Here is a 115,343-nt window from a genome sequence, read left to right as displayed (position 1 = left end):
CGGTTGTATTTTTTTACCTTCTAAAATTCGCAAAAGAATTAAGACGACTAAAGGTTGTGCTGAAATTTCTAAAGCTGCAAAACCACTATCCACATATTGTAATGACCACACGACTAGGCCATTTCCTATAGTTAAGAACAAAAAACCAGCGATACTAGTATTTCGTAGTTGCCGTTTTGTAATTTTTAATGGAATCTTCAATGCTTTTGCGATGATAAAAATCAAAACACTGGCTGTAATAAAACGGATGGAAGCTGCGAAAAATGGAGCTAATTGACTTACTAAAATTTTGTTTAGTAAATAGGTAGAACCCCAAATCACATAAATTGAAAAAAAGGATAGTATTATATAAAGACGTTCTTTGGTCAATTTCATACCTAACGATTTAGGACTCAATATTAATCTAAAAAAACTTGCAAGCTACATAATGAGCTTACAAGTTTTTAGTATTTAAAAGCAATTTAAAATTAAGAATTCATAATATCCTCAATTTCTTCTATTTCAATAGGAATATTGCGCATTAAGTTAAACGGTTCTCCTGTTTCTTGAACAACCACATCATCTTCTAAACGAATACCAAAACCTTCATCCGGAATGTAAATTCCCGGTTCAACAGTAAATACCATATTTGCTTGTATTGGTTCTGTTAAAATCCCATAATCATGTGTGTCTAATCCCATGTGATGCGAGGTGCCATGCATAAAATATTTTTTATAAGCAGGCCAATCTTTATCTTCGTTTTGAACATCGGCTTTATCTAATAAGCCTAACCCCAATAATTCAGAGGTCATTAATTTACCAACTTCAATATGGTAATCTGCCCAAATAGTTCCTGGTACTAATAGCTTTGTGGCTTCATTCTTCACGCGATTAACAGCATTATAAACCGCTTTTTGTCTGTCGTTAAACCTTCCTGAAACCGGAATAGTTCGCGTCATATCGCTAGCATAATTTGCATACTCTGCACCAGCATCAATTAAGATTAAATCTCCAGCTTTACATTGTTGGTTGTTTTCAATATAATGCAAAACATTGGCATTATTTCCAGAGCCAACAATAGGTGTGTACGCAAATCCTTTAGAACGGTTATTAAGGAACTCATGGATAAATTCGGCTTCAATATTATACTCCCAAACACCAGGTTTTGTGAATTTTAAAACACGTCTAAATCCCTTTTCGGTAATATTACAAGCTTGTTGAATTAAATCGATTTCAAGCGGATCTTTAACAGAGCGTAAGCGTTGTAAAATAGGATTGCTTTTTTCAACTTTATGAGCCGGAAATTGCTCTTTAATTTTTTTGTTAAAACGTGCTTCACGGGTTTCTGTAGCGACGTTAGCTCTATAGTGTTCGTTGGTATTGATATAAATTGTGTCTGCTTGCGACATGATTTCTTTCATAATTTTGTCGAAATCTTGTAACCAATACACGGTTTTTACTCCCGAAGTTTCAAACGCTTTTTCCTTTGTTAATTTTTCACCTTCCCAAACAGCGATATGAGCGTTGGTTTCGGTTAAAAATAAAATCTCTCTGTGTTTAGCATTTGGGCAATCTGGAAATAGGACTAAAATACTTTCTTCTTGATCAACTCCACTTAAATAGAATAAATTCCTGTCTTGTTGAAAAGGCATGGTGCTGTCGGCGCCAATAGGGTAAATGTCATTAGCATTAAAAACAGCTAAACTGTTGCTCACCATTTTGGCTTTGAAGTTTTTTCTATTTTTTATGAAAAGATTAGAATTTATGAGATCGTATTTCATGGTATATAAATTTTTAATTGAATCACAAAGCTACAGTTTTATTTAGCCAATATTAAAAATACCTAATTGGGATCAGTAGGTTTAACATTTTGATAAGAATCAAAATGATTTTTATTAAGTTTTGTATTTTGAAATAGGTTTTCAGTATTTAAGAACCGATAAATTCTTGTATTTTGTGTCAATATTATAAAAACTACGACAACGTATTCGTTCAATGGTTTTCAGTGTTTTAAGCGTGTGAGTTTGATTTGGACCGCTATTAGTATTTCTATAAGTGACAATAATCATATAATTCAAATTTAGAACACTATAATTTTGAATGCTTAAATAAAAAAATAGAACATTAGTTATGGAAGTCTTTTCAGAGATACTAACAAAGGATTATTTTATATTGTTTCTAGTGATTGGACTAGGTATTGCTCTTGGAAACATTAAGGTTAAAGGCATTAGTTTTGATACGTCTGCAGTCATTTTTGTCGCTATATTCTTTGGTTATTTATATAATTATAATGGTATTAATTTTAGTATTCCACCCATTATTCAAAGCGTAGGGTTGGTGTTGTTTATTTATACTATAGGTATGCAGGCAGGACCTTCTTTTTTTAGTTCTTTTAAAGAACAAGGCACAAAACTAATCGCACTTGCGGCTATAACAGTAATTACTGGTGGGATAACGGCTATTTCTATTTCTTATATATATGAGGTTGACATGAATATGATGAGTGGTTTACTAACGGGAGCCTTAACATCTACACCTGGTTTAGCAGCATCCATAGAAGCGTCTCAGTCGCCTTTAGCCTCCATTGGTTATGGGATAGCTTATCCATTTGGAGTTTTGGGAGTTATTCTATTTGTGAAATTAGGACCTTCTCTATTTAGGGTCAATATGAGTAAGGAAGAAAAGAATTTTGAAGATATATCTAGTTTTAACACCCCAGTTGTGATTAATAAAAATATTATCATTTCTAATGAAAACGTAAATGGGAAAACGATAAAAGAGTTGAAAATACGTTTCATGACAAAAGCTAATATTTCTAGAATTATGAAGCCTAATCAACTACCTATGTCTCCAACAAGTGCTACGATTTTAGAAACTGGTGATATTATAAAAGCAGTCGGAACTGTAAATGCATTAGATAGAATAGAACTCTTATTAGGTAAAATAACTGATGTCGAAATACCAAGAAGTGGATCATATGAAATTAAATGGTATGTAGTAAGTAATGATGCAGTAGTCAATAAATCAATACGAGAATTGAATCTTTTTGATAATTATTCTGCGACTATCACTCGAATAAGAAGATCTGGGATAGACCTTGTGCCTCATCCAACAACCTTAATTAAATATGGGGATAAGATTTTAGTATCTTCTTCTAAAGGGAATGTTTCTGCGGTAACACAATTATTTGGAGATAGTCTAAAACGAATCGGTGAAACTAGTTTTTTACCCGTTGCATTAGGAATAGTATTAGGTGTGTTAATAGGTTCTATAGCAATTCCATTAGGGAGTATTCACCTCAAATTAGGGCTCACAGGAGGTGTGTTGTTATCCGCTATATTTTTAAGTTGGAAAGGAAAATTCGGAGGTGTTATTTGGAATTTACCAGGTCCTGCAAATCAAATATTGCGTCAATTTGGACTGCTGTTGTTTCTTACTCCTGTAGGGCTAAGTGCAGGACAAAGTTTAGTGTCAGCCATCCAAGAACATGGTGCTGTTCTCTTGCTATTTGGGGCGCTTATTACAATAATACCTATGATTATTACGGTCCTTGTAGGGCGCTTTATATTAAAAATTAATTTTTTATCTGTTTTAGGCGCTTTAACTGGAGGTATGACATCTACACCAGGTTTGAGTGTTGCAGATTCAATGACTGAATCTGATGCTCCGCAAATTGCTTATGCTGCCGTTTATCCGTTTTCTTTAGTGTTAATTATAATAGTTGCTGAAATCATGGCGCTGCTATAATTTACCTTGAATTTCTATATAAATTGTGGTGAACTATACCAAGTTGATAGATGATATTTATTAAGCTACTTAAATTCATTCTAAATAAATTAATTATCAATCATCGCAGTTGCCCAAAAGTTAATTGCGCTGTATCTTTGTTAGACTAAAATAAATTAGAACTACAATGAGCGGAATTCTAAATTCGTCAATAGGAAGAAAGTTTGCCATGGCACTTTCGGCATTCTTCCTCATGATTTTTGTACTACAACATTTTGTTATTAACCTATTTTCTGTATTAAGTCCAGATACCTTTAATGAGATATCGCACTTTATGGGCACCTTTTGGGTGATTCAATACGTGATTCAACCTATTTTAATAATTGGTGTTATTTTTCACTTCGTAATGGGTTTTGTATTAGAAATTAAAAACAACAAAGCAAATGGTGTTAAGTACGCTAAAAATAATGGTGCTGCCAATTCTACTTGGATGAGTAGAAACATGATTTGGAGCGGAGGTTTTATCCTCGTATTCTTAGTTATTCATTTTATTGATTTTTGGATTCCTGAAATAAACACCAAGTATATTGTTGGTGATATGTCTGGTATGCACAATGGTGAATTCAGATACTTCCACGAATTACAAGAAAAATTTGTTCCTATTTGGCGTGTTGCACTTTACTGTGTTGGTTTTGTGTTTTTAGCACTTCACTTATTACACGGTTTTGATTCTGCATTTCAATCAGTTGGAGCAAATAATAAATACACAAAAGGGTTAAAAGGATTCGGAAAAGCATACGCAATTATTATTCCTTTAGGGTTTATTTTTATTGCATTATTTCATCACTTTAATCACTAAAAAACATATCTAATATGGCTTTAGATTCAAAAGTACCAAAGGGTCCAATTAAAGATAAATGGACAGATTATAAAAATAAAATTGATTTAGTAAATCCTGCTAACAAACGTCACATCGATGTTATTGTTGTTGGTACTGGTCTTGCTGGTGGTTCTGCTGCTGCAACTTTAGCGGAGTTAGGTTATAATGTAAAAGCATTTGCTTACCAAGATTCACCGCGTAGAGCACACTCTATTGCAGCACAAGGTGGTATTAACGCCGCAAAAAATTACCAAGGTGATGGTGATTCTACATATAGATTATTTTACGATACCGTAAAAGGTGGTGATTATCGCTCGCGTGAAGCTAATGTTTATCGTTTGGCTGAGGTGTCTGCTAATATTATTGACCAATGTGTGGCACAAGGTGTTCCTTTTGCACGTGATTATGGTGGATTATTAGATAACCGTTCTTTTGGTGGAGTATTGGTGTCTAGAACATTTTATGCTAAAGGTCAAACAGGACAACAATTATTATTAGGAGCCTATTCTGCAATGAATAGACAAATTGCTCGTGGTAAGATTGAAATGTTTAACCGTCACGAAATGCTAGACGTTGTTATCGTAGACGGAAAAGCAAGAGGTATTATTGCTCGTAATTTAATTACAGGTGAAATAGAAAGACATTCAGCACATGCTGTTGTTGTTGGTTCTGGTGGCTATGGAAATGTATATTTCTTATCGACAAACGCTATGGGATCTAATGCGACTGCCGCTTGGAAAATTCATAAAAAAGGAGCGTATTTCGCAAATCCTTGTTATACACAAATTCACCCAACATGTATTCCACGTTCGGGTGATTACCAATCGAAACTGACATTGATGTCAGAATCATTACGTAATGATGGTCGTATTTGGGTACCTAAAAACATGGAAGATGTGATGGCAATTAGAGAAGGTCGTAAAAAACCAACTGATTTGTCAGAAGATGAGCGCGATTATTACTTAGAAAGACGTTATCCTGCGTTTGGTAACTTAGTACCACGTGATGTGGCATCTAGAGCGGCTAAAGAACGTTGTGATGCTGGTTATGGTGTTAATGCCACTGGTGAAGCGGTTTATTTAGATTTTGCATCTGCTTTTGAACGCTACGGGAAAGAGCAAGCTAAAATTCATAATATAAAGAATCCAACTGCTGAAAAAATATACGAATTAGGTCAAGCCATCGTTGAAGCGAAATACGGAAACTTATTTCAAATGTATGAGAAGATTGTAGATCAAAATCCATACAAAACACCAATGATGATTTATCCAGCGGTCCACTACACCATGGGTGGAGTTTGGGTAGATTACAACTTAATGACGACTATTCCTGGATGTTACTGTATAGGAGAAGCTAATTTCTCTGATCATGGTGCAAACAGACTTGGAGCTTCGGCTTTAATGCAAGGTTTAGCGGATGGTTATTTTGTATTACCATATACCATTGGTGATTATTTAGCGGATGATATTCGTACTGGAAAGATTCCAACGGATACGAAAGAATTTGATGACGCAGAAAAAGAAGTAACAGAAAGAATTAACTTCTTCGTTAATAATAAAGGAACAAAATCTGTAGATTATTTCCATAAGAAATTAGGGAAAATAATGTGGGATAAGGTTGGAATGTCTAGAAACGCTCAAGGTTTAACTGAAGCGATGTCAGAAATTAAAGCCATAAGAGAAGAATTTTGGAAAGACATTTACATCCCAGGAACAGCAGATGAGATGAATCCGGAACTTGAAAAAGCAGGTCGTGTTGCCGATTTCTTAGAATTAGGTGAATTGTTTGCTAAAGATGCATTAATGCGTTCAGAGTCTTGTGGTGGTCACTTTAGAGAAGAGTCTGCTGAATTAGATGGTCCTCAAAAAGGAGAAGCAAAACGTAATGATGAAGACTTTGCATTCGTTGCGGCATGGGAATATAAAGGTGAACCAGCAGATGCGGTATTACATAAAGAAGAATTAGAATTTAAAGATATTGAACTAAAACAACGTTCATACAAATAAGAAAGACGATATGAATTTAACACTTAAAATTTGGAGACAAAAAGACTCAAAAGCTAAGGGTCAAATGGTCGATTACAAAGTAACTGAGATTTCAGAACATATGTCTTTCTTAGAAATGATGGATGTTTTGAATGAACAATTAGTTAACTCTGGAGAAGAGCCTGTAGCGTTTGATCATGATTGTCGTGAAGGGATTTGCGGAATGTGTTCTATGTACATCAACGGTGAAGCCCATGGTCCAGATAGAGGCATTACAACCTGTCAGTTACACATGCGTATGTTTAACGATGGTGATACGATTACGATAGAGCCATTTAGAGCAGCAGCATTTCCTGTAATAAAAGATTTAGTAGTGGATAGAATGGCTTTTGAGCGTATTCAGCAAGCAGGTGGTTACATTTCTGTAAACACATCTGGTAATACTCAAGATGCCAATAATATTCCTATTTCAAAACATGCTGCTGATGAAGCTATGGATGCTGCAACGTGTATTGGTTGTGGTGCTTGTGTAGCGAGTTGTAAAAACTCTTCAGCGATGTTATTTGTTGGTGCCAAAGTTTCTCAATATGCCTTATTACCACAAGGGCAAGTTGAAGCTGCAGATCGTGTTCAGAATATGGTAGCACAAATGGATTTAGAAGGTTTTGGTAACTGTACCAACACTGGAGCTTGTGAAGTAGAATGCCCTAAAGGTATTTCTTTAGAAAATATTGCACGTATGAATCGTGAGTATTTATCTGCTAGTTTAAAAGGATAAGATACGGTCTTCATTAGAAGAAGACGTTAAATGATATATAAATCCCAAGCATAATTATGCCTTGGGATTTTTACTTTTCTTATATTTCGATTTTAAATACAATCATGCAAAACCCTAATACATTTTATAAAGCACAGTTAGATCTTAATCAAGCTGAATCTAAGCGTATATTCAAACAACTAAGTTTATATAGCGTGCTCAGGCTTTCCATTTTTGTGCTTACAGGAATTGGTATCTATTTTACGTATCAAAATTGGCAAATTGCTTTAGGAATTGGTGTTGTTGGTTTGGCAAGTTTTCTGTTTTTGCTTTCAAGATATACCGATCTAAAGTCGAAAAGAAACCTACACAAACGACTGATTGCCATTAACGAAGACGAATTGAATATTGCGAAAGGTGATTTTCATGAGCGATTAGATGGTGAAGAATTTCAAAACCCGAAGCATTTTTTTAGTTTAGATATCGATTTATTTGGAAAGGGCTCTTTTTTTCAGTTTATCAATAGAACAGCGATTAAAGAAGGTACTCAAAAGCTAACCGAAAATTTATTGTCAAACGATATTACGAATATTGAAGAGCGACAACAAGCCATACAAGAATTGGCGGCATTACCTGAATGGAGACAAAACTATGCAGCTGTTGCACAAGGTGTAGAAATAGAGCATTCTGCAACTTCTATTATTTCATGGTTAAAGGATTATAAACCGTTCTTAGGAAAAGCACAGTATTGGACGTCCATTGGTTTTAGTGTGGCGTCATTACTTATTATTGGGTTGGGGATTACTGAAATTATTCCGGTGTCCATAATTGGTTATTGGTTGTTGTTAGGATTGGGACTTACAAGTATGTATTTGAAGAAAATTAATATCCTTGCTCAAAATACAGAGAAAGCGAAAGATACATTTAGACAATATGCCTTGTTACTTAAGGCTATTGAAACCACAGAGTTCACATCAGAATTATTGAAAACGAAACAAAAATCAATTCAATCTGACGGTTTAAAAGCTTCAGAAATATTTTCAAAATTTTCAAAGACACTGGATGCTTTAGATAATAGAAATAATTTTATCTCAGCGATTTTTGGGAATGGCTATTTCTTGATAGATATTAGAAATAGTTATAATGTAGAACAATGGATTACACAATATGCTGATAAGGTGGACGATTGGTTTGAGGTGGTTACTTTTTTTGATGCCTTTAATAGTTTTGGAAATTATGCGTTTAACCATCAAGACTTCACATACCCAATTCTCACCGAAGAACCCGTTACGATTTTAGCCGAAGGCTTAGGGCATCCCTTATTAAATCCTGAAAAACGAGTGGATAGTGATTTAAAACTTGAAGAAGAACAATTCTTCATCGTTACAGGAGCCAACATGGCAGGGAAAAGTACCTTTTTAAGAACGGTAGCGTTACATATTGTGATGGCTAATGTTGGTTTGCCTATTTGTGCCAAACATAGCAAATACAAGCCGATTAAGTTAATTACAAGTATGCGGACCACAGATTCATTAACCGATGATAGTTCGTACTTCTTTAGTGAGCTCACACGATTAAAATTTGTAGTTGATACGATTGAAAACGATAAAAACTATTTTGTCATATTAGATGAAATTCTAAAAGGAACCAACAGTACAGATAAAGCCATTGGCTCACGTAAGTTTGTTGAAAAGCTAGTCAAGCAACATGCTACAGGCATCATCGCCACACACGATTTAAGTCTCACTGAAATTGAAACCGAATTAGAAGCTGTAAAAAACTACTACTTCGATGCCGAAATCATTAACGATGAACTCTTCTTTGATTATAAATTGAAACAAGGTGTTTGCCAGAATATGAACGCAAGTTTCTTATTGAAGAAGATGGAAATTATATAATATAAAAAAGCCTTTCCAGGATTATTGGAAAGGCTTTTTGGCATATTATAAGCGTTGTTTTCTATTTCAATTTTAAAGAATCTACAGCATGATAGAAAAAATCTCTTTCATCATTCATAGATACAAACAAGCCATTCGGGAATTTTTCACCTAAAGGTGTTGTTACTATATCACAACCATCCGTTTCTATAGTTCCTAAATTCAGAGTTTTTACATAGCTGTTGTCACTACGCTTGTAAAAGTTAAAACTATGGTCTTGTTGGTTAGAGACAATAATAAACCCTTTGCCATTAGGATACGTTGCAATGGCAATGCCTTCAATGTCATCTTTAAAGTCTGCCCCACCAAACATGGCTATTTCTTCATTTCCCATTTTAGGATCGGCATGGAATTTTCTGATACCAACACCTTCATCAGAACAGTAAACAAAACCCAATTCATCATCAACCGCAATGGCTTCAATTTCTTTTGTACCACTAAACTTTCCTACTTTTCTTAAAAGATTAGCATGCACACCCAATGAATCTGATTCTAAACCATATTGGTATAAATACCCTTCCGTAGGGCCATTTTTTCTACTTACAAATACAGAAATAGCATCAGTTTTTGGATTTTTATATATGGAAACTCCCATTGGTCGTTTCATTTCTGCATCAGTTTCATCAGTAAATACTTTAAATCCACCATTATCTAAAGGCGTCATATCTGGAATAGCATACACGCGTATTTGATGTTTTTCTCTTTCTGAAAACACCATGATATCGGTTGCTGTAGAATCGTTGATTTTAAATCCATATTCTACATCAACATTATTTGGGTAAGCAATACCTGTTAGACTTTTGTCTTTTATGATTTTTCCGTCTAAATCAAAAGCATAGACACCACCATCAATTTCATCTTTATCGGTTCCAAAAACAATACTTTGTTCTGGGTTGTCTTTATTAATCCATATGGCAGGATCATCACTATCGTGCGGTAATTTTTCGGTGATTAAAGTGGGTGCAATTTCTGGTAAACCATTACCACAAGATGCGAGCGTTATGGAAATTAATCCTATTAGTATTACTTTCTTCATTGTCCTATTTTTTAAATAAATCATATTTTAAACCAATCGTTAAACGTTTCTCGTAATATTCCATCTGCATGGTTCTTTCTTTTACACCTTGGTAGTAACGTAATGGTTGGTTGGTAATGTTGTTTAAGTTAACATACATGCTTAAGTTGTTGCTTAACGCAATATTAGCATTGAAGTCTAAGAAAAACTGCTCATCGTAATAACGGTCTTCAAAAGCATTGCCACCAATTTCATCAATATAAGAATCAGAATAATTAGTAGATAAACGTAGACTGAATTTTTTTGCGGCATACCCTAAAGAGGCATTGTACATATTTGGCGATGTTTGTGGTAAATCTAAATCTACACGCTCTTCACCATCTTCATTTCTAATACCATCTGTACTAGACGTAAGATAGGTGTAGTTTAAGTACACACTAAAGTTTTTAGCGAAACCTGGCAGAAAGTCTAAACGACGTTGAAATGAAAATTCAGCTCCTAAAACCGAAGCATCATCACCGTTTAAAGGTTGGTAAACTTCGTATCCGTTTTCATCTTCGTATTGAAATGTGTAAACGAAATCTTTAATGTCCTTGTAAAACAACCCTCCAGAGATAATACCAACAGATTTAAAATAATGTTCTGCCATAATATCGAAATTCATAGAGGTTGTAGGCTTTAGTTCAGAATTACCAATATAAATTTCTTCATCTTCATTGCTAATTTCACGATAAGGTACAAGATCGACGTAGTTAGGACGTGCTAAAGTATTCGTCCAGGCAAATCTTAAAATAGTGTTAGCTGTAACATCGTATTTTAAATGAACACCAGGTAAGACATTGGTGTAAGAATTTTTATCTTTAATCGTATTAATACCTGAAACATCACCTTCAGTGTCAAATTCTAACTCATAACCTTCACTTTCAATAGCCGTATGTTCTAAACGTAAACCAGCTAATATGCTGAATTTATCTGATAAATTTTGAGTTAACATCGCGTAACCAGCGTATACATTTTCATCAACATCAAAATTTCCGGTAATGTATTCCTCAGGTAAATCTTCTCCTTCAAATATAGCGGTATCATAAAGATTTAAACCACCTATGAATTCTGGGGTGGCAAAATTTCCGATTTGATATTGGCTTCCCGCTAAGAAATCAGGATTAGAATAATTGCGTGTTGGTACATTTCCTAGCAGATCTAAATCACCTGTAAGATTACTAAACTCAGCATAGTCATTATCCGTATACTTATTCTTTACTCTTGTCTTTGCTCCAATTTTTAAGAACCCTTCGTTTCCGTCAATTATAGATAGAGGAATTTGAGCATTCACAAAAACGTTAATATCCTTTTCTTCGGTGTATTGATTTTCTTCTGTTAATTCTCCAAACTCAAAGTCTTCGTAATTACCTTCTCCAGCAACTGGTGTATATAAAGGTTTATCTTCATTATTGTTGAAAAGGACCGAATATTCAGTTTCATAAACTAAATAGCGTTCATTTAAACGTTCTTCGGATGCTTTAGAAAAGGACGCCATCCAGTCTAGTTGCACATCTCCAAAGAGGTGATCTCCACCAAGGCTGTAGTTTTGCATTCTTTGGTCCTCTAAACGTGTATTTTGATTTCGGTTGTTGTCTAAACCAGCTTTAGTTTCACGTATGGCTTCTGCTGGAAACATAGTGAGGTTGCCATCAACAACTTCAAAATCGCCTAGTTCTATATCTTCTCCATCTAAAATGCCGTGCTCTAAAACAAATCTATTTTCTCTATCATCTCTCCAATTGTAAATAGATTTAACGAATAAGGTGTTATTGTCATCTAATTTGTAATCGAAATTAGCTGAAAAACTACGTCTAATACGTTGTACTTTGTATTCTCTAATTTCAAAAGTATTGGCATAAGGATTAACATCTACGCCCACTAAATTGTCTTCGTCACCAGCATTGTATTCAAATTCATCAGTCCATTCTGCTTCCACATTATGACTTCCAAAATCATTATCATTAATAGAGGCAGCAACGACCCAACCAAACTTATTATTTGCAGAACGGTCTCCTACTAAGAAGGAGCCATTTAAGATTCTCTTATCAGAAATAAAATTGATACCAGAACCAGCCGAAGCGGATAAGCGAAAGCCTTGCGGAGACGTTTTAGTGATTAAATTAATAGAACCACCAAGCGCATCGGCATCCATATCTGGAGTCACTGCTTTATTAACTTCAATGGTTTGAATCATATCTGAAGGAATTAAATCCATTTGGATATTACGATTATCACTTTCAGCAGAAGGAATTCTACTTCCATTTAAAGTTACCGAGTTTAATTGTGGTGATAAACCACGTACAATAACATCTCTTGCTTCACCTTGATCCATTTGCATGGTAATACCAGGAATTCGTTTTACAGCTTCACCAATGTTAGCATCTGGGAATTTACCAACTTGATCCGTTGATACAATATTGGTAATATTTTGTTTGTTTTTTTGTGTATTAAGTGCTCTAGATTGTCCGCCAAGTCCAAATCCAGTTATAATTACTTCGTCTAGATTAGTGTCTTCAGAATTTAAAGCAAAATTAAGCGTTACAGTCTCGTTGGCTTTGACTACAACGTCTTTAGTGGTGTCTGCATATCCTAGGTATTCTACAGTGATAGTGTAGCTTCCTTCTGGAATATTTACTAAGGTATACTTCCCATTAAAATCGGTTACGGTACCTTTTTTAATGGATTGAATGACTACTGTTGAACCCGGAATGGTTAATCCGTTTTCATCGGTTATAATCCCTTGGATATTTCCGGTTTGAGCATGACCTAATATGGGCAGTGCTAAGAGGAGTAATAGATTAAATAATGTTTTCATTTTTAGGTTGATTTTGTTTTCCTCAAAACTAGACCTAAGCACTTTTTTTTAGCTAAAATTTGTGTTATCAAAAAGTAACAAAACGTCCTAAAATAGCTATATAAGAAGGCAACATTTACAGTAAGGTAACATTCAAAAAAGATTAAGATTATATGGTTTACACGCTAAGTAAAAATGTTAAAAGATCGTCTTTAGAATCTATTGGTAATTTTTTTCTCAGTCTATATCTTGCAATTCTTACACTGTCTGGTGTAATATGAAGAATACTTGCTACTTCTTTTGAGGATAGGTTAAGTGTTAAAAGCATACTCAATCTCATTTCTGAAGCCGAAAGTGATTCTAATGCAATTTTGTTAATGTTTTCAAAGAAATTAGGATGTATTTGGCTAAAGTAGCCCATGAGTTCTGTCCATTCATTTTGATTGGCTAAATCAGCTTCGATATCTGCTGTAATGACTTTTAATTTAGAGCGTATTAAAGTGATACTTCTATCTTGTAATTTAGAAAGGGTTTTAGAAACATCAGAGAGCATTTTGTTTTTGTGAGCGATGTTTAAACTGTAATTAGTAAGTGAAGCGACTTTAATTTCAATTTCGCGTTGTAATGCTGCTTCTTGAGCTGTTTTTTTATCTAAATCAACTTGAAGCAATTGTTGTTTATATTCTAAAAGATGCTGCTCGTGTTGTTTTCGTTTTTTCCAGTATATAAAACCACCAATTAATACAAGTATTACCGAGCCTGCACAAATTAAAATAATGTATTGTCTTACTTCTGTAACCTGTTTTTGTTTATTGAGTAATTGTAATTCTGCCTCTCTTTCTTTTACGGCATGAAGAACCTCCATCGTACTTACAACTTCAATGTTCTTTCTTTTTAATTCTTGTTCATTAACGACACTCTGATTGTTAAGATATTTGTAGGCTTGTTCGAAATCTCCCAATTCAGAATAGGTTCGGGCTAAATCTTTATAGGCACTTTCAATTTGCGAGGTGTTATTCGTCTGTTTAGCGCGCTCTAGAGCTTGATTTGTGTATGCAATAGCCTTTTCAAATTGGCCTGTTTTACTATTTACATCTCCTAAATTATTAAGGATATTGATCTGAATATTGGTATTACAGTGTCTCGCATAGCTTTGTGCTTTTTTAAAATAATGATAGGCTAAATCAAATGCTTCTAAATCTTCATGAATACTTCCAATGTTTTCGTAAGTCACCGCGAGTCCTTTACTATCTTTTAAGGATTCAAAAATCACTAAACTTAAATTCTGATGTTTGAGCGCCTCGTTGTATAGGCCTTGTTTTTCTGCAATACTACCTAGTATAGCACGCGTATTAGCAATGCCTTTTTTATAAAGAAGTTTTTCAGAAATTTCTAAGCTTTTTGAGGCATGTAATTGGGCATCGCTATATTTTTTTAGATCGAGATGAATTTGTGCTAAAGCATTTTCTACATACACGGCAGTTGTGTCTTTGGTATGATAGATATTTTGGTAGGCGTGGTAATTATTAATGGCTTCGCTGTAAAGTTCTAAACGTGAAAAAAAATCTCCAAGTTTTATATAGGTCTGTGCTATTATAGAAGAATCTGAGTTGTTGTGCGCGTCCTGTAATTTCTGTTTTAGTTCTTTGAGGTTGCCATCAATAGTTTGCGTATGGGATATTAACCCAGTCACACAGATAATGAAAATAAACAATTTTTTTAGCAAAGCGGTATCTTATAAATAACTTGTAAAGTAACGCGATGTATATTAATTGAATAGTTTTGTTTTGTAATGGTAATGTTATGAAATAAAAAAAGCGCCTAAATAATTAGACGCTTTTTGTTACTTTAAGAAAAAGAGATTCTTAAGCCTCAAAAGGCTCTATAGAAACATAAGACTTATTGTCTTTTTTCTTAGTAAATTTTACTAGACCGTCAACTTTAGCATGTAAAGTATGATCTTTTCCTTGATAAACGTTTTCACCTGGATGGTGCGTGTTACCACGTTGTCTTATGATAATGTTTCCAGCAATAGCAGCTTGTCCACCAAATATCTTAACGCCTAAACGTTTCGATTCTGATTCTCTACCATTCTTCGAACTACCAACTCCTTTTTTATGAGCCATGATCTAAGGTTTTATATTGTTAATATTAATGCAACTGAAAATTACTTTTCAATTCCACCGTCTAATCTGTCTTGTAATTCTTTCAATTCGTCCCACTTACCATCTGCAGCTAATTTAGCTTGTTTTGGCCAAGTATCTGTAACGATATGAGATAATCTTGAGCTAGCTTCAGAAAGAATAGTACTTAATTCTTCTGGCTTTGCATTCGCTACTTTTTCAAAAGTTTCGAATCCTGCGTTTACCAATGCTTCAGCAGCTTTTGGTCCAGCACCTTCAATTTTTTTCAAATCGTCAGCTTTACCAGTTGCTTTTTTAGCTTTTGGTGCAGCAGCTTTCGCTTCTACTTTTTTCTCTGTTTTCTTCGGTGCAGCTTTCTTTGCTCCAGAAGCCGTAATACCTTCGATTACGATTTCAGTTAAAGATTGTCTGTGTCCGTTTTTTACACGGTAACCTTTACGTCTCTTCTTTTTGAAGACGATTACTTTCTCACCTTTAAGGTGTCTTAAGACTTTTGCACCTACTAGTGCTCCGTCTATAGCTGGGGCGCCTAAAGTAATATTGCTACCATCACCAATCAAAAGAACGTTATCGAAATCTACTGTCGATCCTTCTTCTGATGCTAAACGGTTAACAAAAACTCTTTGGTCTTTTTCAACTTTAAATTGATGCCCTGCTATCTCTACAATTGCGTACATAGCGTAACGTTTTTATTAAAATGTTTGTTAATATAAATACTTTCTTCTCAGAAAGCGGATGCAAATATACTTCTAAATTATTAATAGGCAAGTGTTTTAAGGGTTTTAGACCCATTTTTACCTTAAAAAAATATAGATTATGGTCAATTTGTTAAAATTGACACCTGAATATCGGCCAATTTTTACATTTAATTATGTTAAAAGGGGAAATCATTGTTTATTTTTGTTGGACTATTCTGTAACAATTTGCATTTAGTGAAGACAAACACGTAAACAATTTAAATTTAAAACACATTTAATAATGAAAAAAGGCTTATTTACTCTAGCTCTTTTGTTGTCAGTTGGATTGATGTCAACAGCACAACAAGTAGAATTCGAAGAGTTTGATTTAGACAATGGATTACATGTAATTCTGCATCAAGATAATACAGCACCAGTGGTTTCTACATCGGTGATGTACAATGTAGGAGGAAAAGATGGAGATAGAGAGCGCACAGGATTTGCACACTTTTTCGAGCATTTATTATTTGAAGGTTCAGAAAATATTGATCGTGGAGAATTCATGAAGATTATACCTGCAAACGGAGGTACATTTAATGCCAATACATCTCAAGATAGAACTTATTATTTTGAAGTGTTCCCATCTAATAAATTAGAATTAGCCTTATGGTTAGAGTCTGAACGTATGTTGCACCCAGTAATTGATCAAGTTGGTGTAGATACGCAGAATGAGGTTGTGAAAGAAGAGAAACGTCAACGTTCTGGTTCACCTTACGGAGGATTATTTGAAGCTTTAGGGTCCAACCTTTTTAAGGTTCACCCTTATAAGGATCCTAATATTGGGTACATGGAGCATTTAGATGCGGCTACTTTAGAGGAATTTAATGCTTTTTTTGATACATATTATGGTCCAAATAATGCCGTTTTAGTAATTGCGGGAGATATTGATATGGCTAAAACGAAAAAGTTGGTTACTGCTTATTTCAGTGAAGTGAAACCTAGACCAGAAGTAGTAAGAAATTTCCTGAAAGAAGAACCAATTACGGAAACTATAAAAGCGCAAGCTTTTGATGAAAACATTCAAATTCCTGCAATTTTAGCAACCTATAGAACTCCAGGTTTTGCAAGTAGAGATGCTTATGTTTTAGATATGATTTCAACGTATTTAAGTGGTGGTAAAAGTTCGGTTTTATACAAGAAAATAGTTGATGAGCAGAAACAAGCATTGCAATTACAAGCTGTAAATATTCCACAAATGGATTATAACATATTTACAATTTTCGCAATCCCTTCAGGAGAAACGTCTTTAGATACTATTTTGGAAGAAATTGACGAAGAGATTGTTATTATGCAAAATGAATTAATTGCAGAACGCGATTATCAAAAATTAATTAACCAATTTGAGAATCAATTTGTAAATGCTAACGCTAGTATTGTTGGTATCGCAGAATCTTTAGCAACAAATTACTTGTTAAAAGGAGATGTGAATTTAATCAATAAAGAAATTGATATATACAGATCAATAACAAGAGAAGAAATTCAAGCTGTAGCTAAAAAATATTTAAGTAAAAATCAGCGTGTTGAAATAGAATATTTACCTAAAAAAGATGATCAATAAGATGAAAACGACTTATATAATGAAAACAAAATTAACTGCATTTGCGCTTCTGTTTTTAGTAACAATAGGAGTTAATGCTCAGATAGATAGATCTAAACAACCAAAGGCTGGTCCTGAACCAGAAATTAGCTTAAAAACTCCAAAAGAATTTTCTTTAAAAAATGGATTAAAAGTTTTAGTTGTTGAAAATCATAAGTTGCCAAGAGTGTCTTATTCATTACGTATAGACAATAACCCGATTGCTACTGGAGATAAAGCTGGTCTTGAGAGCATACTTGGTAGTATGTTAGGTAACGGAACAACTACTATTTCTAAAGACGACTTTAATGAAGAGATCGACTTTTTAGGCGCACGTTTAAGCTTTGGTTTTAGTGGTGGGTACGCAAGTTCTTTATCTAAATATTCGGACCGTATATTAGAGTTAATGGCCGATGCTGCTATTAATCCTTTATTAACAGAAGAAGAGTTTGAAAAAGAAAAAACGAAACTTATTGAAAACTTAAAGCAAGGTGAAAAAAGTATTGATGACATTAGCAGTCGTGTAGGTAATGCTCTTGCCTATGGAACTAAACACCCCTATGGTGAGTTTACAACTGAAGAGACTATCAATAATGTTGCTTTTGGAGATGCTTTAGCTTTTTACGAGAAATATTTTAATCCTAATCATGCCTATTTAGTAGTTATTGGCGATGTTGAATTTAAATCAATTAAAAAGCAAATAGAAAAACATTTTTCTAAATGGGATAAATCTGTAGATATCACTACAGGGTTACCTAAGGTAAACCCTAATGCACAATATACGCAGATTAATTTTGTGGATTTACCTAGTGCATCACAATCTAGTATTACCATTATGAATAATGTAGATTTAAAGATGAATGATGAAGATTATCATGCGGCTTTAATCACAAACAATATTTTAGGTGGTGGTGGAGAAGGTTATTTATTTAAAAACCTTCGTGAAGAACATGGTTATACCTATGGTGCGTATTCTAGCCTAAGAGCTAATAGATATGGAGCTGGTCGTTTTACGGCAACTGCAAAAGTAAGAGCTATGGTTACTGATAGTGCTGTGGTAGAAGCTTTAAAAGAAATTAATAGAATTAAAACAGAACCTGTAGATGCTGAGTTATTAGCAAATGCAAAAGCAAAGTATGTTGGTAATTTTATTATGGGATTAGAGAGTCCTCAAACCGTAGCGAACTATGCGTTAAATATAAAATTGAATGATTTACCTAAGGATTTTTATGCAACATATTTACAGAAAATAAATGATGTTTCTGCTGAAGACATTATGAGAGTGGCTAATAAGTATTTTAAATCAGAAAATGCTAGAGTCCTTATAGTGGGTAAAGGGAGTGATGTGATAGAAAATCTTGAAAAAACAGGAATTCCTATTAAGTATTACGATGCTTATGCAAATCCAGTTGAAAAGCCAGTTTTCTCTAAGCCATTACCAGCAGGATTAACTGCTGAGACTGTTCTTAATAATTATGTTACTGCTATTGGAGGTGAAGCGAATTTAAACAAGATTAATACGATTCTAATTAATTCTAATGTGACTATACCTGGTGCACCTTATAAACCAACTGCAGTGCGTAAGCAAATGGCGCCTAATAAGTTTTCTATGGAATTGAACATTGAAGGCATGGGTACTGTAATGAAGCAAAGCTTTAATGGTGAAACAGGATACCAAGAAGGTCAAGGTCAGAAAAGACCTATGGATGAAAAAGCGTTAGCCTCTAGTAAAGCTGAAAAAGGTTTATTTCCAGAATTGCATATGGATGCTTCTAGATTAGAATTAGAAAGTGTAATGACTATTGAAGGTAGTGACGTTTACAAAGTAAAGGTGACTAAGGGAGATGTTGTATCTTATAGATATTATGATACTAAAACGAGCTATTTATTGAGAACTGAAGAAACTACTGAAATGGGAGGTCAAACCATAACAACGGTTACGGATTATGCTAACTATAAAGAAGTAGATGGTGTAATGTTACCAAATACTATGAAATTAGCAACAGGTCCTCAAGTATTATCTTTTGAAAATACAGAAATGAAAATTAATGAAGGTGTTACAGAGGCTGATTTTAATTAATCAGAATTAAATACATATAAAGAAACCGAAGTGAGAGCTTCGGTTTTTTTATGTCTCAAAATGAGGTCTTAATTGTCATTTCAGAAGTGAATATTCAGTTGCACATCTTTAATGAATGTTGTGAATATGAGTAATTCTAATGAGTAATATAATTTCCATTTAAAGATTTGTAAAGGGAATCACAAAATTCGTTAATTGTCTCGCTAGAAACGTCAATATTTATTAGATTTATCCAAAATTATTAATTTTCAGAACTCATGAACGCAATAAAGACAATAAGTTTAATAGCTGTTATGGCTTTAATGGTTACCTCTTGTAAAAACGAATCACAACCAGAAGTTAAAACCGTAGAGGTAGAAGTTACAAAGAAAGACGTCGCAAGTGCATTAGATCCAAATGCAACGTATACTAAGGTTGAGTTTGGTATTGAAGGTATGACATGTGCTATGGGCTGTGCTAAAACAATCGAGAAGAAAATGGCTAAAATGGAAGGTGTAAAATCAGCAAAAGTTGATTTTGATAAGCGTTTAGCTATGGTAGAATATGATGAGGCTAAAGTCACTCCGGAGTCATTAGAACAAACCGTTACTAAAGTAGCAGACATTTACAAAGTAAAGAACATGCACAAAGTAGAAGAATTTGGCACTGAAGAAAAAGTAGAATAACTTTAGTGAAAAAATTATTATGAAACGCTATCCGAAAGGATGGCGTTTTTTATTTGACTTGAAGAAGAATTAAAGCTATTGCAACGCATCCTGCAGGTAAAAGCCATAATAGGAATATTGAGGTATTATGTCGTTTAGATTTAGCGTTGAGGATGTTTCTTTTTTTTCCGTTATATCGCATCCAGTTTTTAAAAATTATAATTAGACCTATTAGGCTTAATAGAACTCCAAATTTAGTGTTAGACATTATACCTATCTTCATTTGGCTTGCAAATGCCTTTAAAAATGCGCCTAGTACCAGTACAAATGAAAGCTCTAAAAAGCAAACATATAAGAGTGCTATATTGATACTTTTTTTTCCATAAGCTTTCTTATAATAATTGAATACGAAAATATAGTTAGTGTCAGGTAGAGATGCCATGTAAATAGTATTTAAAAAACAAAACCTGCTAATTATAAAATCAGCAGGTTTATATAAAAAGTTATGAATTTTTAGTTTTCACCTAAAATTTTGAAATTATCTATTTCAAATGTTCCGTCAATATCTCCACTTGATGGGTAACCACCAATATATTTAAAAGCGATATAACCAGCAGAACCAGAATAAGAACCTATGTTAATTAATCCAGAATCGAACCAATCTTGGTAAAATTCATCGTCACCAGCTATTATTGCAGGAAGTGTTGTCCATGTAGCAGAAGCGACATTAGCAGTTGTACCATCCCAATCCGTAGAGATTAATACTTCTAATTCACTATTATCAGAAAAACTATTAGATGATTGGAAATTTACAAACTCTATACCCTGTGCATCTAAATCAATAGCTGGGCTAATTAACCAAGCGATGTTTTCATCAGTACTAGAACCATAAGCACCCATTGAAGCAATAATGTTTCCTGGTCCTGGATTTCCACTATCTGTAGTAGTTAAAGCTCTCCAATTGTATGTCCCTACTTGCGCATAAGACGTCCAACCGTTACTAGAAATTGCAGACCCTGTAGACATGCTTTCAAAATCTTCTTCAAAAAGTGTAGCAAAATCGTCTAAGTTTAATAAAGAACATCTTGTACCTTCCATATCCACATCATCAACAGAGTTTAATGCTAAAACATAGCTAGAAGCATCAAATGTTTTGCTAACCACGGCTTTTATTGATCCGTTTCCTGTTGGTAGGTCGTATGCCTTAAAATCAGCGAAAGAACTTGTCTCTAAGATAAAAGTGTCATAACCAAAACCAGAACAAGATTGTAAAGTTCTAGCAGTATCATAAACTTCAATAGGATCAAAATACTGTAAACCATTTAAGTCATCTGCAAATTCAACATCATCAATTTGAACAAACATACCAACGTGTTGATCAGTGATTTCAGCAAACGTTAAGTTTAAAGGCACAATGTCTTCAGTTGTTTCTGAACGTAAGATGTTTTCCGCTATTTGGTTAAAGTTTAACGTTGTTACCGTTCCACCATATTGGTCATATTCTGGATCACCACCAATAGTGTAAACTCCACTACCTGTACGCTCTTCACCAATATAAAGACTAGTTAGTTTGATGTAAACCTCTCTACCTTTATTAAATTGATTGTAATTAGAAACTTGGTCTAAAATTACTTTCATAGCGCTAGTTGGGTTTTCGGCACTATTTTGAATGTATAATTCTTTGTAAAAATTTCCTGTTTTATCACTTGAAGAAATATAACCTTTGATGTATATTTCATTTTCAACTAAATAAGGAATAGCATCTTCATTATCCCCATCATCATTAGGATCTGAGTCATATAATGCTTTCGCATAATCAAATGAAACCTCTGTTGCAGTATCTAATAACTCTTGAAGTGCATAATTTTCTTCATCTCCTAAGCTACTAGGTATAGTGTAATCATCATCTTCCACACAAGATGTAATAGCAAATGATGCCATTAGGATCAAAATTAATTTTAAAGATTTAATCGTTTTATTCATAACATTTTTATTTATAATTATAGAACTCATGAATGTTTCACATTTCATAATCGTAATATTATTTATTAATTTTTCTTTTTTTAGAATCTGACGTTTAAGTTAACAAAATAATTTGCACCACGACCATACCAATATTTAGAACCAAATTGAGGTGTACCATCAGCGTTGTCATCTCTTAACTCGGTATAGTTAGCATTTCTTCCTTGCTCAAAACCACCTGTTTTGTAGATCTCGTCTAATAGGTTTCCTACACTTGCAAATAAACTAATGTAATACTGATCCACTTTCCAAGATTTACCACCTACTAAATTAACAACCATGTAGTCATTAATTTTCTCTTGCTTCAATAATTCTGTCGCTATTTCTTCGTCATAGTCGTTAATAGGTAATCCGTCTGAAGCTAAGTAGAAGTTTTCAGTTCTAGTTAAGGCATTGACATCTATGTAAGCATTAGAAAAGAAGTTCGCGGTAGCACCAAACCACCAGAAATCAGGATCTCTATATTCAAAACCTATCGAAGCCGCTCTCTGAGGACCTCCTGCTAATTTGTAGTCTTTTAAGTTGGCTTTACCGTAATCAATAGAACCAGAACCGTCTGCTGTTTCAAAACTTGCAGAAGTTAAATATAAATTAGGGTTATTATCGTATGTGTACTGACCGATAGAAGCTGCACCTTTTAATTTAATCGTTGGTGTTACTTGTGCTTCAATTCCTAATTCAACACCTAAGTGTTTCTTGTCAATACCCTGTAATACTTCTTGAACAAAAGCAGAGGTATCATTATCTGCAATTTCGTTTCCACCACTAATACCATCAGCATAATAGAAACCAACTTCATTAGCATCTGCGATTTGTGTATAGAAACCAGTTACTTTAGCGTTTACTATTGGAGATCTAAAAATGTAACTTGCGTCAAAAGAAGTTACTGTCTCTTCACTAATATCTCTTACAACACTATGGTTTTCTCTTGAGTTAGAATACGTATTACGTAAATTAGGAGCTCTTGTTAAGTAACCTCCATTAACGTCGATTAGGTGTTTTCCAGATATTTTGTAAGTCACACCGGCTTTACCTCCTACACCCGTAAAAGAAAGTTCTTCTCCTTTACCATATGACGTTGGAGCTTCAGGTCCAAATGTTTGAGCTTCATCAAATCTGCTGTTTTCCCATAAACCTTCTCTTTGATAGGTTGTATTTGTTATGCTACCAGAAACATAGAAATCAAATTTATTATATGTAAACTGACCTTGTGCATAAGCAGAAAGCACATCGGCATATAAATTGTAGTTATATCTGTATTTGTCTCCTTCTCCAACTAATCGATCACCATTTCGGTTATCGTATTGGTAACCGTCAAAAGAATCTACGTTTAATAAACCAACATCAGAGCCTAATAAATCAATTACTTCACCAAAGTTTTCTGATTTTAAGTTTTTGTAGTTAACGGCTCCATTAATAATAACATGCTCATTAATTTCAGATGTAAAAATAGAATTAACAGTTAACTGTTTATCATCAGATCTATCTTCGTACAATGCGTAAGCTGAACTTGTATCACTTATGTTATTAGTAACGTTAGCATCTATTATACGATTCCAGTCTAATTGGCCATCTTCTATAAATTCTTGCTCAGCTAAATAGGCTTTATCAAGATCACCTCTCTGTACATGGTAACTTGGTAATAGTTGGTAGTATGCCGCACTTGGGTTTCCACCACCACTATAATCCAATCTACTGTTTCCTAATTTACCAAATTGGTAACCTACGTTTGTGTTTAATCTCGTTTTAGAAGAAATATCCCAATAGTGATTTAACATAAATATTGGCTCTTCAACTTCTTTAATACGAGAGTTACGTTGTTCACCATCTAAACTTCCCCAATACTCATTGTATTTAATGCCTTTAAGGTCATAAATTTCTTGTGTATTTGGAGACGACTTTCCTCTTCTATTAGGGGTATAAACTGAAGTAAAGTTAATACTGTGCTTGTCGTTTATTTTCTTTTCTACAGAAGCAAAAAATGAATTAGAATCATATAAGGTTCCATCTACAAAACCTTCTTCACCCCAACGTCTTCCTAACATAAGAGCATAAGACCAGCCTCCTTCTAATAAACCAGAAGCGTAACTCGCCATAGCACGATTTGTATAACTTCTATTAGATGTAGAATATGTTATTCTTCCACCTTTTCTATATGAAGAGGCTCTTGTTATAATATTAGAAGTTCCTAAAACACCACCAAAATTGTAGTCTGAAGGCGTTAAGCCAGTTGTTAAAACTTGGTTACGCATCATGTCATTTAAACCTCCCCAATTACTCCATTGTGGTCTACCATTGTAGAGTTTGTTCATTTCAATACCATTCATCAAAACAGAACCGTTTTCAGAGTCTAAACCTCTTACCTTAAAGAAAGATGAGCTAAATTCAAAAGCTGCAGTTCTCTGAAAGATGTCTAATGAAGATGATAACAAACCAGAGATATTGTCTGCTCCACTCGTGTCATCATTTAGTTCGTCATCAGAAAGTGTAATAGTAAACATGTCTTGAACGTCGGATACATCGATATCTAAAATCATATCTGTAATATCAACTGTTTTCCCTTCATTTACAATGATTGGATAACGTTTAGTTACATATCCTTCTTTAGAAATTCTTAAAACATGTTCTCCTAATGGTACATTATTAGAGAATATAAATTCTCCAAAGCCATCAGTTAAAGTTGTTTGCTGGGTTTCTTCAATGGTAATAGTGACATCTGGAATGGGTTCCGAAGATGCAGCATCTTTTACACTACCTTTAATAATAGTGCTTTGAGCCACCATAGTAAAAGAGGAAAGAATTCCAAGTAATAAAATAATTAAACTTTTTTTCATACCTAATTTTAATGTTAATTGTCTTTGTGCATTAAATAAAAGTTATTTAAGGCTCGCAAATTTACATTATTTATAATAAATATCTACTTTTGGCTTAAGTTTTGTAAAGTAATTAATGTTAATATAACATCGACTCAATGAAAAAAATTAAACATCCTCTATTAGTATTATTTGTTTTGGTATTAATGAGTGTTAATGCTCAGGAAAAGAAAAAGTATAAAATTCATACAGTAGCATTTTATAATCTAGAGAATTTATTTGACACCATCAATGATACTACCAAGTATGATGAGGCAAGTCCTATTATGGAATTGAATGAATCTCTTAGAGCAGAAGCTTATAAGAGAAAGCTTCATAATATGGCAAAGGTCGTAGCAGATATTGGTCATGCCGACACAAAGAACACCCCTGCAATTATTGGAGTATCTGAAGTTGAAAACCGACAAGTGCTAGTAGATTTAGTTAACGAGCCAGAATTGTTACAAAAGGATTATGGTATTATCCATTTTGATTCACCAGATAAAAGAGGAATTGATGTTGCGTTACTCTATCAAAAAGCCCTCTTCAAACCTATTGATTCAAGCTCGCATGAGTTACTTATTTATGACGATTCAACAAGAGAACGTGTTTATACTAGAGACCAATTATTAGTTAGTGGTAAATTAGATGGAGATTTAATACATGTGATTGTTAATCACTGGCCATCACGAAGTGGAGGTGAAGCAAGAAGTAGGTTTAAACGTGTTGCAGCCGGAAAATTAAACAAGCGTATTATAGATTCTTTACAATCTATAGATCCTTACGCTAAAGTTCTTACAATGGGAGATTTTAACGATAACCCAACTAATGATAGTATGAAAAAGGCCTTAAAAACTGAGGCTGATAAGGAAGATGTAAAATTAAAAGGCATTTATAACCCTTATGAAAACCAATACAAAAAAATGGGGCTTGGTACAACAGGTTATAGAGATGCTTGGAGTTTATTTGATATGATTGCGTTTACACAACCTTTTTTAGAAAAAGATTATTCTTCATTTAGATTTTATAAGGCAGGCATCTTTAATAAGTCGTATTTAACAAATAAAGAAGGACGTTATAAAGGGTATCCTTTAAGAATGATTGATGCAGGACTTTCGGGAGGGTATAGTGATCACTTTCCGGTATATATCTATTTAATTAAAGAAGAATAGCGTCACAATTAAGGCATTCAATTGAATAATAAAAAAAGCGTGTAGAACTAATTCTACACGCTTTTTTTATATCAAAATTTGAAGTTTAAAACCAAAGGCTCCATGGGATTTTAGCTAAAACTAATACTAAAGCCAACGTATAAAATATAGCTAGCATCTTAAATTTTGGTTTAGATGTTAATTTCTTCTTGTGTTTTGAATAGCCTATAGTGACTAAAGTTATGGCTATAATCATCGTTAGAGGGTGCTCAACAATTAAGTTTCGTAAAGCCTTGTTGCCCATTACTTCTCCCATGCCACCAACTTGTTCAATTACAGAAAAATAGTCTTTCATGAAAAACAATACTATACCAATTAACAATTGGATATGCATTGTAATTAACGCGAACAATGAAATTCTAAAATCTTTGGCGTCAAATTCTTTGTCTCCAAAAAATTTAATAAGTGCGTTAAATGTTGCAAGGACTAAAACTAATAAAACGAGATAAGCCCATTTTGAATGTATAAATTGAACAATTTCCATATGTAATAAGTTGATTTATTTCTGCAAAAATAGGGATTTACGAGTGAATGTGATTACTCTGAAATCGTAATTTTATGTTTCAGGGTGTTTCCAAGTTCATCCGTAATCGTAATCATATGTTCTCCAGGACTGGGTAAAACTGCCATGTCATGAATATCTTTAGTGAGTCCAATGTAGTGTTCATCAATATACCAATACAATTCTAATTCAGGTTTCGAATGGGCTACTTTTAAAATTAATTCATTGGTTTTACCATCAAATCCTTTGGGTAGATAGATAATGCTTTGCTGATGAGGGTAAATAAATTCCATAGAAATTCCAGATGATTCTATACAATCTGCTCTAAAAGGAGGCAATACTTTATAATACGGATTTTTAGTTTTAAAATAATAGGCTTGTGAAGGAGGAAGTATAAACCAAGATGTCGTTGTAATGTTTGAAACAGCTTCGCAAGACGAGTTTACCTGATAACGTTTTGAAGTATCCAAATGTACCAATTTGTGAAACGGACAAGGTCCCGTTTTCTGACCACTGGCTTGTATGTATTTCATTTCTGTATCATCACAAACCGAAGACGCTCTATAACCACTTTTTTTACAGATACTCACCTCAAGCATTTCATCATAGGGTTTAGCAAACCAATCGCTTTTTGGCAGTAAGTCGAAAACTTCAAATAAAATTGGTGCTGCAGTTTGCACACCTACCAAACCTGGTCTGCCTTCGCCATCAGCATTACCAACCCAAACGCCAACCACATAATCTTTTGTAGTACCAATGGCCCAAGCATCTCTAAATCCAAAACTGGTCCCGGTTTTCCATGCAATGTCTTGTGAAGAATCATAGTATTCCCAACTGTCATCGCTCTCTGGTCGGTTCACCTGTTTCATGCTTTCAAAGGTGAGATAGATAGAAGCGGCATCAAAAACTTCTTTTTCGGAGGTAAGTGTTCCGAAGTCAATTGTTTGATTAGAATTATATATCGGTTCACAAAATTCATTTGTAAAATATTGACTAGAATTAGCGTTAAAATGATTTAAAGTCGATGCCATGGCAGCATAACTTTTACATAAATCCCAGAGGTTACTTTCTGCACCTCCAAGCACCAAGGACAATCCGTAATGATTTGCATTGTATTTTAAGTCTTTAAGTTTAAGTGCTTTGAGGTAATGATAAAAACGGTCGAGCCCAAATTCTTGAAGCATGCGAACCATAGGGACATTTAACGAGCGTGATAAGGCTTCATTGGCGTGTACTGCTCCGTCGTAGGTTTGGTTGTAATTCTCAGGTTGGTAGCTACCGAATTGTGTGGGCACATCTGCTACTAAAGTGTTTGGTAATAAATCGCCAGCATCAAGCATCGCAGCATATAAAAAAGGTTTTAATATGCTACCTGTACTTCTGGGTTTATCAATAATATCTACGCTGTTTTGATGTGTTTTGTCTGTCGGTGAATTTCCTATATAAGTGAGAACTTCTCTTGTTTTTACATCTAAAACTAAAACGGAAAGATTATGTATTTCATTTTGCTTCAATAAATCATAATGTTGTTTTACAATCGCGTTAGCTTGTTCTTGTAAATCGATTTTTATGCTCGTTTTTATCCGTTCTCCTTTATGTGTTTTAGCTATTTTTTGTAATAAATGTGGAGCTATTTGAGGTAGTGGATATGGTTTTTGGGGAAGGCCTTCAGCGATAGATAACTCATAAGTTATTTTATCTATAGTTTCATTATCATAAAGTTTTTTCAACAAGCGATTGCGCTTATCTAACAGTAGTTTTTGATTTTTACCTGGATAAATTAAACCTGGTGCATTGGGTAAAACCGCTAAAGTGGCAGTTTCGGCCCAAGATAAATTTGACGCATTTCGGTTAAAGTAACGCCAAGACGCGGCATCAATACCAACTACATTACCTCCAAATGGAGCATAGCTAGCGTAAAGGTTTAAAATGTCATCTTTAGACAATCTAAATTCTAAACGTGTCGCTAGAATCAATTCTTTAAATTTTTCAATATAGGTCCGCGATTGTCCTTGTCGAGATAGTCGAATGACTTGTTGTGTAATTGTACTGCCGCCTCGTTTTACAGTACCAGAACTCAAATTATCTTTTAAGGCTTTAAATATGGAAATTGGATTAAATCCAGGATGGTTGTAAAAGTATTCATCTTCAAATTGAAGAATACAAACCTTAAATTTTTCTGGGATACTATCACTTACCGGAAATCGCCATTGCCCATCTTCTGCAATTAGAGCTCCTAATAATTCGTCGGACTCACTTGTAATTACAGTTGCTGTAGGGTCTTTAAATAATTCTTTTGGCAAACAGATATAATAAGCCACAACAAGTACTGCGACTATTGTCCATTTTATTTTATTACGTTTTATATGGTTAATTAAGTTCAACGATTTAATATTAAAAAAAGACCTACAAGATGGTTTAAATCTTGCAGATCTTTAGGTGTCTTAAGAATCTTTTGGGATTTTAAATTCAATAATCTTTTCAGTAATATTGTCTTCAAAATCTGTCAATATAACTTTAAGAAATACACGATTTGTAGCAACACTAACAGGATGGTTCTTTACCTTTTTTATGGTCTTAAAATAATTTAACCAATCTTCTCCGCATTGGTCAATAACTTCCGCTTTTAAATCTTCAATTGAGGTATCAATAAAGTGCTTCCAATCGTTTTCTGTATAGGCTAAAGTTTCAAATGTATTAGCGGTTATTTGCTTTAGTGGTTTCCATTCCAAATCAAAATGTTTCCAATCTTGAGCATCACATTGCGCATCTGCACTCATAAATGAAATGCTGTTTTCGTAACGTTGAAAAATGCTCACATGTTTATAATCATTATCAACTAAAACAATTTGTTTTCTTTCAGGTGATGCACCTATGTCCACATTGATTGTTGTGGAATCTTGCTGTTTTAAATTGTGTGTTCTTTTGTAGTCGCTTGTGGCTAGTTTTTTTATTTCAATATTCAATTTATCTAAGTCCAATCGAATAGTTTTAGCAATTTTTGTTGACGATAAATAGCCATTAAACACATAACCAATATGGTTTCGGGTTTTAACTTTTACCCATTCGCCGCTGACTTTTTTACCACCATCGAGGACTACAAGTTTATTATTAGTTTTTTCTAATACACCTATGGCTTGTCCGTACGCCAATTTGCTTAACATTTTTCCGTTGACGTCGGGTTGGTCTCTAAGAGATAATCCACTTTCTGCGGCAACATATGCCGTTTGTTGAGCTGTTACTGCTGTTACACTTAATAACATTACAATCGCTAAAATCTGTTTTAAATTGTTCATAATTTTTTGTTTTTGGGTTAAACATTAATAGCGGTTTTTTGATACCATTTACACCTTGTATTTATTCGGTAAAAATATTCTTTTTTGCACTGCACTTTGTTATAAAAATCAACCATAGCTATGGCTATGCTTGATTTTGATGCCTCGTTTATTACAAAAAATTTACATTTTATACTTCAAATGAATTCAAAACCTAAATAGTATTTTAGGATTCTTGTCTGTCGACCGACAAGTTTTAGTTTATGCTGAACTAGTTTCAGTAGTTTCTGTTTTTATACTGTTGTCATTTCGAGTGAATTTTAAGCTTTTTTGAGCTTGAAATTTGTATCGAGAAACATTTTAATTTGTATGGTTCTCGATACAATTCTGACGAAAAAGTCAGAATCACTCGAACTGACGAGATTTGTGTTGACTTATTCTGCAAGGTCTTCTTTTGACCTTGTAGGTATTATTATTATTATTATTAATTGGGTTGATTAAGACCTACAATGCAGGTCCTAGTATTATTTCTCAACCGTTACCCATTCCCCTTTATTTCTCACCAAATAGTCATTATCATACATGGCTTCAGCTTGTGAGCCTGGTAAATAATAGGTGCCTAAGTAGGATGCGTTTAATAAAACGGTAAAGGTTTTAGTGCCATATTTTCCCTTGGCATTCATATCAAAATAGAAATTCACGCGGTCATCTCTAATATCTGTATATCTGGCTTGACTGACCATTGTATCTCCAAAATCTGTAAATCTAGTATTTACAATATCCCAACCTGAAGGGAAAATCTGCGTTAACGCTACATCGTGTACATAATCATTGGTTAAGTTTGAAATGCTTACCGTCGCTACAAAATCTTGCCCTTGTTGTAGTGTTTTAACATCAATTCTGTTGCCTTGTAAATCTTTATAAATTGTTGAAATACTAAAGCCACGTTGTTCCGCTAATTCTTCGCCTAATTTCAATTTACCAGAGTTTAAAATGCGTACATAAACCAAATTATCTTTAGCGTTGTTAATCGTAATTTGATTGCTGCCATCAGCAATCGGAATACTGCGTTGCGCAATGGCATTTTTAGTATCTATAGTTTCTGATTTACCATTTATACTGTAGGAAAGTTTTAAATCTTTTCCGCCATTTTTAATCACCATTTTCCCCATGGCTAATAAACTGTAGGCTGTGGTTTGCGTACTCATCCAGTTATCACTCGATAAATCTTTAGCAATAGATTTTGCTAAGTCTTTAGCTCTTGGATTGCCAGTGATAATCATGGTTTCTAAAGCCATGGCTCTGTTTCTGTCTACTGAACCATAGGTGTAATAGTTAGATCTTGGTGGCTGAAAATTAATATTTGCCGTTTTTGAAATGGCATCACTCGCTTCTTTCTGTCCCGCTAAAGCATAGGCTGCTGCTAATCGCCATTTGGCTTCGTTTGAGATTTCTTCAAACTCACGCAATCTATTCATGCTTGCTAAATCTGGACTTCCAGCTAAAGCCAAGGTATATAATCGATACGCTTGTGCTAAATCGGAATGATAGATTTTATAACTCGGTCTCCAGTTTCGAGCCGCTTGCTGTTGGTAGGCAATCCAATTGCTTTTAAACGTTAATGGTAAAACAAAGCCTTTCTTCTCCGCTTCAATCATAAAGTGGCCAGCATAACTTGTGCTCCAATCATTGGCAGTGCTTTCTCCCATCCAATAACTCATACCTCCATTGGCTTTTTGGAAATTCCCTAAACGTTTGATGCCACTTTCAATATTACTTTGGATCTCTTTTTTCTTTTGAGCTGTTAAGTCAAATATATCAGCTAAAAATAATTGCGGAAATACTCCAGAGGTGGTTTGTTCTAAACACCCATGAGGATAACGAACTAAATATTGTAATCTCCCTGTGAAATCCATTGGTGGTAAGGTTGAAAATTCTACCGTTGCCGAATTTGTTCCTGCAACTCCAAAGGTGGTCACGTCGATGTTTTTAGTGGCATTGGCTTCTAATTCATAATCCATAATACGCGATGTAAAAGGATTAGGATTTTCCACATCGATTTCAACTTTGTAGGTTGATTTTTCGCCGTGTCCTGTCGCAATAACTTCAACGGTATTGATGCCTTTTGCTTTGGTGACATCCAGTTCAAAATAGACCATTTTTTCATCTGGCTTATCGAATGAAAGAGATTGTGTCGCGTTTCCTTTTACAGTAATACCATCGCTTAATTTTAAGGATAAATTCACGTTTTTAACCTTGTCTTCCATAGCAAAAACTGTTACAGGTAATGTCACTTTTTCACCAGGACTCAATTTTCGTGGTAACGTGGCTAAAACCATTAAAGGTTGTTTCACCTGAACAGACTTATCGACGCTTCCATAAGCTTCTGTGGCGTTGTTTCCTGCCACAACCATAGCTCTTACTGCACCAATATAATTTGGCATTTTAAGTTGATGTGTTTTCGTTTGACCTTTATCTAAAAGGAAAGGGCCCAAATACGTCACTACAGGCTTAAAACGGTTGGCTTTTTTGTTTTTTCCTGCAGCTGCACTACCATCACCACCAATCGCGAATACTTGGTCAATACTTCCTGAATACGCTCCAATAACATCATCAAAAATGTCCCAAGTTTTTACACCTAAAGCTTCACGTGCATAGAAACTATCCCAAGCATTTGGTGTTTTAAAACGTGTTAAATCTAACAAGCCTTCTTCTACAACCGCTATGGTATAGGTCATAGATTTGTTATGCTTTTCAGATACTTTTATCTCGTAAGATTGCTCAGGCCTAATAACATCTGGCATTTTAATTTGAGGTTCTAATTTGGTTGCTGGATCTTCTACCATCATCGGAATGACTCCATACAAACGAATTGGTAAATCGTTAGACGTTATCGCATGCGGTTGCAATAATGAAATGTTGATAAAGACGTTTGGTGCCATTTCTGAAGTTACAGGAATGTCGATAGTCGTTTCACCTGGTTTCGTTTTTACCCATTGCTGTTGCAATACTTCCGAACCATTTTCTATACTTACCAAAGCTCTGCCTTCTGAACCTGATGGGAAGGTTAATTTGGCAGTTTCTCCAACATTATAATTTTCTTTGTCAGTTGAAAACACTAACATTTTAGCCGCTTCTTTATCACTTGAAGGATTTGAAGACCACCAGTTTTTATAGAAATAAGCCGTTCTTCCTGTAGCATGTCCGCTTACAGGATCTACAACTCTAATTAAGTAACGTCCGCGTTCGTCTTCTGGAATCTTCAATTTGAAATTCGCTTTTCCGTTAGCATCTGTATTCACAGAAAACGTCTGAACAGGTCTGTGGTAATTGCTGGACACGTAGCTCGATAGGTTATCATAAGAGGAATTCCACCACCAACGCCATTCGACTTTATAGACTTTAACTTCTAGCTTTTCTCTTTTAATAGGTTTGCCTTGCGCAGTTACGGTTGCTATATCAAAGGTGTGATTTTCATCTGTAAAATAGGAGCCGTAGTTATTGCCTTTTGGTGATTGTAACCCGACAAAACTCTCGTAAGGCGCGTAAGGCATGGTAAAGGCATCTAGTGAAAAATCACCGCCATTTTCAAAAGCTCTTACGAGGAATTGAGCCGTTAACATACCTGGGGCATTTTTACCAATATTCAATTTTGAATTGATAGTTGCATTTCCGTCTGCGTTTAAATTACCTTCAAACACATTGGTTTCTTCAGAATTAAATGTGCGTGTAGGATCGTTAAAAACGTAATCTTTATAGCCTTTAAAACTGGTGTACGTTGATGTGAATTTTGCTTTTATTTCAGCTTTTAAATTCTTCGCTGGTGCACCATGTAACCACGTCACGTTTAAGTCACCTTGAAGCGGTTTGTCATTGGTTAAAATATCATTTTCAAAATCTATTTTTATTTTTAATCGGTTTGGTTTTACGGTTTCAATTTTTAAGCCTTTTGAAAATGTAGCTCCTCCAACAGAAACCTTTGCGTTATAATTTCCGGTTTTGTAATCGGTTGAGGTTGGTACAGTGAAATCATAGAAATTATTAAGGTTGTCTATCGATATTTTTCTGTATACCAATTTTCCAACAGGATCTGTGATTTCTAATTTTACAGGATGACGCTTTGGTAGTTTATTCGCAACGTCATTCAACATAAAGGTTAAAAACAAACTGTCTCCAGGTCTCCAAACGCCACGTTCTGCATAGATGTAGCCTTTAAGTCCACGTTGTAATCGGTTACCAGACACATCGAATTTACTCAATGATAAAGACATACCATCGTGTAATTTGATATAGCTCACGTTGCTGCCTTTGGTCGCAATAGCAAAAGCGGCTCTGTGTTTAGCATCGATTTTTAGCATGCCTTCTTTATTGGTAATGCCATCGGCTAATTCTTGTTGTTGGTAATTGTATAAGGTGATTTTTGTAGCGCTTTCTGGACTTGTCGTTAAAATATTAGTCACCGCAAATACATACGTGTTATCGGCACCTTGCTTCGCAATTATACCAAGATCTGAACTGATTAAATTCTGAGACACCACGCGATTGCCGTAATTAAAATAAGATTCGGTACAAGGATTGTCTCTATCTCTCCAACGGTAATTGGTGTTTCTGTAGCTATAGGTTAAATTGTCCCAATAGCGTTCTTCGCGTAAGTCTTCTTCTTCCTCAGTACTTTCCTCAGAAGCGTAGTCGCCTTCCTCGTAATAATCGTCGTAGTAATCATCGTCATCAATGTTTGTTGTTTCTGCATTTGAGGAACAATCATAAAGCGAATACTCCTTTTTAAAACTTAACTCTACTCTGTAAATCGCACCAGGATCTGCTTTCAGATATTTAGATAAATCGATGCTGTAGGCTTTCCATTTTCCTGTGTTTTGATGCTCTTCTTGTATTAAGGTGATGGTTTCTTTAACGATGCGTCGTCCTACTTTTTTAATAGCATATTGATCACCACTATTGAGGTCGTAATCTTGTAAAAATTGAAGGACATTATCTTCAAATATTTTAATGATTCTCACATCGACTTTACTCAAGTTAACGGCTTCAAAATTGAATTTTAATTCATTTGAATTTGGAAGAATACTGCCGTTGCTAATAAGTCGGACTTCAGGTTTTAATTCTTCAAAGGTTACCGGTTCTGAAAACGGCTTTTTCAGTTTGAAACCATCGGTATTTTTGATGCCTTGAAAGACATCAACTTGAATATCTCCAACCAATTTAGAATCTGGGTACACACGCAACACATTACCATCAACAATATATTTAGGATTTTTAACACCTTGAAGCGACACCAATCCAGCGAAATTTTGCTGCTTCACTAAAGGGTCTGAAAAGTTAAGTGATAAGAATTGTTCCGGACTTTGAACAACCTCAGTATTCACAATGGTAAAGTTGTTTTTTCCTGGAATAATGATGAAATTTTCACCTTTATTTTCTGCGTTTATCGCAGATCCATCCCATGCGATATCAATTTTACTATCTTCAACTAAACGGTTGATACTATCTATTTTAAACTCGAAGAATTTTGAAGTTTCAGCAGCGTCATTCCACACTAATTGTAATGATTTTGAATTCTGAGAAGCAGACACTAATTTTTTAGCTTCGGCAAGTGAAATTACATCAGCCGATCGTAATTGCGCAAATATATACTGCCATTCTTTACTATAGGATTGTAGGTTTTGGGTGGTGATATTAAAACTTGGCGTAATAGTTTTGAATTGAAACGTATATTCTTCAAATGTTTTCGGAACGTTCTTATAAATGTCATTTAGCTTAACATTTACAGTGTACTCTGTGGCAGGTTCTAGATGCTCATCTGGTGTGAAAAGTAAGGTATGATTGTTCATGGCTTTTAATTGGCCTTGAACGTGAGGTGTTATTTTAACAAGTTCTGTTGGTAGGATTTTATCGATTTCCCATCCGTTAACCGTATCTGAAAGACTGATTTTTATAGGATCGGCAACGGACACTAAACCTGAAGTTGTATAGCTGATGTAATCTCGGTACTTAAAAATATTATCAGTTTCTACAGGTGTTTTTTTACATGACACAACAAAAACGAGAATTAAGAGTAGGAGGAGGTGCTTTTTGATGTTCATGATGATGGATTTTATTTTAAATTGTGATTAAAACAAGAGTAAGTACATTCTTGTTAAATAAGTACGGCAATTTTAAAACGTTTAGACTTTAGGTTATTGTTAAATTGTTCTTAAAGTTAAGAATTGTTAGCAAATGAGTTAATGAAATTGAGATTGTTTTACTAAAGAAATGTGATTTTGTTGCACCTGCGAAGCCGTTATAATCCTTTCAATACATTGTGGATACCTCATTAAGTTCGGAATGACAAGTTACTATTCTATATAACTTTCTATATCTTTTTTTAATTGCTCTGCTTCATCATTGACTTGATTTAAAGTTTCGAAGTAAGCGATATTAACACCTAAAAAGGCATTTAATGATTGTATATATTCGCTGTCATTTTTTAGTCCTTCAAAATCATTGGGAACCATCTTGTCAATAGAATTACTAATAATAACTGTTGTGAAATACTTTCTGTAATAATCCATCATATAGCTATAAAAATCCATGTGTACTTCTTCAAAACTGCCTTGAGTATCGTTAATAGAAGAGGTGTGAAATTTACCAATCGCTGAACGAATCTTAGGATTTTCAACAAGGTCAGTGCCAATAGACACTAAGGATTGATAACCACTGGTTTTAAAATCTATCTCATCGTAAGCGTGAGCGGCCCTAAAATGATATGCCAAAGAATCATGATAAGGTTTATCGGTTTTAAGCACATCAATTATGGTATTAATCGAATTTATAGTTCTATTTAAGTTGTTCGTTCTTTTATTGAGAACTCGGTCTAAATCTTGAAGTGTATAGTCTAAGTCTGAAATAATTTCAGTTAAAACTTGATGTTCTTTTTCTTTCGCTTTTTTACCTTCATTCCAATTATTAATCTGAAGTGCAATGAGAATACCAATAACCACAAGTATAATTTCGCCAATGGCATATTTGAAGTATTTGGATGTTTTGTTTTCCATAATGAGGTTTTGACGGATTTTTCGGAAGAATTTTATCATGGGTTAGCGGTTGGTGGTCATAAAGTGCAACGGTTTAAATATTAGTTATTTAATTGTCTTTTTTTTAATTCAGTAAAAATGGTCTTTAGTTGATTTAAGGATTCAATGGATCGCTCATAGGCTTCTTTATTAAAATTTAAAGATGTTTTTCTTGCTAAAATATAATTCTGAAAATGGATTTCTTTTGCATAACTTTTTGCAGTTAACTGCATTTCAAAAAAGCTTACATTTCTAATTAAAAAATCGTTATAATAATTACTAAACCCATCAAAATCCAAATCTTCAACGACTTTTATATTATTAAAAGTTTCGTAAGGTTCAGAAATAGCGTTACGTACGTTTAAATCATCAAATAGTTTTAGGTCTCCAGAAAACTTCAAATTTTCGTAGGTTACCGTTGATGGGTTAAAGTAGTCTGTATCCATGAGCCTAAAGGCTTTTGGTGGCAATTTGGGATTATTGTAATCTTTGGTGTATAATATGTAACCTAAAGTGTCAACTTCTTTAAGCATTTCAATTGTAAACTCCTTAAGCTCTTTTAATCGATTTAGGTTGCGGTTGGCTTCATCTTCTAACTGAATGATATATAAATCGCGTAATTCCAAGTTGTTTTTGTCTTTTGCATTTTCGTTAATTGCTAAAGCAATTAGAATACCTATTATGACCAGCACTATTTCGCCAATGGCATAGAGTACATATTTACTGAACTTGTTTTCAGAGAGTAATTGCTGTCTAATGTGTCTAAAGAATTTTATCATTGGTTAATGGTTTGTGCTTTCATTATTTTTTTAATTCTAGATTAATAATTTCAATAATGGAATCTGCGGTTTTATTGATTTTAATAAGCCCTTTAATACTAGTTCTATTCACAGCTTGTTTCCAAGTAACGTAGGATTCAAATGCTATTATCATATCTGGAATTCTATCATCAAAATCTAATTTTTTAAATAATTCTGGCTGATTAGGAAAGTTCTCAATATTAAGTAGAACTCCACCTTTGTCAGCAAAATTCTTCAACAAATCATTAACATCTTCATTGTTGTCCCTAGCAAGTATTTCAATCTGGTTTTTGCTACCATTATATTCAGTTATTACTTCTATTATCTTTGGGTTTAATATTTGCAAATCACCCGTATTAATTAAGGTTTCTATGGTTTTTGTTTTAAACTCTAAATCTAATGTTAAAACGTCATTTGTGCCTAAATTTTTAAGAATTTCTGCAAGGCTTAAATTCGGTTTATGATAGCTTTTTCTATAGTTGTCGTATAATGTTACAGATGAATCAACTCTTGAGATATATCTATTGGCATACGCTTTATCAGCTTTTAAATCTGATAAAAGTCGATTGTAGTAATTTTTCGCTAATATGTTTTCTTTCCGTGACTGATTCCAGTTGTTAATTTGTAATGCAATTAAAATCCCAATAACCACAAGCACAATTTCGCCAATGGCATATTTAAAGTATTTGGATGTTTTGTTATGTTCCATGAGGTCTTTTCTAATATATCTGAAAAATTTAATCATATTTTTAGTTTCTATTTTTTCCGCAAGCGGCTATCTTCACCAAAGGTCTGCTAGACCTTTGATTTTGCTTTTGCAAAATTGTGTTTCGATAATCTAAAGAATTTTATCATATTCATTTCCCGAGAAAGCGGGAATCTTATTGATTAATTGTTGGCTATAATGAAGTAGAAACATTGTAGTGCTTTCATTATTTTTTCAATTCCTTATTAATAAGAATTTCAATTTCCTCCATATCAGCTAGAATTTTCTTAAATCTTATAAGACTTCCTTTTTCCGAATTTACTTTGTTATTTTGACTGGACTCCAATGCTACAAGAAGTTCTATTTGACGATTTTTTTCAAATACCCATTCTAATAGTTTAGGTTGGTTTTTAATATTTTTGAACACAAAATCTACACTGCCATATATTTGACTAGCATTAAATTCTGCTTTTGATGCTCTATCATTATTGTATTTAGAAACATTTTCTGTTTCTTCTTTATATTTTTCTAAACTGATTAGTTTTTCTCTAATAATAGGTGGTATTAGTTTAATATCTCCAGTGTTTTCTATAGTTGAAATTGTGTTAGATTTGAATTGAACATTTTTAAATAACCAATTTAAATTACTAATATTATTAATTATTTGAATTGTAGGAAGGTTTGGTTGATTAAAGGTTTCTTTATAGGCTTTATATTTCACCATATTAGAATCAATTGATAATGAAGCCTCTTTTATGTATTTTTTGTCTTTTTCAAAATCTTGTAATAATTGTTTATAATAAACTTGCCTTAAATTTTCAGTTTTCCGTTCATCATTGAGATTGTTCAATTGTAATGCAATTAAAATCCCAATAACCACAAGCACAATTTCTCCGATGGCATATTTAAAGTATTTGGATGTTTTGCTTTGTTCCATGAGGTCTTTTCTAATATATCTGAAAAATTTAATCATATTTTTAGTTTCTATTTTTTCCGCAAGCGACTATCTTCACCAAAGGTTTACTAGACCTTTGATTTTGCTTTTGCAAAATTGTGTTTCGATAATCTAAAGAATTTTATCATATTCATTTCCCGAGAAAGCGGGAATCTTATTGGTTAATTGTTGGTTATAATGAAGTAGAAACATTGTTGTGGTTTCATTATTTTTTCAATTCCTTATTAATAAGAATTTCAATTTCTTCCATATCAGATAAAACTTTCTTAAATCTTATAAGACTTCGTTTTTCCGATTCAACCTTCATATATTGACTCCTTTCTAATTCAATAAGAATCTCTATTAAGTTTTTTTCTTCATATACATATTCCAATAGTTTAGGCTGATTTTGTATGTTTTTAAATGCAAATTCTTCACTTCCGAATCTGTTAGCTGCCGTTGCGCCCGCTTTACCAGCTTCACCATTATTGTATTCAGAAGCTTTTTCTACCTCTTCTTTATATTTATCTAAACTGATTAAAGGTTCTCTAATGCTTGGTGGTATTAATTTGATGTCACCTGTATTCTGTAATGTATTTATCGTATTAGATTTGAATTGAACACTTCTAAGTTGCCAATCTAAATTTCCAGTTTCAGTAATTATTTTTACTAATGGTAAGTTTGGTTGATTATAGATTTCTTTAAAGGCTCTAATTTTTACCATATTAGAATCTATTCTTGAAGAATGCTCTTTTATATATGCTTTGTCGTTATCAAAATCTTGTAATAATTGTTTATAATATACTTGCCTTAAATTTTCAGTTTTTCGTTCATCATTGAGATTGTTTAATTGTAAGGCAATTAAAATCCCAATAACCACAAGGATAATTTCGCCGATAGCATATTTAAGGTACTTTCCTATTTTGTTTTTTTCCATAAGGTCGTATCGTATTTTTCTAAAAAACTTAATCATGTTTTTAACTTTTATGTTTTCCGCAAGCGGTTATCTCAACTAATGGTCTACGAGATTTTACTTTTGTTATGTCTTCTTTTCTAAATAATCATTTATGAGTTTAATTGTCGCTTTACCTTTTTCGTAGAGGGTAGTTCTAACTTTGTTGCTGTACAAAATGTTTTCTTTTAGTATTGTTAAATCTTTAAGTAATTCTTTCTTTTGCACTTCATTTAAATTATCATTAAAATGAATGATATCTTCATAAGTTACCTCATTAGTATTTGAATTCCATCTCGGTGACATTGAAGCCTCTCTTAAAAATGCATTGTCTGTATAATCATTTATCCTGTAATATGCACTTGTCTGTAAGGCAATGTAGATGTTTTCTTGTTTTATAACTTCTTCTACTTGCTTATAATAGTTTTGTATACTTTCTCTTAATTCCTCTGAAGCGATTAGCGCTAGCTTACCAGAAAATTTCATTTCATTAAATACTACGTCGTTGCCTTCAAACCAGTTGGTCCCTTGAACCTTACTTAGAGCCGTTAAGTAAGCTTGTTGATTTGATGTAATTGAATTAGTCCTTTGTATACGCATTATCTCGGTAAATGCATCTAGTTTTAGGGTGTCTGTATTGAAATGCATCTCAAGTTCTACTTGATCTTTGTTTAAATCCTTTAGAATTCTTTGCAGATAGTTTTGTTCGTATTGGGTATTCTTTCTGTTTTCATTCCAGTTATTGATTTGAAGTGCGATTAAAATTCCTACTACTACGAGAATAATCTCGCCAAAGGCGTATTTAAAGTACTTGCTTGTTTTACCTGTTTCCATAAGGTTGTATCTTATTTTTCTAAAAAATTTTATCATAACACTTTAGTAAAGTATATTATCTAGGGTCATATCTAAACGTTCTTCCAGCATTGTAAACTTACTGTCCGAGAAGAAAATTTTATACATTTCTCTTCTAAAGGCAGCGAGTTCCATTTGGCTATAATTATGATTATGAATAACAGCATCAATTTTTTTAAAGCGTTTTTTGTCTGAGTGCTTATGGAATTTTTTATACATTTTTAGAAAGGTGATTTTAGAGGTGCTATTTTGAATCATTTCCAATTCTTCTTCAGTTTCAGTTTTATCTGCATTGGCACAAAGCAGCATAATATAAATTTGTAATTCGGTTTTGGTCCAATCTGGTTTTTTATGTTTCATGATGCACGACTTAATTAATAGCTTTATTTGTTTTCTAATTCTTGTTTAATTTCTTTTAGAATGTTTTCTATTTGCAATTTTATGCCGCCAAATAATCGAGGCCCATTGGTGGCTTTAGCTAGCAAATAATAATCCACTAGATAATTTTCGAATTCAATAGAATTAAAGATGTCCTTGTTGTCTGTCTTTGAAGAGATAGATTCAAACTGTAAATCAATCATATTTAAATCTGTAACAATAGTTCTAGCGCTACCGTTTTTAAAGAAAAGACTTGTTAAATTTCGTTGTGTAAAATCAGCATCATTTACTTGCGTGCTTAAATGATTTATTGTGCTTTCAAAAGAAGCTAAATCTTCTCTTAAGTTTTTATTTAAAATGATATTGAGTTTCCCAGAACTAATGATGTCACTTAAAACTCCTGTTGTTGGTGTGTACTGAATATCACTGCCAAAAATAGGGCCAAGTAACTGAGAAATGGTTTCTGGCTTAATGGTATCGCGTACATTTTTGTTGAATAAAGTCAACATTTTTTCTAACGTTTTTATGCGCTGCTCATTGACTTGAATAGCCGTATTTATTTTATTCAGGTTGGTTTCAAATTCTGATTGAAGCGATGTTAGATATTCTTGTTCTACTTTTCTTTGCTCATTGAAATTGTTGTTATTATTAATCCCTAGTGCAATGAGAATCCCTATAACCACAAGGATAATTTCACCGATGGCATAGAGAAGATACTTCGAAAACTTATTTTCGGACACTAAATTTTGACGGATTTTTCTAAAAATCGTAATCATAAACTGAATGTTAGATTTATAAAAAGTCCGTAAACGGCTATCTTCACCAAATGTCCACAGGACATTTGATTTTGAAAAATCAAAATTGTGTTGCGATAATGCCTAAATCGGCGAAATAGTGTTATCATTTACTTTCTTTAGCTTGAAAGTAAATTAGGTTGATGGTAGTTCTTGAGGTTGGTTAACTATTTGTGTTTAAATATATTAAATTGTTACAGATAATGACATTAGATCTTAATTTAATCTCAATTATAGGAGCTATTTATTTAATTTTTTAAAGTTTTAAGGTTAAGTCCGTTTTGATAATGGTGCAATGATTGAAGCTGATATTTTATTAGTAACTTCGCATAAAATTTTAATAATTCATAAAAAATTAGCAAATATGGAAGCAGTAGCTACCGATTTCGGAATAAAAGAAGCCTTAGATCAATTAGGCGTTAACGATATAAATGATGGCTCTTCTACAGGGTCTAATAGTTTTTCTAGTGGAGACATTATTGAATCCTATTCACCAGTAGATGGGAAATTAATAGGAAAAGTAAAAACAACAACCAGAGCAGATTACGACAAAGTTATGGATGCTGCTACTAGCGCATTTAAAACGTGGAGAGATGTACCAGCTCCACAACGTGGAGAAATTGTACGTCAGTTTGGTAATAAATTAAGAGACTTAAAAGAACCGTTAGGTAAATTGGTCTCTTACGAAATGGGAAAATCTTTGCAAGAAGGTTACGGTGAGGTTCAAGAAATGATTGATATCTGTGATTTTGCTGTGGGTTTATCTCGTCAATTAAATGGGCAAACGATTCCTTCTGAAAGACCAGGACATGTGATGAGAGAACAATGGCATCCTATTGGAGTTGTTGGCATAATTTCGGCTTTTAACTTTCCAGTTGCGGTTTGGGCATGGAACACTGCTTTAGCTTGGATTTGTGGTGATGTTTGTGTTTGGAAAGCGTCTGAAAAATCATTGTTGTGTTCAATAGCGTGTCAGAATATTATTGCAGGTATTTTAAAAGAAAATAACTTACCAGAAGGTATTTCTTGTATCATTAATGGAGACTACAAAGTCGGTGAAATGATGACTACAGATTTTAGAATTCCTTTAGTATCTGCTACAGGTTCTACAAGAATGGGACGTATAGTTGGTAAAACAGTGGCAGAACGTTTTGGGAAGTCCTTATTAGAATTAGGTGGAAACAATGCTATTATTATTACACCAACGGCCGACTTAAAAGTGGTGGTTCCTGGTGCTGTATTTGGTGCTGTTGGTACCTGTGGGCAACGTTGTACATCGACACGTCGATTAATAATTCACGAATCAGTTTATGATAAAGTACGTGATGCCATTGTTGGTGCTTACGGCCAAATTAAAATTGGTAATCCGTTAGATGAAAACAATCACGTTGGACCATTAATTGATAAAGAGTCAGTTGAAACCTATTTAGCGGCTATTGAAAAAGCAAAAGCTGAAGGTGGAAACGTTTTAGTTGAAGGTGGTGTTTTAGAAGGTGAAGGTTATGAAAGCGGTTGCTATGTAAAACCAGCAATTATTGAAGCTGAAAATCATTTTGAAATCGTTCAACACGAAACATTTGCTCCAATTCTATACTTAATGAAATATTCTGGTGAGGTTGAAAATGCCATCGAGAAACAAAACGGTGTGGCTCAAGGTTTATCATCAGCCATTATGACTAACGAAATGAAAGAAGCAGAGAAGTTTTTATCTTATGCTGGTTCTGATTGTGGTATTGCTAACGTCAACATCGGAACATCTGGTGCTGAAATTGGTGGTGCTTTTGGTGGTGAAAAAGAAACAGGTGGTGGACGTGAGTCTGGTTCTGATGCCTGGAAAGTATACATGAGAAGACAAACCAATACGGTTAATTATTCTGATGAGTTACCTTTAGCACAAGGAATTAAGTTTGATTTGTAACAAGTAATTTTTGAAGAATCTACACGTTTTTAAGTTCGTCGTTGTATTACTGTTTTTAAGCAATGGTAATGCGCAAGACAGCATAGATTTTATAGCAATTGACTCTATTGGCAGCGCAATTACGAATAGGCTAAAGATTGGTGATATTGAACATTTAAAAGCGTTAAAACCTCTTGAAGGTACATGGACGTATTCTAGATTACTCGATTATAAAAAAGCCCTAGATAACAAGCCAAATAAGATTATTATTGGCAGTTTTATAGAGCCATCAGTTAATCCAGACTATTGGGCTTTTAATTTATTTGCTTTGAGAAGAGTAGATGAAACGCGTTTTGAATATTTTTTTGCTGCCATTATAAGTATAGATATTACAGGCGCTAACTATGTAGTTGATGCTACCTATTTATTTAGTGAGGACGACGCTTTAAAAAGTTGGTGGAAGCATATTTTTGGGTTTTATGAGAGTAACCATAGAGATAATATTCCAAAAGAATTTGTCTATCCAGTTTGTCCGCCACCTCCTTTTAATGAATAAAAATAAAAGCTATATCGAAAGATGTGGCTTTTTTTGTCTCAAAAGAGGTCGTTAATATTTGTTTTGCGTTTTGTTATTTTCTGAAAATTAAGATTTTAACATCCTTTTTAAGGGTGTTCAATTATTTTTTAATAAATTTTAAACTTTAGTTTAATATTAATTATGACGAAAAAAATAGCATTACTATTATTTCTAGGTCTATCCATGTCATGCACTAAGAATGATGATAAACCCAGTGAAAATCATGCCTATTTAGATCAATTGTTGGGGCGATATGAGCTCAGAGCAGCCTATCTTGAAAACCCTATTGATTTGAATGGTGATGGTATAGCGGGTACTGATCTTTTTCAAGAAATTGAATATTGCAATATGTCCAAACATTTGGAGTCTTATGATTGCACTATTATTAAAAGAAACATTCAGGAAATAGCTTTTGATATTCCTTATTCCAATAATTTTAATAATTATCAAGAGTATTCTAATTGCTTAAGGGATAAAGATGTGGGAAGGCAAATAAACATCGATTCACAAAATGAGAGCGTCACACTTGTGCCAAATGAATTTGAGGAAAATTTTATGCTAACGTACCAAGCCAAGCTCATAGATTTTACATGGGAGAACAGAATAGTGTATTTAACTTTAGAAAAAGAGTTTTATACGCCAAACGGAGAATGGGCAACTGTTATTTTACACATGGAATATGAATGGGTAAGTAGCGCAACATAAAAACAAATTTCAATTTTGTTTTTAATAAAGGTATTATTATTAATACAAGGGATTAAGTTTGATCTTTAAGCTAAGGTTAAGTTTTATAAATATTATGAAGCCATATCGAAAGATATGGCTTTGTTTTTTTAACATTGTAGTACGCAACCTTTTCTTACAAATGGCATCTATTATGTAACCGATCTATTTCAACATATGAAACTATTATTTAAATTCTTCTTAATACCGTGTTTTTTAATGACGGTCTTAAGTTGTGAAGTTCAACTAGAAGCCAATACTAGGATTTTAGTTGAGGGAACTATTAGAGACCAAGACAATGTCCCTATTTCTGAGGCTAAAATTAGTGTGCTTACCAAACGCGGTAATTATAGTAGTAGTGAAAATCAATACATTTTAGGCGAAGGTTATAGTAATGCCGATGGTCATTTTTCTGTTATTTCATTATATGATGGGGATGAAGATTTTGCTATTGAAATAGATGGAGGTGATGCGTATAGTACCTATGTCTATAAAACGAATACTTTAGAATTTACACCTTTAGATTTAACGTTTAATCTAGAAACAGTAAACTTAAAAAAAACAGCAACCTTTAACTACGATATAGTTAGAACAAGTGGTACATCTAATACGCTTAGCTATAGTTTTAAATATTTAGATGGATTTTGTTTAGAATATTATGATGGTTCAACACTCAATGAATATCAAAGCTCGTGTTATCAAGAGCATGTATTAGGCCAATTTCTCAATGACAACAATCCTGATACTGAATGGTTATTTAGTCTTCCATTAGGTGAAGTTGTAACGTTCACTTATTCTATAAATGACGAACCAGAACAAACAGAGTTTATAACCATTAATCAAGACAACTATGACTTTACGTTCAATTACTAACGCTGTTTGTTTTACCTGTATCTGCTTATATAGTTCTATTGGTTTTGCTCAAGAGTTGGCTATTGAAAATGAGTTTGAAACGACTATAGGAAGTGACTTTTTTGATTCAGAACAGCGTCAACGATTTTTTGCGATGACAATAGGAGGTCATAAGCCTTTTACTAGCGGTGATAATTTTATGGGTAAAGGTTTAGAGGGGAAATCTGGAATCGATTTTAAATTTCAGATGTATGTGTATAAACATTTTTTTATAGGACTAGCAACAGGAGCAAGCTATTTTGATGTCAAAAATCAAGAGCTTGTAGGGAGCTATAGAAAATCGAGAATTGCTGAAAACTATGCCTACTTTGGCTATGAGTTTTTACCGACTGATAAATTAAGGTTAGGTCTTAATATGTCTATTGATGGGGATTTAGATTATAAAAATACAGGGTTTAGCACGGCTGATATTGCTGAACAACATGATTCAGCCAAGTTAAATCGTTATGGAGTATACCTTCATTATGAGTTGGCGAGTCATTTTATGATTTATGTCGATTATGCTTATAATGTCAGTAAAACAAACATTGACGTGCCATTTCAGTTAGATGATTTTTTTGGTAAAGGAAAGTATCATTCCATAGGAGTTGGTCTCGTTTTTACAATCGGTAATCGCGATTTAATATCAAGATTTATAAATTGATTTTTTAGATTTATTGCTGATTCAAAAATATTTAATTTGAAAAATCGTTTATAATATAGACGTTTTTTCTTATTTTAAGAACTGTGAGTTAAACCATTAGCGACATATGAAGTCTTATTATATATGACACAGCAACAACTTCAGCATTTGTATTGGCGCGCAGGCTTTGGAATACACCCAAAGTCTAATGTGACCCTATCTAAACATAGGGCATCGGTAGTTGAAGCACTTTTTGAGTCTTCTAAAGCTTTTACTTCACTAAATATAGATCTGTCATATTTAGATGGTATTAAACCAATTGATCTTAAAAACTTCCCAGAATTAGCGAGAGAAATTAATCAAAAAGGAGTAAAGAAAATTTTGGAGTTCAATGTCGCTTGGGTGAAACGATTAGTTAATCCTAGTGAGTTACTTAGAGAACGCATGACGTTGTTTTGGGCTAATCATTTTGTATGCAGAGAGAGAAATCCATTATATGCTGAGCAATACAATAATACGCTTAGGTACTTTGCGCTAGGTGATTTTAGAGATTTTGTAAAAGCTATTTCTAAAGAAGCCGCAATGCTTAGATATCTCAATGGAAAGCAAAATAAAAAAGCTAGACCTAATGAGAATTTTGCACGGGAATTAATGGAGTTGTTTACATTAGGAGAAGGACAGTATTCTGAAAAAGACATAAAAGAATGTGCGAGGGCCTTTACAGGCTATAATCATGATTTTGGAGGGAATTTTGTACATAAAGAAAATCATCATGATAATAACTCTAAGCTATTTTTTAATCATATAGGAAATTATGATGGAGATGATATTATCGATATTATTCTCGAAAACAAACAATGTGCCGCCTATATTTCAGATAAAATCTACCGTTATTTTGTAAATCCAAAACCGAATAAAAAACATATCAACGCGATGACGGAGGTGTTTTTTAAAGATTATAATATTGAAAATCTAATGCGTTTTGTGTTTCTGTCAGATTGGTTTTATGATGAGGTAAATATGGGTTCAAAAATAAAATCGCCAATAGAATATTTAGTAGGCCTAACTAATACAGTTCCTGTTACATTTGAAAGCGAAAGAGATCTTTTTAAAATTCAAAAAATCCTCGGTCAAACCTTATTAGATCCACCAAATGTCGCTGGCTGGAAAGGTGATAAAGCTTGGATTGATGCCAATACTATTATGATACGTTTAAAATTGCCTTCCGTAATTTTAAATAATGCTTTAATTGCTTCAGGTGAACATGATGAATTTAAAAAGAAATTCATGACAAAGCACAAGGGTAGATTGCCTTTTAAAACCACACCAGATTGGACTACTTTTTTAGAGAATTTTGAAGCGGTATCCACAGAAGAGCTTCAAGATTATATCATTCAAGGAGCAATTAATAAAGGAACGGCAGATTATTTGCAAACGCTGAGTAAAGTGTCTAAACGAGAGTATTGCGTTCAGTTAATGTCCTTACCAGAATATCAAATGTGTTAGTTATGGATAGACGAAAATTTCTTAAGAATTCAGCTTTAGCAAGCAGCTTGTTTTTTGTGCCTAATTTTGTAAAAGCATTTGAGTCTGTAGCAACAGAACACTTGGGTTACAAACGTTTGGTAATTGTGCAATTGGCTGGTGGAAATGATGGCTTAAATACTATAATTCCACATCAAAATGATTTGTATTACAATGCCAGGCCAAAATTAGCCATCTCTAAAGATATAATTAAATTAACTGACGATTTAGGGTTTCATCCAAGTTTGCAACCATTACGTGCCTTGTATGACAATGGTGAGTTGTCCATTATCAATAATGTCGGTTATCCAAATCCTGTGCGCTCGCATTTTAGGTCTATGGATATTTGGCAAACGGCAAGTGGATCAGATGAGTATTTGCAAAGCGGTTGGCTAGGGCGTTACTTAGATCAGCATGGAAAACAATCCTACAATGCCATAGAAATTGATGAGCAGCTCAGTCTAGCTATGAAAGGGGAACATTTTAATGGTATGGCAACCAATGATTTTAGAGTATTGTATAAATCGGCAAAAGATCCGTATTTCAAAAATGTATTAAGTCATTATAACGACACACATTTAAGTGAGCATAATTTAGGGTATTTATACCAAACTATGATTGATGCAAAGTCGTCTGCGAATTATATTTTTGAAAATACGGATGTTAAAACATCACAAGAAAGCTATCCGCAAAACTCCTTTGCAAAACAACTTAAAAATGTAGCCCAATTTATTAATTCTGATTTAGGTACAAAGGTGTTTTATACGTCGCTTGGAGGGTTTGATACCCATGCGAATCAAAATAGCAAACAAACGCGATTATTATCGCAATATGCAGAAAGTGTTTCGGCTTTTATAAATGATTTAAAGCGAAATGGAACATTTGAAGATACTTTGATTTTAACCTTCTCAGAATTCGGAAGACGCGTTAAACAAAATGCTGCTAATGGAACGGATCATGGTTCGGCTAATAATGTTTTTGTTATTGGTAAAAACTTAAAGAAAGCTGGTTTCTACAATAGTTTAGCAAGTTTAAGCGATTTAGACAATAATGGCGATTTAAAATATAGTATAGATTTTAGATCGATTTACACCACTATTCTTTCACAATGGATGAATGTTTCTGCAGAAGGGATTATTCCTAGCCGCCAAAACCTGTTGGATTTCATTTAAAAACATAAAAAAAACCTTGTTTCAATTTAGAGCTTTTGGCTTTAGAGAAACAAGGTTTGGTAATTGATTAATAGCATTACAAATATGGTTAATATTTTCTGTGGTCAGCAAAATTTATGATGAATGGTAGAAAAAAATGTATAATCAGTATCGTTTTTATAGTTACTTCGATAAGATGCTAAAAAAGAGGATGAAATTTCAATTATTAACGACGAACTAACTATATTTTACTTTTCTTAAAATACGCATGGTTTCTTTGAAAGAATAGTATAGTTCTAAATTAAAGCGCTTTAGATGTGGTTTAAGATCTTCCAGTTTTTGTAAGGCCAGATCAAACCCATTGAGATAACATATTAAATAACTGGCCGCTAAATTCTTTAAATCATCGGTTTCAATTTTGGATAATTCTAGCTTTTTTTTAAGCTTTTCTAAAATAGTATTATTGGCATTATAAATATGGTGCAATACTTTTTTATCAAACTGTGGGGGTTCAAAAATTAGGTTAACTTCAATGGAGTAATTGCCATTGTTTTCAAAGTGAATAATGGTTTCTTCTAGTTGGTAATATTTATAGGATTGGTATAAACCGAGCCTAACATATTCTATTATTTTAAACGTGTCTTCAGTATAAGAAATAGACACTTCATCTAAGGCTGAATAAAACAGACGTACTTGTTCATTGATTAATTCAATATCTACCCTAGAAAAAAAGAGTTCATTTTTTACATGTTTTTTAGCACCAGACCAACAGAGTACAAAGTATTCTTTGAAGACTTTGTATTGAGGGCTAAAATCCTGACGTTTATTCATAAAATCGAAAACACCATCAAGTGTTAATTCAATGCTATTTTGGGCATTATTTTCTATAGCTGCCACGATTTTAGAATTAACATCTTTAATTTCAATATCAAAAACCTTGGGCATGCTTATGCTACCATCTCTAAAAAATACGGAACCACCATAATATTTCCATATATTTTTTCTGAGGGATGTAATCTCATCATTAGGTCTAATGGTGACTAGTCCAACAACTTTGTCGTCTGGCAAATGTGGAAAAGGAATGTTTTCGTATTGTACGATTGGTGGGTTATTGAGATAAGCATTAATAAGATTCTGAATTTTACTATCATCAAAAAAATCGACACCAATAATCCTATTATCTTCATCTTCTACGCCAATAACAATAAATGAGTTGTTTTTAGGGTTGCTATTAGAAAGCGCACACACATGCTTTAAGAACTTGGCTTTTCCTTCTTTCTGACTAATATTTATTTTTCGCTTTTTGTCATAAAAACTATTCTCATCATTGTGAGCAAGTAAGTGTTTTATGAGAAGTCTTTTGTTGATCATACAACTTCCTGCGAAAGGAGAAATCTTATTAATTAATCTTTTTTCACAATCGTAGAACTAGCTTGAGCCGTACAGAACATTAACACATCAGCAATATTTACATGCGCTGGTCTAGAGATCGCAAAATAAATGACTTCTGCAACGTCTTCTGCTTGTAAAGCTTTATAGCCTTTATAGACATTATCGGCTGCTGCACCTCCTTTAAATCTAACTTCAGAAAATTCCGTTTCTACCAAGCCAGGATTAATAGCTCCAACTTTAATTCCAAAAGGATTCAAATCAATTCTCATACCTTCTGTTATTGCTAAAACCGCATGCTTACTACCACAATAGACATTGCCACTAGGATACACTTCTTTTCCAGCAGAAGATCCTATGTTAATAATGTGTCCGGATTTTCGTTCGGTCATACCGGGTATAATCGCTTTGCTAACATAGAGCAATCCTTTTACATTAATGTCCATCATAGCATCCCAATCGTCTAAATTTCCGGTTTGGATAGGGTCTAAGCCATGTGCATTTCCTGCGTTGTTGATTAAGATATCTATATTTTGAAATGCTTTTGGTAACGATGCAATAGCTTTAAATGTTTGTTCTCTATCGCGCACATCAAAATTTAAGGTGTGTACTTCTGTTTCTCTAGATAAGGCCTTTTGTACACTATCTAGGCGATCTTGTCTGCGACCGCATAATATTAAATTAATACCATGTTTGGCAAATTCGTGAGCCGTTGCTCTGCCAATACCACTAGTTGCACCTGTAATAAGAGCTGTTTTTTTCATATGACTGTTATTCCTTATAAATTAGGAATTTTAATAGTTGTAATTTATAATATCTAATCCTTTAAGTGTGCCAATACAAACTGTGACTAAAAACAGAGTTAAGGTACCTCACACCCTTGCGCAGCTTCTAATATTAAAAACCAATCTTCCAATTCTAATTCAATTTTAGTAGCTTCTATCGCAAGCTTCAAGCGTTCCTTTGTTGTTGTTCCAACCACAGGATGAATTTGAGATGGATGCTTCATAATCCAAGCCAATAGCAACTGATCTTCTGTGGCGTTATATTTATCCATTAAGGCGCCAAGTTGTTTGTGGATACGTCTCGTTTGTTCGTTGTCATCTTTAAATACAGAACCTAGAGGTGACCAAGCCATTGGTTTTATGCCGTTGGTTATCATAAAATCTAAAGTGCCGTTGTGCATTGCGGCATGCTCTGTTAATGAATATTCTATCTGATTGACGTCAATATCCATGCGTAGACCAATCATGTCCATTTGCGATGGTGTAAAATTAGAGACTCCAAAATCTCTAATCTTCCCGTCTTTTTTTAGTATCGTTATCGCTTCTGCAATCTCGTCAGCAACCATTAATGGACTCGGTCTGTGTAGTAACAGTAAATCTAAATACTCAGTTTCAAGATGTTTTAATGACTCTTCAGCAGACCATATAATATAGTCTTTACTGTAGTTATAATGTTTAACGGTGTTATTTCGAGCATCGCCTTGTAATTGAATGCCACATTTTGAAATCAATTGAATGTCTTCACGTTTAATGCTAGCGTCCTTAAATGCTTTGCCAAAATTGGCTTCGGTCGTATAGCCACCATAAATATCAGCATGATCGAACGTGGTGATGTGGTTAGTAATGCAGAAGTTCATCAAAGCTTCTATCTCTTTTTTGGAAAGCTGTTTCCCCCAGCTTCCCCAGGTCATGGTACCTGCAATTAATCGAGAATATTTCACTTTATTTTCAGTTTGTACGGTTTTTTTTGCAATTCATGCATAAAAATACTCAAAACAATCAGATTAAAGTATCATTGACCTGTAATTATTCAAAACCCCAAATCATGAAGCATTTACAAATTCTTAAAATTTTTACGATCGCGTTTTTAGTGTTATTAACTACGACAAGCTGCTCTAAAGACGAGATGGATAGCAATGACCAATTAGCTGCTATTTCAGTGAGCCTTAAAAGTACTGAAGGTGATCTTAATGCTGTTTTTCTAGATCTTGAAGATGTACAAGTACGCGTAAAAGAAGATGGTACGGCACCAAATGCATGGATGAGTTTAAATGCTATCAACACAGGAATTCAAAATGTTAGTGATTTAAAAAATGATTCCGAATTACTTTTAGTGGATTCTTTTGAAATAGAACCAGCATACATTTATGAAATTAGACTGGTGTTAGGAGATAATAGCTTTATGGATATAAATCAAATCTTAGTGAGTTTAGATGTTGTTGAAAAAGGAAATACAACCGCTTCAAACGTGGTAAAATCAGAAGTACAGGGCAATCATATTTATGATGTTAGTATCAATCTTAATTTAGATGAATCTATATGGTTTGATGAAGATGAAAATATGATGATTTTAAACCCGAAAATATATACAGAAATAAGACAAATTGAATATTAATTATCCTAATCCATGATTGATACTTATAAAAAGAGTAATACTTCGGTGTTACTCTTTCTTTTTTTAACCAATTGTTAACAGCAACTAACGAAAAATTTTAACACTTTGCATCCTCTAAAAATAACATAACCATTTGTTGGAGGTATTCCAAAAATGGTATTAAAAATAGATTTGTTCTTAAACCCTTAAATAATGGAAGAAACGAGTACAGTTGATATTAAATCAATTAACGAAAAGATAGAAAGAGAAAGTGCATTTGTAGATTTACTAACCTTTGAAATGAATAAGGTAATTGTTGGACAAAAGCATATGGTAGAGCGATTACTCATCGGTTTATTAGGTCAAGGTCATATTTTATTAGAGGGTGTGCCAGGTTTGGCAAAAACCTTAGCAATTAATACGCTTTCAAAAGCGATTGATGCTAGCTTTAGTAGAATTCAGTTTACACCAGATTTATTACCTGCAGATGTTGTTGGTACATTAATTTTTAATGTGAAAGAGAATGACTTCACCATTAAAAAAGGACCAATTTTCGCCAATTTTGTTTTAGCAGATGAGATTAACAGAGCACCAGCAAAAGTGCAGTCTGCTTTACTTGAAGCCATGCAAGAAAAACAAGTTACTATCGGTGATGAAACCTTTGTTTTAGACAAGCCCTTCTTAGTTATGGCAACAATGAACCCAGTAGAGCAAGAGGGAACATATCCATTGCCAGAAGCGCAAGTGGATCGTTTTATGCTAAAAACAGTAATCGATTACCCTACTATAGACGATGAGCAACAAATTGTTAGAGCGAACTTAAAAGGCTCTTACGAAAAGGTAAATCCTGTGGTGTCTATCGCTCAGATTCTAAGTGCGCAAAATGCCGTTAGAGATGTTTATATGGATGAGAAAATCGAAAAATATATTCTCGATATTATTTTCGCTACACGTTATCCTGAAAAATATAAGCTAGGTGATTTAAAACCTTTAATTTCTTTTGGAGCCTCTCCACGTGGTAGTATAAATTTAGCTACAGCGGCTAAATGTTATGCTTTTATTAAGCGAAGAGGTTACGTAATTCCAGAAGATGTACGTGCCATTGTTCATGATGTTTTACGTCATAGAATAGGAATTACTTATGAAGCTGAGGCTGAAAACATCACTTCTGAGGATATTATCAATAAGATAGTAAACGAAATCGAAGTACCATAGCCTTGTCATTCCTGCGAAGGCAGGAATCTCATTATCATTTATAGAATATTTAATTTGATAGATTTCGTATGAAATGCGGAATGACAAAACAAAAAAATGGACACTAAAGAACTTCTAAAAAAAGTACGAAAAATAGAGATTAAGACACGTCGATTGTCTGATCACATATTTGGAGGTGAATATCACTCAACCTTCAAAGGTCGTGGTATGACGTTTTCTGAAGTGCGCCAATACCAATTTGGTGATGATGTTAGAAATATAGATTGGAATGTTACGGCAAGAACCAATGAGCCACATATTAAAGTTTTTGAAGAAGAACGAGAGCTTACCATGATGCTTATGGTGGATGTTTCGGGAAGTGAGTTGTTTGGAACAAAAAACCAGTTTAAAGATGAGATTGTTACTGAAATAGCAGCAACATTAGCGTTTTCGGCAACTCAGAACAACGATAAAATCGGGTTAATCTTATTTTCAGATCAGATAGAGCTTTATATTCCGCCTAAAAAAGGACGTTCTCATGTGTTAAGAATCATTCGTGAATTGTTAGAGCATGAATCTAAAAGTAAAAACACTAATATAGCAGAAGGACTTAAGTTTTTGTCTAATGTTATGAAGAAAAAGGCCATTGTTTTTGTGCTGTCTGATTTTGTTGGAGACGATTATAAACAGAATCTCAAAATAGCATCTGGCAGACACGATATTACTGGTATTAGAGTTTACGATAAGCACGAAGAAGCCATTCCAAATATAGGAATGGTACAAATGGAAGATGTGGAAACAGGTGAAATGATGCTTGTGAATACAGGGTCTAAAAAAGTAAGACAGGACTATAGTAAATTTTACAACGAAAAAGTGAGCTACTTTAAAGATAGTTTTGCTAAGTCTGGAGCCGGAGTTATTGATTGCCGTGTGGATGAGAGCTATGTTAAAAAACTCTTAGGCTATTTTAAACGCAGATAATAATTACTAGGAAGTGAAAAGTAAGAAGTACAAAGTAAGAAACGCAAAGTGAAAAGTTTAAAATATATAAGTAGCATATTAATAAAAAATAAGAACGCATCAGTCGTGGGGCTTCGGTCTTCGGTCTTCGGTCTATTTATTATGTTCTTTTTTCTGGGTTCTTTTTTATCTTCAGCGCAAGTTTCAACAGAAATAGATACCACTAAGATAAGAATTGGTGAGCAAATCAACTATAAAATTAATGTTGAAGCAGATTCCTTAGCTTTAGTTGTGTTTCCAGAAGGTCAAACTTTTATGCCTTTAGAAAATGTTGAAGCTTTAAAAATAGATACGACAAAGCGTGAAGCGAAATTTTTACTGTCAAGGATTTATAAGTTAACGCAATTCGATTCAGGAGCCTATACCATTCCAAGACAAAAAATTATAATCGGAGAGCAATCTTTTTTTACAGATTCTTTAAAAGTTGAGGTTAATACTATTGAGGTTGATACAAGCAAACAGAAACTTTATGATATTAAACCTATTATTGAAGTTGAACAAAGTGGAAGTGATTGGTGGAAATGGTTGTTAATTGCCGTTTTAGCAATTGGATTGGTCGCTTTTCTACTGTATTGGTTTATTTGGAGAACAAAGCCATTAACTGAGGAAGAAGAAATTGCATTATTACCACCTTATGATCGCGCAAAGTTAGCATTGCAGAAACTTGATGAAAGCCAGCTTTTAATGCGTTCTGAAGTCAAGGAGTATTATTCAGAACTGACCTTTATCATCAGAAAATATTTAGATGAAAAAGTGTATGATCGTGCTTTAGAAAGTACAACATCAGAGCTTATTGCCAGATTAAAGTTGTTGAAAGAAGGGAATCAAGTTCCGCTTTCAAAAGAAACCATCTTACATATTGAATCCATATTGCAACGTGCCGATTTGGTTAAGTTTGCTAAGTCTGCACCAGATACAGCACTTGCAGAAATGGATAAATCTACAATAGATAAAGCTATTGATAATGTAAAAGTAAGCTTGCCAGAACCGTCTGAAGAAGAGAAATTATTAGACCAAAAATATAAGGAAGCGCAAGAGCGTAAAAAGAAGCGTAGAAAAATCTGGATGACCGTTGGTATTTCAATATTTCTAATCATCGCAACTTTTGTTGGTTTTGGAATAAAATATGGCTTTGGATATGTAAAAGATACCATTATTGGTCATGAAAGTAAAGAGTTATTAGAAGGAGATTGGGTAAAAAGTGCCTATGGTTTTCCGCCTGTTTGGATTGAGACGCCGAAAGTTTTAAAACGTGTAGAATCTCCAATTCCAGAAGAAGCTAAGGAGCAACTCAACATGACGACTTTTGCCTATGGCACCATGTTAGATGCTTTTAGTGTAGTTATCAATACAACAACGCTTAAAGTGCCAAAACAAGCACCGCAAGCCGAAAGTGCAGATAAACCAACATTCGATTTGTTAAAGGTGTCTGAAGAATCCATTAAAGGTTTTGAAGCAAAAGGAGCGACAGATATTACCGTGAAGACGGATAAATTTATTACGCCTAATAATGCTGAAGGTTTAAAAACATTTGGTACGTTAAACCTTAAAGCACCTGGGACAAATGATGTAATAAATGCAGAGTATCTGTTATTATGTTTTTCTAATGAAAATGTATTACAACAGATTGTCATTACTTGGTCTAAAGATGATGCTTATGCAGATGAAATGATTGAACGGATTACAAACTCTATAGAGCTAAAATCTGAAGAGCCTCAAGAAGAGAAAGAATAATGTTAGAGAATATACAATTTTTAAATAAGGAATTTTTTTGGTTACTGTTGCTTCTGCCAATAGCCATAGTTTGGTATGTGCTTAAGCATAGTAAACAAACGGCTGAGTTAAAAATGTCGAGCATTAAAGGTTTCAAAGGATCATCTACTTTTTGGTCCAATTTTAGACACCTACTTTTTGCATTGCGTTTAATTGCATTAGCGCTTTTAATAGTAGCCATAGCACGACCAAGAACGGTTGATGTGTCTACCAAAACTAAAACGACGAGCGGAATAGATATTGTGATGGCAATAGACGTTTCTGCAAGTATGTTGGCAAAGGATTTACGTCCTAATCGATTAGATGCATTAAAGGAAGTAGCTGCGGATTTTATAGACGGTCGTCCTAATGACCGGATAGGTTTGGTAGAATATGCTGGTGAAGCCTACACGAAGACACCAATTACAAGTGATAAATCGATTGTTAAACGATCGCTTAGAGATATTAATTACAATTCTATTATTGAAGGAGGAACGGCAATTGGTATGGGTTTAGCAACCTCTGTTAACAGATTAAAAGATAGTAGAGCGAAAAGTAAGGTTATTATTTTACTGACGGATGGTGTGAATAACTCAGGATTTATTGATCCAAAAATTGCAAGTGAATTGGCTGTAGAATATGGTATTAAGGTTTATGCAATTGGATTAGGTACAAACGGAATGGCATTATCTCCAATTGGTTTTAACCCTAATGGAACATTTAGATACGGTAGAATGCAAGTTGAAATTGACGAAGCGTTATTGAAAGAAATTGCATTAGAAACGGGAGGGAAATATTTTAGAGCTACAAACAACGATAAGTTAGCCGAAATTTATGATGAAATTAATAAGCTTGAAAAAACAGAAGTTGAAGAAACAAAATATTACAATTACGACGAAAAATACAGGCCATTAGTACTGTTGGCAGGCTTATTATTATTGATAGAATTAATATTGCGATACACAAAATTTAGAAGCTTTGTTTAGACTCGATGAAAACATATGGTTTTGGACGTTACTGGTAATTCCAGTAATCATTTTGCTGTTTATAGCGCTTCAGGTTTGGAGACGCTCTGTACAGAAAAAATTTGCAGATTCTGCTTTGTTAAAGCGTTTGAGTCCTAATCAATCGCTATTTAAAAGTGTTTTAAAAGTTTTTGTGCTTTGTTGTGCGTTTGCTTGCTTGTCTTTGGCGTTGGTTAACCCTAAAATAGGAACTAAGTTAGAGACGATTCGTAGCGAAGGAGTCGATGTGGTTTTCGCCGTCGATGTTTCTAAAAGTATGTTAGCTGAAGATATTGCGCCAAATCGTTTAGACAAATCAAAGCAGTTAGTGACGCAAATTGTAAATAGTTTAGTAAGTGATCGTGTGGGAATTATTGCTTATGCAGGGAAAGCTTTTCCACAATTGCCTATTACGACAGACCATGCGTCGGCTAAAATGTTTTTACAAAACATGAATACTGATATGATGTCTTCTCAGGGAACAGCTATTAGTGAGGCCATTCAATTGTCTAAATCTTATTTTGATAATGAAGATCAGGCCAACCGTGTTTTAATTATTATATCAGATGGGGAAGATCATGATGGTGAAGCTTTAAATGTAGCAGAAGAAGCTGCTGAGCAAGGTATACGAATTTTAACTATAGGTGTTGGTGATACTAAAGGAGGGCCAATTCCTATAAAACGTAATGGGGTTGTTTTAAATTATAAAAAAGATAATCAGGGAGAAACAGTAATTACGCGATTAGACGAATCTACTTTAAAAGAAATTGCAGCCGAAGCCAATGGGGTTTACATTAATGGAAGTAATACAGCAGAGGTTGTAAAAACTATAAAAGAAGAATTAGATAAAATGGATAAACAAGAATTTGAGTCCAAACAAATTGCAGATTTTAAAGATCAATTTCAGTGGTTTTTAGCTTTTGGAATTCTATTGCTATTCATTGATATCTTATTCTTAGAACGAAAAACAGCGTGGTTAAAGAAGTTAAATTTATTTAACGAAACATATATCTAAAAGAATTAATCAGGAGGTTCTGTGTAGAATATGTTCAATGAGACTTTTTTGAAAAAACAGAAGCAAACGAATTAAAATTTTTAAAATATTTTTAACGCTAAGTCTGATAGGGCTTTAGTAATTTAGAGGTTGTTTTCATAATTAAGATACAGGCATGAAATTTTATATACTCATTATCACAGTTTTAATTGGAAGTTTTAGTTTCTCACAAGAGCTGAACAAAGAACAATTAAAAGCCGAAAAAAACGCTACTAATTTAGTTTATAAAGCCAATGCGTTAGTTAGTGAGGATAACTACGTAGAAGCTGAAATGGAATATAGAAAAGCCATTTCAGAAGCACCAAACAAAGCCACTGGCGCTTATAATTTAGCACATTCCTATTACAAAAAAGGGAGCTTAGAGGAAGCCTTATTTAGAAGTCAAGAAGCAGCGAATAATGCCACAACTAAAGATGAAAAGCATAGAGCATTTCATAATATTGGTAATATTTTAATGCAAAATGAGCAATGTAAAGAAGCTGTTGAAGCCTATAAAAATGCATTGAGAAACAATCCTTCCGATGAAGAGTCGCGTTACAACTATGCCTTAGCAAAAGAATGTGCTGATCAGCAAAAGCAAGATGGTGGTGGTGAAGATAACAAGGAAGACGAAAATAAAGACAACGAACAGAACAAGGAAGACGAACAAAAGAAAGAAGACGAGAACAAAGACAATAAAGATCAAAAGGACGACCAAGATAAGAAAGACGAAGGTGATCAAGATAAAAAAGATGGTGACAAGGATAAGGATGAAGACGGAAAACCAAAAGATGATAAAAAGGATGATGGTAAAGGAAAGGAAGATAACAAGGATAACAATCAACAGCCTAAACCGCAACCAGGACAAATGTCTCCTCAGCAGATAAAGAATATCTTGGAAGCCATGCAAAATCAAGAACAAAAAGTTCAAGAAAAAATGAATGCTGAAAAGCAAAAAGGAGCTAAGGTACAAACTGAAAAGGACTGGTAAATTTGCAGAAAAGTGCACAGTTCTAAGTAAGCTAAGTAATACATGAAATTAATTAAACACATATCCATACTATTTTTAATACTTGCTACAAGTATCGCTTCTGCACAGGTTAAATTTGAAGCGAAAGTCAGTAAAAAGAAATTAGGAATTAACGAGCGGTTACGTATCGATTTTGAGATGAATCAAGATGGGGACAATTTTGTACCACCAAATTTCTCGGACTTTGATGTCGTTGGAGGGCCTAATACATCTGTTAGTAATAAGTATTTGAATGGAAAGCGTACGTTTTCAAAAACATATAGTTATTTTTTAGCACCAAAGAAACGCGGGACTTTCACAATTAAGCAAGCCGTCATTGAAATAGATGGGGAAACCTATAAAACATTTCCTATTACAGTTACTGTTACGGCTGCAGTGAGTGTGCCAAATGGTAGTTCAGATGCTTCAGATGTTGCTTCTGAGAAGATTCACTTAGTTGCTGAGGTTTCAAATACCAACCCTTATTTAAATGAAGCCATAACTGTGGTTTACAAATTGTATGTCTCTACTGAAATTGGAGTCAGTAGTAATTGGAGAGAAAAGGAAATTCCACGATTTAATGATTTTTGGAGTCAGAATATTGAAATTAAAGGGCTTCCTGTTCAAGAAGGAGAATATAAAGGAGAAAATTATCGTTACGTTGTATTGAGAAAAACAGTGCTTTACCCTCAAAAAACGGGAGCACTGAAAATAGAGCCTTTAGTAATGGATATTACAGCAGAAGTGCCATCAGAGAAAGTCGATATTTTTGGAAGACGTTTAATGACTAAAGTTCCAAAAGTGGTGACTGCTGGTAGTAGAACTATTAATGTAAAACCTTTACCTGAAGACGGTAAGCCCTCAGATTTTAAAGGAGCAGTTGGGAGTTTTGATTTTAAGGTATCAACGTCTAAAACACAGTTGAATGCTACGGAATCTCTTCAAGCAAAAATAGAAGTTTCTGGTAATGGGAATTTAAAATTATTTGAATTACCAAAACTAACAGTACCAAGTTCATTAGAAGTATATGAGCCAGAACATCAAGAAAATGTTCGTACTAATATTAATGGTATGCAAGGTAATATTTCCGATACTTACACTATTGTACCACAGTATAAAGGGAAATATCCTGTGCCAACCATTTCATTTTCATATTTTGATTTAGATACAGAAAGCTATAAAAGAATTACATCATCAGATATTGTAATTGATGTTTTAGAAGGCCCTACGGCAGCTAATACTAATTCTCAAAATGCGACCGTAGATACTAAGCAAACCGTTAATCCAAATACCAATACATTTGCTTTTATAAAAACCAATTCAAATTGGTTACCTGTAAAAACCGACCCTTTCTTTAAGTCTACTGGATTTTGGTCATTATTATTGGTGCCATTTTTGGCGATTCCTTTGGCCATTGTAGTCAGACGTAAAAAGGATGAACGCGATGCAGATGTCCATGGAAATCGTATTAGAAAAGCGGATCGTTTGGCCAAAAAGTACTTAAGTGAAGCTAAAAAGGCAATGGGAAAAAAAGAAGCGTTTTACTTAGCACTAGAAAAAGCACTTCATAATTATTTAAAAGCAAAATTGAATATTGAAACTAGCGATTTTAATAAAGAAAAAATCGAGGAGCTACTATTAGAACGTCATGTTGATAAGGATGTGGTTTCAGATTTTATTTCAATTTTAGAAAATTGTGAATTGGCGCGTTATACACCAATCACACAAGTTACCATGCAGAATGATTATGATAAGGCAGCCAAAACAATTTCATTAATAGATAAGCAAATAAGATAATATGAAGGCTATTACTTTCTTACTGCTATGTTGTTTTAACCTTATTGGGTTTTCACAAAATGATCAAATTTTTAGTGAAGCTAATACTTTATATAACGACGGAAAATTTGCAGAAGCTATTGATAAATATGGATCTATTTTAGATTCCAAAGAACATTCCGCTGCGTTATATTTTAACCTAGGAAATGCCAATTACAAGCTCAATAATATTGCGCCGAGTATTTACTATTTTGAAAAAGCCTTGCAATTGGAACCTAATGATAAGGATATACAAAATAATTTAGCATTTGCTCAAAACATGACGATTGATGCTATTGATACCGTTCCTACAGTGGGATTTTCGCGCATTGTAAACAATATTGTAAACACATTTAATACCGATACTTGGGCGAAAATTGCTGTAGGAGGTGTGCTTTTATTTGTAATTATATTTTTAGCCTATCACTTTTCGTACACCAGCTCTAAAAAGCGGATTGCTTTTGTAGTCAGTATTGTCAGTTTATTTGTGGCGTGTGTTGCTGTTGCTATGGCATTTCAAAAGGACGGCTTAAGCAAAAAAGATAATCCAGCTATTGTATTTGCACAAGAAAGCAGAGTGAAAACAGACCCTAATCCTACGAGTGAAGAGGTATTTAGGTTGCATGAGGGGACTAAGGTACAAGTCTTAGAAACCTATGACGACTGGAATAAAATTCAGTTGTCAGATAACTCAACAGGTTGGATTCCTAAAAAAGATATTAAACTATTGAAGATTTTTTAGAACGAATTTAACAGTTTGTTACAATCCTACATATTATATTTGTCGCTTATGCAAAAAAGCACCAAATACAGAATAGCTGTTTTTTTAACCATAGTATTTATTGGGCTTATTTCTGCACCCACAATTATTATGTCTATTGATGACTCCATTGATGTCGCTTGTTTTTTTAGTATCACTGAAGAGGAAGAGAATTCACATGCTAAACTGTTATTTGATAAAAATCATCAAGATTCAGAATTTTTATTTGAAGATCAAGAGGTGACAAATCTAGAAGGCTATAGATTTAAAAATTATCCTAAACCCCATCTCAATTTAGTTTTTCCACCACCCGATTTTATTTAATATTTTATGCGTTAGACATTCTATGTCCCTAAAAAAATATTAAAATAACTATTGAAATCTATTCAATAGTATAAAATCATTATATCAAATGTTTAAAACTTTAAAAAGCGACATTCCAGCGAGTATTGTCGTATTCTTTGTTGCATTACCTTTATGTTTAGGTATTGCTCTCGCTAGTGGTGCACCCTTATTTTCTGGTGTAATTGCTGGAATTATTGGAGGGATTGTGGTCGGAGCCCTCAGTGGTTCTAAAATTGGAGTTAGTGGTCCTGCAGCCGGTTTAGCAGCTATCGTGTTAACAGCTATAGGTACTTTGGGTGGTTATGAAAACTTCTTAGTTGCTGTGGTGTTAGGTGGTGTTATTCAATTGGTTTTCGGTGTTTTAAAAGCTGGAATTATTGGTTATTATTTTCCGTCGTCTGTGATCAAAGGTATGTTAACAGGTATCGGAATTATTATTATACTAAAACAAATCCCACATTTTTTCGGTTACGATGCTGAGCCAGAAGGAGCTGATAGTTTTCTGGAAGCCTCTGGAGAAAATACATTTTCAGCACTTTTAGGTATATTTGACAATCTTATATTAGGTTCTATGGTTATTGGTTTTATTGCCTTAGGCATTATTTTACTATGGGATACTGTTCTAGCAAAAAAAGCGAAATTTTTTCAAGTAATTCAAGGGCCTTTAGTCGCCGTAGTCATCGGAATTATTTTTTACCTGGTTACTAAATCTAATCCGACATTGCTTATAGAACAATCTCACATGGTTAGTGTACCAATACCAGATAGTGTAGATTCATTTATTGGTCAATTTAGTTTTCCAAACTTTTCTGCGATTACAAATCCTGAAGTTTGGATAGTTGCATTCACTATAGCATTAGTTGCAAGTTTAGAAACCTTATTATGTGTTGAAGCGACTGATAAATTGGATCCAGATAAAAATGTAACTCCAACCAACAGAGAACTTTTAGCTCAAGGTACTGGTAATATATTATCGGGTTTAGTAGGTGGTTTGCCAATTACTCAGGTTATTGTACGAAGTTCTGCAAATATACAGTCTGGTGGTAAAACTAAAATGTCTGCCATTTTGCATGGATTTTTATTGTTGATTTCTGTGATTTTGATTCCTACGTTACTTAATAAGATTCCACTGTCTGTTTTAGCCGCTATTTTAATTATTGTAGGTTATAAACTAGCAAAGCCAGCATTATTTATAAAGATGTACAAGCTTGGTTGGAAACAATATGTTCCATTTTTTGCTACCGTAGCTGGAATTGTTTTCACAGATTTATTAGTCGGAATTAGTATAGGGTTGTTAGTTGGTATCTTTGTTATATTATTAAAAAATTACCAAAATTCACATTTCCTTCATATTGAAGATAACAGTAACGGAAGACATATAATTAAGATGACATTAGCTGAAGAAGTCACTTTCTTTAATAAAGGAGCTATTTTAAAAGAATTAGATAGTTTACCAAAAGATACATACTTTGAATTTGATGTCACTAAAACAAGATATTTAGATTACGATATCATTGAAATATTAGAAGATTTTGCCTTTAAAGCGAAAGAAAGAAACATAGATATTAAGTTAATATCAAAACGAGGTGTCGTTGAAAACCCACCGAGTTTTATAGAATTCTTTAAGCTGAGACCTAAGTCTAATATTAGTTTAAGTTAATCTTAATCATAAAAAGAAGAAGATTAGGTGCCATATCAAACGAGTATGACATTACTAGCTTCGTAAACGTACAATTATAATTAAATTATCATGTCTTAAAGACCTATACCGAGGAGTTACCGACATTTTGAGTCTAGATTCAAATGCATATTATCGAACTGGTTTAGAACGTATAATTTAAGACACAAAAAATAGAATAAATATGAAAGCACATACAAAAGAAACACAAGCAACAATGACTCCTGAAAAGTCATTACAATATTTAAAAGAAGGTAACAAACGATTTCAAGATAATTTAAAGGCCAACCGTAATCTTTTAGAACAAGTAAACGATACTAGTGACGGACAATTTCCATTTGCAACCATTTTGAGTTGTATCGACTCTAGAGTATCTGCAGAGTTAGTTTTTGACCAAGGTTTGGGTGATATATTTAGTGTTAGAATCGCTGGGAATTTTGTAAATGAAGATATCTTAGGGAGCATGGAGTTTGCATGTAAACTAGCAGGGACCAAATTAATTGTTGTACTTGGACATACAAGTTGTGGTGCCATCAAAGGTGCATGTGACCATGCAGAAATGGGTAACCTTACCAAATTAATAGAAAAAATTAATCCAGCCGTAAATGCCGTAGTAGAACCTAAGGATGAAAGTTTACGTACGTCTAAAAACTTAGACTTTGTGGATGAAGTTTCTAAGAAAAATGTAGAATTAACAATTGAACGAATTCATTCTGAAAGTCCAATATTAACGGAAATGGAGAAAGATGGAGAGATAAAGATTGTTGGTGCGATGTACAATATCAATACAGGAGCCGTTGAATTTTATTAATAAAAAAACGAATTGATGAGTCAATTTAAGATTAAATTAAAAATGGCAGCACTTATATTGGTGCTGCCATTTTTTGCTATCAGTCAAGAGCATGACTTAGGGAACTGGTTAATTTATATTGGTAATAAAAAATTGAATTCTAAATGGAATATTCATAATGAAGTTCAGTATAGAAATTACAACGCTGTTGGTGATCTAGAACAATTATTGTTACGAACGGGTTTAGGGTATAACCTCTCTGAGACTAATAATGTTTTATTAGGGTATGGATATATATTATCTGAAAACTATATTGGTGAAACAGATGATAAAGTATCCGTAAACGAGCATCGTATTTTTCAACAGTTTACGACAAAACAAAATGTGGGGAAAGTTGGTTTTAGTCATCGCTACCGTTTTGAGCAACGTTTTGTAGAAGATGATTTTAAAATGCGATTCCGATATTTTTTGGGCCTAAAACTACCGCTGCAGTATAAAGAAGATGGTAAAAATCCATTATATATATCGCTGTATAATGAGATCTTTTTAAATACGGAATCTTCTGTTTTTGATAGAAACAGAGTTTTTGGAGGTTTAGGATATCAGTTTTCACAAGCTTTACGATTTGAGCTTGGTTACATGAATCAGTTTTTTGAAACTTCTGGAAGGGACCAAATTAATATCATCGCATTTGTTAATTTTTAATGAGTTTTTATCAAGAATTAATTTGATAAAAAAATAATGTGGACCATGTGAATTAACTAACTTACAGGATTAAAATTGAAAACCATGAATTTAGACAATGTATTTAAGAACAATGAAAAATGGATTAAGGATAAACTCAATGTAGATCCTAACTATTTTGAAAAATTAGGTAAAGGACAAAGTCCGGAGTTGTTATATATAGGCTGTTCTGATAGTAGGGTTACAGCAGAAGACCTCATGGGTTTGGGGCCTGGCGATGTTTTTGTACACCGTAATATTGCTAATATGGTGGTGGGTACAGATGCCAATGGGATGTCAGTGGTAAATTACGCTGTTACACATTTAAAGGTGAATCATGTAGTCGTTTGTGGACATTATGCTTGTGGAGGAGTAAAAGCAGCCATGCAATCGGCAGATTTAGGAGTTTTGAATGGATGGTTACGTAATATTCGGGACGTTTATAGAATGCATCATGATGAGCTGAATGCTATTGAATGTGAAGATAAAAAGTATGATCGTTTAGTAGAGCTTAATGTACAAGAACAATGTGTTAATTTAATTAAAACAGCAGCTGTACAAAAGGCCTATAGAGATAGAGGGTTAAAAGTACACGGTTGGGTATTTGATGTACACACCGGGAAATTAATAGATTTAAAAATAGATTTCGAAAAATATCTTACTGATATTATGGAAATTTATCACTTAGATTAAAAGTATGCGACCTACACGGTTTCATGGTGGCTGAGCAAAGTCAAAACCTTGTAGGTCTTTATTCTTCTTTCTCTCTAATTATAGGTTCTTCGTCACTTTTAATTATACTCGGGAAAATAATAGGAGCTAATGATTTTACGGGTGTATAAAGCATACTTTTTTCTAAATCTTCGTCTTCCATAAAAGGCAATGTACTATTCATTTTATGAAAAACACCTAATAATACACTAAGAATCAGTCCTATTTTAAGGGCGCCAAAAACACCACCTGCCAATTTATTTATAATACCCAAGGCCGCAAAATCAGCGAGTTTCGTGAGTGCTTTTCCAGCTAGACCTATAGCCAAGACAATTACAACAAACGTGATGGCAAAAGCAACGATATTGATGGTTTTTTCGTTCCAATCTACTTTGGGTTCTAGAAAACCTGCAGCAAATCCACTAAAGTGAATAGCGCCCCAAACTCCCAACACTAACGCTAGTAAAGAGGCGACTTCCACAAAGAGGCCTTTAAATAAACCTCGGACGAATCCGAACAATAATAGGGCAGCTAAAATGATGTCAATAATACTCATTGTTATAGTGATTTACACAAACCTACACTTTTTTTCTCATTTATAAATAATAACGCATTTCAAGCTGCTTTAGTTTCTTAACTTTGAAAACTGAAAAGAATTTGAAACTTTGAACCTAAAAACATGGCAAGAGACGAACAATTAAAAGAACGCTGGGATTTGGTGGTAGAAAAACTTTCAAACCAATTTGCTGATGGAGACAAATTAGATCTCGATTCTATAATTTACCTTATTGGTGTACAAGAATTAGGTCAGTTGCATCGTGAGTATAAAAAAGATCACAAACTCGATTTAATGCATATTGCAATCTGTAAAGTTTTAACGCCTTATGGGTTTTATGAATTTGATTATGTTGATGACGAGGGTTGGCCACATTATAAGGTATTGGCACAGTTACCACATTTGAAGGCAGGTGAACAAAGTGTACTGATGAAAGAAGCGATTGTCAATTATTTTGTAGAAACTGAATATATAGACTAGTTTCTAATAAGCTCAACTACTATAACTCGCAAAAAAAAACTAAATTTGCACTCGTTTTTGAATAGAAACCATGATAGACAAGATAAAAGAACTTATAGCAGAAGCGGAAGCTTTTAAAGCACAGTCAAAAGAGGAAGTTGAAGCCTTTAGAATAAAATATTTAGGTTCTAAAGGGCACTTAAAGGCATTTTATGGCGAATTAAAAAATGTAGCGAACGATCAGAAACGTGAATTCGGACAAATTATAAATGAGCTTAAAAACACTGCTGAAGCTAAAGTTAATCACTTAAAAGAAACTTTAGAAAGTCAGGAAGAAGACAAAGGCATTTACGGAGATTTGTCAAGACCAGGAGAACCGATTGCTATTGGAGCGCGCCATCCTATTTCTATAGTGAAGAATGAAATTATTGATATCTTTTCTCGTATAGGTTTTAACGTGAGTGAAGGGCCAGAAATTGAAGACGATTGGCATAATTTTACAGCATTAAATTTACCAGAATACCATCCGGCTAGAGATATGCAGGATACGTTCTTCATCCAAACCGATCCAGATATTTTATTACGTACACATACCAGTTCGGTACAAGTGCGATATATGGAAAATAATCAACCTCCAATTCGTACGATTTCACCAGGTCGTGTGTATAGAAATGAAGCGATTTCCGCACGTTCACATTGTTTTTTCCACCAAGTGGAAGGGTTATATATTGATAAAGATGTAAGTTTTGCAGATTTAAAACAAACACTTCAATATTTCACTACTGAAATGTTTGGAAAATCTAAGATTAGATTGCGTCCATCATACTTTCCATTTACAGAACCAAGTGCTGAGGTTGATGTATATTGGGGTTTAGAAACTGAAACCGATTATAAAATCACCAAAGGTACAGGTTGGCTAGAAATTATGGGCTGTGGTATGGTAGATCCTAATGTATTAGAAAATTGTGGTATAGATTCTAAAGTTTATTCAGGTTTCGCCTTCGGAATGGGAATCGATCGTATAGCAATGCTATTAAACCAAATTAGTGATATTAGATTGCTAAGTGAGAATGATGTGAGATTTTTAGAGCAGTTTAAATCTGCTTTATAAACTTCAAAAAAATATATTCTAAAGCCGACTATTCATAGTCGGCTTTTTTATTTAACAGCATTTTAACTTCGTTTAGTTCGGTTTGTTCCGAACCAATTATATATATTTGCCAAGAATTTTACTGTACATGATATTTCCATAATCAAAATCAGTAATAAAAAAGCTTAACAATGAAAGAGAATGTCTGCAAAGAAAAAATGGCCTTAGTTGAAAAACTAGGTGTGCATTTAGAAAAAAGAGAGCATTTGGCACCTGTTGCAGCACGTATTTTATCTTATATCATCCTTACAGGTAAACAAGGAACCACTTTTGAGGATATGGTAAAGATATTATGCGCTAGTAAAAGCACCATTTCAACACACCTTAATCATTTACAAGATTTAAACAAGATTGTATATTTCACTAAAACAGGAGATCGTAAAAAATATTTCATTATCAATAAGGATATGATCGTTCAGCATATCGATAATGTGATTAATGAATGGCAAGAAGTTAAAGTATTGCATTCAGAAATTAAAAATTATAAAGAGAAAATCAATAACCACAAAATCGAAAATGAAGAGGAAAAGTTCGAATTAAGTTTCCATAATGATTACATCCAATTTTTAGATGAAGCAAGTGCATCAATAGAAGTATTAAGAAAAAAATTAATAGACAACCAATTCCATATTTAAAGTAAGATTACAAATGAAAAATAAGAGATTATATAATATCGTAGCACTAAGTTTATTCTTAGTTATTGTTAGTTGCGGAAACAGCGAACAAAATCAATCTGCAGCAGCGCCACCTCCTGCCTCGTTTCCTGTAACGCAAATACAACAAAAAACAGTAACAGGATATACCGATTATCCTGCAACTATTGAAGGTATTGTAAATAGTGATGTACGCGCTAAAACATCTGGTTATATTGAAAAAGTATATGTGGACGAAGGAGAAAAAGTACGAAAAGGACAAATGCTTTTCAAACTAGAAACGCAGTCTTTAAGTCAAGATGCTGGTGCAGCACAAGCTCGTATTAATGTCGCACAAGTAGAGGTTGATAAATTGATTCCACTTGTAGAAAAGAACATTATTAGCGCAGTACAATTAGAAACTGCAAAAGCAAATTTGGCACAAGCAAAAGCGAATTATAGCGGAGTTACAGCAAATATTGGTTATGCGACGATTAAAAGCCCAATAGATGGCTATGTTGGTTCTATTAACTTTAGAGAAGGTGCTTTAATTAGTCCGAGTGATGCAACACCGCTAACTACCGTAAGTGAAATTGACCAAGTCTATGCTTTTTTTAGTTTCAATGAAGCACAATACATTAATCATTTACAAAATGCCGAAGGTAAAACGAAAGCCGAACGTATTAAGAATTCACCAGATTTAAGCCTGATTTTGGCTAATGGGACAGAGTATTCTGAAAAAGGCCGTATCCAAACTAGTACGGGTCAAATCAATCAGAATACAGGAACTATTAAAATTAGAGCGGCTTTTGATAATCCGAATGAGATTTTAACTAACGGAAATAGTGGTAAAATAAGATTTCCTATAGAATATAAAGACGCTATTGTTGTACCGCAATCAGCCACGTTTGAGCAACAAGGAAATGTAATGATTTTTAAACTTGGTGAAGATAACAAAGTAGAAACTGCTATTTTAGAAATAGAAGGAACAGTAGATAACTTATATGTTGTAGGATCTGGTTTAGATGTAAAAGATAAAATTATTATTTCTGGAGTAGGTAAACTAAGAAACGGAATGGTAATCGCACCACAAGACACAACTTTTGAAGAGGCCATTAAGCCAATTACCCCTTTATTCAGAAATTAAATAACATCAAACATTTTAATTATGTTAAAAACATTTATTGAAAGACCAGTACTTTCAACAGTAATCTCTATCATTATAGTTTTACTAGGAGCTATTAGTATTGGTACTTTACCTATAGAGGAATATCCAGATATTGCGCCACCAACAATTAAGGTGTCTGCAAGTTATACTGGTGCAAATGCAGAAACCGTTTTAGAGAGTGTTATTATTCCTATAGAAGAGCAAATTAATGGAGTAGAAGGAATGACATACATTACCTCTACGGCATCAAATACTGGAACGGCAGAAATTACAGTTTATTTTGATCAAGATATGGATGCAGATATTGCAGCCGTAAATGTGCAAAATCGTGTCGCACGAGCAACTCCATTACTACCACAAGAGGTAACGCAAACTGGTGTCACCACACAAAAACAAGAAACAAGTGCATTAATGTTTGTTTCGATGTATTCTGAAAGTGAGAATTATGATGCGACATTTATTCAGAATTATTTAAAAATTAACGTCATTCCTGCCATGCAACGTATAAGTGGTGTTGGTGATGTTAGTGTATTTTCACAACAAGATTATGCCATGCGTATTTGGTTAAAACCAGATAAATTAGCAGCTTATAATCTAATTCCTTCGGATATTTCAGCGGCTCTAGCAGAACAAAACTTAGAAGCGGCAGCAGGGTCTTTAGGTCAAAATAGTGGTGAATCATTTTCATATACGTTAACCTATAGTGGTCGTTTTAAAGACGAAGCACAATACAGTGATATTGTAATTAAAGCTTTAGGAAATGGTGAGTTTTTGCGCTTAAAAGATGTGGCTACTATTGAATTAGATGCACAATCTTATGCGGCTAACGCCATGAGTTTAGGTCATCCAGCGGTTTTTATGGGGATTTTTCAAACGAAAGGTTCTAATGCACAAGAAATTATTGAAGGTATCAAAACGACTTTAGATGCGGTAGAAAATGATTTACCGGAAGGCTTAGGTATTTTTGTACCTTATGATACGAGCTTATTCTTAAACGCATCTATAGAAAAAGTAATTCACACTTTATTAGAAGCCTTTCTATTAGTATTCTTAGTGGTGTTTATTTTCTTGCAAGATTTCCGTTCAACATTAATTCCGGCGATTGCTGTACCTGTTTCTATTATTGGTACGTTCTTTTTCTTGAATGTTTTTGGATATTCCATCAACTTGTTGACGCTATTTGCATTAGTGCTCGCCATTGGTATTGTGGTCGATGATGCCATTGTAGTTGTGGAAGCCGTCCATGCTAAAATGGATGAAGGTGAAAAAGATCCAAAGAAAGCAACACTAACGGCCATGAATGAAATATCTGGAGCAATTATTTCAATTACATTGGTAATGGCAGCCGTATTTATTCCAGTAACTTTTGTAACCGGTCCAACAGGTGTATTCTACGAGCAGTTTGGAGTTACGTTAATTATTGCGATTTTAATTTCCGCAGTAAACGCCTTAACTTTAAGTCCAGCTTTATGTGCACTATTACTAAAGTCACACAACGATGATGAAGAACTTAAAGGGAAAAGCCTATTAAAACGTTTTTATGCACTTTTTAATCGCGGATTTAATGCTACAATAAACAAATACGGAAATTCACTTCAATTCTTATACAAGAAAAAATTCATATCGGTAGTCTTACTAATGATAGCCGTTGTTGGTATTTATTGGGCAGCAAACAACACACCTACAGGTTTTGTTCCTAATGAAGATAGAGGTATTATTTTCGCCAATATTGAATTACCAGCTGGTGCATCTTTAGATAGAACAGATGCCGTAGCCAGAAACCTATACTCTAAAATAGAAGGTATGGAAGGTGTTATTGGTGTAAATGTTATTAAAGGTAGAAGTTTAATTAACGGTTCTGGTTCCAACTATGGTATGGGAATTATTAAGTTAGAGGATTGGGGTGATCGTGAAGATCCATCATTGTCAGCACAAGCTATTACAGGAAAATTATTTGGTATAGCTGCTGGAATTCCGGAGGCTAAAATTATTTTCTTTTCACCACCTAGTATACGTGGATTTGGTAATTCAGCAGGATTTGAAGTGAATTTATTAGATAAATTTGGAGGTGAATTCACCAATTTAGATCAAGCTAATAAAGATTTCACAATGGCTTTAATGAGTCATCCTGAAATTAAGTACGCACAGTCGTCTTTTAATACGAGCTATCCGCAATATGAAATGGAAGTCAATGTGCCTTTAGCAAAAGAAAAGGGGGTCGATATATCGAGTATTTTTTCAACATTACAAGGCTATATAGGAGGTATATATGCATCCGATTTTTCTAAATTCGGAAAACAATTTAGAGTATATATTCAGGCATTACCTGAGGACAGAGCAGATGTTAGTGCCTTAAATAGCATGTACGTAAGAACAAATACTGGCGAAATGACGCCAATTACACAGTTCGTAAACTTAGAAAGAGTTTATGGTCCACAATCTGTAACGCGTTTCAATTTATTAAATTCAACAGGTATAACTGGTGCAACTAACGAAGGATTTAGTACAGGTGATGCTATTAGAGTTATTGAAGAAGAAGTTGCCAAATTACCAAGTAATTATACGGTTGCATATTCGGGTTTAACGCGTGAAGAGGTGAGTGCAGGAAACCAAACGACGTTTATTTTTATTTTAAGTATTCTGTTTGTGTATTTCTTATTAAGTGCACAATATGAAAGTTATTTATTACCATTTGCTGTAATTCTATCATTACCATTTGGAGTCTTTGGAGCTTATATAACCACAAATCTTTTAGGATTAGAGAATAATATTTATTTCCAGATTTCCTTAATTATGCTTATTGGTTTATTAGCTAAAAATGCCATACTTATTGTGGAAATCGCACTACAGCGACGACGATCGGGCGAGGATATTGTTGATGCAGCTATTACTGGTGCAAAAGTGCGTTTACGTCCAATTTTAATGACGTCATTTGCTTTTATATTAGGATTAATGCCATTAGTACTAGCTAAAGGTGTTGGGTCTGAAGGAAACCGATCTATTGGTTCTGGAGCCGTGGGAGGCCTGTTAATCGGAACTATTTTAGGCGTCTTCGTCATTCCTATCCTATTTATATTATTTCAGTGGTTACAAGAAAAAATTTCGAGTAAACCAGCAGTACAAACTATTGAAGAATAAGAACTATGATATCAATTATAAAACATAGAAATTTTAGTAAAGGTGCTTTATTTGTAATCCTTGCATTAACATTACAAAGTTGTTTTGTTGCCAAAGATTATACAAGACCAGATATACAATCTGAAACTGAAGCGCTATATCGAACAGATAATTTACCAACGGACAGTGTGTCTATGGCAGATGTGTCTTGGAAAAATTTATTTACAGATCAATATCTACAACAGTATATTGAGGAAGGTTTACAAAATAATATGGACATACGTATTGCTATTCAGCAAATGGTAGCAGCTGAAGCCTATGCCAAACAAGGTAAGGCAGGTTATTTTCCAACATTAAGTGCAGGTCCGAATTATACACATCAGGAGTATTCAGAAAATAGCCAGTTTGGCTCTATATTTAGTGGTGGTTTAGATACTTATGATGTGACAGCAAACTTAGCTTGGGAAGCCGATATTTGGGGGAAAATAAGAAGTAATAAACGAGCAACGCAAGCCGATTATTTACAAAATGTTGCTGGACATCAAGCAGTGAAAACACAACTAATTTCTAGTATTGCGAATACCTATTACAATTTATTGGCTTTAGATGCACAGTTAGAGATTACAAAACAAACTATTGCAACTAGAGAAAGTGGTGTAGAAACTATTAAGGCTTTAAAGGATGCTGGTCAAGTAACACAGGTTGCAGTAGATCAAAATATCGCACAATATAATAATGCAAGAGCTTTACAGGTTGATATTGAAGCGGCTATTTTTAAAACGGAAAACACCTTAAGTATTCTATTAGGTAAATCAGCACAACACTTTGAAAGAAGTGGTTTAGACATTCAAAAAATTGATCAAAATATAAAACTTGGGTTACCAGCCACATTACTTAGTAATAGACCAGATGTTATGGCTGCTGAGTATGGTTTGATCGAATCTTTTGAGTTAACCAATGTTGCTAATAGTAGCTTTTATCCGTCTTTAACGTTAAGTGCTTCAGGAGGCTTACAAAGCTTAGAGTTAGATAAATTATTTAATGCTAATTCGTTATTTGCAACAGTGATTGGTGGATTAACACAACCCATTTTAAATAACAGAAAACTAAAAACTCAAAAAGAAGTTGCACTTGCCAATCAAGAAGCGTCACTTTTAAATTTTAAGAAAACCTTATTGGTTGCCGGTAATGAAGTGTCTAATGCGTTGTATTCCTATGAAGCAGAGTTGAAGAAATACGAATTTAGAAAAAACGAAGTCGAAGCGTTACGTATGGCAGAAGCCAACTCGGAAGAGTTACTTAAAAATGGTTACGCCAATTATTTAGATTTATTAACGGCAAGACAAAGTGCATTAAGTGCAGAACTGAATATCATTGATAGCCAGTTGCAACAATTAATTGCTATCGTAGATCTATACGAAGCCCTTGGTGGAGGTTGGAGATAAAATAATTTAAACATGATTACTAAAGCTACATTGTTAAAATGCTCTATAGAACAGTTTACCCAATACGGGAGTAAGCACGTTACTTTAGATGATTTAGCTAGAGAGCTCGGCATATCAAAAAAAACAATTTATTCATTTTTTAAAAATAAAGAAGATTTAGTAACCAGTAGTGTCGAAAGTATTATAAATGAATATAAAGAAGATATTGATAGGATTATTATCAGCAATGCTAATGATCCTATTTTGAGTGTTATGTTAATTTACAAAAGAGGGTTTCAGTATTTAAAGTACTTTAAACCCTCTTTTATTTTTGGAATAGAAAAATATTATCCAAAAGCCAATAAGCTTTATAATGATTTTATTGAAGCGTTAGCGCATAGTATTGTATTAGACTTATTAAAAAAAGGTAAAGCACTTGGTGCTATAGAAAAAGATATTAATCTAGAATTGGTAGTGAAACTCTATTTTTATAGAGTAGACCATTTAATATTTAAAGAGAATAATTTATTTGAATCCCATTCAGAATCTGAACTCTTTAAGCACTTAGTCACTAATAATCTTAGAGGTATAATTGCTAAAGATTATTCTAATTCATATTTTGAATAGTTTACTATTTTTGCACTATGAAAAAAGATATTAGAATTCCAGAAGTAAAAGATGTGCATGTTGCGGTGGTCCAAGAAGAGCATTTGGAATACAAAACTCAAGATTGGAATGCGTATATCATTAACAATAGTGATAACGACTTAGAAACCGTTCTTATAGTTTCTAGAGGGTATAACGATAAGAAATTAACTCCTGTAATGCGACATACCATTGCAAAACTACCAGCACGAAGTTATGCTAAGATAGAATACTTACAAAACAAGGTTTTAGAGCTCAATAACGAGTTTAAAATCACATTTTTTGAAGGTAATCAAATGTTTGATAAAACATATGTATTCAGAAAAAACACCATAAACGAAAAAGCATTGCAGACAATTCCTTTGATGCAGTTGCGTGGTGTTTTGGTGAAGTAACTCTTAGCCTTTTACTTTTGGCTAACAGCTAAAGGCAAATAGCCAAAAGCTAATCTAGCTTGTCAACTAATTTTTTAAATGTTTTTTTAGCATCTTTCCCTTCATATAAAATATCATAAACGGCATTTATTATAGGGAGTTGCGTTTTCTTTTTATTCTTTTTGTTTAATTCAAAAGCACTTTTTGTGGCATAGTAGCCTTCAGCGACCATATTCATTTCCATCTGTGCAGATTTTACGGTGTAACCTTTACCAATCATATTTCCGAACATACGGTTTCTAGAAAAGATAGAATAACCTGTTACTAATAAATCGCCTAAGTAAGCGGAGTTATTAATATTACGTTTCATCTTGTGCATCTTTTTGATAAAACGTTTCATCTCACGAATAGAGTTACTCATCAAGACACTCTGAAAATTATCGCCATAGCCTAAGCCATGAGCCATTCCGGCTGCGATAGCATAAATGTTTTTCAGCATTACAGCGTATTCAATACCAATAACATCATCACTTGTTTTGGTTTTAATGTAATCACTCGATAAATTATTGGCGATGGCTTGTGCCTTTTTTTTATCATCGCATGCAATGGTTAAATAGGATAAACGCTCTAACGCGACCTCTTCTGCGTGGCAAGGACCAGCAATAACAGCAATGTTTTCAAACGGTATATTATATTCATCATGAAATTGCTCACCAACTAACTTGCCTGTTTCTGGCATAATACCTTTTACAGCAGATACTATGGTTTTATTACTAATGTCTGTGGTCAGTTTTTCTAACTCAGTATGTATAAAAGCCGATGGAATTACAAAAATAAGCACGTCTGCCCAATCTGCTATTTCGTTAATATCATTACTTAATTTTAACTGTTCCGTATGAAATTCAACAGAACTTAAATAACTAGGATTATGTTTTTCTTTTAAGATGTGTTCTTTGGTATAAACGCTTCGCATATACCAACCCACTTCATCTAAATTTTCGCAAAGCATTTTTACGATGGCAGTTGCCCAGCTTCCTGCGCCAAATACAGCGTATTTTATAGTGTCACTCATAGTGATTGTGTCAATTTTCTATATCAAAAATAGTCAAAATAATGTAAAATTTAGTCTTTAACGGACTAAGTATTGTCTCTTAAAGTGCGGTGAGATCCTTAGGATACTTCCTGAAATTTTTTATTATAATTAGAGGGTGAGATCCCTTCTTTCTGTTTAAAAATTCTATAAAAACTGGCTTTAGACTTAAAACCGGCATCATAAGCTATAGAAATAATCGTGTATTTTTCAGCATCTCCATTTTCAAATCGTTGTTTAATGGCGTTGATGCGGTATTCATTAATTAAATCGTAAAAATTAGTATTTAAATGATGATTGAGTAATTCAGATAACTTCTTGTTAGAAATATCCATGTATTCTGAAAGCTGAGTTAGATTAAGATCTTCATTGAGATACACTTTATCTTCTGTTAAAAGTATGTTCAGTTTTTGTTTTAAATTTTCAATTTCCTGAGGCTTTAGGCTATCGAGTTGTCTGACTATTGTTTTTTCTTTTTCTGTCGTTGTATCTGTGTCTAAAATTGGGGTTTTAGATGGTGATTGAGTTTCATCTAATTGGTCTAACAGAAAGCTTGGAATAAGAATTTGCGCCTGATATAAACCTTTATAACCCAAATAAAGATAAAGGAAGAATAACATAAAGGCGATTACGGTACCAACATTCCATAAATCTACTGTAAAGAAAAATTCGTAAACGCTAAGTAGTGAATCTATAATGACGATAACTGAAAATCCAATGATAAAATGCTTGTACCACTGCAGGTTTTGTGATGAAAGGTTGGCATAATTTTCTTGAATGGAAATTTTTAAACGATTTAAAAACTTTAGCGTTTTAAAAATGTAGAAAATGATAAATATATTTTCTAAGATATTGAATGGAATCTCTAATGTAATGTAGATGTTGTGATAACTATCAAAATAATCTGAAGTCATCGCCAAGCATAGTGGCACATTACAAAAGATAAAAACAAAGGCAAAAGGAATGAGACTCTTAAGATAAGGGCGTAATATTTTCTCTTTAGAAAACACTAAGGATTTAACCAAATACAAAAAGGAGGGGCCTAAAAGATAACCAACTCCATGCCCAAAGAGTATCGCAATACCTCCAGTAATTCTAATTTTGTGGAGATAAGAGTAGTAATAGAGTAGAAAGAAAAAGGCATTTATAAAAAATATGTTCAGTATTGTTTTTGAAAAATGAACTTTAGATTTTATAAGTACAAGAATTAAGAACGCTAAGAAAGACATTCCGGCGATTAAAAAGAAATCGATAAACATTTCCCATCTATACATAGCTCGAAGATAGAAAGGTTATACGCTGATTCCAAAAATTATCGCAGGAATGTCTGTTTTTTATAATCTAATTCTTTAAAAACTTAAATGTTTCTGTTTGTTGATTTATACTTAGAAAATAGAATCCACTTTTTAAATGACTGATATTGATTTCATTATTTATTCCGAGGTCACCAGACAAGACAGATTTACCATTAACATCAAATATTACATAGTTTGAAAGGGTTGATGGTTGGCTATGGGCAATGTAGATATAATTTTCTGATGGATTAGGATAAAGCTTTATAGTGTTGCCTAATTGGTAATCATCAGTGCTTAATACATTACTATTCCCCATGCTTAAAATATAATTATCTCTAAAGCCATGCGATATAAGCTCTGTGTTTTCTGAATCAAAAGGGCTGATATCTACGGTTTGTCTAAAAGATCCAGCGACAATAACATTATCATTAGCATCGATGTTTACTAATTGTGTATCTGCTGTATTAATACCTCCAAATTGGTAGGCGTTTAAGAATTCACCAGTACTGTTCATGGTTACCAAGTAACTTTCTAGAGCATAAGAAGTTTGTTTCGTTAAGTTAAAGTCTCCAACGCTTAAGGTTTCGCTATAGTAACCAGCTAAAAATACATTTTGGTTAGAGTCAACATCTAAATCAAAACCAAAGGCAGAATCGGTACCTCCGTCAATTTCTTTAACCCATGACACATTTTGGTTGGTAAAATTAACTTTGGCTACAAAGGCTTCGTAATTAGTATCAGAATCTATAGATATTTCTTCTGGTGTACCTTCATTAGTTGATAAAATACCACCATAATACCCTGTAACGTACGTATTATTGTTGTCATCTGTAATAATAGCCGTACCTATACTCTCTGAGATAGCTTGGCCAACATTTACAACCCCTTGGTGATCTCCAGAAGCATTAAGTTTTAAAGCAAACGTTCCTTTGTAGTTTGGTAAAGTTTCTAAGGTAACGGCATCCGAACCAAAAAAACTAGGACTAAAAGTGGCCAGTCCGTTAAATTGACCTGTAACAAATACGTCACCTGTAGGTGTAACATCAATATTCATTCCGAGATCTGCGTTAGTTCCTCCCATGTTTTTCATCCATAAAAAATAACCTGCACCAGCATATTTCATAACGAAGATATCTGATTCACCATATGATGTAATAGATGAGGTTCCTGCGGCATGGAACATTGAAATATTATCTCTAAAGTATCCTGTTACATAAATGTCTCCGTTAGCATCAACGTCTACATCAGAGATGCTTTCAAAGGTATCTACTGTAGATCCAAAAGAAGATGCCCACATAAAGTCACCATCGGTATCTAATTTTATAATAAACATTTCGTATGTAGTTGCACTTAAAATATACTCTCCTATACCTGGATCGGCATCAAAATCACCACTATCAAAATAGCCAACTATAATAACATTCCCATCCGCATCAACAGCAACGCTTTTTGATATAACCGAGTGATAGGGATCTATGATCTCGTCGTTGGGTTGGGCTAAAACTTTTGCCCATAAAAAATTACCATCTGAATCTGATTTCGTTACAAAAGTATTGAAACCGCCAATAGCTGTCAATGTGATATCATCAAAACTAGAAGATTCTGCAAAATAGCCTGTGGTATAAATATTGCCGTCGGCATCAGTAGTTACCGATTTTATTACATCTTCTGAAATATCGCCAAAATGATTGACCCACTCAATCGTCTGTGCATAGATTGCAGATGTGAAAAAGACGCAAAGGAATAAAGTCGTAAAGTTTTTTTTCATGGTTTAATTTTTTAAAGTTCGTTTATACAAATGACTTGTTTTATTTTTAAAAAAGGTTCTTATTGGAAGCATTGATACTAATTTTATTTGAGACTCAATTTTTATAAATCCATTTAATTAATTGATTATTAGTTATTTAAATTTAATTTTTACTTACAATAATTATTTTGGCACACGTTTTGAAACTCTCATAAGTAATAACTCTAAAACTATGAGATTATGAAGACTATAAAACTACTATTAGGATTTGCATGTATGACAACACTATTTACATCATGTTATGTAGAAGAGGCTTATTATATAGATGAACCAACAATTTCACTACATCAGTTATTAGATTCTTACGATTTATGGTATGTTGATATTAATGCAACACAAGGCTATGGAGAAACCCCATTTTTACAAATTGCATTTACGGTGTCGTTTAATAACGGCCGTTTGTATGCCAACAATAATTTGGTGGGCTTTGGAAGTCAAGGTAATGGTTATGGTGTAGAAATAGGAACTTACGATGCATATGATATGATTTTAGATGTCGATCACATTATTGATGGTTATGATAGTTTTGATGTGTATCAAGTGGATAATAACACAATTGAATTATATAATCCTTTTAATGATACGTCTTATTTTTTAGAAGGTTACCAAAAATCTAACTTTGATTATGATTTTATTTTCTATGATAACATTCACTATTTCCTACAAGAATATGAAGCTTGGGAAAAAACATATACCAGTAATTATGGAGCATTAAACGATTTTGATAATGAGAATTATTTACAGTTTTTATCTGGAGGAAACGATGTTACATTTAGAAGTTCTCAAGATCAAAATGTTTATAACACAAATAACATCTATTGGGATTTTATAGGTGATTATGGAGTCGGAGATGTCTCTGGAAATAGGTATCTAAAAACATTAACATTAGATTATGATTTCTTCGACAATGAATACTTCGAATTGAGCGTTATTAATGATAGTACAGTAGAGCTGTTTCATGCAAATTCTGGAACATTATATGAATTTAGAGGCAATGGATACATTCAATATTATAGAAGTACCGATGCTGAAGGCAAGTCCACAACAGACGTCGATAGATTTAAAAAGCGTAAGCAAAACACAAAGAAAGTAGAAAATAATAGAACAAACACTCGAAACACTTTAGAATCCGTTTCGATGATATAATAGAATTGAAACTAAATTTGGTTGGTTATTTAGTTTCAAAACGCTCAGATAAAGACTTTTCTTTACTGAGCGTTTTTTATTTAACTACAAGTCTGTTAATCTTCTAAATTGATCCATTTATGTAACGTTGAATATAATTCATCTTTTATTATGGGTTTGGATAAAAACCCTAAACAACCTTTATTATAGCATTTTTCTTTCTCATCAGGCATAGAGTATGCTGTTTGCATTATAACTTTAGCCTTAGGATCTATTTTTAAAATCTTCTCTAGAGCTTCAATTCCGCTCATCACAGGCATCCTAATGTCAAGTAAAACAATATCTATGGTTTCATTTTGCTTGTAGAATTCTACAGCTTCTTTACCGGTAGTTGCAAATAAAACATTTGCTTTTGAATCCTTTAATACAATTTTAAAGAGTAATCTTATGAGAGAATCATCTTCGGCAATTAAAATGGTTTTATTTTCTAAAAAATCTTTTCTGCTAGGAAGTGTCGCTTGTTTTTTCTTTGTGTCAGCTTTTGCGTATTTAACAGGTATTTTAAATTCAAATAAAGTGCCTTTATTTTCTTCAGAACTCACTGCGATATCACCTCCTAATAATGTTAAGATTCCTTTACATATGGTAAGGCCAAGACCTGTACCTCCATATTTGGCATTGCTTTCATAATTAAGTTGTTTAAAACGCTCAAATATTTCTATCTGCTTACTTTTTTTAATACCCATTCCTTCGTCTTTGACAAAGAACTTAATATGATCATCAATGACGTCAAATCCGAATGAGATTTCGCCTTTTTCAGAAAATTTTAAAGCATTATTTAGAAGGTTAGAAATAACTTGTTGCAGTCTCTGCTCATCTGTAATAATACGCAAGTTTTCAACAGGTACGTGTGTTTTAAAATCAATGTCTTTTTTATGCTTAGCTATTTTTAACTGATTATAAGTAATTTCTAAGTTTTTAATAAGACTAGATATATTGCAATCGTTGAAAGATACTTTTAACTCATTAGATTCTATTTTTGCAATATCAATAATATCGTCTATTAGATTTAAGAGTTGCTTAGAATTTCCATCTATAATTTCAAGATATTTGAAGCGTTCTTCTTTAGTTAAGCTGTCATTTTTTAACAATTCAGAAAATCCTAGAACGCCATTCATTGGTGTTCTAATTTCATGACTCATATTAGCAAGAAAATAGTTTTTATGCAGGTTTGCTTCTTCTGCAACTTTCCTAGCATTTATAAGTTCTACTTCCGATAATTTTTGTTGTGTGATGTCTTGAGCAGCTCCTCTAAGTGCTTTAATTTCTCCATTTTTATTTCTTACCGCCTCTCCTTGAGCTTTAATCCAGATTTTTTCACCAGTAGTTTTATAAAGACTGAGCTCTATTTCATACGGAATACCGTCTTTCTGAGTTTTCTCTACTGCATCAGAGAGTTTTAACCAGCTTTCTGGTGTAAATATTTTTTCCTGTTCGGTATAATTTGGAGGTTCTAAATTGGGGTCTAAACCATAAATTTTATACAATTGACCTGTCCAAATTACTTTATCTGTCTTAAGATCTAAATACCAGCCACCGACATGAGTTAATTCTTGGACTCTATTTAATTCTGCTTCACTTTTACTTAGAGCTTCTTCTTTGTTTTTTAAGTCGGTAACGTCAGAAATTGTACCAGCAAATTCTCCCTTTTTAGGTGAAAAAATGTTTATTAAATAATGCTTTTTCGTAGTTGCTACATAGGTTTCGAAGGTTTGATTTTCACCTGTTAAAGCTGTTTTCCCATATTTAGCTAACCAATTGTTAGGGTCGCTTTTTAAATCTGGAATAATCTCTAAAATTCTTTTACCTATTATGTCATCTACTTTTGAATTTAAAATTAATTCAAAAGCAGGATTGACATCAATATATTCCCAATCTATAGCTTCACCTTCATCATTAGTAATAATTCTGGCGTGCATAAAACCTTCATTAAGGCTTTCAAATAATTTATGGTATTTGATATCTGTATCAACAAGTTGTAATTCAGTTTCTTTCAGCTTGTTGATGTTGTTTAAGGTAATTACGACTCCATTTATTATTTTATTAGAAGTAATAAATGGGCTGATACGTAGTAAGTAATAATTATCATCTTGATCCTTAACTTGTTTTTCAATAATTTTTAACTTTTCTAAAACAAATTTAGAATCTTCAATAATAGAATTACGGGTGTCTTCCTTAAAATTAGACGTAAAGCTAGACAGTGTTCTTCCAAGATCTATTTCATCTAAATTAAAAACTTCTTTAAGTGCAGGCGTAAATTTTCTAATACGTAAATCCGTATCTAAGAATAAGGTCGCAATTTGCGTATTGTCTAATAAGTTAGTTATGTCGTTATTTAAGTTGGTAAGCTCTTTATTTTTTTCCTGCATCTCTGTATTTACAGTATACAGTTCTTCATTTACAGATTGTAGCTCTTCATTGGTACTTTGAAGCTCTTCGTTAGAAGCCATTAACTCCTCATTAGAAGATTGCAACTCTTCGTTACTTGTTTCTAATTCTTCAATAGCATTTTGTAATTCTGTTTTAGCTATTTTGAGCGCTGTTTCTAAATCTTCTAATCGTTGATTGGAAACTTCGTCTAAATTAATATTATCTATAATTAAAGGTATGCTTTCCGTTAAAAGGACATCATTACTAAATTCAATTAGATAGCATTTATTTAAATTATCATAGTCTTTTACTTCATGAAAATTTAAGTCGAAAGAATAGGTCTGGTTAACCGTTTCATTCATAACGCTTTCTATAACCACATCTTGTTTAGTAGCTTCAACTCTTCTAATACCGCTTCTAATGATAACAGCGATATCAGGATTTACCATTTTTAATAAATTATTCTGAAAAAGACCAGAACCATGTGATAAACGTTTTCCTGCATCACCATTTATGAACAGAATATTAAAATCTTGATCGATAAAAATAGAGGCCGGACTAAATTTCTGACTTAAATATTTATGAAAAACCAATTCTGGACTTTCTTTTATATTTAGAGCAGGTACACTTCTTGGGGTCTGAGGATATTGGTAAGCGAGTGTCGTTATTCTATCTAAATTGGTACTATGTGATGGTATTTGCTTCGCAGGAGAAATATTTTGAAATATTTTCCATTTTACATCTATAGTTTTAAAAAGTTTTGCAGTTTCTCCTAACGATTCGCTATTGCCTAAAAACAAATAAGAAAATTGATTTAGAGCGAATTGAAAATTATACATTACCTTTTTTTGAATCTTAGCATCAAAATAAATAAGTAGGTTTCTACAAGAAATAAGATCCATTCTTATAAAAGGAGGATCTTTTATTAAGTTATGATTAGAGAATACAATCTTTTCTCTAATGCGTTTTATAATTTGAATTTTATCAGCATTTTTAATAAAGTACTGATCTAAGTAATGCTTGTCAATTTCATTTATAATATTTACATTATAGATACCTACACCTGCAATAGCAAGGGCTCTTGGATCAATGTCTGTTGCGAATATTTTAAAATCAATATTTAACTGATTTGTTCTTAGGTAATTGTCTATTAAAATGGCTAAAGAGTATACTTCTTCTCCTGTAGAGCACCCAGCAATCCAAACCCGAATGGTGCTTTCGTTATTTCTGTTTTTACAAATTTCAGGTATAACTTTCTCTTTTAGGCTTTTAAAAGCTTCTGTGTCTCTGAAGAAACGGGTAACGCCAATTAGAAAGTCTTCTTTTAATGATTGTTGTTCCATTACGTTACTTGATAAAAAAGTAGCATAATCAAACACGTGTTCTATGTTGTTAATATTCATACGCTTTTCAATTCTTCTTAAAAGCGTATTCTTTTTATATTCTCTAAAGTCTATCCCAGAGTGCTTATAAACAATAGTAAGTATATCGTCAATTAACGTCTCGTTAGAGGGGTGTTTATTAAAATCTTCTTGGAGTAAAGGTCTACTAACAGGATTTTTATGTAATATTTCTGCTATTTTTTGTGGACTTAAAATGTAATCTACAGTATTGGTAGAAATAGCTGAGTTAGGCATGCCATCAAACTGTGCGGTTGTAGGATCTTGTACAATTATTGTTCCTCCACCTTCTTTAATTGTTTTAATACCTCTAGAACCGTCAGATCCAGTTCCTGATAAAATAACACCGATAGAGCGTTCTTTATATTCTTCACCTAGGGTGTGAAAAAATATATCTATAGGTAAATTGAGATTGTGTTTAGGACCTTTGTCTAACAAATAAAGTTCAGAACCCTTTACATGTAGATTTTTGCTATTTTGATTTAAATAAATGCAGTTAGGATTAATGGTTTGTTTGTCCTCTGCCGTGAAAATAGGCATTTTAGTATGCTTACTAAGCAATTCGGGCATTAGACTCTTAAAGTCAGGTGAAAGATGTTGAATGATTATAAAAGCCATTCCTGTATCGTTAGGCAGATGGTCAAATAGGTTTTGAATGGCGTCTAATCCACCAGCAGACGCACCAATGCCAACGACATAAAATTTGGGTTTTTTGTTGTTCATTTTGCTATTTTTTAAAAGATTTAGGGATAAAATCTTTTTAGGGATTCATTTTAAAGAAAACAGATAGTATCTATCTCCATAATTTTGTCTAGGATTCTTATAGTTTAAAGGGTTTATGTATTTACGGTAAAAATTACAAAAAGGTTTTATTAATTTGAGTATAATATTTAGTCAGGCAAATAAAACTTTGGGGTTGTAAGTTTACTGTTATAGGAGTAATATTTTTAAATAAAAAAACAAACCCTATTTACATAACTTTTAATGCAGTAAACAATGGTTTATAAAGCTGAGTTGTCGTTTTTTTAGTTGTCTTTTTTAAATGACAAATGAAGTTTCTAAAGTTGGTTTCTAGTTGTAGCTTAACAAGATTATAAAAAACAGTTTTTCTTTTTTTAGAGGAAAAACAAAATAAGTAATTGTCTTTCAGGGAATTACGGTAAAGATTTTTTATCTTAATTTTATATTTTGCCGTTGGTAAATGCAGAATTGATTTACCATAACCTATAATAGGATAAATCATGAAATTTTATAATCGTTACAAATATACTATAAAATACAGTCATGGAGAGTCCGCTTTTATTAAGCTTAAGACGAGCATTTAAATAAGATACCGATTTTTTACTTAGAAAAATAAAACAAGAAGATGAGTTTTAAAGAATTTATAGTGACTTTAAGATAGTTTTTAAATCATTAAAATCAGTTGGTTTAGCCTTGATAGTTTTTGATGCATCCAATAAAAAATAGGTTGGTGTTGCAGAAATTCCATAGGTTTTTACAATTGGGTTATCCCATTTTTCAAGACCTTTTTGGTGTATAAAATCTGGATATTTTTTAATTTCTATGTCCCAATTACTGTCGTCGTCTTCTAATCCGAAAGCGATTACTTTTAAGTGCGGTTGGTTGGCTACTAATTTTTTTACTTCAGGCAATTCCTTTAAACAATGACTGCAAGCGCTACTCCAAAAAACGATCAAGTAGTTTTCTGAGCCTTCAATTTGATGTAAGTTTGTGTTTTTACCATCTATAGTAATGTCAAAATTGGGTGCTTTTGTTCCGATTGAGGTATTCTTAAAAGAAGTGATCATGTCTTCTAAGACGTTGTTGTTTGTGGCTTTTGCTAAATCCAATAAATAATTCTCTGTAATATAATTGGCAAGATTGTTATTGTCTAATGCTACAAAACGATGCCATAACATTTCTAATAAACTTGTCTTAATTATTAAATCCTTATTCGAAATTGCAGCAGCTACATCATCTACATGTGCTTTGTAGGTTGCTTCATTAGGGTTTGCAACCATGTTAAATACATAAGCGCTAACGCGATCTATTAAATAAGACGAACTTTGTAGCAGATAGTTGCTAAAATCGACTTGACTTAAATAATGTTGTTTAAGGTTTTGTGAATAGGTGCTAATATCTTCATATTGCGTAGGAATATAAGGTCTATTAGCTTTAATAAAATTGAAAACCAATTTATCTTTCGCTAATTCTTCGTAAGCTGTTTGTGTATCTTTTAAGGTCTTAAAGATAGCCGTAAACCCTTTTTCGTCGTTGTTGTCTTTAGAGTAATAATTACTTATCGTTTGGTTCACCATATCTATACTTTTTAGATATGAGGTCCACAATTTATTTTCTTCAGATTGAGTGAATTCAACACCTCTGCTCATACTAAATTTAAAAGCAACGGTTTCTTTGCCGTCATATATAAAATCAAAATTATGTTCTTCAGGAGGAGTCGCATATACAATTTTATAAATACCTGGTGCTATGGTAGAATCTAATTGAATTTCAAAATTACCAATGCTATCCAATTCTCCTCGGTTCACATAGTTGGCACTTTCTGGTGTGGCATGATATAGAAATGCATAGCTAAAATCTTCAGCTGGTGAAAATGTGCCTGTTACACTTTGTGCAAAAGTGATTAGTGGCAATACGACTAATACGACTATGATTTTTTTCATTTGTATATACTGTTTTATCTTTTAATGCGCTTCAAAAATTGAGCCATATTAATCCTTCTATTTCTTTTTAGACCGTATACTTTCTATAAGTACTGTGGCTAAAATTAATGCACCTCCAACAAAGGTATGTTTTGTTGGTATTTCATTCAAGAAAAAGAAGGCAATTATAATTCCAAACACAGGTTGTGTGCTTCCAATAATACTTGCCGTACTGGCTTTAAAATAGCTTAAACTATTTACAAACATAGTATGGCCAATTGCTGTCGTAATAATAGCGAGCATCAATACATAAGGATATTGTGTCGTTATATTTGAAGCATCCATAAAATATAATGTTGGTGCTAATACTACAGCTAAAATCAGCACTTGATAAAACATTAGCATTATCCCATTATACTTGGTAATATGGTCTTTTAACATTAAAATTCTTACGGCATAGCATATTGCAGAAAGTATACCACACATAATACCTTGTAGCTGACTGTTTTCTAAATTAAATTCTGGAGCTAAAACATAAATACCTAGAAGTACCATTGCCCCTAAAAGGATGTGAATAGGGTCTAGTTTTGTTTTAGAAAATAAAGGTTCTAACAGCGCTATGATTACAGGAAATGTAAATAATGAAATCATACCAATGGCAACATTAGATAATTTTAAAGCATAGAAATAAAAGATCCAATGCCCACCCATTAAAAGCGCTGCAATAAAAAATGTGAAGCGGTCTTTTTTATTGTTTATTTTTAAATTAATGCCTTTATATAAACAAAAACAGAAAAGTATGAATGCCGCTAAAATAGAACGCCACCAAATAATTACAGGCGTCGGCATGTCTATAAAATTTCCTAAAGGACCAGATGTACTGAGGCAGATGGTGGCAATTAAGAGTAATAAAAGATGGGTTAAATGACTTTTTTCGTTCATTGTATATCTTTTAAGGCCAATAAAGCTTGTTTGGTGTTTTTAATTTTCTCGAATGTAATTAGCAAACGTAATCCTTTTCTAGTTTGTTTTTCTTTCATTTTACACTTAACAGCGTTGGTTTGTACAAACTGTAAAACTTTAGTAAAGGCGTCACTTTGATAAAAACCACTTTGTTGATCTTGAACAAAATAACCAATCATTTTACCTTGTTTCATAATGAGTTTTTCAATTCCCATTTTTGTAGCTATCCATTTTAAGCGTACACTATCTAATAAGTCTGAAACTTGCGTTGGTAATTCTCCAAAACGATCTATAATTTCAGTTTCAAATGTCGTTAGTTCTTCTTCCGTTTTTATGGCGTTGAGTTTTGTATAAAGATTTAAACGCTCTGTAATATTATTGATGTAATCATCTGGAAATAACAATTCAAAATCCGTATCAATGGTCATGTCTTTAACATATTGTTTCGGCTTACCATCGTCTTTATATAAATCTGAGAATTCCGTTTCCTTTAATTCGTCTATAGCTTCATTTAAAATTTTCTGATACGTATCAAAACCTATATCATTTATAAATCCACTTTGTTCACCGCCTAATAAATCACCAGCTCCTCGGATTTCTAAATCCTTCATGGCAATGTTAAATCCACTTCCAAGTTCTGTAAATTGTTCTAAGGCTGAAATACGTTTCCTAGCATCCGTGGTCATTGCAGAATATTCTGGTGTAATAAAATAACAAAATGCCTTTTTGTTGCTACGACCAACACGACCACGCATTTGATGTAAATCACTTAATCCAAAATTATTAGCATTATTAATAAATATAGTATTCGCGTTTGGAACATCTAAACCACTTTCAACAATGGTGGTAGCGACTAACACATCAAATTCACCATCCATAAACGCGAGCATGAGGTTTTCAAGTTTTTTACCGTCGAGTTGCCCATGACCAATACCGATTTTTGCATCAGGTACTAAACGTTGAATCATTCCAGCAACTTCCTTTATATTCTCAATGCGATTATGAATAAAATAGACTTGTCCACCACGCTGAATTTCATAACTAATGGCATCTCGTATGGTTTCTTCTCCAAAACGAATGACATGACTTTCTATAGGGTACCGATTGGGTGGAGCCGTATTAATAACCGACAAATCGCGTGCTGCCATTAAACTAAACTGAAGAGTTCTCGGAATTGGAGTGGCCGTCAAGGTTAAAACATCAACATTTTCCTTTATGGTCTTTAATTTTTCTTTTACCGAAACACCAAACTTCTGTTCTTCATCAACAATCAGTAATCCTAAATCTTTAAATTTTACGTTTTTACTTGCGAGTTGATGGGTTCCGATAATAATATCAACACTTCCTTTTTCTAGGCCTTCTAACGTTTCACGTTTTTCTTTGGCTGTTCTAAAACGGTTGACATAATCTACCGTGACTGGGAAATCTTTTAAACGCTCCTTAAAGGTTCGGGAATGTTGGTAAGCCAAAATGGTTGTGGGTACCAAAACAGCAACTTGTTTACCATTATCTACGGCTTTAAAAGCAGCTCTAATGGCCACTTCGGTTTTACCAAATCCAACATCTCCACAAATCAAGCGATCCATTGGTCTCTCACTTTCCATATCCGCTTTTATTGCTGCAGTTGATGTTATTTGATCTGGAGTGTCTTCGTAGATAAAAGATGATTCCAATTCTAATTGCATATGGCTATCGGGAGCGTATTGAAATCCTTTTTTTAATTTTCGTTTAGCGTATAATTTAATAAGGTTGAAAGCAATTTCTTTAACCCTAGTTTTCGTTTTTTGTTTTAAAGTTGCCCAAGCTTTGCTTCCTAATTTATAAACCGTTGGTGGCTTACCATCCTTACCATTAAACTTGGTAATTTTATGTAGCGAGTGAATGCTGAGGTATAAAATATCCCGTTCTCCATACACCAATTTAATGGCTTCTTGTTTTTTACCTTCAACATCAATTTTTTGAAGCCCACCGAATTTTCCAATCCCATGATCAATATGAGTGACGTAATCTCCAATTTCGAGATTTGTGAGTTCTTTTAATGTGATGGCTTGCTTCTTCGCGTAGCCATTTTTTAGATGAAATTTATGATAACGATCAAAAATCTGATGGTCTGTATACACGGCGAGTTGATGTTCCGTGTCTACAAAACCTTGGTATAATGAAAGCGTTACCGTTTTATAATGCACCGTTTGCTCTGCATCATCAAATATATCGTGAAAACGTTTGGCTTGTTGCTCACTAACACAAGCAATATAGTTGGTAATGCCGTTAGCGTGATTTTCGTTTAAATCCTCAATTAATAAATTGAATTGCTTGTTGAATGTTGGTTGTGGCTTGGTATAGAAGGCGATAAGTTGCTGCGCGAAAAAAGCTTCAGATCCAAATTCAACTAGAGGATAGTCGAGAAATTGTCGTTTTAGCAAATCTGAATTACAGAATAATTCTTTAGGAGACGCATGTTTTATATCGCTTGATAAATTGTTAAAAGCCTCTTCAGCCTTCTTGTAAAAATCATCAATTCTTGAAAATGTGAGTGATGCATTTTTAGAAAAAATAACGGTTTTATTCGAAATGTATTTTAGAAAACTTTCGCGTTGTTCAGCAATCTGTTTATTAGCTACATTTGGAATAATGCTCACTTTTTTAATGCGCTCGGTAGAGAGTTGCGTTTCTACATCAAACGTTCTAATACTATCAACTTCATCTCCAAAGAATTCAATGCGATAAGGTTCATCATGCGAAAATGAAAAGACATCAACAATACCACCACGAACTGAAAAATCACCAGGTTCTGTTACAAAATCGACACGCTTAAATTTGTATTCAAACAACACTTCGTTTACAAAATCGATACTTAAATCGTTGCCAACAGAAATCTTTAGCGTATTCTTTTCGAGTTCTTTTTTAGTAACTACTTTTTCAAAAAGTGCATCTGGGTAAGTGACAATAATACACGGTTTTTTACGCGAATTAATGCGGTTTAAAACTTCGGCACGTAAAAGTACGTTGGCATTATTAGTTTCTTCAATTTGGTATGGTCTTCGGTAACTGCCTGGATAAAACAATACATCTTTATCATTAATTAGTTGTTCTAAATCATTAAGATAAAATGCGGCTTCTTCTTTATCGTCAAAAATTAATAAAAAGGGTTGGTCTGCAGTTTTAAAAACTTCGGCAACCGTAATTGAAAACGATGAGCCCACAAGGCCTTTTAAATGTGTCTTGGTTTGGGAAGCGGCAATAGCAGTTTGCAGATTTTGCAGTTGCAAAGTCTGTACGAATGTTTGGGCAATAGATACTTTACTCAAGTTTCTTTTGTTTGGAAGTTGCAAAAATACATGATTTTATTCATTTGAATATTCAAAAAACTCAAATGAATAAAATTTATAAATTCACAAAGAGATTCTTGTAGTCCTATTGAAAAATTTTACTTTTATAAAGAGCTAAGGTTTGGTTATGAGTGAATTGGATTCTGTAAAATTTAAAAAGTTTAAATGAGGACACTGTTATTCTTTGAATAGAATTATATTTGTGCCCAATTTAATAATAAGATAATAAATACAATAGATATATGTCATTTTCAGATTTATTCGATAGCGGTTTTAAAAAACGTAACGAAGACCATTTTGCAGCAATCGTTAGAGTTGCTATGAGTGATGGTGTAATTTCAGATAAAGAGAAAGCTTTTTTAGAGCGTTTAGCTACGCGTTTAGATATTTCTGAGCTTGATTTTAAAGAAATTTTAGAAGATTATAATAGTCATCCTATCAATGCCCCACATTCTTATGATCACCGTTTAGAGCGGTTATACGATTTAGCTCGTATGGTTTGGGCTGATGATATTGAAGGACCAAATCAACATTGGTTATTAGAAAAAATATGTGTGGGATTAGGATTTCATTCTCAGAACGTAAAGTATATTGCAGATAAAGCCTTGGCTCTTGCTCATGATAAGGTAGACTCTGATACGTTTATAGCAGAAATGAAAAATATGAACAGGTAGTCGTTTACACATCTTAATTATACATAAAAAAAGCAACTAGTAATAGTTGCTTTTTTTTATAATATGTATGTTGTAATTAGTTATTACGCATAAACTCTTCGGCTTTTTCTACCATGTTTTTACTGCCACAAATAAAAGGAACACGTTCGTGTAATGCTGTAGGTTGAATGTCCATTATTCTAGTAAAGCCATCACTTGCTTTACCTTTGGCTTGTTCTGCAATAAAAGCCATCGGGTTACATTCATATAATAAACGCAGTTTCCCTTTTGGATTCTTGGTGCTTTTTGGGTACATGTAAATCCCTCCTTTAATCATGTTTCTATGAAAATCGGAAACTAAAGACCCAATATACCTGCTTGTATATGGTCGTTCGTCTTCATCTTGTTGACAGTATTTAATATATTTTTTAATACCAATCGGGAAATCAGAATAATTACCTTCATTAACGGAATAAATATTACCATCTTCAGGAAATTCCATATTAGGATGCGATAAATAATACGAACCAATAGCAGGATTAAGTGTAAAGCCATTAACACCATCTCCAGTAGTGTAAACTAGCATGGTAGATGTTCCATATACCACGTATCCAGCAGCAACTTGCGCACTTCCTTTCTGTAAAAAATCTTCAATTTTTACTGGTGTTCCAATTGGCGTCACACGTCTATAAATAGAAAAAATGGTTCCAACCGAAACATTGACATCAATGTTAGATGACCCATCTAGCGGATCAATTAATACCACATATTTATTCTGATGGTTTTCATCTTGGCTGTTAATGGCAATAAAATCATCCTCCTCTTCACTAGCAATACCACAAACGATATTTCTTTTCGTTAGCGTTTGAATAAATTTGTCATTAGCATAAACATCTAGTTTTTGCTGATCTTCACCTTGAATGTTAGTGTCGCCTGCATTACCAATAATATCTACTAAGCCCGCTTTATTTACTTCATGATTCACAACCTTAGCGGCTAATCGAATAGAATTTAATAGTCGGGAAAGTTCTCCGGAAGTATATTTAAAAGAGGTTTGATTTTCGATGATGAACTCACCTAAAGTTTGATTGCGTTTTGACATGAAGTATTATATTGATTAGTAGCACACAAATATCGCATTTTTTAGCAAACTATAACGTTTTCGTAGTTTAAAAAATTGTTTTGTGAAGTGAGTTTAGATTATCTTTGAATCTTTTATTCAGAAAATGGAACAACCTAGATTAGCACGTATTGAAGATATGCCAAGAGTTTTAGAACTCATCCAAGAATTGGCAACGTATGAAAAAGAAGCAGATGCTGTAGAAATTACAGTATCTGATTTAGAAACTGATGGTTTTGGATCAAACCCGAAGTTTACATGTTTTGTTTGTGAGGTAGAAAACGTTGTTGAAGGTATCGCCTTAGTATATCCAAGATACTCTACATGGAAAGGTGAAATTTTGCATTTAGAAGATCTTATTGTTAGTGAAAACTATAGAGGTAAAGGTGTAGGAACGCTTCTTTTGGATACCGTTGTAAAGCATGGCCAGCAGCTTGGTGTTAAGCGCATCAGTTGGGAGGTTTTAGATTGGAATGAGCCAGCCATAAAGTTCTATGAAAGTAAAGGAGCAGATGTAAAGCGCGATTGGGATGTGGTGCATCTTGACGAACAGGGAATTCAAAATTACTTAAATCAATTATAATGCGCATTTTTAAGTTTGGAGGTGCATCGGTAAAAGATGCAGATGGTGTAAAAAATTTAGCGAAAGTTTTAAAAACTACAGGTTACGATAACACTTTAGTTGTGATTTCTGCAATGGGAAAAACAACGAATAGAATGGAATTGGTAATTAAGAATTATTTTGAAAACAAAGGTGAATTACAAAGTGCCATTCATGAGGTTATTAAATGCCATGATGATATTTTAATAGATTTATTTGAGAATAAACGTCACCAAGTATTTACAGATATAAAAGCGCTTTTTGATGAATTAAATGCATTCTTTAAAGCTAATAAATCACCGGATTACAATTATGTGTATGACCAAGTTATTGGTTATGGGGAATTAATTTCAACAACCATAATTAGTAATTATTTCAATGAGATAGGTTTAAAAAATAATTGGGTTGATGTTAGAGAATTTATCAAAACAGATAATTATTACAGACGTGCTAATGTAAATTGGGAAGCTACACAAGATAATATTTCGTCGCATTTAGACAGAAATATTTTGAATATTACACAAGGGTTTTTAGGAAGTGATGCTAATAACTTTACCACAACCTTGGGTAGAGAAGGTAGTGATTATACGGCAGCCATATTTGCGTATTGTTTAAATGCGAATAGTGTTACCATTTGGAAGGATGTGCCAGGCGTTTTAAATGCTGATCCACGTTATTTTGAAAACGCACAATTATTACATCAAATATCCTATAGAGAAGCTATAGAATTGGCATTTTACGGAGCTTCGGTAATTCATCCAAAAACCCTTCAGCCATTACAGCAAAAAGAAATTCCTTTGTACGTTAAGTCGTTTTTAAATCCTGAAGGAGCTGGAACCTGTGTTAGTAAAGGAAAAGCGCTAGAGCCAACGGTGCCTTGCTTTATTGTGAAGAAAAATCAGACTTTGATTTCTTTATCATCTTTAGATTTTTCATATATTATGGAAGAAAATATCAGTGAAATTTTTAGTTTGTTACACTTGTACAAAATGAAGGTTGATGTGATTCAGAATTCTGCCATTAGTTTTTCTGTGTGTATCGATAATTTATATGATAATTTAGAGAAATTATTGCAACACTTAAAAGCCAAGTTTAAGGTTGTTTGTCATAATAATGTGAATCTATACACTATTAGACATTATAATGATATCGTTGTTAAAGAGCTTGAAAAAGATAAAGAGGTGTTGTTAAAGCAGTTAGCGCAAGGTACTGTTCAGATTGTTACTAAATAAATAGTTGTTACATTTGTTTTATGGGGAAATCGTCCGATACTGGTTTAGTGACCGCAAAAGAAGTAGCAAAAGCAATCCATGTTGATAAGTATGGTTTCTTGGGGACTTTTTTGGGTTGGATGTTAATGAAAGTCCTTAAAATATCTACGATAAATAAGTTTTACAAGCGAAATAAACATCTTAGTAATGTCGATTTTCTAGATGCTATTTTAGAAGAGTTTCAGATTAAGTTTGAAATACCTGAGGAAGACATGAAACGTCTACCAAAAGAAGGGCCTTATATTACAATCTCTAATCACCCTCTTGGTGGTATTGACGGTATTTTACTATTAAAGTTAATGATTGAACAGCGCAGTGATTTTAAAATCATTGCTAATTTTCTATTGCATCGTATTGAGCCGCTTAAACCATATATCATGCCCGTGAATCCTTTTGAAGGTAGAAAAGATGCGGCGAGTAGTATTGCAGGTTTTAAAAATGCAATTTTACATTTAAGAGAAGGTCATCCTTTAGGTGTGTTTCCTGCTGGTGAAGTTTCTACATATAAAGATGGAAAGTTGGTGGTAGATAAAGAGTGGGAAGTTGCTGCTATGAAATTAATTCAGAAGGCTGAAGTCCCTGTAGTACCTATTTATTTTCATGCTAAAAATAGTCGATTATTTTACAGACTCTCTAAATTAAGCGGTACATTAAGAACGGCTAAGTTACCTTCAGAAGTCTTAACTCAAAAACGTCGTATTATTAAGGTAAGAGTAGGTAAGGCAATTTCTGTTAAAGATCAAAAACTACATCCAACGCTTCCGGAGTTTTCAGAATTTTTAAGACGCAAAACCTATATGTTGTCTAAAACATTTGAAGATAAACCTAAGATTTTAGATAACATTCAATCTCAATTAAAAGTAGCTAAAATACCAAAGCGAATTGTGACACCTATTGCTCCAAAAGTAATGATTGCTGAGGTAGATAAACTTAGAGTGAGCGATTGTAGGTTGCTAGAAAGTAAAAATTACGAAGTGTTTTTAGCTTCGGCAAAAGATATTCCTAATATTTTAAGAGAAATTGGAAGGCTTAGAGAAATTACATTTAGAGAAGTCGGGGAAGGTACTAATGAAGCTATTGATTTAGATAAATTTGATACCTATTACCATCACATGTTTTTATGGGATAACGAGAAAAATTTAATTGCAGGTGCCTACAGAATGGGTCTAGGGTCTAAGATTTACGAACGTTTTGGAATTGATGGTTTTTATCTTCAAGATTTGTTCCGATTTGAACCCGAATTGCATAAAATGATGAGCCAATCTATAGAAATGGGTCGTGCCTTTATCATTAAAGAATACCAGCAAAAACCAATGCCTTTATTCTTACTTTGGAAAGGTATTGTACATATTACATTGCGTTTTCCTGAACATAAGTATTTAATAGGTGGTGTAAGTATCAGTAATCAGTTTTCGAATTTTTCAAAAAGTCTGATGATTGAGTTTATGAAATCTCATTATTACGATCCTTATGTGGCGCAATATGTGCATCCTAAAAAGGAGTTTAAAGTAAAACTAAAAGATGCCGATAAAGATTTTGTGTTTGATGCTACTGAAGCCGATTTAAATAAATTCGATAAAATAATTGACGAAGTAGAACCAGGAGCATTGCGACTTCCTGTGTTACTCAAAAAGTATATTAAACAAAACGCTAGACTTGTAGCTTTTAATGTAGATCCGTTGTTTAATAATGCGGTAGATGGCTTAATGTATATTAAAATTGCAGACTTACCAGATAGCACTGTTAGACCTGTAATGGAAGAGTTTCAGGCTGAATTAGAACGCAAGTTTGTGGATAGCAATGAGGATAAGTAAGATAACTATTGTAATTCTATTATGTCCTTTTTTTTGTGTCTCACAAACGCTAACAGGTCGTGTAATTAATAAAATTACTCAACAGCCTATTGAAACGGCCTCTGTTTTCTTTAATAATACAACAATTGGTACCACAACCAACAGTAATGGTGAATTTTCTATTACGTATTCAGACGCAGTACAATCTACTTTAGTCATTTCTTATTTAGGTTTTGAAAAGGTTTTAATTTCAAATTATAGAGGTCAAAATGAAATCCGTATTGAACTCATTGAAGCTGATAATGCATTAGATGAGGTCCATTTAGAATACGATGATGGATTGACGAGGAAACAAAAGTTGCGACTATTTAGAAAAGAATTTTTAGGAACTTCTAAGTTTGGTAAGTCGTGTAAAATTTTAAATGAAGAGGCTTTAGTATTAAAATATGATAAACTTAATAGATCATTATATGCAAGCTCTAAAGCGCCACTTAAGATTGTAAATAAAGCTTTGCAATATGAAATTGCTTATGATTTAATGGAGTTTGAAACTCGCTTTAGATATGCAGATCTTAATGTCCTTAGGTTTACAGTAGACTATGTTACCTATTTTGGAACTTCATTTTATAAAGATTTAGATACGACTAAAAAGAAAACGCTAAAACACAGAATTAAAGCTTACAAAGGATCTACACAACATTTTATGCGTTCACTTTATAACGAAAACCTTAAAGACGAAGGTTTTTGGATATTTAGTGAATCATTTAGAGTTGATGAATGGTCTTTTTTTACTGTTGAGGAGATAGAGGGGCAAAATTCTAAGCGCGTATCTTTAAAAGAAAAGGTGACTATTCTTTTTGATAAAAATGATCAATCTGAAATTCAATTAAAAATCCCAGAATTTTTTGTTGACACTTATGGTAATTATACTCCCATAGTGGGTGTGTATTTTAGTGGTGTAATGGGCGATCAAAGAATAGGTGATACCTTACCGTTAAGTTTTGGGTTAGTTAAAAAAGAGTAAATAAAAAACCCAAAAGGTTAATTCTGGGTTTTTATATATTGTGACTATTTTGAAACTATTTTAGAACCATGGTTTTTTACCAACTTGGTAGGTGTTGTAAAACTCTTCGTCAGATTTCGTGAGGTATATTATGCCTTCAATTAAACCTATTAAGCACGTAAGCCAAACAACAATAACTCCAATTCCTACACAAGATAACACAATACCTAATAGGGTTATTCCTAATAAAATTCCACCTTCTTTGTTGTAACCTAATATAAACTTATGTACACCAAAGGCTCCTAAAATAATACCTAATATACCAGCTAAAACCTTCTTGTTGTCACCAGAAACATTATTAAATGTTTCTTTAGCACTATCAGAAAACTCTTTGGCAGATTCCTTTGCTTCTCCTGCAAATTCAGATGCTTTTTCCTTGGCTTCACGTCCAAGTTCTTTGGCGTCATCCGAAAACTCATGAGCCTTTTGACTTATTTTATCGCCTGATTTGCGAGCATTATCCTTAGCATCGTCCAACATATCGTTAAGATCGTCGCCTAAATTTTTGTTATCATCTGACATTTTTATATTTTTTTGATTAGAGCATAAAGTTAGTAAAATATTATGAACCTTATTAAACATTATGAGGTGCTAAAATAGCGTTGTAATTTTTTATCTAAACAACATAATTAGACCTCCAATAGTGGTCACAATTAAAATAAAACGTCTATAATTAACATTTGAAATACGTTTTACAATGCGTGTACCTACTAAGAAACCTAAAGCTACAGCCGGAATTAAAACGGAATTTAAAACTAGTGATTCTACACTAACGGTTTCCCAAATAAAAATATGAAACGGCAGTTTAATTACATTTATAATAAAGAATAACCAGGCAGCAGTGCCAATAAATTCATTTTTTGGAAAACGCATGGTTAAAAAATATATATTGGAAATAGGACCTGCTAAATTGCCAATCATCGTAGCAAAACCAGTTAAAAATCCCATGCCTACCGAAAAGAACTTATTATTGGGTACATCGCTAGATTTTCGCTTTTCAAAGTAAAACATGATAAGTACTGAAATGAGTATGATAATAGCCATTAACCTTTTAAAAACGAATTCAGAAATATCATTACCAACCCAAACTCCGACTAAAACGCCCACAATTATCCATGGAATCAGTTTTTTGATTACACCCCAATCGGCATGTCTGTTGTAGTAGATAACGGCTAAAATATCGGCACAAATGAGCATAGGAAGTAAGATGCCTGTAGACGCTTTTTCACCAAAAACAAACGCCAGTATAACAATGAGAATGATGCCTACTCCTTTTATTCCAGATTTGGATAAACCCAATAAAAAAACGGCAAAAGCAATGGCCATCCATTGAAATACAGTTAAATTATAGGATTGAAGAATTTCTAAATACGACAACAGTAAAGGTTTAAACAGGGATTATAAAAATGCTTTATCTATAGGTTCCCAAAGTTCAATTTTATTACCATCGTTATCTAGGATCCAACCAAATTTACCGTAATCGTATTCTTCCATGTCTCCGACTATAGTAACTCCTTCTTCTTTAAGCGTAGCTAATAGTTCTTTAAGATTTTCTACTCTATAATTAAACATAAAGTCTTTTTTTGAAGGCTCAAAATATCTTGTGTCTTCTGCAAAAGGGCTCCACTGTGTAGAGGCTTCTTTTCCTTCTTTATCTTGCCACCAAAAGGTAGATCCATAATCATCTGTATTAAAGCCTAAATGCTTTTTATACCAATCTTTTGCGGCTTTTGGATCTTTAGTTTTAAAGAATAATCCTCCTATTCCAGTAACGCGTTTTTTCATTTTATTTTGAATTTATGTTAGGATCTCAATAGTTGAGCTCATAACTATTATACTTCTCCTTGTTTCTACTTTTTCTTTAGGGCAGATTCATAGATGTTTATCCATTCATCACACGTCATTTTTTGTACGAGTTCCTCAATTAATTGATAAGGAATGTCATCTATTTTTTTAAATCGAATGCAGCTTTTGCCCATGTCTAATTTTCGTTTACAATGTTTTGGATATTCATTTACAAACCAATCGTGCAATTCAGGTTGGGCATAAATGCCACTATGATAAAGATTAATTGAATTTTTTTGAGAAGCAAAACTCATAAATGGTAATGGTGTTTTTGGATCACAATGATAGCCATCAGGATAAACAGAATGTGGGACGTAATAACCAATCATGTTGTATTGCATGCCTTCTTCAAATCCCTCTGGTAAATTTGTTTTAATGACTTGCCTTAAAGTATTTAGGGCATTATGGCGCTCTTCAGGGGTTTGTTTAATATAATCTTCAGGTGATGTAGCTTTGATGGTCATAGATACAATGGTTTTTAAAATCTAGTGAATTAATTAAATTTTGCTTTTATCTTATCAACGATAGTTTGTGAGAGTTTAATATGACTCTCAACAGTCCAGCCTGCAACATGTGGCGAAAGCAAAACGTTTCCTGATGCTATTAAATATTGAAAAGCTTTTGGCATGTCTTTGGACGTGAATAAATTTTCAAAGGATGATTTTTCATATTCTAAAACATCTAATCCGGCTCCTAGAATTTTACCGGATTGTAATGCCGAAACCAAATCTTGAGTCACAACACTTTTACCACGAGCCGTATTAATAAGCCAAAACGATTTTTTAAATCCATTTATAAAATCTGAATTGATCATGTTCAGGGTTAAATCGGTTTGCGGTATGTGAAGACTTAACACATCGGCTTTTGCTTTTAATTCTTCGAGAATAACTTGTTTGGCGCTGGCATCTCCAACATTTGTTTTGATGTCATAGCATAAAACCTCTACATCAAAACCTTTTAATTTTTTAGCAAATGCTTTTCCCATGTTTCCATAACCAATGATTCCTACGGTTTTTCCATCTAACTCTAAGCCACGATTGTCTTCACGGAACCATTTACCTTCCCTAACTTCTTTATCAGCCTTGTTGAGTTTATTGAAAAGTGATAATAGCATGCCTAAAGCATGTTCACCCACAGCATTTCGGTTGCCTTCTGGTGCAGAAATGAGATAGATGCCTTTTGTTTCAGCATAATCACAATCTATATTTTCTAAGCCCGCGCCAACTCTCCCAATAAATTTGAGGTTTTTGGCGGCATCCAGAAATTGTTTATCAATACTAAATCGACTTCGGATAATCATGCCATCATATTCCGCAATTTTAGCTTCAATTTCAGGTTTTGAAGACGTGTAATCTTCGTGGTTGATGAATCCTAATTCATTAAGTTGATTTAGAAGTAAAGGATGGTTAGAATCTAGGTGTAGTATTTTCATGGTAATGCCTACGAAAGCAGGTATCTTTTTTAAGTTTAGACCTGCTCGTTTGTTGAAACCTGTTAGGCCTTATTAATATGTTGAAGTAAAGTTACAAAGTTTTGCGTTAGCGATTGCAGTGAAAATCCTTTTGCTTTTTTGCAAAAGATTGCAACGGAAAGCGCGACCCTTGTGGTAACGCCCAAATCATTTTAAATACCAAGAATCAACTTCGCAATTAGAAAGTAAATTAATATTCCAAAAACATCATTACTTGTGGTGATAAAAGGTCCGGTTGCAACGGCAGGATCAATCCCTCTTTTATCTAGAAAAATAGGAATAAAAGTACCTATAAGCGCAGCCATTACAATTACGGCGATTAAGGCAATACTTATGGTTATGGATACAATGTATGGTGTTCCGAATATAAAATGTGTTATAAGAATGGCAACAAGTGAAATGGCCACACCATTTACTAATCCTAATAAAAATTCTTTGAATAATCGTTTTAGAATTTTACCGTCAATAGTCCCATTGGCAATACCTTGAACAACAATAGCAGACGATTGTACACCTACGTTTCCGGCAGTCGCTTGGATTAAAGGTACAAAACTGAGCAACACAATGAAATTGCCCATATTATCATTAAACTGTTCTATAATACTGGCCGCACCAAGACCTCCGAACATACCAATAAACAACCAAGGTAGTCGTGCTTTGGTGAGCTTAAATATACTGTCATCGGCTTCTACACCTTGCGAAATACCTGCTGCTAATTGATAATCTTTATCGGCTTCATCACGGATAACATCTATAATATCATCAATGGTAATTCGGCCTACAAGAATTTGGTTGTCATTAATTACAGGAATGGCTTCTAAATCATATTTCGCCATTATTTTAGCGACATCTTCCACATCGTCGTCTACATGAGCCCAATCCACATTGTCTTTAGCAATATCAGCAATTTTTGTATCGCTTTTAGAAATGATTAAATCTTTTAAAGACAGTCTGCCAATAAGTTTATCGTTTCTGTCCACCACATACACAGAGTGTACTCTTGTTACATCTTTGGCTTGCCCTCTAATTCTGCGTAAGCAACCGGCAACGGTCCAAGTTTCATAAACTTTAACGAGCTCTTTAGCCATAAGACCACCTGCTGTATCCTCATCATAGGCTAAAAGTTCTTGAATTTCATCTCTGTGTTCGTGGTCTTCTATGTAGGCGATCACTTCCGCTTGCCGTTCTTCTGGCAGTTCGGCAATCATATCTGCCGCATCATCGGTATCTAATTCTTCAACCTCTTCGGCAATTTCTTTAGTGGAAAGATTTCTAAGTATCTTTTCTCGGATATCCTCATCGAGTTCCATAAGGATTTCTGAAGTCGTTTCAGAATCGAGAAGTTTTATAACATAAACGGCATCATCATTATCTAAATCATCTAAAATTTCAGCAATATCCGCGTGGTGATACTCATTTAGCAAGGTTTTTAAATCTTTGTCGTTTTCTTCGTCGACAAGAACTTCTACCTTTTCAATAAGCTCATCGGTTAGCTGAAATTGTATGTTATCTTGAGTTTCTTCCACTTAATTTTTGATAATCCTTTTTTATGCACTTCAACTGCGCTTAAAGTAACAGTAGAGGCCATTAGTTGACGTCATTTTCTATTAACGACGTTAGCTCTATAAACTGTGAAACACTCAGTTGCTCTGGTCGCTGCCCAAATATAATATTTGCTTTTAAATTATCCGACAGATTGAATGTTTTTAAACTGTTACGTAATGTTTTTCTACGTTGTTGAAATCCTGTTTTTACGACTCTAAAAAATAACTTTTCGTCACAAGGCAATGAGAAGTTTTCCTTTCGTTTTAATAATAACACACCAGAATCTACCTTTGGTGGTGGGTTAAAAACCGTTGGAGGCACCGTAAACAGGTATTCTGCATCGTAAAATGCTTGCGTTAAAACGGATAAAATACCGTAAACCTTTGAACCTTCTTTAGAGCAGATTCGCTTAGCCACTTCCTTTTGAAACATCCCTGAAAATTCAGGAATTTGATGTCTAAGTTCTAAGGTCTTAAATAGTATTTGGGAGGATATATTATAAGGGAAATTTCCTATTATAGCAAAAGGTTGGTCTTCAAAGACGAGGTTTAAATCATACTTTAGAAAATCTTTTTCTATGATTCTATCCGCTAGATGTAGATAATTATTCTTAAGGTAATCTACGGATTCTGTATCAATTTCAATAACGTGTAATGTGGTCTCTTTTTTTAGAAGGTACTTGGTAAGCACTCCCATTCCTGGACCAATTTCTAAGACATGATCGTAGCCTTTAAAAGATAAACTAACTGCAATATCTTGTGCAACGTTTTCATCTTCTAAGAAATGCTGACCTAAATGTTTTTTTGCTTTAACTTGGTGTTGATTTGCCACGAATACAGGACGGTTTTTAATTAGTAGTAATGCAAAGATACGTTGTGAGAGATTGAGAATGGCTGAATTGCAATAGAAACCTTAATTTATCGTTACCGAATACTCATCTACAACTTCCAATTCTGTTCTAAACGATAATACTTTATCTCCAAAACGTTGTAATCCATCTTGTTTTAAACGTTCGGCATGGTCTGCATAATAAGCGTTTAAAGCTTCTCTAGAATGGGCTCTGTATTGTACAGAGTAAGTGTCTGCTTCAGTATCTTCAACTAGAACTTTTGTCAGCTTAGCTTCTTTAAAATGACCTGTTGCTAAGACTTGCGGAATGTGCTCTTTTATCCATTCTAGCCATTCGTTAGAAATGCTTTTGTCTATATTAAGTGTAACGTTGTATATAATCATATGAGTTCAAAATTCAATTTTAAAGTATTAATTCCAAAATTTCCTATTGGAATTGAACATTTAGGTTTTATTATTTAATTAATACTATCTCCTCTTAGCATTCTATATTTCTTTCGAGCTTCAATAAAATAAATGCTGTCTTGGTGTTCAAATATTATTTTTTCGTAGAGTAGTTTAGCTTCTTCGGGTTTGCCTAGATGGCTGTTATAAAGTTCAGCTAAATAGTAAAGGGTGTCGTCTACTAAAATATCCTCTCCGTAATCTTTTATGATGGCTTGGTAATTAGCTTCGGCCTTCATAAATTGTTTTTTCTTTTCGTAGAGTTTTGCTTGTTGGTATAAGGCTTGGTCGGTGATGCTTTCTCCTTTATGTTCTTCTAAAACTTTGTCTAAAAGGGAAATGGCGTCGTTAATTTTATTCTGAAACGCAAATAAATCTGCTTTCGCATAGTATTTTAATGCTGTTTGTGTGCTGTCTTCGTATTTATTATCTGAGATTAATAATTTTAAGTCTAGTGCATCATTAGCATTTAGTTGCGATGTTGAAGATTTTAAAATCTTAAGCTGCGATTCTGCCCAATCAAAATCACCTTTGTAGTAACTTGTTTTTGCAACTTTGAATCGCGCTTCTTGTGCAATAGTACTATTTTTAAGATTAGCCTGAATTTGAGAATAGAAAATTAAAGCTTCATTAAATTTCTCTTGAAGTACTAAAATATCAGCCAATAGTAATTTTACTTTCGCTTCTTGAAACTTAGAAATATTAAGTTTTAAACTGTGCTTTAAAAATGTAGTGGCAGCAGAGGTGTCTTTTTGGTTAAAAGCTAAAAATTTACCATAAGCTAATTGTAGCGGTAAAGTTAACTCAGACTTTCCATATGTTTTGAACAAGCTGTTGTACGTATCGTCAATCTTTTTTAGCATTTTATCATCGGCATTATTAGTGTCGATTTCTAAAATATATTGATGTGCCGTTAGAGCTGTGCTTTGGTCTTGTGTGGTTTCTAATATATAGTTAAAAATAGATTTTGCAGTGGCAACATCACTGTCTTTTTGTGCTGTAATAGCTAATTCTATTAAGCGATCTAAACTTTCAGGGTTCCGTTTATACAGCGCTTTTTCTTGAATAAAGGATTTGTTATAAGCTTTTTCTTGAACATATAGCCAGCTCAACATTTCGTACCAATACGTTTCAGGGTTTTGCTGAATCTTTTTTAAAAGCAATCTCCTTAAATAACTGTTGTTTTCGTTGTTTTTATTTTCTGAAATAAAATCATTTAAATAACGCTTAATATTGTTAAGGTAATTGGGTTTGTAGTTAATATAATCGATGTAGTTGACAAACATCTCTTCTATATTTCCTTGGTCTCCATAAATACGCGCTAATTGAATGCTGAAGTTTTTTTCTGGTGTAAGGATTTTACCTTTTTCATATAATTGAATGGCCTGGTCAGCTAAGGAATAATCTTCAAATTTTTTGGCTATAACATAAATGTAATTGGGTTTTTCGTCAACAAAGTCTATGGCTTCATCATAAAGTTTATTTGCAGTGGCTAGGCTGTCTTGAAGCTGAAAATTATAACCTAAAGAAACTATCAATTCAGGAGTTCGACGTACAGATAAGCGTTGTGTAAGTATGGCTTCTGCGTCATTATATTGTTCTAATTGTTGATAGATATCTACCAGCCTGTAAATGTAGTTGTAGTTATAAGGCTTTTCTTTGAGTAGGTTTTTGTAAATAAATTCAGCTTTTTTAAATTCAGCATTTTTGTAATAACTTTCTGCTTGGTCTTCACTGTTTTGAGCAAAACCAAAATAGCTTATAATTAGAAATAGTATTAAGAAAAAACGCTGTTGCATGTCTGTAATTGAATAGGTCTAAAAGTCACTGTAAGTGTAAATATAACAAATGCTTCAGGTAGATGATGTGAAAAAATGTATAAAAAAAATTGCCTAAACGTGTGTTTAGGCAATCTACCGACAAAATAAATGTGCTATTAACCATTATTTATGTAAAATATGATTCAATTATCTTGACTAAGTGCTTTTTATATATGAATAACTAGAGTTGTTTCTATTTTTTAACCAACACGTTGAAGTACTTCGTCAATTAAAATAAAATTTTGCTTACCAGAGCAATCAATGACACTAGTAATACGATTCGTTTTAAATTCTTCATAGTAAGGTTATTATCAACTAGGGTGACTAATTTCAGGAAAATACGCGAATAAAACGAGGAAACGTCAGAATAATCGCTAAAATACATTAAATTTTAACAATTCAGGTCGAATATGCAATGTCTTTTGAAATCTTAAGAAATCATATCGAAACCAGTATATGGCACTAAAACTTCAGGTATTTTAATACCATCTTCTGTTTGGTAGTTTTCTAATATGCCTGCTAATACTCTAGGTAATGCTAAAGAACTTCCGTTTAGCGTATGACATAATTCATTTTTGCCATCGCTATTTTTAAAACGTAATTTCAAACGATTGGCTTGGAACGTTTCAAAATTAGATACTGAAGATATTTCTAACCAACGGTCTTGAGCGGTTGAGAATACTTCAAAATCATAGGTTAATGCTGATGTAAATCCTAAATCACCACCACATAATCTCAATATTCGGTACGGTAATTTCAAGTCCTGTAAAATACCTTTTACATGATTCACCATGCTGTCTAAGGCTTTATAAGAATTATCAGGATGCTCAACTCTTAGTATTTCTACCTTATCAAATTGATGTAATCTGTTTAATCCTCTAACATGTGCTCCATAACTACCAGCTTCACGCCTAAAACATGGAGTATAACCTGTAATGGTGACAGGAAGATCATTCTCGCTCAACAGCGTATCTCTAAAAATATTAGTAGCTGGGACCTCAGCTGTTGGAATTAAGTATAAATTATCTGCTGTGACATGGTACATTTGCCCTTCTTTATCTGGTAATTGTCCAGTTCCAAATCCAGAGGCTTCATTTACCAAATGTGGCACTTGGTATTCGGTGTAACCAGCTTCTGTATTCTTATCGAGAAAATAGGCGATTAATGCACGTTGTAATCTAGCACCTTTTCCAATATAAACAGGGAAACCAGCTCCTGTGATTTTGTTTCCTAGTTCAAAATCAATAATGTTATATTTTTTGGCTAATTCCCAATGCGGTAAAGCTCCGTCGTGTAATTTAGGAATGTCTCCTTCTCTAAAAGTTTCCTCGTTATCGTCGTCAGTGTTTCCTGCTGGTACAATAGCGTTTGGTACATTAGGAATTCTGTATAACAATTCAGAAAGTGCTTCAATTTTAGCGTTGAGTTCTTGTTCTAAGGTTTTAGTGATGTCTTTTAATTGGGTTGTTTTTTCCTTTAGAATATTTGCTTTTTGAGCCTCTCCGGATTTATATAAATTACCAATTTCTTTAGATAAGGTATTAGATTCTGCTTTAGTCGTATCTAATTTTGTTTGAATTGCTTTACGGTCTTCATCAAAAGCGATTGCGTCATTAATCATTTCTGTGGCATCAATGTTTCGTTTTGCTAAACGTGCAATGATGTCTTCTTTATTCTCTTGTATAAAAGCAACTTGTAACATATCTATAAATTTTGGTTTATACCAATTGGCATGGGAAAAACAGGCCACAAAAGTAAAAAGAAAATGACCAGATAAAAATAAAAAGTTCCTATTTTATAGTGTGAAATCTGATTTAAGAAAAGATGAATGTTTTAATATGAAAATACGGCACGAATTATTCATGTAATAGTAACCAATCATTATGCTTAAAGTGCTGCCATTCTACATTGGCAATGTCAACTTTTGGATCTATTAATTGTTTTGAAGAATGGCCGTTAACTCGCACATAAGAATTGACATACACTTTGATTGGGATTCCCTTTGTAGCAAAATCCTTTTTAAGATGTTGTGCAAATTGCCAAATAATATCGGGTTTAGTTTGAGCTCCGCGTTGCTGTTTTTTAGTTAAATAATCGTTTAACTTAATAGGAATAGGGGCATTGGTATTAGCATTAACGACTTTATAAAATGTTCTTCCGCTTTTGGCTCTTAACATCATTCTCCACGATAGACGATGACCTTCTTCTGTCCATAAAACGTCACCCTTAAAGAAATGGTGTCGTAATGGTAAAGCAATTTGAATTATAAAATATATTGAAAATAACGCTATTAAAACTGTATTGTATTTTGGGATGATTACTTCATCAGCATCGTAATAATCTTTCCGCTTTAAGAATATGTTTTTAATAGTTTTAGGTTCAAAAAAGAATAGGCTAAAGGCTAACGACATATAAGGGAAAATGCCAATATGAAAGATAAATGAATTAAAGAGATGGAAGAAAATAGACGCAAAGAAGGCATATTTTCGAGTACGTTTAATAAGTAATAATGGAATAATTAGCCCATCAAATAATATACCACCGTAAGCTAATATATAATGCACGGTTTTTTGCTGTAAAAGGTCACCAACCACATAGAAATCTGCTTTACTTCGCATCAGTATTTTCATTACAGAGCCATCTAGCCAATCGGGATAAAACTTAGCTGCCGATGCGTAGGTATAAAGAATAAATAATTGAAGTACAAAAAACCACTTACACCAACTAGGCATTGAATTACTTTTAAGAGCTGGATTCAGTTTAACATCTATTGAGGCATACCGATTTGCTGGAAAAAACACCATTAAAAAACTTAATAGCATTAATAAATAATAGTGATTGTTGTATGACGACTTTTGCATTAGGTACGTTCCTGTCCACATTACAGCAAACATTAAAACGCTCAATCTGTATTTGTAACCCAACATTATAAAGAGTCCAAAAATTCCCATTACGGCGTAATATGCATACATCCAATCGCCAGGAAGTGGTTGTAGCCACTCAAAACCAATAAATGAAAAGGTAAATTCGGGTTCTATTAAAGTGCGTCTAATCCAACCTGTAAAAATGGCTCCTACCGCCTCTAAAAAACACAATAGCCCAAAAACCATTCTAAAAACAATGAGTCCGGAATTGTCTATATGTTTAAATAGAAACTTATGCATTTAAGGTTTGTATATAATTTGAAGCATTTGTCATATCTTTTTGAAGTTGCATTTTTAAAGCTTCAAGATTCTCATATTTTTGTTCGCTACGCAGACGTTTTAAAAACTCAATTTTTAATTCGGCATTATAAATATCTTGGTTAAAGTTAAAGAAATGAACTTCAATAGAACGCGTTTTGCCATCAACTGTTGGGTTGGCGCCAATATTCATCATCCCAAAAACCGTTTTGTTCTCAATTATAGATTTCACAACATACACGCCATCACTAGGAATCAGTTTGTAAGTTGCGGTGATATTAATATTTGCGGTAGGGAAATCTATGGTTCTTCCCAGTTCTTTGCCTTTAACAACTGTGCCAGTTATAAAGAAATTGTAACCCAAATAGGAATTTGCTAAATCTACTTCTCCGCTATTCAGTGCGGTTCTAATTTTAGTAGAACTTACGGTAACATCCTTGAGATCTTGTGCTGAAATTTCTTCAACTTTAAAATCATAGAGGTTAGCAAATGCTTTAAGGTCTGTTATATTAGCACTTCTATTTTTGCCAAAGTGGTGATCGTAACCAATGACAATTTGTTTAGTATTTAATTCGTCAACTAAAATTTGCTTCACGTAATCTTGAGCAGAAAGGTTAGCAAAGTCTTTGGTGAATTTTTTGACAACAACTTCTTTTATACCATGAGATTTTAATAATTCAATGCGTTCTTCAATGGTATTTAAAAGTTTAATAGAATCGTCTTTTTGAAGCACCATTCTTGGATGCGGAAACAAGGTGAGAACCACAGGAACGTAACCTTGCTTTTTAGCAAGAGCTACCACCTGTTTAAGGATTTTTTGATGTCCAATATGAACACCGTCGTAGGTGCCAATGGTTGTTACTTTTTCTGATTTTGAATTCAAACCTAAATGTATTGCGCTTTTACCAATGGTAAACTCTTAGAAAACAAAACTAAATTTTATTTTCCATTAAATTGATTCATCGTCGTATTTACTCCGGCTAAAGCGAAAGATTTAACAAGATCTGCCGAAATTTTTAAACGCTCTTTAAGTTGTGTGTTTTCGTCGTCAGTCCATTCACCTAGAACGTAATCGATTTGGCGTCCTTTGCTAAACTCATCACTGATGCCAAATCTAAAGCGGTTATATTTTGAAGTTTGTAATTTGTCTTGCGTGTCTTTTAGGCCGTTGTGGCCTCCGTCGCTACCTTTTGTTTTTAATCTAAGCGATCCAAACGGAAGGTTTAAATCATCAGTAACAACGAGTAAGTTTTCTAAAGGGATTTTTTCTTTCTCTAGCCAGTATTTTATGGCTTTTCCGCTGAGGTTCATAAATGTACTTGGCTTTAAAAGAATTAAGGTTCGTCCTTTGATTTTTAAAGTAGAAACATCACCAAGTTTTACGGTTTCAAATGTAATGTCATTGGATTCAGCTAAATAATCGAGAATTTTAAAACCAATGTTGTGCCTAGTATTAGCATATTTTTCACCTATGTTTCCTAAACCAACGATTAAGAATTTTTTCATTGTATCTTCTTCTGTGTGTTCTGTTTTATCACTAAAACCAAACCATGTTTTTAATAAATTTCGCATAGCGTAGTCTTGCTTGGTGCAAAAGTAAAAAGAAGTTGACTAAAAACTAACTTTATAGCTTTAGTCTTTGGGGTGTGGGTTTAGTTTTTGAAGTTGTTTTATATAGATTCTATAAGAGTTATAACTTATAGCTCACTTTAAACATTACAATTCTTGGTAGAATAAAAGTTTTACTATCAGTAATTACAAAAGCATTGAACGAGTTTTGTTGCTTAAATTCTGTATCAAAAAGGTTTGTGGCGTTTATCTCAAAACCCCAAGGGCTATCTTCTTTTTGGTAAAATAAAGACGCGTTGGCAGTATCAAACGTGTTGGTTGTGTTTAGACTTTTATTAGTGTAATTATCAAAGGTGTAATCTGCTTTAAAGATAAAATCCTTTAAAAAATCATACTCTAAAATAACTTCCAATTGGTCGTTTTCAAATTTAGAGGTGTTATTTAAAGCTTTGTAATTATTAAAGTCTTTGGTGTAATTGATTTCTATGTTAGGATAATTTTTAAAAGATGTTTCTATGCCAATGGTTGAAGCAATAGACTTTGAAATATTAAGATTCGTTTCGTTATTTAGAATTTGAAAGTTATCATTATAGCTAAAACGACTGCTCAGATTATAACGAATTTTATTGATTTTTTTTGAAACGCGTCCACTAAGCATCCAATTATGTTCTGGCTGGTCAAACATTATAGCTGTATTAAAGGATTCAATACCATTAAGTTCTGAAACCGTTTTTATACTTTCTATACGTTTATTAAAACTGGTGTTGAAGTTGAGGTTTAAGTTTTTAAACAAACTAAATTTATAATAACTCAAGGTTGCGGAATGGTACAATTGGTTTTCTAACTGATTGTTTCCTCTGTAAACACTATTAAAATTTGAAAGTATAAAATTATTAGCCAATTGATTAATGCCAGGAAAACGCGCATTCAGTTTGTATTTAAAGTTTAATTTTTCACTGTTATTAAATTCCACTTTAGTGGTGAATTGCGGTAATAGCAAATTTTTAGAAAACGTTTCAGCATCCTCAAATTGTTGTGTCCGCCATAAATACCCATGATAAAAAACAGCAGGTTTAAACGTTGCAATACCAATTTGAAATTTATACTCTAATCCCAAATAGGTGTCTGTAAAACTGTAGCCAAAATCATTACCAAAACCAGCAGAACTAAAATTATTAATACGACCATCACTCTGCAATTGTACATCTTCATTGTAGAAATCATTAAAAGATGTGTTAATACCAACACTTGTATAAAGATGATTGAAATTATTAAGCACCCAATAATCTTTTATGATGGCATTAAAATTATGAGACGTTGATTTTTTAGTTTGAAGTATAGTATACACATCAGCATCTTCCAAAGGAATTAAACCTTGTAATATCTGTTGATTGGTAAGCCATTCAGTTATGGGTTTATCATTTTGAAAATTATAAGTTGCTTCTAAAGTGGCTGTGTGCGCTTTAGACAATTTACGACTGTAAGTAATATTTTGTTTTAGATTAAGTGCTGCAACATCTGTTACTGTAGTAATACTATTATTTTGGTCTGGGTTAGTTGTATTTACAAAACCATGACTATCATTATTAGTTACTTTTACAAAGGCGTTGTATGCAAAATCTTCCTTATAACTGGGCTCGTAGTCAACGGTGACCTTGCCAATAGTAAAAAAGTTGTTGAGGTCATCAGTAACCGTTCTGTTTTCTGTAAAAGGGGCTTCTATATTTTGGTAAGCATTTAAGGTGTTACTTGCGGTTTGCGTTTTAGAGTTAGACGCAATTAAATACCCACTAACATCGGTATGTTTGGAAACCGATTGTCTAATATTTAGTGCTCCAAACTGGTTGATGTTATCTGTAAAATCCTGGTTATTGAGGTATTGTGCAAAATCGCTATTAAAAAGACTAAAATAACTCCCTGCATCATCTAGGAGTTTACCAAAACCTCCTTCAAATTCTAAATAATCACTAAAACTAAAACTTTTAATGCCTTGGTTATTTAGATCTCCAATAAAGTTAATATTAGTTTTTGGACTGTAATAAAATAGATTAGGATGCAATAAATAACGCTCTTCAACACCTGTGCCAACTTCTATATCGCCAAATACAAACTTCTTTTTGTCCTCTTTTAATAAAATATTTAATGCCATATCCTCAGAATCTTGCAAACCTTTTAGCATAGCAACCTCATTGTAATTGTCTAAAACTTCAACTTTTTCTACCGCATCTGCTGGGATATTATTTACAGCCAATTTACTATTGCCTGTAAAAAAGGTTTTGTTCTCTACTAAAACTTTGGTCACTTTTTTACCATTGACATTCACATTACCTTCTCTATCTACTTCAACGCCTGGCAATTTTTTGAGGGCATCGCGCAGTTTGCGTTCTTCGCCATTAACAAATTTTGTAACATCGTAAGTTATAGTGTCTGTTTTTACGGTAATTGGTGGTGTGTATTTAATATTAACCTCGTCTAATTGGTCTGGCTTTTCTTTTAAAATAAAGTTTTTAATAATATCTTGGTCTGCAATGGTTATGGTATATGCTTGGGGTTTAAAGCCTAGATAACTTACTGTAAGCTCGTAAGTTTGGTTACTAATTAAACCTATTTTGTAGCTGCCATCTTTTTCTGTAATAGCGAATTTTATGTCTTGGTCGTCTGATTTTGGGATGGCTAAGATGTTGGCATAGCTTAAAGGGTTTTGTAAAGTGTCTGATACTTTACCTGAGACTTGGATTTGTTGGGCATTAATCAAAGAAGAAAATCCTGCTAATAAAAGCAGGATTTTAAGATATCTTAATACATTATTGTCTAGTCTAATTTCCAATATACTCTTTAATA

The 115,343-nt window shown here is 33.3% G+C and carries 92 protein-coding genes (2 of these 92 cut by a window edge); 44 read left to right on the top strand and 48 right to left on the bottom strand.

Going from position 1 to position 115,343, the window contains the following annotated elements:
• Together KO515_RS08050 and KO515_RS08045 are read right to left on the bottom strand one after the other, a co-directional pair.
• Window positions 1–375, bottom strand: partial view of an EamA family transporter gene (locus KO515_RS08050; protein WP_215935861.1) — the 5' end (the start) only. The gene continues 549 nt to the left of window position 1, outside the view; the window shows 375 of its 924 coding nt (coding positions 1–375); its start codon is at window positions 373–375; its stop codon lies beyond the left edge, outside the window.
• Window positions 376–467: 92 nt separating this feature from the next.
• Entirely contained in the window at window positions 468–1,760 is a 1,293-nt protein-coding gene (locus KO515_RS08045) for an aminopeptidase P family protein (RefSeq protein WP_215935860.1), read from the bottom strand.
• A 349-nt stretch (window positions 1,761–2,109) separates the two neighbouring features.
• On the opposite strand from KO515_RS08045, the gene KO515_RS08040 reads away from it, so the two are divergent.
• From KO515_RS08040 to KO515_RS08020, 5 genes are all read left to right on the top strand, one after another.
• Window positions 2,110–3,726: an aspartate:alanine exchanger family transporter gene (locus tag KO515_RS08040; RefSeq protein ID WP_215935859.1), complete on the top strand. Its 1,617-nt coding sequence runs from the start codon at window positions 2,110–2,112 to the stop codon at window positions 3,724–3,726.
• Window positions 3,727–3,892: 166 nt separating this feature from the next.
• Entirely contained in the window at window positions 3,893–4,564 is a 672-nt protein-coding gene (locus KO515_RS08035) for a succinate dehydrogenase cytochrome b subunit (RefSeq protein ID WP_215935858.1), read from the top strand.
• A 14-nt stretch (window positions 4,565–4,578) separates the two neighbouring features.
• Entirely contained in the window at window positions 4,579–6,591 is a 2,013-nt protein-coding gene (locus KO515_RS08030) for a fumarate reductase/succinate dehydrogenase flavoprotein subunit (RefSeq protein WP_215935857.1), read from the top strand.
• A gap of 10 nt (window positions 6,592–6,601) precedes the next feature.
• Window positions 6,602–7,348 carry a succinate dehydrogenase/fumarate reductase iron-sulfur subunit gene (locus KO515_RS08025; protein WP_215935856.1) on the top strand — a complete coding sequence of 249 codons (747 nt, stop codon included), beginning with the start codon at window positions 6,602–6,604 and terminating at the stop codon, window positions 7,346–7,348.
• 104 nt (window positions 7,349–7,452) lie between these two features.
• A complete protein-coding gene (locus KO515_RS08020) occupies window positions 7,453–9,225 on the top strand; it encodes a MutS-related protein (RefSeq protein WP_215935855.1) in 1,773 nt (590 codons plus the stop codon).
• A gap of 61 nt (window positions 9,226–9,286) precedes the next feature.
• Here KO515_RS08020 and KO515_RS08015 read toward each other — a convergent pair whose 3' ends face one another.
• The 5 genes from KO515_RS08015 to rplU form a co-directional block, all read right to left on the bottom strand.
• Window positions 9,287–10,300, bottom strand: a complete 1,014-nt coding sequence (locus KO515_RS08015) for a phytase (RefSeq protein ID WP_215935854.1) — start codon at window positions 10,298–10,300, stop codon at window positions 9,287–9,289.
• A gap of 4 nt (window positions 10,301–10,304) precedes the next feature.
• On the bottom strand, window positions 10,305–13,136 hold the full coding sequence (locus tag KO515_RS08010) for a TonB-dependent receptor (RefSeq protein ID WP_215935853.1): 2,832 nt from the start codon (window positions 13,134–13,136) through the stop codon (window positions 10,305–10,307).
• 157 nt (window positions 13,137–13,293) lie between these two features.
• Window positions 13,294–14,808 carry a tetratricopeptide repeat protein gene (locus KO515_RS08005; RefSeq protein ID WP_215935852.1) on the bottom strand — a complete coding sequence of 505 codons (1,515 nt, stop codon included), beginning with the start codon at window positions 14,806–14,808 and terminating at the stop codon, window positions 13,294–13,296.
• Between the two features lie 172 nt (window positions 14,809–14,980).
• Window positions 14,981–15,241, bottom strand: a complete 261-nt coding sequence (rpmA, locus tag KO515_RS08000; RefSeq protein WP_013869859.1) for a 50S ribosomal protein L27 — start codon at window positions 15,239–15,241, stop codon at window positions 14,981–14,983.
• Between the two features lie 41 nt (window positions 15,242–15,282).
• A complete protein-coding gene (rplU, locus tag KO515_RS07995; RefSeq protein ID WP_215935851.1) occupies window positions 15,283–15,936 on the bottom strand; it encodes a 50S ribosomal protein L21 in 654 nt (217 codons plus the stop codon).
• A gap of 301 nt (window positions 15,937–16,237) precedes the next feature.
• Here rplU and KO515_RS07990 point away from each other — a divergent pair, with 301 nt between their 5' ends.
• The 3 genes from KO515_RS07990 (at window position 16,238) to KO515_RS07980 (ending at window position 20,317) form a co-directional block, all read left to right on the top strand.
• Window positions 16,238–17,554 carry a M16 family metallopeptidase gene (locus KO515_RS07990; RefSeq protein WP_215935850.1) on the top strand — a complete coding sequence of 439 codons (1,317 nt, stop codon included), beginning with the start codon at window positions 16,238–16,240 and terminating at the stop codon, window positions 17,552–17,554.
• A gap of 19 nt (window positions 17,555–17,573) precedes the next feature.
• Entirely contained in the window at window positions 17,574–19,652 is a 2,079-nt protein-coding gene (locus tag KO515_RS07985) for an insulinase family protein (protein ID WP_215935849.1), read from the top strand.
• Window positions 19,653–19,909: 257 nt separating this feature from the next.
• Window positions 19,910–20,317, top strand: a complete 408-nt coding sequence (locus KO515_RS07980; RefSeq protein ID WP_215935848.1) for a cation transporter — start codon at window positions 19,910–19,912, stop codon at window positions 20,315–20,317.
• A gap of 492 nt (window positions 20,318–20,809) precedes the next feature.
• Here KO515_RS07980 and KO515_RS07975 read toward each other — a convergent pair whose 3' ends face one another.
• Both KO515_RS07975 and KO515_RS07970 read right to left on the bottom strand, forming a co-directional pair.
• On the bottom strand, window positions 20,810–22,237 hold the full coding sequence (locus KO515_RS07975; protein WP_252723813.1) for a DUF5689 domain-containing protein: 1,428 nt from the start codon (window positions 22,235–22,237) through the stop codon (window positions 20,810–20,812).
• 122 nt (window positions 22,238–22,359) lie between these two features.
• Complete coding sequence (locus KO515_RS07970; RefSeq protein ID WP_215935846.1) at window positions 22,360–25,152, bottom strand: TonB-dependent receptor; 2,793 nt, start codon at window positions 25,150–25,152, stop codon at window positions 22,360–22,362.
• Between the two features lie 137 nt (window positions 25,153–25,289).
• On the opposite strand from KO515_RS07970, the gene KO515_RS07965 reads away from it, so the two are divergent.
• Window positions 25,290–26,342: an endonuclease/exonuclease/phosphatase family protein gene (locus tag KO515_RS07965; protein ID WP_215935845.1), complete on the top strand. Its 1,053-nt coding sequence runs from the start codon at window positions 25,290–25,292 to the stop codon at window positions 26,340–26,342.
• Between the two features lie 85 nt (window positions 26,343–26,427).
• Here the strand turns inward: KO515_RS07965 and KO515_RS07960 are convergent, their stop codons facing one another.
• The 12 genes from KO515_RS07960 to KO515_RS07905 form a co-directional block, all read right to left on the bottom strand.
• Complete coding sequence (locus tag KO515_RS07960; protein WP_215935844.1) at window positions 26,428–26,865, bottom strand: hypothetical protein; 438 nt, start codon at window positions 26,863–26,865, stop codon at window positions 26,428–26,430.
• 53 nt (window positions 26,866–26,918) lie between these two features.
• Window positions 26,919–29,267, bottom strand: coding sequence for a penicillin-binding protein 1C (gene pbpC / locus KO515_RS07955; protein ID WP_215935843.1), 2,349 nt, complete (start codon window positions 29,265–29,267; stop codon window positions 26,919–26,921).
• A 60-nt stretch (window positions 29,268–29,327) separates the two neighbouring features.
• The gene (locus KO515_RS07950) at window positions 29,328–30,179 is read right to left on the bottom strand and encodes an SH3 domain-containing protein (protein WP_215935842.1); all 852 of its coding nucleotides are present in this window, start codon (window positions 30,177–30,179) and stop codon (window positions 29,328–29,330) included.
• Between the two features lie 503 nt (window positions 30,180–30,682).
• Window positions 30,683–36,256, bottom strand: a complete 5,574-nt coding sequence (locus tag KO515_RS07945) for an alpha-2-macroglobulin family protein (RefSeq protein ID WP_215935841.1) — start codon at window positions 36,254–36,256, stop codon at window positions 30,683–30,685.
• Between the two features lie 252 nt (window positions 36,257–36,508).
• Window positions 36,509–37,207: a DUF6090 family protein gene (locus tag KO515_RS07940; protein WP_215935840.1), complete on the bottom strand. Its 699-nt coding sequence runs from the start codon at window positions 37,205–37,207 to the stop codon at window positions 36,509–36,511.
• A gap of 80 nt (window positions 37,208–37,287) precedes the next feature.
• Window positions 37,288–38,004: a hypothetical protein gene (locus tag KO515_RS07935; RefSeq protein WP_215935839.1), complete on the bottom strand. Its 717-nt coding sequence runs from the start codon at window positions 38,002–38,004 to the stop codon at window positions 37,288–37,290.
• Window positions 38,005–38,026: 22 nt separating this feature from the next.
• On the bottom strand, window positions 38,027–38,734 hold the full coding sequence (locus KO515_RS07930; RefSeq protein ID WP_215935885.1) for a DUF6090 family protein: 708 nt from the start codon (window positions 38,732–38,734) through the stop codon (window positions 38,027–38,029).
• Between the two features lie 223 nt (window positions 38,735–38,957).
• Window positions 38,958–39,704 (bottom strand): hypothetical protein, encoded by a 747-nt coding sequence (locus tag KO515_RS07925; protein WP_215935884.1) that lies wholly within the window; start codon window positions 39,702–39,704, stop codon window positions 38,958–38,960.
• A gap of 187 nt (window positions 39,705–39,891) precedes the next feature.
• Window positions 39,892–40,602 (bottom strand): DUF6090 family protein, encoded by a 711-nt coding sequence (locus tag KO515_RS07920; protein WP_178986584.1) that lies wholly within the window; start codon window positions 40,600–40,602, stop codon window positions 39,892–39,894.
• Between the two features lie 102 nt (window positions 40,603–40,704).
• Window positions 40,705–41,451: a DUF6090 family protein gene (locus KO515_RS07915; RefSeq protein WP_215935838.1), complete on the bottom strand. Its 747-nt coding sequence runs from the start codon at window positions 41,449–41,451 to the stop codon at window positions 40,705–40,707.
• Between the two features lie 42 nt (window positions 41,452–41,493).
• Complete coding sequence (locus KO515_RS07910) at window positions 41,494–41,829, bottom strand: hypothetical protein (protein ID WP_215935837.1); 336 nt, start codon at window positions 41,827–41,829, stop codon at window positions 41,494–41,496.
• Between the two features lie 23 nt (window positions 41,830–41,852).
• Window positions 41,853–42,623, bottom strand: a complete 771-nt coding sequence (locus tag KO515_RS07905; RefSeq protein ID WP_179318579.1) for a DUF6090 family protein — start codon at window positions 42,621–42,623, stop codon at window positions 41,853–41,855.
• Between the two features lie 382 nt (window positions 42,624–43,005).
• Here KO515_RS07905 and amaB point away from each other — a divergent pair, with 382 nt between their 5' ends.
• The 7 genes from amaB (at window position 43,006) to KO515_RS07870 (ending at window position 50,068) form a co-directional block, all read left to right on the top strand.
• On the top strand, window positions 43,006–44,559 hold the full coding sequence (gene amaB, locus KO515_RS07900) for an L-piperidine-6-carboxylate dehydrogenase (RefSeq protein ID WP_215935836.1): 1,554 nt from the start codon (window positions 43,006–43,008) through the stop codon (window positions 44,557–44,559).
• A 10-nt stretch (window positions 44,560–44,569) separates the two neighbouring features.
• A complete protein-coding gene (locus tag KO515_RS07895; RefSeq protein WP_215935835.1) occupies window positions 44,570–45,094 on the top strand; it encodes a hypothetical protein in 525 nt (174 codons plus the stop codon).
• A gap of 162 nt (window positions 45,095–45,256) precedes the next feature.
• Window positions 45,257–45,820: a hypothetical protein gene (locus KO515_RS07890; protein ID WP_215935834.1), complete on the top strand. Its 564-nt coding sequence runs from the start codon at window positions 45,257–45,259 to the stop codon at window positions 45,818–45,820.
• Window positions 45,821–46,015: 195 nt separating this feature from the next.
• Entirely contained in the window at window positions 46,016–46,711 is a 696-nt protein-coding gene (locus tag KO515_RS07885) for a carboxypeptidase-like regulatory domain-containing protein (RefSeq protein WP_215935833.1), read from the top strand.
• Window positions 46,689–47,393, top strand: coding sequence for a hypothetical protein (locus KO515_RS07880; RefSeq protein WP_215935832.1), 705 nt, complete (start codon window positions 46,689–46,691; stop codon window positions 47,391–47,393). The genes KO515_RS07885 and KO515_RS07880 overlap by 23 nt, the downstream gene beginning before the upstream one ends.
• Window positions 47,394–47,516: 123 nt before the next feature.
• A complete protein-coding gene (locus tag KO515_RS07875) occupies window positions 47,517–48,878 on the top strand; it encodes a DUF1800 domain-containing protein (RefSeq protein WP_215935831.1) in 1,362 nt (453 codons plus the stop codon).
• 2 nt (window positions 48,879–48,880) lie between these two features.
• Window positions 48,881–50,068, top strand: a complete 1,188-nt coding sequence (locus tag KO515_RS07870; RefSeq protein WP_215935830.1) for a DUF1501 domain-containing protein — start codon at window positions 48,881–48,883, stop codon at window positions 50,066–50,068.
• 216 nt (window positions 50,069–50,284) lie between these two features.
• On the opposite strand, the gene KO515_RS07865 is transcribed toward KO515_RS07870, so the two are convergent.
• The 3 genes from KO515_RS07865 to KO515_RS07855 form a co-directional block, all read right to left on the bottom strand.
• Window positions 50,285–51,418, bottom strand: a complete 1,134-nt coding sequence (locus KO515_RS07865) for an ATP-binding protein (RefSeq protein ID WP_215935829.1) — start codon at window positions 51,416–51,418, stop codon at window positions 50,285–50,287.
• A 32-nt stretch (window positions 51,419–51,450) separates the two neighbouring features.
• Window positions 51,451–52,200: an SDR family NAD(P)-dependent oxidoreductase gene (locus KO515_RS07860; protein WP_215935828.1), complete on the bottom strand. Its 750-nt coding sequence runs from the start codon at window positions 52,198–52,200 to the stop codon at window positions 51,451–51,453.
• A 98-nt stretch (window positions 52,201–52,298) separates the two neighbouring features.
• Window positions 52,299–53,162, bottom strand: coding sequence for an aldo/keto reductase (locus tag KO515_RS07855; protein ID WP_354668273.1), 864 nt, complete (start codon window positions 53,160–53,162; stop codon window positions 52,299–52,301).
• A 104-nt stretch (window positions 53,163–53,266) separates the two neighbouring features.
• Here KO515_RS07855 and KO515_RS07850 point away from each other — a divergent pair, with 104 nt between their 5' ends.
• The 14 genes from KO515_RS07850 (at window position 53,267) to KO515_RS07785 (ending at window position 67,631) form a co-directional block, all read left to right on the top strand.
• Complete coding sequence (locus tag KO515_RS07850) at window positions 53,267–53,836, top strand: DUF4382 domain-containing protein (RefSeq protein WP_215935827.1); 570 nt, start codon at window positions 53,267–53,269, stop codon at window positions 53,834–53,836.
• A gap of 192 nt (window positions 53,837–54,028) precedes the next feature.
• A complete protein-coding gene (locus KO515_RS07845) occupies window positions 54,029–55,030 on the top strand; it encodes an AAA family ATPase (protein WP_215935826.1) in 1,002 nt (333 codons plus the stop codon).
• Window positions 55,031–55,126: 96 nt separating this feature from the next.
• On the top strand, window positions 55,127–55,990 hold the full coding sequence (locus KO515_RS07840) for a DUF58 domain-containing protein (protein ID WP_215935825.1): 864 nt from the start codon (window positions 55,127–55,129) through the stop codon (window positions 55,988–55,990).
• A gap of 141 nt (window positions 55,991–56,131) precedes the next feature.
• On the top strand, window positions 56,132–57,763 hold the full coding sequence (locus KO515_RS07835) for a hypothetical protein (RefSeq protein ID WP_252723812.1): 1,632 nt from the start codon (window positions 56,132–56,134) through the stop codon (window positions 57,761–57,763).
• Window positions 57,763–58,767, top strand: a complete 1,005-nt coding sequence (locus tag KO515_RS07830) for a vWA domain-containing protein (RefSeq protein ID WP_215935824.1) — start codon at window positions 57,763–57,765, stop codon at window positions 58,765–58,767. Before KO515_RS07835 ends, KO515_RS07830 begins: the two co-directional genes overlap by 1 nt.
• Window positions 58,760–59,800, top strand: a complete 1,041-nt coding sequence (locus KO515_RS07825) for a vWA domain-containing protein (RefSeq protein ID WP_215935823.1) — start codon at window positions 58,760–58,762, stop codon at window positions 59,798–59,800. Before KO515_RS07830 ends, KO515_RS07825 begins: the two co-directional genes overlap by 8 nt.
• Before the next feature lie 154 nt (window positions 59,801–59,954).
• Window positions 59,955–60,809 carry a tetratricopeptide repeat protein gene (locus KO515_RS07820; RefSeq protein ID WP_215935822.1) on the top strand — a complete coding sequence of 285 codons (855 nt, stop codon included), beginning with the start codon at window positions 59,955–59,957 and terminating at the stop codon, window positions 60,807–60,809.
• 42 nt (window positions 60,810–60,851) lie between these two features.
• Window positions 60,852–62,624 carry a BatD family protein gene (locus KO515_RS07815; protein WP_215935821.1) on the top strand — a complete coding sequence of 591 codons (1,773 nt, stop codon included), beginning with the start codon at window positions 60,852–60,854 and terminating at the stop codon, window positions 62,622–62,624.
• 1 nt (window position 62,625) lies between these two features.
• Window positions 62,626–63,384 (top strand): tetratricopeptide repeat protein, encoded by a 759-nt coding sequence (locus tag KO515_RS07810; RefSeq protein WP_215935820.1) that lies wholly within the window; start codon window positions 62,626–62,628, stop codon window positions 63,382–63,384.
• Between the two features lie 48 nt (window positions 63,385–63,432).
• Window positions 63,433–63,726, top strand: coding sequence for a hypothetical protein (locus tag KO515_RS07805; RefSeq protein ID WP_252723811.1), 294 nt, complete (start codon window positions 63,433–63,435; stop codon window positions 63,724–63,726).
• Between the two features lie 88 nt (window positions 63,727–63,814).
• On the top strand, window positions 63,815–65,407 hold the full coding sequence (locus KO515_RS07800) for a SulP family inorganic anion transporter (protein ID WP_215935819.1): 1,593 nt from the start codon (window positions 63,815–63,817) through the stop codon (window positions 65,405–65,407).
• Between the two features lie 202 nt (window positions 65,408–65,609).
• Window positions 65,610–66,236: a carbonic anhydrase family protein gene (locus KO515_RS07795; protein WP_215935818.1), complete on the top strand. Its 627-nt coding sequence runs from the start codon at window positions 65,610–65,612 to the stop codon at window positions 66,234–66,236.
• Between the two features lie 15 nt (window positions 66,237–66,251).
• The gene (locus KO515_RS07790; protein ID WP_436800007.1) at window positions 66,252–66,920 is read left to right on the top strand and encodes a DUF2490 domain-containing protein; all 669 of its coding nucleotides are present in this window, start codon (window positions 66,252–66,254) and stop codon (window positions 66,918–66,920) included.
• A gap of 84 nt (window positions 66,921–67,004) precedes the next feature.
• Window positions 67,005–67,631 carry a carbonic anhydrase gene (locus KO515_RS07785; RefSeq protein WP_215935817.1) on the top strand — a complete coding sequence of 209 codons (627 nt, stop codon included), beginning with the start codon at window positions 67,005–67,007 and terminating at the stop codon, window positions 67,629–67,631.
• Between the two features lie 58 nt (window positions 67,632–67,689).
• Here KO515_RS07785 and KO515_RS07780 read toward each other — a convergent pair whose 3' ends face one another.
• Entirely contained in the window at window positions 67,690–68,205 is a 516-nt protein-coding gene (locus tag KO515_RS07780) for a CvpA family protein (RefSeq protein WP_215935816.1), read from the bottom strand.
• Window positions 68,206–68,328: 123 nt separating this feature from the next.
• Between KO515_RS07780 and KO515_RS07775 the strand changes: the two genes are divergently transcribed.
• The 8 genes from KO515_RS07775 (at window position 68,329) to KO515_RS07740 (ending at window position 77,195) form a co-directional block, all read left to right on the top strand.
• Entirely contained in the window at window positions 68,329–68,685 is a 357-nt protein-coding gene (locus tag KO515_RS07775; RefSeq protein WP_215935815.1) for a hypothetical protein, read from the top strand.
• A 70-nt stretch (window positions 68,686–68,755) separates the two neighbouring features.
• Window positions 68,756–69,775 carry a phenylalanine--tRNA ligase subunit alpha gene (pheS, locus tag KO515_RS07770; RefSeq protein ID WP_215935814.1) on the top strand — a complete coding sequence of 340 codons (1,020 nt, stop codon included), beginning with the start codon at window positions 68,756–68,758 and terminating at the stop codon, window positions 69,773–69,775.
• 170 nt (window positions 69,776–69,945) lie between these two features.
• Window positions 69,946–70,449: a GbsR/MarR family transcriptional regulator gene (locus KO515_RS07765; protein ID WP_215935813.1), complete on the top strand. Its 504-nt coding sequence runs from the start codon at window positions 69,946–69,948 to the stop codon at window positions 70,447–70,449.
• A 13-nt stretch (window positions 70,450–70,462) separates the two neighbouring features.
• Window positions 70,463–71,593 (top strand): efflux RND transporter periplasmic adaptor subunit, encoded by a 1,131-nt coding sequence (locus KO515_RS07760; RefSeq protein WP_215935812.1) that lies wholly within the window; start codon window positions 70,463–70,465, stop codon window positions 71,591–71,593.
• Between the two features lie 21 nt (window positions 71,594–71,614).
• Window positions 71,615–74,752 (top strand): efflux RND transporter permease subunit, encoded by a 3,138-nt coding sequence (locus KO515_RS07755; protein ID WP_215935811.1) that lies wholly within the window; start codon window positions 71,615–71,617, stop codon window positions 74,750–74,752.
• A gap of 5 nt (window positions 74,753–74,757) precedes the next feature.
• Window positions 74,758–76,176, top strand: a complete 1,419-nt coding sequence (locus tag KO515_RS07750; RefSeq protein WP_215935810.1) for an efflux transporter outer membrane subunit — start codon at window positions 74,758–74,760, stop codon at window positions 76,174–76,176.
• Window positions 76,177–76,188: 12 nt separating this feature from the next.
• Complete coding sequence (locus tag KO515_RS07745) at window positions 76,189–76,782, top strand: TetR/AcrR family transcriptional regulator (RefSeq protein WP_215935809.1); 594 nt, start codon at window positions 76,189–76,191, stop codon at window positions 76,780–76,782.
• A gap of 17 nt (window positions 76,783–76,799) precedes the next feature.
• Entirely contained in the window at window positions 76,800–77,195 is a 396-nt protein-coding gene (locus KO515_RS07740; protein WP_215935808.1) for a hypothetical protein, read from the top strand.
• Between the two features lie 49 nt (window positions 77,196–77,244).
• On the opposite strand, the gene KO515_RS07735 is transcribed toward KO515_RS07740, so the two are convergent.
• The 3 genes from KO515_RS07735 to KO515_RS07725 all read right to left on the bottom strand — a co-directional run bounded on the left by KO515_RS07735 (window position 77,245) and on the right by KO515_RS07725 (window position 81,327).
• Window positions 77,245–78,246, bottom strand: coding sequence for an NAD(P)H-dependent glycerol-3-phosphate dehydrogenase (locus KO515_RS07735; RefSeq protein ID WP_215935807.1), 1,002 nt, complete (start codon window positions 78,244–78,246; stop codon window positions 77,245–77,247).
• Window positions 78,247–78,344: 98 nt separating this feature from the next.
• Window positions 78,345–79,538, bottom strand: coding sequence for a helix-turn-helix domain-containing protein (locus KO515_RS07730; RefSeq protein WP_215935806.1), 1,194 nt, complete (start codon window positions 79,536–79,538; stop codon window positions 78,345–78,347).
• Between the two features lie 67 nt (window positions 79,539–79,605).
• Window positions 79,606–81,327: a T9SS type A sorting domain-containing protein gene (locus KO515_RS07725; protein ID WP_215935805.1), complete on the bottom strand. Its 1,722-nt coding sequence runs from the start codon at window positions 81,325–81,327 to the stop codon at window positions 79,606–79,608.
• A gap of 219 nt (window positions 81,328–81,546) precedes the next feature.
• On the opposite strand from KO515_RS07725, the gene KO515_RS07720 reads away from it, so the two are divergent.
• Entirely contained in the window at window positions 81,547–82,512 is a 966-nt protein-coding gene (locus tag KO515_RS07720) for a nicotinic acid mononucleotide adenyltransferase (protein ID WP_215935804.1), read from the top strand.
• 95 nt (window positions 82,513–82,607) lie between these two features.
• On the opposite strand, the gene KO515_RS07715 is transcribed toward KO515_RS07720, so the two are convergent.
• From KO515_RS07715 to mfd, 4 genes are all read right to left on the bottom strand, one after another.
• Window positions 82,608–87,044, bottom strand: coding sequence for a chemotaxis protein CheB (locus tag KO515_RS07715; RefSeq protein WP_215935803.1), 4,437 nt, complete (start codon window positions 87,042–87,044; stop codon window positions 82,608–82,610).
• Window positions 87,045–87,703: 659 nt separating this feature from the next.
• Window positions 87,704–89,005 carry a TlpA family protein disulfide reductase gene (locus tag KO515_RS07710; RefSeq protein ID WP_215935802.1) on the bottom strand — a complete coding sequence of 434 codons (1,302 nt, stop codon included), beginning with the start codon at window positions 89,003–89,005 and terminating at the stop codon, window positions 87,704–87,706.
• 57 nt (window positions 89,006–89,062) lie between these two features.
• Complete coding sequence (locus KO515_RS07705) at window positions 89,063–89,926, bottom strand: DMT family transporter (protein WP_215935801.1); 864 nt, start codon at window positions 89,924–89,926, stop codon at window positions 89,063–89,065.
• Complete coding sequence (gene mfd, locus KO515_RS07700) at window positions 89,923–93,255, bottom strand: transcription-repair coupling factor (RefSeq protein ID WP_215935800.1); 3,333 nt, start codon at window positions 93,253–93,255, stop codon at window positions 89,923–89,925. Before mfd ends, KO515_RS07705 begins: the two co-directional genes overlap by 4 nt.
• A 263-nt stretch (window positions 93,256–93,518) precedes the next feature.
• Here mfd and KO515_RS07695 point away from each other — a divergent pair, with 263 nt between their 5' ends.
• Window positions 93,519–93,950, top strand: a complete 432-nt coding sequence (locus tag KO515_RS07695) for a TerB family tellurite resistance protein (RefSeq protein WP_178986623.1) — start codon at window positions 93,519–93,521, stop codon at window positions 93,948–93,950.
• Between the two features lie 76 nt (window positions 93,951–94,026).
• Here KO515_RS07695 and fbp read toward each other — a convergent pair whose 3' ends face one another.
• Window positions 94,027–95,031, bottom strand: a complete 1,005-nt coding sequence (gene fbp / locus KO515_RS07690) for a class 1 fructose-bisphosphatase (protein WP_215935799.1) — start codon at window positions 95,029–95,031, stop codon at window positions 94,027–94,029.
• Window positions 95,032–95,155: 124 nt separating this feature from the next.
• Here fbp and KO515_RS07685 point away from each other — a divergent pair, with 124 nt between their 5' ends.
• The 4 genes from KO515_RS07685 to KO515_RS07670 are packed head-to-tail and all read left to right on the top strand — an operon-like array spanning window position 95,156 to window position 99,738.
• Window positions 95,156–95,632 (top strand): GNAT family N-acetyltransferase, encoded by a 477-nt coding sequence (locus tag KO515_RS07685; RefSeq protein ID WP_215935798.1) that lies wholly within the window; start codon window positions 95,156–95,158, stop codon window positions 95,630–95,632.
• Window positions 95,632–96,882 (top strand): aspartate kinase, encoded by a 1,251-nt coding sequence (locus KO515_RS07680; protein WP_215935797.1) that lies wholly within the window; start codon window positions 95,632–95,634, stop codon window positions 96,880–96,882. Before KO515_RS07685 ends, KO515_RS07680 begins: the two co-directional genes overlap by 1 nt.
• Window positions 96,883–96,902: 20 nt before the next feature.
• On the top strand, window positions 96,903–98,735 hold the full coding sequence (locus KO515_RS07675; protein ID WP_215935796.1) for a GNAT family N-acyltransferase: 1,833 nt from the start codon (window positions 96,903–96,905) through the stop codon (window positions 98,733–98,735).
• On the top strand, window positions 98,722–99,738 hold the full coding sequence (locus KO515_RS07670; protein ID WP_215935795.1) for a carboxypeptidase-like regulatory domain-containing protein: 1,017 nt from the start codon (window positions 98,722–98,724) through the stop codon (window positions 99,736–99,738). Before KO515_RS07675 ends, KO515_RS07670 begins: the two co-directional genes overlap by 14 nt.
• 60 nt (window positions 99,739–99,798) lie before the next feature.
• On the opposite strand, the gene KO515_RS07665 is transcribed toward KO515_RS07670, so the two are convergent.
• The 15 genes from KO515_RS07665 to KO515_RS07595 form a co-directional block, all read right to left on the bottom strand.
• Complete coding sequence (locus tag KO515_RS07665; protein WP_215935794.1) at window positions 99,799–100,299, bottom strand: NINE protein; 501 nt, start codon at window positions 100,297–100,299, stop codon at window positions 99,799–99,801.
• 90 nt (window positions 100,300–100,389) lie between these two features.
• Window positions 100,390–101,154, bottom strand: coding sequence for a sulfite exporter TauE/SafE family protein (locus KO515_RS07660; RefSeq protein WP_252723810.1), 765 nt, complete (start codon window positions 101,152–101,154; stop codon window positions 100,390–100,392).
• A gap of 21 nt (window positions 101,155–101,175) precedes the next feature.
• Entirely contained in the window at window positions 101,176–101,562 is a 387-nt protein-coding gene (locus KO515_RS07655; protein ID WP_215935793.1) for a VOC family protein, read from the bottom strand.
• Window positions 101,563–101,627: 65 nt separating this feature from the next.
• On the bottom strand, window positions 101,628–102,086 hold the full coding sequence (locus KO515_RS07650; protein WP_215935792.1) for a DUF1801 domain-containing protein: 459 nt from the start codon (window positions 102,084–102,086) through the stop codon (window positions 101,628–101,630).
• A gap of 29 nt (window positions 102,087–102,115) precedes the next feature.
• Window positions 102,116–103,054 carry a 2-hydroxyacid dehydrogenase gene (locus KO515_RS07645; RefSeq protein WP_215935791.1) on the bottom strand — a complete coding sequence of 313 codons (939 nt, stop codon included), beginning with the start codon at window positions 103,052–103,054 and terminating at the stop codon, window positions 102,116–102,118.
• A 191-nt stretch (window positions 103,055–103,245) separates the two neighbouring features.
• Window positions 103,246–104,619: a magnesium transporter gene (gene mgtE, locus KO515_RS07640; protein ID WP_215935790.1), complete on the bottom strand. Its 1,374-nt coding sequence runs from the start codon at window positions 104,617–104,619 to the stop codon at window positions 103,246–103,248.
• Between the two features lie 61 nt (window positions 104,620–104,680).
• The gene (gene rsmA / locus KO515_RS07635; RefSeq protein ID WP_215935789.1) at window positions 104,681–105,469 is read right to left on the bottom strand and encodes a 16S rRNA (adenine(1518)-N(6)/adenine(1519)-N(6))-dimethyltransferase RsmA; all 789 of its coding nucleotides are present in this window, start codon (window positions 105,467–105,469) and stop codon (window positions 104,681–104,683) included.
• A gap of 81 nt (window positions 105,470–105,550) precedes the next feature.
• The gene (locus KO515_RS07630; RefSeq protein ID WP_215935788.1) at window positions 105,551–105,871 is read right to left on the bottom strand and encodes a DUF4286 family protein; all 321 of its coding nucleotides are present in this window, start codon (window positions 105,869–105,871) and stop codon (window positions 105,551–105,553) included.
• A gap of 74 nt (window positions 105,872–105,945) precedes the next feature.
• Window positions 105,946–107,730, bottom strand: coding sequence for a tetratricopeptide repeat protein (locus tag KO515_RS07625; protein WP_215935787.1), 1,785 nt, complete (start codon window positions 107,728–107,730; stop codon window positions 105,946–105,948).
• Window positions 107,731–108,181: 451 nt separating this feature from the next.
• A complete protein-coding gene (gene serS, locus KO515_RS07620) occupies window positions 108,182–109,453 on the bottom strand; it encodes a serine--tRNA ligase (RefSeq protein WP_215935786.1) in 1,272 nt (423 codons plus the stop codon).
• 154 nt (window positions 109,454–109,607) lie between these two features.
• Entirely contained in the window at window positions 109,608–110,915 is a 1,308-nt protein-coding gene (locus KO515_RS07615) for an HTTM domain-containing protein (RefSeq protein WP_215935785.1), read from the bottom strand.
• The gene (locus KO515_RS07610) at window positions 110,908–111,816 is read right to left on the bottom strand and encodes a bifunctional riboflavin kinase/FAD synthetase (protein ID WP_215935784.1); all 909 of its coding nucleotides are present in this window, start codon (window positions 111,814–111,816) and stop codon (window positions 110,908–110,910) included. Before KO515_RS07610 ends, KO515_RS07615 begins: the two co-directional genes overlap by 8 nt.
• A 56-nt stretch (window positions 111,817–111,872) precedes the next feature.
• Window positions 111,873–112,505 (bottom strand): aminoacyl-tRNA hydrolase, encoded by a 633-nt coding sequence (gene pth / locus KO515_RS07605; RefSeq protein ID WP_215935783.1) that lies wholly within the window; start codon window positions 112,503–112,505, stop codon window positions 111,873–111,875.
• Window positions 112,506–112,623: 118 nt separating this feature from the next.
• The gene (locus KO515_RS07600; protein WP_252723809.1) at window positions 112,624–115,329 is read right to left on the bottom strand and encodes a carboxypeptidase-like regulatory domain-containing protein; all 2,706 of its coding nucleotides are present in this window, start codon (window positions 115,327–115,329) and stop codon (window positions 112,624–112,626) included.
• Window positions 115,319–115,343 carry the final stretch of a GLPGLI family protein gene (locus tag KO515_RS07595; protein ID WP_215935782.1) on the bottom strand. It continues 716 nt past the right edge of the window, so only the last 25 of its 741 coding nucleotides appear in the window; the start codon falls outside the window, past its right edge; it ends in the stop codon at window positions 115,319–115,321. The genes KO515_RS07600 and KO515_RS07595 overlap by 11 nt, the downstream gene beginning before the upstream one ends.

Source organism: Winogradskyella psychrotolerans, assembly GCF_018860545.1.
In the GTDB taxonomy this organism is placed as follows: Bacteria; Bacteroidota; Bacteroidia; order Flavobacteriales; family Flavobacteriaceae; genus Winogradskyella; species Winogradskyella psychrotolerans_A.
This window is presented reverse-complemented; position numbering and strand designations above follow the sequence as displayed.

What these genes read in the sequence shown, in the direction of transcription:
- KO515_RS07815 (WP_215935821.1), top strand. Translation starts at nt 60,852, where the DNA reads ATGAAATTAATTAAACACATATCCATACTATTTTTAATACTTGCTACA.
- KO515_RS07850 (WP_215935827.1), top strand. Translation starts at nt 53,267, where the DNA reads ATGAAGCATTTACAAATTCTTAAAATTTTTACGATCGCGTTTTTAGTG.
- KO515_RS07715 (WP_215935803.1), bottom strand. Translation starts at nt 87,044, where the DNA reads ATGAACAACAAAAAACCCAAATTTTATGTCGTTGGCATTGGTGCGTCT.
- KO515_RS07710 (WP_215935802.1), bottom strand. Translation starts at nt 89,005, where the DNA reads ATGAAAAAAATCATAGTCGTATTAGTCGTATTGCCACTAATCACTTTT.
- KO515_RS07970 (WP_215935846.1), bottom strand. Translation starts at nt 25,152, where the DNA reads ATGAAAAAAAGTTTAATTATTTTATTACTTGGAATTCTTTCCTCTTTT.
- KO515_RS07950 (WP_215935842.1), bottom strand. Translation starts at nt 30,179, where the DNA reads ATGAACAATTTAAAACAGATTTTAGCGATTGTAATGTTATTAAGTGTA.
- KO515_RS07670 (WP_215935795.1), top strand. Translation starts at nt 98,722, where the DNA reads ATGAGGATAAGTAAGATAACTATTGTAATTCTATTATGTCCTTTTTTT.
- KO515_RS07630 (WP_215935788.1), bottom strand. Translation starts at nt 105,871, where the DNA reads ATGATTATATACAACGTTACACTTAATATAGACAAAAGCATTTCTAAC.
- KO515_RS07745 (WP_215935809.1), top strand. Translation starts at nt 76,189, where the DNA reads ATGATTACTAAAGCTACATTGTTAAAATGCTCTATAGAACAGTTTACC.
- KO515_RS07790 (WP_436800007.1), top strand. Translation starts at nt 66,252, where the DNA reads ATGAGTCAATTTAAGATTAAATTAAAAATGGCAGCACTTATATTGGTG.
- KO515_RS07885 (WP_215935833.1), top strand. Translation starts at nt 46,016, where the DNA reads ATGAAACTATTATTTAAATTCTTCTTAATACCGTGTTTTTTAATGACG.
- KO515_RS07910 (WP_215935837.1), bottom strand. Translation starts at nt 41,829, where the DNA reads ATGAAACATAAAAAACCAGATTGGACCAAAACCGAATTACAAATTTAT.
- KO515_RS07940 (WP_215935840.1), bottom strand. Translation starts at nt 37,207, where the DNA reads ATGGAAAACAAAACATCCAAATACTTCAAATATGCCATTGGCGAAATT.
- KO515_RS07695 (WP_178986623.1), top strand. Translation starts at nt 93,519, where the DNA reads ATGTCATTTTCAGATTTATTCGATAGCGGTTTTAAAAAACGTAACGAA.
- KO515_RS07835 (WP_252723812.1), top strand. Translation starts at nt 56,132, where the DNA reads ATGTTCTTTTTTCTGGGTTCTTTTTTATCTTCAGCGCAAGTTTCAACA.
- KO515_RS07750 (WP_215935810.1), top strand. Translation starts at nt 74,758, where the DNA reads ATGATATCAATTATAAAACATAGAAATTTTAGTAAAGGTGCTTTATTT.
- KO515_RS07810 (WP_215935820.1), top strand. Translation starts at nt 62,626, where the DNA reads ATGAAGGCTATTACTTTCTTACTGCTATGTTGTTTTAACCTTATTGGG.
- KO515_RS07665 (WP_215935794.1), bottom strand. Translation starts at nt 100,299, where the DNA reads ATGTCAGATGATAACAAAAATTTAGGCGACGATCTTAACGATATGTTG.
- KO515_RS08035 (WP_215935858.1), top strand. Translation starts at nt 3,893, where the DNA reads ATGAGCGGAATTCTAAATTCGTCAATAGGAAGAAAGTTTGCCATGGCA.
- KO515_RS07875 (WP_215935831.1), top strand. Translation starts at nt 47,517, where the DNA reads ATGACACAGCAACAACTTCAGCATTTGTATTGGCGCGCAGGCTTTGGA.
- KO515_RS07650 (WP_215935792.1), bottom strand. Translation starts at nt 102,086, where the DNA reads ATGACCATCAAAGCTACATCACCTGAAGATTATATTAAACAAACCCCT.
- KO515_RS07680 (WP_215935797.1), top strand. Translation starts at nt 95,632, where the DNA reads ATGCGCATTTTTAAGTTTGGAGGTGCATCGGTAAAAGATGCAGATGGT.
- KO515_RS07990 (WP_215935850.1), top strand. Translation starts at nt 16,238, where the DNA reads ATGAAAAAAGGCTTATTTACTCTAGCTCTTTTGTTGTCAGTTGGATTG.
- KO515_RS07860 (WP_215935828.1), bottom strand. Translation starts at nt 52,200, where the DNA reads ATGAAAAAAACAGCTCTTATTACAGGTGCAACTAGTGGTATTGGCAGA.
- KO515_RS08015 (WP_215935854.1), bottom strand. Translation starts at nt 10,300, where the DNA reads ATGAAGAAAGTAATACTAATAGGATTAATTTCCATAACGCTCGCATCT.
- KO515_RS07800 (WP_215935819.1), top strand. Translation starts at nt 63,815, where the DNA reads ATGTTTAAAACTTTAAAAAGCGACATTCCAGCGAGTATTGTCGTATTC.
- KO515_RS07920 (WP_178986584.1), bottom strand. Translation starts at nt 40,602, where the DNA reads ATGGAAAAAAACAAAATAGGAAAGTACCTTAAATATGCTATCGGCGAA.
- rplU (WP_215935851.1), bottom strand. Translation starts at nt 15,936, where the DNA reads ATGTACGCAATTGTAGAGATAGCAGGGCATCAATTTAAAGTTGAAAAA.
- KO515_RS07975 (WP_252723813.1), bottom strand. Translation starts at nt 22,237, where the DNA reads ATGGCATCATTTGCTATTACATCTTGTGTGGAAGATGATGATTACACT.
- KO515_RS08020 (WP_215935855.1), top strand. Translation starts at nt 7,453, where the DNA reads ATGCAAAACCCTAATACATTTTATAAAGCACAGTTAGATCTTAATCAA.
- KO515_RS07870 (WP_215935830.1), top strand. Translation starts at nt 48,881, where the DNA reads ATGGATAGACGAAAATTTCTTAAGAATTCAGCTTTAGCAAGCAGCTTG.
- pth (WP_215935783.1), bottom strand. Translation starts at nt 112,505, where the DNA reads ATGCGAAATTTATTAAAAACATGGTTTGGTTTTAGTGATAAAACAGAA.
- KO515_RS07740 (WP_215935808.1), top strand. Translation starts at nt 76,800, where the DNA reads ATGAAAAAAGATATTAGAATTCCAGAAGTAAAAGATGTGCATGTTGCG.
- KO515_RS07805 (WP_252723811.1), top strand. Translation starts at nt 63,433, where the DNA reads ATGCAAAAAAGCACCAAATACAGAATAGCTGTTTTTTTAACCATAGTA.
- KO515_RS07645 (WP_215935791.1), bottom strand. Translation starts at nt 103,054, where the DNA reads ATGAAAATACTACACCTAGATTCTAACCATCCTTTACTTCTAAATCAA.
- KO515_RS07915 (WP_215935838.1), bottom strand. Translation starts at nt 41,451, where the DNA reads ATGGAAACAGGTAAAACAAGCAAGTACTTTAAATACGCCTTTGGCGAG.
- KO515_RS07840 (WP_215935825.1), top strand. Translation starts at nt 55,127, where the DNA reads ATGGACACTAAAGAACTTCTAAAAAAAGTACGAAAAATAGAGATTAAG.
- KO515_RS07880 (WP_215935832.1), top strand. Translation starts at nt 46,689, where the DNA reads ATGACTTTACGTTCAATTACTAACGCTGTTTGTTTTACCTGTATCTGC.
- rpmA (WP_013869859.1), bottom strand. Translation starts at nt 15,241, where the DNA reads ATGGCTCATAAAAAAGGAGTTGGTAGTTCGAAGAATGGTAGAGAATCA.
- KO515_RS07985 (WP_215935849.1), top strand. Translation starts at nt 17,574, where the DNA reads ATGAAAACAAAATTAACTGCATTTGCGCTTCTGTTTTTAGTAACAATA.
- KO515_RS08040 (WP_215935859.1), top strand. Translation starts at nt 2,110, where the DNA reads ATGGAAGTCTTTTCAGAGATACTAACAAAGGATTATTTTATATTGTTT.
- KO515_RS07905 (WP_179318579.1), bottom strand. Translation starts at nt 42,623, where the DNA reads ATGATTACGATTTTTAGAAAAATCCGTCAAAATTTAGTGTCCGAAAAT.
- KO515_RS08010 (WP_215935853.1), bottom strand. Translation starts at nt 13,136, where the DNA reads ATGAAAACATTATTTAATCTATTACTCCTCTTAGCACTGCCCATATTA.
- KO515_RS07730 (WP_215935806.1), bottom strand. Translation starts at nt 79,538, where the DNA reads ATGTATAGATGGGAAATGTTTATCGATTTCTTTTTAATCGCCGGAATG.
- KO515_RS07845 (WP_215935826.1), top strand. Translation starts at nt 54,029, where the DNA reads ATGGAAGAAACGAGTACAGTTGATATTAAATCAATTAACGAAAAGATA.
- KO515_RS07980 (WP_215935848.1), top strand. Translation starts at nt 19,910, where the DNA reads ATGAACGCAATAAAGACAATAAGTTTAATAGCTGTTATGGCTTTAATG.
- KO515_RS07935 (WP_215935839.1), bottom strand. Translation starts at nt 38,004, where the DNA reads ATGATAAAATTCTTTAGACACATTAGACAGCAATTACTCTCTGAAAAC.
- KO515_RS07705 (WP_215935801.1), bottom strand. Translation starts at nt 89,926, where the DNA reads ATGAACGAAAAAAGTCATTTAACCCATCTTTTATTACTCTTAATTGCC.
- KO515_RS07965 (WP_215935845.1), top strand. Translation starts at nt 25,290, where the DNA reads ATGAAAAAAATTAAACATCCTCTATTAGTATTATTTGTTTTGGTATTA.
- KO515_RS07720 (WP_215935804.1), top strand. Translation starts at nt 81,547, where the DNA reads ATGAAGACTATAAAACTACTATTAGGATTTGCATGTATGACAACACTA.
- KO515_RS07725 (WP_215935805.1), bottom strand. Translation starts at nt 81,327, where the DNA reads ATGAAAAAAAACTTTACGACTTTATTCCTTTGCGTCTTTTTCACATCT.
- KO515_RS07775 (WP_215935815.1), top strand. Translation starts at nt 68,329, where the DNA reads ATGGCAAGAGACGAACAATTAAAAGAACGCTGGGATTTGGTGGTAGAA.
- KO515_RS07930 (WP_215935885.1), bottom strand. Translation starts at nt 38,734, where the DNA reads ATGGAACATAACAAAACATCCAAATACTTTAAATATGCCATTGGCGAA.
- KO515_RS07675 (WP_215935796.1), top strand. Translation starts at nt 96,903, where the DNA reads ATGGGGAAATCGTCCGATACTGGTTTAGTGACCGCAAAAGAAGTAGCA.
- KO515_RS07765 (WP_215935813.1), top strand. Translation starts at nt 69,946, where the DNA reads ATGAAAGAGAATGTCTGCAAAGAAAAAATGGCCTTAGTTGAAAAACTA.
- KO515_RS07760 (WP_215935812.1), top strand. Translation starts at nt 70,463, where the DNA reads ATGAAAAATAAGAGATTATATAATATCGTAGCACTAAGTTTATTCTTA.
- KO515_RS07925 (WP_215935884.1), bottom strand. Translation starts at nt 39,704, where the DNA reads ATGATTAAATTTTTCAGATATATTAGAAAAGACCTCATGGAACAAAGC.
- pheS (WP_215935814.1), top strand. Translation starts at nt 68,756, where the DNA reads ATGATAGACAAGATAAAAGAACTTATAGCAGAAGCGGAAGCTTTTAAA.
- KO515_RS08045 (WP_215935860.1), bottom strand. Translation starts at nt 1,760, where the DNA reads ATGAAATACGATCTCATAAATTCTAATCTTTTCATAAAAAATAGAAAA.
- KO515_RS07755 (WP_215935811.1), top strand. Translation starts at nt 71,615, where the DNA reads ATGTTAAAAACATTTATTGAAAGACCAGTACTTTCAACAGTAATCTCT.
- KO515_RS07945 (WP_215935841.1), bottom strand. Translation starts at nt 36,256, where the DNA reads ATGAACATCAAAAAGCACCTCCTCCTACTCTTAATTCTCGTTTTTGTT.
- KO515_RS07625 (WP_215935787.1), bottom strand. Translation starts at nt 107,730, where the DNA reads ATGCAACAGCGTTTTTTCTTAATACTATTTCTAATTATAAGCTATTTT.
- amaB (WP_215935836.1), top strand. Translation starts at nt 43,006, where the DNA reads ATGGAAGCAGTAGCTACCGATTTCGGAATAAAAGAAGCCTTAGATCAA.
- KO515_RS08025 (WP_215935856.1), top strand. Translation starts at nt 6,602, where the DNA reads ATGAATTTAACACTTAAAATTTGGAGACAAAAAGACTCAAAAGCTAAG.
- KO515_RS07890 (WP_215935834.1), top strand. Translation starts at nt 45,257, where the DNA reads ATGACGAAAAAAATAGCATTACTATTATTTCTAGGTCTATCCATGTCA.
- KO515_RS07615 (WP_215935785.1), bottom strand. Translation starts at nt 110,915, where the DNA reads ATGCATAAGTTTCTATTTAAACATATAGACAATTCCGGACTCATTGTT.
- KO515_RS08030 (WP_215935857.1), top strand. Translation starts at nt 4,579, where the DNA reads ATGGCTTTAGATTCAAAAGTACCAAAGGGTCCAATTAAAGATAAATGG.
- KO515_RS07735 (WP_215935807.1), bottom strand. Translation starts at nt 78,246, where the DNA reads ATGAGTGACACTATAAAATACGCTGTATTTGGCGCAGGAAGCTGGGCA.
- KO515_RS07785 (WP_215935817.1), top strand. Translation starts at nt 67,005, where the DNA reads ATGAATTTAGACAATGTATTTAAGAACAATGAAAAATGGATTAAGGAT.
- KO515_RS07795 (WP_215935818.1), top strand. Translation starts at nt 65,610, where the DNA reads ATGAAAGCACATACAAAAGAAACACAAGCAACAATGACTCCTGAAAAG.
- fbp (WP_215935799.1), bottom strand. Translation starts at nt 95,031, where the DNA reads ATGTCAAAACGCAATCAAACTTTAGGTGAGTTCATCATCGAAAATCAA.
- KO515_RS07780 (WP_215935816.1), bottom strand. Translation starts at nt 68,205, where the DNA reads ATGAGTATTATTGACATCATTTTAGCTGCCCTATTATTGTTCGGATTC.
- KO515_RS07960 (WP_215935844.1), bottom strand. Translation starts at nt 26,865, where the DNA reads ATGGAAATTGTTCAATTTATACATTCAAAATGGGCTTATCTCGTTTTA.
- KO515_RS07820 (WP_215935822.1), top strand. Translation starts at nt 59,955, where the DNA reads ATGAAATTTTATATACTCATTATCACAGTTTTAATTGGAAGTTTTAGT.
- serS (WP_215935786.1), bottom strand. Translation starts at nt 109,453, where the DNA reads ATGTTACAAGTTGCTTTTATACAAGAGAATAAAGAAGACATCATTGCA.
- KO515_RS07830 (WP_215935824.1), top strand. Translation starts at nt 57,763, where the DNA reads ATGTTAGAGAATATACAATTTTTAAATAAGGAATTTTTTTGGTTACTG.
- KO515_RS07685 (WP_215935798.1), top strand. Translation starts at nt 95,156, where the DNA reads ATGGAACAACCTAGATTAGCACGTATTGAAGATATGCCAAGAGTTTTA.
- KO515_RS07655 (WP_215935793.1), bottom strand. Translation starts at nt 101,562, where the DNA reads ATGAAAAAACGCGTTACTGGAATAGGAGGATTATTCTTTAAAACTAAA.
- KO515_RS07865 (WP_215935829.1), bottom strand. Translation starts at nt 51,418, where the DNA reads ATGATCAACAAAAGACTTCTCATAAAACACTTACTTGCTCACAATGAT.